The organism is Microbacterium sp. Beta, from assembly GCF_005502545.1.
In the GTDB taxonomy this organism is placed as follows: domain Bacteria; phylum Actinomycetota; class Actinomycetes; order Actinomycetales; family Microbacteriaceae; genus Microbacterium; species Microbacterium oxydans.
In genome coordinates, this window is sequence record NZ_SCOG01000001.1 from 1 (window position 1) to 109923 (window position 109923).

120 protein-coding genes, 2 tRNA genes and 1 pseudogene (1 of these 123 only partly in view) are annotated in these 109923 nt (G+C 66.8%); 37 read left to right on the top strand and 86 right to left on the bottom strand.

What is annotated here, in order from left to right; translation table 11 throughout:
* Nucleotides 1-520: 520 nt before the first annotated feature.
* The 27 genes from FFS56_RS00005 to FFS56_RS00130 all read right to left on the bottom strand — a co-directional run bounded on the left by FFS56_RS00005 (nucleotide 521) and on the right by FFS56_RS00130 (nucleotide 16863).
* Nucleotides 521-596: transfer RNA gene (locus FFS56_RS00005), tRNA-Asn, on the bottom strand.
* 390 nt (nucleotides 597-986) lie between these two features.
* The gene (locus FFS56_RS00010; protein ID WP_137771874.1) at nucleotides 987-1538 is read right to left on the bottom strand and encodes a hypothetical protein; all 552 of its coding nucleotides are present in this window, start codon (nucleotides 1536-1538) and stop codon (nucleotides 987-989) included.
* Between the two features lie 368 nt (nucleotides 1539-1906).
* Nucleotides 1907-2086: a hypothetical protein gene (locus FFS56_RS00015; RefSeq protein WP_137772317.1), complete on the bottom strand. Its 180-nt coding sequence runs from the start codon at nucleotides 2084-2086 to the stop codon at nucleotides 1907-1909.
* A 44-nt stretch (nucleotides 2087-2130) separates the two neighbouring features.
* Complete coding sequence (locus FFS56_RS00020) at nucleotides 2131-2805, bottom strand: hypothetical protein (protein WP_137771872.1); 675 nt, start codon at nucleotides 2803-2805, stop codon at nucleotides 2131-2133.
* Nucleotides 2798-3157, bottom strand: a complete 360-nt coding sequence (locus FFS56_RS00025; RefSeq protein WP_137771871.1) for a hypothetical protein — start codon at nucleotides 3155-3157, stop codon at nucleotides 2798-2800. The genes FFS56_RS00020 and FFS56_RS00025 overlap by 8 nt, the downstream gene beginning before the upstream one ends.
* A gap of 85 nt (nucleotides 3158-3242) precedes the next feature.
* Nucleotides 3243-3671, bottom strand: a complete 429-nt coding sequence (locus FFS56_RS00030) for a hypothetical protein (protein ID WP_137771870.1) — start codon at nucleotides 3669-3671, stop codon at nucleotides 3243-3245.
* The gene (locus tag FFS56_RS00035) at nucleotides 3668-4492 is read right to left on the bottom strand and encodes a DNA cytosine methyltransferase (RefSeq protein WP_212742652.1); all 825 of its coding nucleotides are present in this window, start codon (nucleotides 4490-4492) and stop codon (nucleotides 3668-3670) included. Before FFS56_RS00035 ends, FFS56_RS00030 begins: the two co-directional genes overlap by 4 nt.
* A 362-nt stretch (nucleotides 4493-4854) precedes the next feature.
* On the bottom strand, nucleotides 4855-5367 hold the full coding sequence (locus FFS56_RS00040; RefSeq protein WP_137771868.1) for a hypothetical protein: 513 nt from the start codon (nucleotides 5365-5367) through the stop codon (nucleotides 4855-4857).
* Complete coding sequence (locus FFS56_RS00045) at nucleotides 5364-6107, bottom strand: site-specific DNA-methyltransferase (RefSeq protein ID WP_137771867.1); 744 nt, start codon at nucleotides 6105-6107, stop codon at nucleotides 5364-5366. The genes FFS56_RS00040 and FFS56_RS00045 overlap by 4 nt, the downstream gene beginning before the upstream one ends.
* The gene (locus FFS56_RS00050) at nucleotides 6104-6325 is read right to left on the bottom strand and encodes a hypothetical protein (protein WP_137771866.1); all 222 of its coding nucleotides are present in this window, start codon (nucleotides 6323-6325) and stop codon (nucleotides 6104-6106) included. The genes FFS56_RS00045 and FFS56_RS00050 overlap by 4 nt, the downstream gene beginning before the upstream one ends.
* Nucleotides 6326-6493: 168 nt before the next feature.
* The gene (locus tag FFS56_RS00055; RefSeq protein WP_137771865.1) at nucleotides 6494-7048 is read right to left on the bottom strand and encodes a hypothetical protein; all 555 of its coding nucleotides are present in this window, start codon (nucleotides 7046-7048) and stop codon (nucleotides 6494-6496) included.
* On the bottom strand, nucleotides 7035-7490 hold the full coding sequence (locus tag FFS56_RS00060) for a GIY-YIG nuclease family protein (RefSeq protein ID WP_137771864.1): 456 nt from the start codon (nucleotides 7488-7490) through the stop codon (nucleotides 7035-7037). Before FFS56_RS00060 ends, FFS56_RS00055 begins: the two co-directional genes overlap by 14 nt.
* A gap of 224 nt (nucleotides 7491-7714) precedes the next feature.
* Nucleotides 7715-8056 carry a DUF4326 domain-containing protein gene (locus tag FFS56_RS00065; protein WP_137771863.1) on the bottom strand — a complete coding sequence of 114 codons (342 nt, stop codon included), beginning with the start codon at nucleotides 8054-8056 and terminating at the stop codon, nucleotides 7715-7717.
* 2 nt (nucleotides 8057-8058) lie between these two features.
* The gene (locus FFS56_RS00070; RefSeq protein WP_137771862.1) at nucleotides 8059-8355 is read right to left on the bottom strand and encodes an HNH endonuclease; all 297 of its coding nucleotides are present in this window, start codon (nucleotides 8353-8355) and stop codon (nucleotides 8059-8061) included.
* A complete protein-coding gene (locus FFS56_RS00075) occupies nucleotides 8352-8885 on the bottom strand; it encodes a helix-turn-helix transcriptional regulator (protein ID WP_212742653.1) in 534 nt (177 codons plus the stop codon). Before FFS56_RS00075 ends, FFS56_RS00070 begins: the two co-directional genes overlap by 4 nt.
* Nucleotides 8886-9470: 585 nt before the next feature.
* Entirely contained in the window at nucleotides 9471-10364 is an 894-nt protein-coding gene (locus tag FFS56_RS00085) for a PD-(D/E)XK nuclease-like domain-containing protein (RefSeq protein WP_171010959.1), read from the bottom strand.
* Nucleotides 10361-10969 (bottom strand): hypothetical protein, encoded by a 609-nt coding sequence (locus FFS56_RS20380; protein ID WP_171010958.1) that lies wholly within the window; start codon nucleotides 10967-10969, stop codon nucleotides 10361-10363. Before FFS56_RS20380 ends, FFS56_RS00085 begins: the two co-directional genes overlap by 4 nt.
* 264 nt (nucleotides 10970-11233) lie before the next feature.
* The gene (locus tag FFS56_RS20385; protein ID WP_171010957.1) at nucleotides 11234-11383 is read right to left on the bottom strand and encodes a hypothetical protein; all 150 of its coding nucleotides are present in this window, start codon (nucleotides 11381-11383) and stop codon (nucleotides 11234-11236) included.
* Between the two features lie 133 nt (nucleotides 11384-11516).
* Nucleotides 11517-11933: a hypothetical protein gene (locus FFS56_RS00090; protein WP_137771859.1), complete on the bottom strand. Its 417-nt coding sequence runs from the start codon at nucleotides 11931-11933 to the stop codon at nucleotides 11517-11519.
* A 221-nt stretch (nucleotides 11934-12154) separates the two neighbouring features.
* Nucleotides 12155-12391 carry a hypothetical protein gene (locus FFS56_RS00095; RefSeq protein ID WP_137771858.1) on the bottom strand — a complete coding sequence of 79 codons (237 nt, stop codon included), beginning with the start codon at nucleotides 12389-12391 and terminating at the stop codon, nucleotides 12155-12157.
* Between the two features lie 169 nt (nucleotides 12392-12560).
* Nucleotides 12561-12911: a hypothetical protein gene (locus tag FFS56_RS00100; RefSeq protein ID WP_137771857.1), complete on the bottom strand. Its 351-nt coding sequence runs from the start codon at nucleotides 12909-12911 to the stop codon at nucleotides 12561-12563.
* Between the two features lie 122 nt (nucleotides 12912-13033).
* Nucleotides 13034-13543 carry an HNH endonuclease gene (locus FFS56_RS00105; protein WP_171010956.1) on the bottom strand — a complete coding sequence of 170 codons (510 nt, stop codon included), beginning with the start codon at nucleotides 13541-13543 and terminating at the stop codon, nucleotides 13034-13036.
* A 563-nt stretch (nucleotides 13544-14106) separates the two neighbouring features.
* Entirely contained in the window at nucleotides 14107-14343 is a 237-nt protein-coding gene (locus FFS56_RS00110; RefSeq protein WP_137771855.1) for a hypothetical protein, read from the bottom strand.
* 276 nt (nucleotides 14344-14619) lie between these two features.
* Entirely contained in the window at nucleotides 14620-14817 is a 198-nt protein-coding gene (locus FFS56_RS00115) for a hypothetical protein (protein ID WP_137771854.1), read from the bottom strand.
* Nucleotides 14814-15551 (bottom strand): phage regulatory protein/antirepressor Ant, encoded by a 738-nt coding sequence (locus tag FFS56_RS00120; RefSeq protein ID WP_212742655.1) that lies wholly within the window; start codon nucleotides 15549-15551, stop codon nucleotides 14814-14816. The genes FFS56_RS00115 and FFS56_RS00120 overlap by 4 nt, the downstream gene beginning before the upstream one ends.
* Nucleotides 15548-16528: a hypothetical protein gene (locus tag FFS56_RS00125; RefSeq protein WP_137771852.1), complete on the bottom strand. Its 981-nt coding sequence runs from the start codon at nucleotides 16526-16528 to the stop codon at nucleotides 15548-15550. The genes FFS56_RS00120 and FFS56_RS00125 overlap by 4 nt, the downstream gene beginning before the upstream one ends.
* Nucleotides 16525-16863, bottom strand: coding sequence for a helix-turn-helix transcriptional regulator (locus tag FFS56_RS00130; protein WP_137771851.1), 339 nt, complete (start codon nucleotides 16861-16863; stop codon nucleotides 16525-16527). Before FFS56_RS00130 ends, FFS56_RS00125 begins: the two co-directional genes overlap by 4 nt.
* Before the next feature lie 77 nt (nucleotides 16864-16940).
* Here FFS56_RS00130 and FFS56_RS00135 point away from each other — a divergent pair, with 77 nt between their 5' ends.
* From FFS56_RS00135 to FFS56_RS00160, 6 genes are all read left to right on the top strand, one after another.
* A complete protein-coding gene (locus FFS56_RS00135; protein ID WP_137771850.1) occupies nucleotides 16941-17396 on the top strand; it encodes a helix-turn-helix transcriptional regulator in 456 nt (151 codons plus the stop codon).
* Nucleotides 17356-17790, top strand: coding sequence for an ImmA/IrrE family metallo-endopeptidase (locus FFS56_RS00140; protein WP_137771849.1), 435 nt, complete (start codon nucleotides 17356-17358; stop codon nucleotides 17788-17790). Before FFS56_RS00135 ends, FFS56_RS00140 begins: the two co-directional genes overlap by 41 nt.
* A 255-nt stretch (nucleotides 17791-18045) precedes the next feature.
* Nucleotides 18046-18675, top strand: a complete 630-nt coding sequence (locus FFS56_RS00145) for a LysE family transporter (RefSeq protein ID WP_046747042.1) — start codon at nucleotides 18046-18048, stop codon at nucleotides 18673-18675.
* 26 nt (nucleotides 18676-18701) lie between these two features.
* Nucleotides 18702-19049, top strand: a complete 348-nt coding sequence (locus FFS56_RS00150) for a metallopeptidase family protein (RefSeq protein WP_046747043.1) — start codon at nucleotides 18702-18704, stop codon at nucleotides 19047-19049.
* Between the two features lie 2 nt (nucleotides 19050-19051).
* Complete coding sequence (gene clpS, locus FFS56_RS00155; protein ID WP_227751149.1) at nucleotides 19052-19342, top strand: ATP-dependent Clp protease adapter ClpS; 291 nt, start codon at nucleotides 19052-19054, stop codon at nucleotides 19340-19342.
* Nucleotides 19339-19836 carry a DUF2017 family protein gene (locus FFS56_RS00160; RefSeq protein WP_046747045.1) on the top strand — a complete coding sequence of 166 codons (498 nt, stop codon included), beginning with the start codon at nucleotides 19339-19341 and terminating at the stop codon, nucleotides 19834-19836. Before clpS ends, FFS56_RS00160 begins: the two co-directional genes overlap by 4 nt.
* Here the strand turns inward: FFS56_RS00160 and FFS56_RS00165 are convergent, their stop codons facing one another.
* The 6 genes from FFS56_RS00165 to gatC are packed head-to-tail and all read right to left on the bottom strand — an operon-like array spanning nucleotide 19837 to nucleotide 25388.
* Entirely contained in the window at nucleotides 19837-20418 is a 582-nt protein-coding gene (locus FFS56_RS00165) for a hypothetical protein (protein WP_082108562.1), read from the bottom strand. It abuts the gene before it with no gap.
* Nucleotides 20402-20719 carry a hypothetical protein gene (locus FFS56_RS00170; RefSeq protein WP_046747046.1) on the bottom strand — a complete coding sequence of 106 codons (318 nt, stop codon included), beginning with the start codon at nucleotides 20717-20719 and terminating at the stop codon, nucleotides 20402-20404. Before FFS56_RS00170 ends, FFS56_RS00165 begins: the two co-directional genes overlap by 17 nt.
* 37 nt (nucleotides 20720-20756) lie before the next feature.
* The gene (gene dinB / locus FFS56_RS00175; protein ID WP_137771848.1) at nucleotides 20757-22013 is read right to left on the bottom strand and encodes a DNA polymerase IV; all 1257 of its coding nucleotides are present in this window, start codon (nucleotides 22011-22013) and stop codon (nucleotides 20757-20759) included.
* Nucleotides 22014-22060: 47 nt separating this feature from the next.
* The gene (gene gatB / locus FFS56_RS00180) at nucleotides 22061-23575 is read right to left on the bottom strand and encodes an Asp-tRNA(Asn)/Glu-tRNA(Gln) amidotransferase subunit GatB (protein ID WP_046747048.1); all 1515 of its coding nucleotides are present in this window, start codon (nucleotides 23573-23575) and stop codon (nucleotides 22061-22063) included.
* Complete coding sequence (gene gatA, locus FFS56_RS00185; protein WP_127012213.1) at nucleotides 23575-25092, bottom strand: Asp-tRNA(Asn)/Glu-tRNA(Gln) amidotransferase subunit GatA; 1518 nt, start codon at nucleotides 25090-25092, stop codon at nucleotides 23575-23577. The genes gatB and gatA overlap by 1 nt, the downstream gene beginning before the upstream one ends.
* Nucleotides 25089-25388, bottom strand: a complete 300-nt coding sequence (gene gatC / locus FFS56_RS00190; RefSeq protein WP_026049703.1) for an Asp-tRNA(Asn)/Glu-tRNA(Gln) amidotransferase subunit GatC — start codon at nucleotides 25386-25388, stop codon at nucleotides 25089-25091. Before gatC ends, gatA begins: the two co-directional genes overlap by 4 nt.
* A 67-nt stretch (nucleotides 25389-25455) precedes the next feature.
* Here gatC and FFS56_RS00195 point away from each other — a divergent pair, with 67 nt between their 5' ends.
* A complete protein-coding gene (locus tag FFS56_RS00195) occupies nucleotides 25456-27156 on the top strand; it encodes a long-chain-fatty-acid--CoA ligase (protein ID WP_046747050.1) in 1701 nt (566 codons plus the stop codon).
* Between the two features lie 65 nt (nucleotides 27157-27221).
* Nucleotides 27222-29045: a DEAD/DEAH box helicase gene (locus tag FFS56_RS00200; protein WP_127012975.1), complete on the top strand. Its 1824-nt coding sequence runs from the start codon at nucleotides 27222-27224 to the stop codon at nucleotides 29043-29045.
* Nucleotides 29046-29068: 23 nt separating this feature from the next.
* Here the strand turns inward: FFS56_RS00200 and FFS56_RS00205 are convergent, their stop codons facing one another.
* From FFS56_RS00205 to FFS56_RS00220, 4 genes are read right to left on the bottom strand one after another with little or no spacing between them, the layout of a single operon-like run.
* Nucleotides 29069-29536: a hypothetical protein gene (locus FFS56_RS00205; protein ID WP_046747052.1), complete on the bottom strand. Its 468-nt coding sequence runs from the start codon at nucleotides 29534-29536 to the stop codon at nucleotides 29069-29071.
* Nucleotides 29533-31866 carry an NAD-dependent DNA ligase LigA gene (gene ligA / locus FFS56_RS00210; RefSeq protein WP_127012214.1) on the bottom strand — a complete coding sequence of 778 codons (2334 nt, stop codon included), beginning with the start codon at nucleotides 31864-31866 and terminating at the stop codon, nucleotides 29533-29535. The genes FFS56_RS00205 and ligA overlap by 4 nt, the downstream gene beginning before the upstream one ends.
* 38 nt (nucleotides 31867-31904) lie before the next feature.
* A complete protein-coding gene (gene mnmA, locus FFS56_RS00215; RefSeq protein ID WP_127012215.1) occupies nucleotides 31905-33002 on the bottom strand; it encodes a tRNA 2-thiouridine(34) synthase MnmA in 1098 nt (365 codons plus the stop codon).
* Between the two features lie 9 nt (nucleotides 33003-33011).
* Nucleotides 33012-34187, bottom strand: coding sequence for a cysteine desulfurase family protein (locus FFS56_RS00220; RefSeq protein ID WP_127012216.1), 1176 nt, complete (start codon nucleotides 34185-34187; stop codon nucleotides 33012-33014).
* A 100-nt stretch (nucleotides 34188-34287) separates the two neighbouring features.
* Between FFS56_RS00220 and glgX the strand changes: the two genes are divergently transcribed.
* The 3 genes from glgX to glgB all read left to right on the top strand — a co-directional run bounded on the left by glgX (nucleotide 34288) and on the right by glgB (nucleotide 40699).
* Nucleotides 34288-36360, top strand: a complete 2073-nt coding sequence (glgX, locus tag FFS56_RS00225) for a glycogen debranching protein GlgX (RefSeq protein WP_127012217.1) — start codon at nucleotides 34288-34290, stop codon at nucleotides 36358-36360.
* Between the two features lie 65 nt (nucleotides 36361-36425).
* Nucleotides 36426-38498: an alpha-1,4-glucan--maltose-1-phosphate maltosyltransferase gene (locus tag FFS56_RS00230; RefSeq protein WP_233437286.1), complete on the top strand. Its 2073-nt coding sequence runs from the start codon at nucleotides 36426-36428 to the stop codon at nucleotides 38496-38498.
* Nucleotides 38495-40699: a 1,4-alpha-glucan branching protein GlgB gene (gene glgB, locus FFS56_RS00235; RefSeq protein ID WP_137772318.1), complete on the top strand. Its 2205-nt coding sequence runs from the start codon at nucleotides 38495-38497 to the stop codon at nucleotides 40697-40699. Before FFS56_RS00230 ends, glgB begins: the two co-directional genes overlap by 4 nt.
* A 55-nt stretch (nucleotides 40700-40754) precedes the next feature.
* On the opposite strand, the gene FFS56_RS00240 is transcribed toward glgB, so the two are convergent.
* Entirely contained in the window at nucleotides 40755-41678 is a 924-nt protein-coding gene (locus tag FFS56_RS00240; RefSeq protein WP_046747058.1) for a tetratricopeptide repeat protein, read from the bottom strand.
* Nucleotides 41675-41881 (bottom strand): hypothetical protein, encoded by a 207-nt coding sequence (locus tag FFS56_RS20390; protein ID WP_171010953.1) that lies wholly within the window; start codon nucleotides 41879-41881, stop codon nucleotides 41675-41677. The genes FFS56_RS00240 and FFS56_RS20390 overlap by 4 nt, the downstream gene beginning before the upstream one ends.
* 18 nt (nucleotides 41882-41899) lie before the next feature.
* Here FFS56_RS20390 and FFS56_RS00245 point away from each other — a divergent pair.
* Nucleotides 41900-42751: pseudogene (locus FFS56_RS00245) on the top strand (alpha amylase C-terminal domain-containing protein); the annotation flags it as partial.
* A 55-nt stretch (nucleotides 42752-42806) separates the two neighbouring features.
* On the opposite strand, the gene FFS56_RS00250 reads toward FFS56_RS00245, so the two are convergent.
* Together FFS56_RS00250 and FFS56_RS00255 are read right to left on the bottom strand one after the other, a co-directional pair.
* Nucleotides 42807-43730 (bottom strand): tetratricopeptide repeat protein, encoded by a 924-nt coding sequence (locus FFS56_RS00250; RefSeq protein ID WP_137772319.1) that lies wholly within the window; start codon nucleotides 43728-43730, stop codon nucleotides 42807-42809.
* Nucleotides 43727-45676: a glycosyl transferase gene (locus FFS56_RS00255; RefSeq protein WP_127012219.1), complete on the bottom strand. Its 1950-nt coding sequence runs from the start codon at nucleotides 45674-45676 to the stop codon at nucleotides 43727-43729. Before FFS56_RS00255 ends, FFS56_RS00250 begins: the two co-directional genes overlap by 4 nt.
* Nucleotides 45677-45855: 179 nt before the next feature.
* Here FFS56_RS00255 and FFS56_RS00260 point away from each other — a divergent pair, with 179 nt between their 5' ends.
* Nucleotides 45856-46917, top strand: a complete 1062-nt coding sequence (locus FFS56_RS00260; protein WP_046747060.1) for an AI-2E family transporter — start codon at nucleotides 45856-45858, stop codon at nucleotides 46915-46917.
* Between the two features lie 19 nt (nucleotides 46918-46936).
* Here FFS56_RS00260 and FFS56_RS00265 read toward each other — a convergent pair whose 3' ends face one another.
* The 9 genes from FFS56_RS00265 to rpsB all read right to left on the bottom strand — a co-directional run bounded on the left by FFS56_RS00265 (nucleotide 46937) and on the right by rpsB (nucleotide 53673).
* Entirely contained in the window at nucleotides 46937-47659 is a 723-nt protein-coding gene (locus FFS56_RS00265) for an alpha/beta fold hydrolase (RefSeq protein ID WP_058630617.1), read from the bottom strand.
* Nucleotides 47656-47943, bottom strand: coding sequence for a hypothetical protein (locus tag FFS56_RS20730; protein ID WP_082108564.1), 288 nt, complete (start codon nucleotides 47941-47943; stop codon nucleotides 47656-47658). The genes FFS56_RS00265 and FFS56_RS20730 overlap by 4 nt, the downstream gene beginning before the upstream one ends.
* 9 nt (nucleotides 47944-47952) lie before the next feature.
* Nucleotides 47953-48627 (bottom strand): transglycosylase SLT domain-containing protein, encoded by a 675-nt coding sequence (locus tag FFS56_RS00275; protein WP_218867353.1) that lies wholly within the window; start codon nucleotides 48625-48627, stop codon nucleotides 47953-47955.
* Between the two features lie 66 nt (nucleotides 48628-48693).
* Nucleotides 48694-49272, bottom strand: a complete 579-nt coding sequence (locus FFS56_RS00280; protein WP_127012220.1) for a DivIVA domain-containing protein — start codon at nucleotides 49270-49272, stop codon at nucleotides 48694-48696.
* Entirely contained in the window at nucleotides 49272-50417 is a 1146-nt protein-coding gene (locus FFS56_RS00285) for a phosphatidate cytidylyltransferase (protein WP_052748638.1), read from the bottom strand. Before FFS56_RS00285 ends, FFS56_RS00280 begins: the two co-directional genes overlap by 1 nt.
* Before the next feature lie 5 nt (nucleotides 50418-50422).
* Nucleotides 50423-50977 carry a ribosome recycling factor gene (gene frr, locus FFS56_RS00290; protein ID WP_017830710.1) on the bottom strand — a complete coding sequence of 185 codons (555 nt, stop codon included), beginning with the start codon at nucleotides 50975-50977 and terminating at the stop codon, nucleotides 50423-50425.
* 67 nt (nucleotides 50978-51044) lie between these two features.
* The gene (pyrH, locus tag FFS56_RS00295; RefSeq protein WP_046747064.1) at nucleotides 51045-51761 is read right to left on the bottom strand and encodes a UMP kinase; all 717 of its coding nucleotides are present in this window, start codon (nucleotides 51759-51761) and stop codon (nucleotides 51045-51047) included.
* Between the two features lie 92 nt (nucleotides 51762-51853).
* On the bottom strand, nucleotides 51854-52681 hold the full coding sequence (gene tsf, locus FFS56_RS00300; RefSeq protein WP_045265219.1) for a translation elongation factor Ts: 828 nt from the start codon (nucleotides 52679-52681) through the stop codon (nucleotides 51854-51856).
* Nucleotides 52682-52722: 41 nt separating this feature from the next.
* Complete coding sequence (gene rpsB / locus FFS56_RS00305) at nucleotides 52723-53673, bottom strand: 30S ribosomal protein S2 (protein WP_046747065.1); 951 nt, start codon at nucleotides 53671-53673, stop codon at nucleotides 52723-52725.
* A gap of 320 nt (nucleotides 53674-53993) precedes the next feature.
* Here rpsB and FFS56_RS00310 point away from each other — a divergent pair, with 320 nt between their 5' ends.
* Complete coding sequence (locus FFS56_RS00310; protein WP_127012221.1) at nucleotides 53994-54530, top strand: M23 family metallopeptidase; 537 nt, start codon at nucleotides 53994-53996, stop codon at nucleotides 54528-54530.
* Nucleotides 54531-54552: 22 nt separating this feature from the next.
* Here the strand turns inward: FFS56_RS00310 and FFS56_RS00315 are convergent, their stop codons facing one another.
* From FFS56_RS00315 to FFS56_RS00355, 9 genes are all read right to left on the bottom strand, one after another.
* Nucleotides 54553-55455 carry a tyrosine recombinase XerC gene (locus tag FFS56_RS00315; RefSeq protein ID WP_127012222.1) on the bottom strand — a complete coding sequence of 301 codons (903 nt, stop codon included), beginning with the start codon at nucleotides 55453-55455 and terminating at the stop codon, nucleotides 54553-54555.
* A 55-nt stretch (nucleotides 55456-55510) separates the two neighbouring features.
* The gene (dprA, locus tag FFS56_RS00320) at nucleotides 55511-56704 is read right to left on the bottom strand and encodes a DNA-processing protein DprA (protein WP_127012223.1); all 1194 of its coding nucleotides are present in this window, start codon (nucleotides 56702-56704) and stop codon (nucleotides 55511-55513) included.
* Nucleotides 56701-58230, bottom strand: coding sequence for a YifB family Mg chelatase-like AAA ATPase (locus tag FFS56_RS00325; RefSeq protein WP_127012224.1), 1530 nt, complete (start codon nucleotides 58228-58230; stop codon nucleotides 56701-56703). The genes dprA and FFS56_RS00325 overlap by 4 nt, the downstream gene beginning before the upstream one ends.
* Nucleotides 58227-58589: a YraN family protein gene (locus FFS56_RS00330; protein ID WP_046747068.1), complete on the bottom strand. Its 363-nt coding sequence runs from the start codon at nucleotides 58587-58589 to the stop codon at nucleotides 58227-58229. The genes FFS56_RS00325 and FFS56_RS00330 overlap by 4 nt, the downstream gene beginning before the upstream one ends.
* Before the next feature lie 128 nt (nucleotides 58590-58717).
* Complete coding sequence (locus FFS56_RS00335) at nucleotides 58718-59044, bottom strand: DUF2469 family protein (RefSeq protein WP_045265213.1); 327 nt, start codon at nucleotides 59042-59044, stop codon at nucleotides 58718-58720.
* Between the two features lie 72 nt (nucleotides 59045-59116).
* Nucleotides 59117-59776 carry a ribonuclease HII gene (locus FFS56_RS00340; protein ID WP_046747069.1) on the bottom strand — a complete coding sequence of 220 codons (660 nt, stop codon included), beginning with the start codon at nucleotides 59774-59776 and terminating at the stop codon, nucleotides 59117-59119.
* Nucleotides 59773-60498 (bottom strand): signal peptidase I, encoded by a 726-nt coding sequence (gene lepB, locus FFS56_RS00345; RefSeq protein ID WP_046747070.1) that lies wholly within the window; start codon nucleotides 60496-60498, stop codon nucleotides 59773-59775. Before lepB ends, FFS56_RS00340 begins: the two co-directional genes overlap by 4 nt.
* 117 nt (nucleotides 60499-60615) lie before the next feature.
* The gene (rplS, locus tag FFS56_RS00350; RefSeq protein ID WP_045265383.1) at nucleotides 60616-60963 is read right to left on the bottom strand and encodes a 50S ribosomal protein L19; all 348 of its coding nucleotides are present in this window, start codon (nucleotides 60961-60963) and stop codon (nucleotides 60616-60618) included.
* Nucleotides 60964-61131: 168 nt separating this feature from the next.
* On the bottom strand, nucleotides 61132-61620 hold the full coding sequence (locus FFS56_RS00355; RefSeq protein WP_046747101.1) for a hypothetical protein: 489 nt from the start codon (nucleotides 61618-61620) through the stop codon (nucleotides 61132-61134).
* Between the two features lie 109 nt (nucleotides 61621-61729).
* Between FFS56_RS00355 and map the strand changes: the two genes are divergently transcribed.
* Both map and FFS56_RS00365 read left to right on the top strand, forming a co-directional pair.
* Nucleotides 61730-62512: a type I methionyl aminopeptidase gene (gene map, locus FFS56_RS00360; RefSeq protein ID WP_046747071.1), complete on the top strand. Its 783-nt coding sequence runs from the start codon at nucleotides 61730-61732 to the stop codon at nucleotides 62510-62512.
* 85 nt (nucleotides 62513-62597) lie between these two features.
* The gene (locus FFS56_RS00365; RefSeq protein ID WP_046747072.1) at nucleotides 62598-63191 is read left to right on the top strand and encodes a histidine phosphatase family protein; all 594 of its coding nucleotides are present in this window, start codon (nucleotides 62598-62600) and stop codon (nucleotides 63189-63191) included.
* 28 nt (nucleotides 63192-63219) lie between these two features.
* Here the strand turns inward: FFS56_RS00365 and trmD are convergent, their stop codons facing one another.
* From trmD to rpsP, 4 genes are read right to left on the bottom strand one after another with little or no spacing between them, the layout of a single operon-like run.
* Nucleotides 63220-63936, bottom strand: a complete 717-nt coding sequence (gene trmD, locus FFS56_RS00370) for a tRNA (guanosine(37)-N1)-methyltransferase TrmD (protein WP_058630607.1) — start codon at nucleotides 63934-63936, stop codon at nucleotides 63220-63222.
* An 18-nt stretch (nucleotides 63937-63954) separates the two neighbouring features.
* Nucleotides 63955-64563, bottom strand: coding sequence for a ribosome maturation factor RimM (gene rimM, locus FFS56_RS00375; protein WP_061017658.1), 609 nt, complete (start codon nucleotides 64561-64563; stop codon nucleotides 63955-63957).
* Nucleotides 64556-64786, bottom strand: coding sequence for an RNA-binding protein (locus tag FFS56_RS00380; RefSeq protein ID WP_017830729.1), 231 nt, complete (start codon nucleotides 64784-64786; stop codon nucleotides 64556-64558). The genes rimM and FFS56_RS00380 overlap by 8 nt, the downstream gene beginning before the upstream one ends.
* A gap of 6 nt (nucleotides 64787-64792) precedes the next feature.
* Nucleotides 64793-65227 carry a 30S ribosomal protein S16 gene (gene rpsP / locus FFS56_RS00385; protein ID WP_046747075.1) on the bottom strand — a complete coding sequence of 145 codons (435 nt, stop codon included), beginning with the start codon at nucleotides 65225-65227 and terminating at the stop codon, nucleotides 64793-64795.
* A gap of 210 nt (nucleotides 65228-65437) precedes the next feature.
* On the opposite strand from rpsP, the gene FFS56_RS00390 reads away from it, so the two are divergent.
* The gene (locus FFS56_RS00390) at nucleotides 65438-66589 is read left to right on the top strand and encodes a glutamate--cysteine ligase (protein WP_127012226.1); all 1152 of its coding nucleotides are present in this window, start codon (nucleotides 65438-65440) and stop codon (nucleotides 66587-66589) included.
* 32 nt (nucleotides 66590-66621) lie between these two features.
* Here the strand turns inward: FFS56_RS00390 and FFS56_RS00395 are convergent, their stop codons facing one another.
* Nucleotides 66622-67593 carry a sugar-binding domain-containing protein gene (locus FFS56_RS00395; RefSeq protein WP_021200458.1) on the bottom strand — a complete coding sequence of 324 codons (972 nt, stop codon included), beginning with the start codon at nucleotides 67591-67593 and terminating at the stop codon, nucleotides 66622-66624.
* A 102-nt stretch (nucleotides 67594-67695) separates the two neighbouring features.
* Here FFS56_RS00395 and FFS56_RS00400 point away from each other — a divergent pair, with 102 nt between their 5' ends.
* The 3 genes from FFS56_RS00400 to glpK all read left to right on the top strand — a co-directional run bounded on the left by FFS56_RS00400 (nucleotide 67696) and on the right by glpK (nucleotide 71791).
* Entirely contained in the window at nucleotides 67696-69405 is a 1710-nt protein-coding gene (locus tag FFS56_RS00400; protein ID WP_061017655.1) for a glycerol-3-phosphate dehydrogenase/oxidase, read from the top strand.
* A 92-nt stretch (nucleotides 69406-69497) separates the two neighbouring features.
* The gene (locus tag FFS56_RS00405; protein WP_028501983.1) at nucleotides 69498-70250 is read left to right on the top strand and encodes an MIP/aquaporin family protein; all 753 of its coding nucleotides are present in this window, start codon (nucleotides 69498-69500) and stop codon (nucleotides 70248-70250) included.
* 26 nt (nucleotides 70251-70276) lie between these two features.
* Nucleotides 70277-71791, top strand: coding sequence for a glycerol kinase GlpK (gene glpK, locus FFS56_RS00410; protein ID WP_058630604.1), 1515 nt, complete (start codon nucleotides 70277-70279; stop codon nucleotides 71789-71791).
* 30 nt (nucleotides 71792-71821) lie between these two features.
* Here glpK and FFS56_RS00415 read toward each other — a convergent pair whose 3' ends face one another.
* The gene (locus FFS56_RS00415; RefSeq protein WP_127012227.1) at nucleotides 71822-72745 is read right to left on the bottom strand and encodes a LysR family transcriptional regulator; all 924 of its coding nucleotides are present in this window, start codon (nucleotides 72743-72745) and stop codon (nucleotides 71822-71824) included.
* Between the two features lie 77 nt (nucleotides 72746-72822).
* Between FFS56_RS00415 and FFS56_RS00420 the strand changes: the two genes are divergently transcribed.
* A complete protein-coding gene (locus tag FFS56_RS00420) occupies nucleotides 72823-73737 on the top strand; it encodes an EamA family transporter (RefSeq protein ID WP_127012228.1) in 915 nt (304 codons plus the stop codon).
* Nucleotides 73738-73743: 6 nt separating this feature from the next.
* On the opposite strand, the gene ffh is transcribed toward FFS56_RS00420, so the two are convergent.
* A complete protein-coding gene (gene ffh, locus FFS56_RS00425; RefSeq protein ID WP_127012229.1) occupies nucleotides 73744-75309 on the bottom strand; it encodes a signal recognition particle protein in 1566 nt (521 codons plus the stop codon).
* Nucleotides 75310-75361: 52 nt separating this feature from the next.
* A complete protein-coding gene (locus tag FFS56_RS00430) occupies nucleotides 75362-75946 on the bottom strand; it encodes a TetR/AcrR family transcriptional regulator (RefSeq protein ID WP_127012230.1) in 585 nt (194 codons plus the stop codon).
* Between the two features lie 97 nt (nucleotides 75947-76043).
* On the opposite strand from FFS56_RS00430, the gene lipB reads away from it, so the two are divergent.
* Nucleotides 76044-76697 (top strand): lipoyl(octanoyl) transferase LipB, encoded by a 654-nt coding sequence (gene lipB, locus FFS56_RS00435; RefSeq protein ID WP_058630672.1) that lies wholly within the window; start codon nucleotides 76044-76046, stop codon nucleotides 76695-76697.
* Nucleotides 76694-77683: a lipoyl synthase gene (gene lipA, locus FFS56_RS00440; RefSeq protein WP_046747083.1), complete on the top strand. Its 990-nt coding sequence runs from the start codon at nucleotides 76694-76696 to the stop codon at nucleotides 77681-77683. The genes lipB and lipA overlap by 4 nt, the downstream gene beginning before the upstream one ends.
* Nucleotides 77684-77716: 33 nt before the next feature.
* Here the strand turns inward: lipA and FFS56_RS00445 are convergent, their stop codons facing one another.
* Genes FFS56_RS00445 through smc form a run of 3 tightly spaced genes read right to left on the bottom strand, consistent with a single transcriptional unit; the run spans nucleotide 77717 to nucleotide 82742 of the window.
* Nucleotides 77717-78217, bottom strand: coding sequence for a DUF2004 domain-containing protein (locus FFS56_RS00445; protein ID WP_046748457.1), 501 nt, complete (start codon nucleotides 78215-78217; stop codon nucleotides 77717-77719).
* 44 nt (nucleotides 78218-78261) lie between these two features.
* Complete coding sequence (gene ftsY / locus FFS56_RS00450; protein ID WP_045265192.1) at nucleotides 78262-79134, bottom strand: signal recognition particle-docking protein FtsY; 873 nt, start codon at nucleotides 79132-79134, stop codon at nucleotides 78262-78264.
* A gap of 56 nt (nucleotides 79135-79190) precedes the next feature.
* A complete protein-coding gene (gene smc / locus FFS56_RS00455; RefSeq protein WP_127012231.1) occupies nucleotides 79191-82742 on the bottom strand; it encodes a chromosome segregation protein SMC in 3552 nt (1183 codons plus the stop codon).
* A 527-nt stretch (nucleotides 82743-83269) separates the two neighbouring features.
* Between smc and FFS56_RS00460 the strand changes: the two genes are divergently transcribed.
* The 4 genes from FFS56_RS00460 (at nucleotide 83270) to FFS56_RS00475 (ending at nucleotide 86861) form a co-directional block, all read left to right on the top strand.
* Entirely contained in the window at nucleotides 83270-83554 is a 285-nt protein-coding gene (locus FFS56_RS00460) for a hypothetical protein (RefSeq protein ID WP_046748455.1), read from the top strand.
* Nucleotides 83555-83665: 111 nt separating this feature from the next.
* Entirely contained in the window at nucleotides 83666-84745 is a 1080-nt protein-coding gene (locus FFS56_RS00465) for a GNAT family N-acetyltransferase (protein ID WP_052748752.1), read from the top strand.
* A 101-nt stretch (nucleotides 84746-84846) separates the two neighbouring features.
* Nucleotides 84847-85542 carry an ABC transporter ATP-binding protein gene (locus FFS56_RS00470; RefSeq protein ID WP_046748454.1) on the top strand — a complete coding sequence of 232 codons (696 nt, stop codon included), beginning with the start codon at nucleotides 84847-84849 and terminating at the stop codon, nucleotides 85540-85542.
* Nucleotides 85539-86861, top strand: coding sequence for a permease (locus FFS56_RS00475; RefSeq protein WP_127012232.1), 1323 nt, complete (start codon nucleotides 85539-85541; stop codon nucleotides 86859-86861). The genes FFS56_RS00470 and FFS56_RS00475 overlap by 4 nt, the downstream gene beginning before the upstream one ends.
* Nucleotides 86862-86881: 20 nt before the next feature.
* Here FFS56_RS00475 and mutM read toward each other — a convergent pair whose 3' ends face one another.
* From mutM to FFS56_RS00505, 6 genes are all read right to left on the bottom strand, one after another.
* On the bottom strand, nucleotides 86882-87748 hold the full coding sequence (gene mutM / locus FFS56_RS00480) for a bifunctional DNA-formamidopyrimidine glycosylase/DNA-(apurinic or apyrimidinic site) lyase (protein WP_046748453.1): 867 nt from the start codon (nucleotides 87746-87748) through the stop codon (nucleotides 86882-86884).
* Nucleotides 87741-88433 carry a ribonuclease III gene (gene rnc / locus FFS56_RS00485; protein ID WP_046748452.1) on the bottom strand — a complete coding sequence of 231 codons (693 nt, stop codon included), beginning with the start codon at nucleotides 88431-88433 and terminating at the stop codon, nucleotides 87741-87743. The genes mutM and rnc overlap by 8 nt, the downstream gene beginning before the upstream one ends.
* Before the next feature lie 10 nt (nucleotides 88434-88443).
* Nucleotides 88444-88653 (bottom strand): 50S ribosomal protein L32, encoded by a 210-nt coding sequence (rpmF, locus tag FFS56_RS00490; protein ID WP_017830754.1) that lies wholly within the window; start codon nucleotides 88651-88653, stop codon nucleotides 88444-88446.
* A gap of 2 nt (nucleotides 88654-88655) precedes the next feature.
* Nucleotides 88656-89204: a DUF177 domain-containing protein gene (locus tag FFS56_RS00495; protein ID WP_127012977.1), complete on the bottom strand. Its 549-nt coding sequence runs from the start codon at nucleotides 89202-89204 to the stop codon at nucleotides 88656-88658.
* Nucleotides 89205-89275: 71 nt separating this feature from the next.
* Nucleotides 89276-89773, bottom strand: a complete 498-nt coding sequence (gene coaD, locus FFS56_RS00500; RefSeq protein ID WP_046748450.1) for a pantetheine-phosphate adenylyltransferase — start codon at nucleotides 89771-89773, stop codon at nucleotides 89276-89278.
* Between the two features lie 30 nt (nucleotides 89774-89803).
* Nucleotides 89804-91978 carry an ATP-dependent DNA helicase RecG gene (locus FFS56_RS00505; RefSeq protein ID WP_046748449.1) on the bottom strand — a complete coding sequence of 725 codons (2175 nt, stop codon included), beginning with the start codon at nucleotides 91976-91978 and terminating at the stop codon, nucleotides 89804-89806.
* A gap of 61 nt (nucleotides 91979-92039) precedes the next feature.
* Here FFS56_RS00505 and rsmD point away from each other — a divergent pair, with 61 nt between their 5' ends.
* The gene (rsmD, locus tag FFS56_RS00510; RefSeq protein WP_046748448.1) at nucleotides 92040-92657 is read left to right on the top strand and encodes a 16S rRNA (guanine(966)-N(2))-methyltransferase RsmD; all 618 of its coding nucleotides are present in this window, start codon (nucleotides 92040-92042) and stop codon (nucleotides 92655-92657) included.
* On the opposite strand, the gene thiL is transcribed toward rsmD, so the two are convergent.
* Nucleotides 92627-93622: a thiamine-phosphate kinase gene (gene thiL, locus FFS56_RS00515; protein ID WP_127012233.1), complete on the bottom strand. Its 996-nt coding sequence runs from the start codon at nucleotides 93620-93622 to the stop codon at nucleotides 92627-92629. The genes rsmD and thiL overlap by 31 nt on opposite strands.
* 23 nt (nucleotides 93623-93645) lie before the next feature.
* On the opposite strand from thiL, the gene FFS56_RS00520 reads away from it, so the two are divergent.
* Nucleotides 93646-94128 carry a DUF3515 domain-containing protein gene (locus FFS56_RS00520; RefSeq protein ID WP_046748446.1) on the top strand — a complete coding sequence of 161 codons (483 nt, stop codon included), beginning with the start codon at nucleotides 93646-93648 and terminating at the stop codon, nucleotides 94126-94128.
* A gap of 20 nt (nucleotides 94129-94148) precedes the next feature.
* Here the strand turns inward: FFS56_RS00520 and FFS56_RS00525 are convergent, their stop codons facing one another.
* From FFS56_RS00525 to leuC, 6 genes are all read right to left on the bottom strand, one after another.
* Nucleotides 94149-95231 carry a D-alanine--D-alanine ligase family protein gene (locus FFS56_RS00525; protein ID WP_046748445.1) on the bottom strand — a complete coding sequence of 361 codons (1083 nt, stop codon included), beginning with the start codon at nucleotides 95229-95231 and terminating at the stop codon, nucleotides 94149-94151.
* A complete protein-coding gene (locus FFS56_RS00530) occupies nucleotides 95137-96270 on the bottom strand; it encodes an NAD(P)H-dependent glycerol-3-phosphate dehydrogenase (RefSeq protein ID WP_046748444.1) in 1134 nt (377 codons plus the stop codon). Before FFS56_RS00530 ends, FFS56_RS00525 begins: the two co-directional genes overlap by 95 nt.
* Nucleotides 96260-97024, bottom strand: a complete 765-nt coding sequence (locus FFS56_RS00535; protein WP_046748443.1) for a lysophospholipid acyltransferase family protein — start codon at nucleotides 97022-97024, stop codon at nucleotides 96260-96262. Before FFS56_RS00535 ends, FFS56_RS00530 begins: the two co-directional genes overlap by 11 nt.
* The gene (gene murA / locus FFS56_RS00540) at nucleotides 97021-98388 is read right to left on the bottom strand and encodes a UDP-N-acetylglucosamine 1-carboxyvinyltransferase (RefSeq protein ID WP_046748442.1); all 1368 of its coding nucleotides are present in this window, start codon (nucleotides 98386-98388) and stop codon (nucleotides 97021-97023) included. The genes FFS56_RS00535 and murA overlap by 4 nt, the downstream gene beginning before the upstream one ends.
* A gap of 65 nt (nucleotides 98389-98453) precedes the next feature.
* Nucleotides 98454-99050 (bottom strand): 3-isopropylmalate dehydratase small subunit, encoded by a 597-nt coding sequence (gene leuD / locus FFS56_RS00545; protein ID WP_058630588.1) that lies wholly within the window; start codon nucleotides 99048-99050, stop codon nucleotides 98454-98456.
* A gap of 3 nt (nucleotides 99051-99053) precedes the next feature.
* Entirely contained in the window at nucleotides 99054-100496 is a 1443-nt protein-coding gene (gene leuC / locus FFS56_RS00550) for a 3-isopropylmalate dehydratase large subunit (protein ID WP_127012234.1), read from the bottom strand.
* A gap of 205 nt (nucleotides 100497-100701) precedes the next feature.
* Between leuC and FFS56_RS00555 the strand changes: the two genes are divergently transcribed.
* Together FFS56_RS00555 and FFS56_RS00560 are read left to right on the top strand one after the other, a co-directional pair.
* Nucleotides 100702-101997 (top strand): PLP-dependent transferase, encoded by a 1296-nt coding sequence (locus FFS56_RS00555; RefSeq protein WP_058630586.1) that lies wholly within the window; start codon nucleotides 100702-100704, stop codon nucleotides 101995-101997.
* The gene (locus tag FFS56_RS00560) at nucleotides 101994-103307 is read left to right on the top strand and encodes an LLM class flavin-dependent oxidoreductase (RefSeq protein WP_046748438.1); all 1314 of its coding nucleotides are present in this window, start codon (nucleotides 101994-101996) and stop codon (nucleotides 103305-103307) included. Before FFS56_RS00555 ends, FFS56_RS00560 begins: the two co-directional genes overlap by 4 nt.
* Before the next feature lie 17 nt (nucleotides 103308-103324).
* On the opposite strand, the gene FFS56_RS00565 is transcribed toward FFS56_RS00560, so the two are convergent.
* Nucleotides 103325-103822 (bottom strand): DUF427 domain-containing protein, encoded by a 498-nt coding sequence (locus tag FFS56_RS00565; protein ID WP_046748437.1) that lies wholly within the window; start codon nucleotides 103820-103822, stop codon nucleotides 103325-103327.
* A gap of 49 nt (nucleotides 103823-103871) precedes the next feature.
* Nucleotides 103872-104876: a TerC/Alx family metal homeostasis membrane protein gene (locus tag FFS56_RS00570; protein WP_127012236.1), complete on the bottom strand. Its 1005-nt coding sequence runs from the start codon at nucleotides 104874-104876 to the stop codon at nucleotides 103872-103874.
* Nucleotides 104877-105157: 281 nt separating this feature from the next.
* Here FFS56_RS00570 and FFS56_RS00575 point away from each other — a divergent pair, with 281 nt between their 5' ends.
* From FFS56_RS00575 to FFS56_RS00590, 4 genes are all read left to right on the top strand, one after another.
* Nucleotides 105158-105718 carry a sigma-70 family RNA polymerase sigma factor gene (locus FFS56_RS00575; RefSeq protein WP_058630584.1) on the top strand — a complete coding sequence of 187 codons (561 nt, stop codon included), beginning with the start codon at nucleotides 105158-105160 and terminating at the stop codon, nucleotides 105716-105718.
* On the top strand, nucleotides 105715-106857 hold the full coding sequence (locus FFS56_RS00580; protein WP_046748434.1) for a DUF4349 domain-containing protein: 1143 nt from the start codon (nucleotides 105715-105717) through the stop codon (nucleotides 106855-106857). The genes FFS56_RS00575 and FFS56_RS00580 overlap by 4 nt, the downstream gene beginning before the upstream one ends.
* A 117-nt stretch (nucleotides 106858-106974) precedes the next feature.
* Nucleotides 106975-107523 carry a helix-turn-helix domain-containing protein gene (locus FFS56_RS00585; RefSeq protein ID WP_127012237.1) on the top strand — a complete coding sequence of 183 codons (549 nt, stop codon included), beginning with the start codon at nucleotides 106975-106977 and terminating at the stop codon, nucleotides 107521-107523.
* The gene (locus FFS56_RS00590; RefSeq protein ID WP_046748432.1) at nucleotides 107523-108764 is read left to right on the top strand and encodes an MFS transporter; all 1242 of its coding nucleotides are present in this window, start codon (nucleotides 107523-107525) and stop codon (nucleotides 108762-108764) included. Before FFS56_RS00585 ends, FFS56_RS00590 begins: the two co-directional genes overlap by 1 nt.
* 60 nt (nucleotides 108765-108824) lie before the next feature.
* On the opposite strand, the gene FFS56_RS00595 is transcribed toward FFS56_RS00590, so the two are convergent.
* Nucleotides 108825-108897, bottom strand: a tRNA-Glu gene (locus FFS56_RS00595).
* A 150-nt stretch (nucleotides 108898-109047) separates the two neighbouring features.
* Here FFS56_RS00595 and FFS56_RS00600 point away from each other — a divergent pair.
* Both FFS56_RS00600 and FFS56_RS00605 read left to right on the top strand, forming a co-directional pair.
* Entirely contained in the window at nucleotides 109048-109686 is a 639-nt protein-coding gene (locus tag FFS56_RS00600; RefSeq protein ID WP_127012239.1) for an MBL fold metallo-hydrolase, read from the top strand.
* 3 nt (nucleotides 109687-109689) lie between these two features.
* Nucleotides 109690-109923, top strand: the 5' portion of a protein-coding gene (locus FFS56_RS00605) for an aminoglycoside phosphotransferase family protein (protein ID WP_127012240.1). The gene runs 648 nt beyond the window's last position; only the first 234 of its 882 coding nucleotides appear in the window; its start codon is at nucleotides 109690-109692; its stop codon lies off the right edge, out of view.

The following is a 109923-nucleotide window of genomic DNA, read 5'->3' on the forward strand; positions in this document are numbered from 1 at the left end:
GGCTATCGGAGTGCTGGGTGTTGTTCGCGTGGGTGTTCGAGGTTGGGTTTTGGTGTGTTGGCTCGTGCCGCTGCGGCCTGGGCTTGGGTCTCTCTGTTGTGGTGCCAGTGGCAGAGTGTGCGGACCATGTGCACTGTGGTCTGCTCGCCCTCGTGCCATTGGCCGATGTGTGCGGCTTCGAGGCGTGTGGTTTCGGGGCATCGTTGCCCGTTGCGCTGGGTCTGTGTGCATTGGTTGCCGTCGCGGGTGAGGCATGCTTCCCGTACGGCGGTGGGTACGTGGGTGGGGCGGTTGTTCTCCCAGGCCATCGCTCCCCCTTAGTCGTCGTCCCACTGTGCGACAGGGCGCATGACTCGGGGCGTGACGTGGTTCTTACGGGCCGCGATGTTCTCGGCATGGCATTCCTGCTCACACGCCATCATGGCGGTGTAGCTACCCCGGTCGGTTCCGCAGAGCTCGCACACATACCCGGTCATGGTTCGTCCCCGTACGCGTCGATGCGGGCTGTGAGGTTGAGCTGTGGCTGGCGTGGCTGGGATCGAACCAGCGCATTCTCGATTAACAGTCGAGGGCTCTGCCTGCTGAGCTACACGCCAATGTCCCGTATGCGGCTCCGGGAGAACGAGCACTGATTCAGTTGGTGAGCTCCCGTCGTGGGGTGCTCTATGTGCCGCGTGTCATTGCGGCGTCCTGCGACCGAGCTAACCGCGACGCTGGGTCAACGATCTGCCGGGAGGAATGAAGAAAGCCGCCCTCGTGGTGAGTGGCGGCTTGGGGGGCTGGGAACATAGTTCTTGAGCCTCGCGGCTACTGTAGCAGGTTTTGCAGATTACTTCCGTGGGCGTCCCGGTGTTTTCTTGGATGCGTTCCGGAGGTCTCGGATGTTGTACCAGATCACGTCACCGGGCCTCACGGTGCGGACGGTTCCTTCTCTGGCCCACCGGTAGATGGTGTGGGTGGATCTGCCAGTGATTGTGGTGGCTTCGTCAAGCTGCACCCAGTCGTCTAGTGCGCCCAATGGCTTCCTCCGTTCGCTTGATCTCGGCGTTGACGAGTTCGACGAGGGTCTTGAACTCGTCCTCGGTGTAGGCGCGTGAGCATTCGGTGCACGCGATCTTGACGGGCTGCCAGATGCCTACGGGTGGTGTGTAGCGGATGGTCTCGCCGGCGCAGCCTTGGCAGCGAACGTGGCGGACCTTGCGGGGCTTGTCCTCGATCGGCCAGCGTGCCATCGCGGTTTCGACCTCGCGGGTGAAGTCTCGTGCGGTCATGGCGCCGATGTCGTCGTTGGCGATGTCTTCGAGGTTGGCCCAGTATCGGAGCTCGCGGGAGAGCCTGGTGATTTCTTCGGCCGCGAGCCACGTCGGCGGAATGCCGACCGGGTGGTTCGACGACGGGGCGCGCACTTCCTCGACTCCGCCCTTGATGTACCCGGCGACGCGGAACCACGGGACGACCTTCTGTGAGTTGTGCACGGCTTTCTGGAACCGGTCGAACTCTTCCCATGTGAGGTAGCCGACATTCGCGTGATCGCTCACGTGTCCTCCTTCGTGTCGTGGCATGCGCATTCACAGGCGCATGGTTGGTCGGTGATGTTGTTCCATGCGTCGCCCGTACAGGCGGCGCACTTCCCGTCCCTGCAGTCGGGGCTGAGGATGTCAGGCATCGTCGGCCCCTTCCTGCTGAACGGGCACCATCCGGACGATGCCGGCGCTGCACGACTTTGGGAACCGGCAGCACCGCGGGTCGAACTCCATTGACGCGCAGCCCGGCCACGCCTTCACGCACTCCGGGTCACGCTCGTCGACGAGGGGCACGGCTTCCGGTTCCTTGAGGGTCTGCGCCTGTCTCGCCAAAACGGGACTGCATGAACCGCAGGGAGTCGGTGTGCTCGGTGATCGCCTCATCACACACCCCCAGCAGGATCGATCCGGGTGATGAGCGAGGAGACCTTCTCAGCGCCGACCGCTCCGCTCGGGTAGCTCTCGACCAGGCGCGGGTCTTCTTGCTCGATGCGGCCCCGCGTGAGTTCCTGGATGATGCGCCGCGCCTCCCGCTTGCTCGGAGCCTTCACGACGTGGATCATCTCGAAGTCCTGTGTTACGCCTACCTTGTACAGCCGTTCCGATGTCATCGCACACCCCCAGCAGCACGCAGAGCGGCCCAGCGCAGAGCCTTCGCGGTCAGCGCGTGAAACGCCGGGACCGTCTGACTCATCTGGTTCGGGTGTTCTACGAGACGTTCGTGTTCGCGAGCGAGGTCTTCAAGCGTGAAGGGTTCGCCCGGGATGCGGTTGCTGTCTCGTTGCTCACGGTCGGTCAGGCATCCCTCGCAGTAACCCGCATCACCACTCGCATGCCCCGGCCCGGTGTGTGCCACCGTGCGCGACCGCGCGTCGGACGGTTCACCCTGCGCCGATTCCCGCCCCTCAGCGAACGCGCACCGGTCGCAAACCACGATGTCGCTGTTGATCTCGTCGCCGCCGACGACCGGGAATAGTCCGCACCGCGCGCACATGACGATGACCCGATTGGACGGTTCGGACTGCGGCTCCGGAACCACGGAATGACGGAGAGCGTTCGCGATCTCAGCATCGGTGTACGTGCGCCCCCACGGAGACTCCTCGAAGTTGTGATCTCGAAGCAGGAACGCGATCAGATCTCGCCGCTCGTCGTCGGTAGGGGTGTGCGCCTTCTCGAACACGGCCAGAGCAGCGGCGGCGAAGTCTCCATACGTAGACTCCTCCACATGCGCCTTGCAGATCGCCTTCGCGGCTCCCTCGATGAGTGTGTCTCGATCAATCATGGGTCTCTCCTTCGCGGTCTTTGACAGACCAGCGGCTCGGGTCAAGCACCTGGTCAAGGTCCGAAAGGGTGTGGGTGCCCCGCTCGATACCGAACCAGACCCTGTGGGCCTCGGTCAGAATCGCTCGAACCTGCGCGGAACGACGGAAGCCGAACCCCGCAGCGAGAACGGCATCGGTAATCGAGTCGGTTATGGGGGAGATGTCGGCTCCGAGGATGTGCGGCTGGGCCTTTCGCGGATAGTTCGATGCATTCCATGTCACAGACTGGACAGCTCGACGCAGTGCCTCCCGCTCCTCGATGGCCCGGTTCCCCTGCTCGGCGTCATCGATCAGCTTCTTGTTGTCGGTCACTGTTCGTCCTCCTGGTCTTCTTCGTGGATGCCGAACCGGGTAACCTCAGCCAGTTCAGACGGGGTGAGGTCAGTGGTGGGTGTGCTCATGTGAGTCTTTCCTTCGTGAGTTCGTCGACCCTTTCGGGCCGGTGGGTGATATCAGTGACGATCAGCTCGAAGTGGGCTGTGTCGGTGTCGCGTTTCTCGATGCGGGGTGCGATCTTCACGCACCATTCGGGGCTGTCATCCGGGACCAGGTGTGCAGACACTCCCCTGTCGGATGCGAGACCATCAGCGGCGGCTTTTAGGAGCGGGAACACGTTGTCGGCGTCCCGTTTCCGGCTATCTGTGACGGCCCACACCAGTTCCACCTGCATGCGCCCCATGGTCGGGATGCGGGCGTTGCGGGCAAGGGTGACGACGAGCGCGCGTACCTCTGCGGTGGACTTCGCTTTCGGTGCCCAGTGGCCTCGATAGTTGGCTGACAGCCCCTTGGGTGGGCGGGGGTAGGGGAGCTCAAGAATCCAGGTCATCCGGATACCTCCGCGAATACTTGATCCCATGCGTCTCGTTCTCCCGCGGGCGCGAGGAGGGCAGACAGCACAGCTTGGGCGAGCAGTGGCGGGACCGCGTTGCCGATGGCGAGGAATCTCTCCCCTTGGTTGCCAGGCCACGCCATGTCAGTCGGGAACGACTGCAGGGCGGCAGCCTCGAGGTATGTCAGTCGGAGTGACGTTCCCGACTGCTCGCCGTGGCGTTCTACTCTCCCGGCGCCCATTGCCTTGCGCGCAACCCACTTCATCCGGTCGGCCTTGCTCGTCAGAGTCGGCGCAGGTTCAACTCCGTCACGCTCGCCCAGCTCGCCTGTCGATCCATCCGAGTAGTTCGAACGCAGCACGCGCCCCTCGCCCTCGAACCCGAGCGCTTCCGCCATTGACACCCACTTCTTGACGCCAGGGTCGAGAAGTGTCGGGTCGATGGAGTAGTACCGGGAATGGGTAGGGGTCGGCGGTGAAACCTTCCCATCGAGTCGAGCCATGAGGATGGCCCGCTTGCGGGTCTGCGGCACGCCGTACTGTTCGGCGCGGAGGATGCCTGCCCACACCGAGTAGCCGAACCTTCGGAGGACTCGGGCTATGGCATGCCATACCGGCAGCACCTCGGGCACCTGCTCCAACGCGACGAGTTCGGGGCGGTGTCCCCAGATGTGCGCGAGCGGCGTCAGCACTAGCGCGGTGCGTGGGTCCATGTGTTCCGTGAGTCCGTGGAGGCTGGCTGCGTCCTTCCACCGCTCTTCGTCGATCGCGGTCAGCACGTCATCCAGGGCTGCCCGCCCCTCACCGTTCCCGGCCATGCTGAACGTCTGGCACGGCGGGGAGGCAATGTAGAGCCGGTGGGCGGGCACAAGCGACGGGTGAAACAGTCCTGACCAGACGTCCCGGTAGATGGTGCGCATGCCGTTTGCCGACCGGATACGGATCAGGCTTGACGCGTTGTCGACCCCGTACTCCCGGATGTCGAGACGATGCGCAGCGATACCCCACCCGACGCCAGCGAAATGATCGACAGCGATGGTCTTCGCGGCCCCTACATGCGCTTCGTGCCCGAACAGAGTGGCCAGACCACAGGCCTCGCAGTGCTTCCGCGTCGCTGGGTGGCGGTATCCGCACTGGTCGCAGTCGATGACCGGAATGCCGGTCTGCGTAGTCTCCCCTTTCATGAAGCAGCCCCCGTGGTTGCGGGGGCTGGGGTGGGCGTGGGGCGCCGGTTCCGGTCGGGGTTGCGTTCATACCCGGCGTTGTTTCTGGAGCCGGTGACTTGGCGGCGGTTGAGGCCGAGCTTGGTCGCGATTTCCCGGTCGGTGAGTCCCTGGTTGAGCAGTTCGCGGAGTGTGTGGCGTGGGATGAGTGCGAGCCCGTCGCCGCGTGCCTTGTTTGCGGCTGCACGGCGGTCTCCTTGGGATGCCCCGGCGCGTACCCCCGTGCGGGCTCGTTTGGCTCTCAGATCGGCTTGTGCGGCTTCCTGTGCCTGCTTCTGTTCGGCGGCGACGATCTCGGTCGGTGTCATGCCGGCTTTCATTTGCCGGTTGAATGCCCAGTCACCGTTGAAACGGGTGAAGACCGTTTTGCATGAGACATCGGCAGGGCAGTGGGCGGTATTGCAACCGTCCTGGAAGCCCTCGATCGTGCCGTGCGGGTAGGTGGTGTCGGTGATGATGTCGGCGTTCATGCTGTCTCCTCGAAAACGAAGGTCTGTTGTGCGAGACGTTCAGCGGCCTTGCGGGCGTAGTCCTCACGGATCTCGAACGCGACACATCGTCTGCCCATCTGGCGGGCGACGATCGCTGTGGTAGCTGACCCCGCGAAGAGATCCACGACAAGCCCGCCAGGCGGAACGCTGTACTCGATCAGCGGAGCGACGATTCCTTCAGGCTTCTGCGTGGGATGGATCGCGCGACCGTGCTCTGATCGGACGTACTGCACGGATCGCATGAGACGCGGCCCACCATCCTCAGACCGGTAGGCGGATTCCTCGATGTTGCCGGTGTGCGTTGGTCGTGTCTTGCGGCGAACGGTTCGCGGTGTCGCATCGGCCGTCGTGGGCGTCTCGTGCCTGAGGTCGGCCCAGTCCCCGCGATACCAGAGGACGGCGAGTTCGTGGACGCGTTTGAACCTGTCGGCGTGGAACCCGGAGCCGTTGTGCTTCTCCCAGATGATCTCCTGCGAGAGATTCCAGGTCGCGAATTCAGCGGCGTTGTCGTGGAACATTCGAAACGACCCGAAGCACCAGAGTGCATCCGTGATCTGTGCGGCCTGCTCGGGCCAGCCTTTCGGCCAGCGGTCCCACTCGAGCGACGTTTCCCCGTACGGCGGATCGGTCACGATGGCATCGACGTGCTCACCGAAGTCGGCGTCTCGCCAGTCGCCATGATGGAGTGTCACCCACTCGTCCTCGTACATGATCGTCATGCGATGTCCTTCTCTCGTTCGCCGGCGAGGTACCGCCGTAGCTGTTCGGTCTTCTCCTGGAAGGCGACAGCGAGTGATTCCTTCACCGGAAGAGCGATGATGCTCTCCCGGCGGAGTCGTCGCCGCCGCGTGGGTGAGTTCTGCAGGTCGTTGATGAAGTCGGTGAACCATTCGTCTGAGAGTCCCCAGTCGGTTGGTCGCCCTGGTGTGGGGGTCATGCTTGCTCCGTCAATGGGAAAGGGGCCACTACCCGTGTTGCTGGGAGGTAGTGGCCTGTGGATAACTGTTCGCTCCGCAGAGCGCATCTTCGATAGAAGATGTAGCTGTAGGTGTAGATGTAGATGTAGATGTAGTAGCGCCGGTCTAAGGCTCGACCGAGCTTTGGGTCAAACGTTGCTCGTAGCGTTGGTCGTAGACATGTCGGCGAATGGCAGGAACCCTGGGAAGTCCCACGTGAGTTCCGTCTTCGTCTCACGCACGGCCACAGCCGGTTGCTTGAGGACCGTCATCACCTGCGGCTTCTCCCACGCCGGGAGATCCTTGTTCGCCTTCTTGTAGCGCTGCAGCTCGTGGACGACGACGGCCCGGATTTTGTTCGACGCAATCGCCCCGTACGCCTTCGCCATGGACACAGCGAGGCGGGGTTGTCTCATCAGCCCGTCGTGCCTCACCCATGATCGGACCAACACTTCGTCGGTGGTCTGATCGAAGACGCAGAACCACTTGTCGGCGAGCTCCTGAGCAGCGACCATAACGTCACCCGATGTCATCTCTCGGGACATCGCGGCGAGGCGGCCAGGGTGGAACTCGACGCACCCGCAGTAGTCGAGCTTCGGGTGAGACACGAGCTTGAAGTACAGCGCCTGTGCCTGGGGTGTCAGGTCGCGGAAGTCAGCATCCGACCAAATGTCGATGCTGATGTTCGCTCTATCCCGTGCCATTACCCCTCCTAGTGATGAGCTCCGCGCTGAACAAGGGTTCGGATGGTGGAGCGTCCCGCGCCATCGCCAAGTGAGCGCGCTCAGGTTTGCGGTTGAAGATGGGGCGATGCTCACTGATGAGCATCGCCTCCACCTTCAATGCATCCATGCGCGTCGGGTATCCGCTGACGATCACACAGAATGGCTCCATTCGTTCGAACCACCATGAGCGGGCACGGTGCTCTCCCCACCTCGCTGGGAAGCTCCGAGAGATGCCGACATAGACGGGTTGAGATGCGGCGTAGTGACTCCGCTTGTCCTTCTCGAAGATCTCGTACACGAAACACTCCGTGTCGCTAACATCACCGATTAGCCATGCCGTTTCGAACGCCCGCCCAGGACGATAGCTGTCCGGATCGCCCTCCCATGAGGGTCTGAATTCAGCCGAGACCAAGAGAGTCATCGCGCTTTCCTTTCAGTCGAGGCATCGGCATGGCCTGATGCAGAAGCAGTCGGGGCAGACGACCTCACGGGGTCCGATATCGAACTTGGACCGCTTCGGGGTGCACTGGTCGTGCCTGAGTTCGTCGTCATCGTCGTACCTCACCGGGTCTCCGGGATGGATGCGGTGACCGCATTCCGCGGCACAGGTGCCGTCGTAGCGGGCCGGGAACACATGACCGGGAGTCATGACTGATCCCGGTTCGCGATCTCGAGCAGCACGTCGGCGTGGCATGGCTGATCGAGCGGACACCAGCACGCGAGGTTCTTCCCGGCCAACTGGGCGAGTGCCATGTCTCTGGAGGCGCGGGCGTTCTCACTGTCGCCATAGGTGAACCACTCTCGGAAGAAGCGCACTGCGGTCTCGCGATCTTGGACGATTCCCCCGAACCGGCCGTTGAGTGTTTCGAACCATGCGAGACCCCCGACCGCGAATGGGTTCCCCCACCTGGACGGGCGTGCAACGACGACCGTGTTCTCCGGCTTGCGCCACCCCTTCTTCCGGGACAGCTGGATTCGTTCAGGCATGGTCAGTCCTTCAGGTAGATGAGTCCCCAGTGGTGCAGGAACAGTTCTTCGGCGGGGTCGCAACGCCCAGATGGGAGCGACCACCCTTGAGGTGGGTTGGGTCCGTGTGCGAGGCCGTGACAGCCGGTGTGGTTCCCCCACCCGCACAGCGCGACGAGGTTCGAGGCTGTGTGCTTCCCTCCACGGGACCGGTACTTCCGGTGATGCAGTTCGAGGGGTGCGATCTTGCCGCACCCCTCGCATCTGCCCTGCGCCCGCTCGTGCACTGCTGCACGGATCTTCGCGGGGATCGCACTCACGTCCGGAACCTGATGAGCTCGGCCAGGTGGTCGGCTTCACTGAGCCGCAACGGGCGTTCGCCCTTCTCGATCTGGGAGACGGTGGCCTGAGCCCATTTGAACCCGCGATCCGTCACCGCAGCTGCGAGCTCCTTCTGCGACAGCCCTGCACGTTCGCGTGCGGTGGCGACGTCGGCCCCGATCTGTTCCTCGGTCTGAGGAGTGCGGATCTTGGCCGGCTTGGCGCCGTCGAGGATGCCGAGGTTGCGGAGCGCCCGCGACCTTGCGATGGTGTCGGCTGATTCGAGGGGCGACCCAGCGATGATCGCGTTGTCGTCCTTCGTGGACCCTTGCGCCCACGCGGTCGCATCCGGCCGTGACACCATCCCGAATCCGGGGCGTTGGAGGTAGGCGGCGGCGTTCATCACGTAGGTGACGTGACCATCTGGGTGCTCAATGACCCGGTCGATCGTCGCCTCCACGTACCCGTTCGGGTGTGCCTCGCGGAATGCGGCGAACCGTTCCGCTGCGGTCACGAACTCTTCATCCATGACCTGTGCGTGAGGTTTCGGGAGACGGGATCTCCTTGTGTCTTCGGGGATGTCGATGTCGTCAGTCATGTCGGCTCTCTCCTACTTCGACTCTCTGCCTACGCGGACGGGCTTTGCCCCCTCGATCGATGACCTGCTGACGCTGCCGGAGTGCTGAGCAGATGCGACAGCGCCGCGCCATCCCGTACTGGATCCTGATCATCTGAGTGTTCTCAGGCGTGAACTCGTGCCCCCTCTTGCAGTGCGTCTTGCCCGCGTTGAGCGCTGATGGACCCGAACTCCTGAGGATGTTGCTCTTGCCTGGAATGCAGGCGAGATGGGCGGGGTTCACGCACAGGCGATGCGGGCACTCGATCCCCCCCTGGCAAGTTGATGGGTCATGGCACGTGTGATCGACGTGATGCCCGTCCGGGATCTGCCCGTGAATGAGCTTCCAGACGACGCGGTGGGCTCCCGCGGTCCTCATGCGGGTCGGGTCGTAGGCCTGGCCGTACCCTGCAGGGCCGGCGTTCCCTCGCCACGGCCAACACTCGTCGTCGGGGAGATCGGGAACTCTGTCTCCGAGCCTCTCAAGCTGCGGGTACTTCATGCGGAACTCCCCTCGAACTCATCCAGATAGGCGTTGATGTTCCAGACGGGTGCCTGGAGGATGCCGATCGGCCCACCGGAGCGGGTCTTGTACCCGGGCCACTCCCCCGTCTCGAGGGCACGGGCATACCGTTCCCGGGCCTCACGGGCGCGTCTGCGGGCCATGAGGAGTTCGTCGGCTCCGAGGATGTGCACCGCTGTGAGGTAGGGCGCGTGCGCCTCGACCACGGCGAACAGGTACGGTCTCGTCTCACCCGTGATCAGGTTGTAGGCGTGCTCGTAGTGGGCCTGTTGGATGTCGTACCCGAACCGGAACGCGTGGATCGCGAACTCCGACTCAGACGCATCCCCGGCGGTGGTCTTCATGTCCACGATCCGCGGTCCCAGCCAGTCCAGCCGCCCCCGCAGCGCCACCCCTGTGTCGGGGTCGGTGGCGAACATCGACACCTCCGGGTCACCCGATGAGAGCAACGCCTTCACGGTCGGATTCGACAGCACCGATTCGGCCATGATGTCCACCACCCGGGCCGTGACCCGCTTCACGGGGATCAGCCCACGGTCGCGGGCGTCCGCTTCGAACGCCTTCGCAGCCTTGGTGGAGATAGCCCCGTTGGACGCGAGCACGTTATCCAGTTCGGTCCCGTCGTACTCGAACCGTTCCGGGCCGTTCCCGTCCGGGTAGACCGCGATCTGTGCCCCCACACCGAGCACCTTCGAGTGGACCGCTGAACCAAGGTCAAACTCGGCCTTCGATTCCTGCGGCTTCTCGAGGTAGTGCTTCAGGTGAGCCGGCGACTGGAGGATCTTCTTCGCCCCGGTCGAACTCAAGCCCGGCTGCCGGTGGTAAATCTGCTCGTCGAGTCCGTAGACCAAGCCGTTGTAGTCCGTCACGATGCGTCCTCCGGGGTGCGTCGGACGCCTGTGACAGTGCCGGAGAACTTCTCGAACCCGGCGTCGACGAGTGCCGCCATCGGGTTCTCGGCGGCCTTGATGCCGTCTCCCTTGGGGGTGATGATGTCCCAGGTTCCGTCTCCTGCGACCCATCCGAGTGCCTCTTCCGTGTCGTCGGTGGTAGTCCAGACCCAGACGTCCTTGTAGGTTGCGTCTTCCCAGGGCTTCCGCTCGGGGTGAGCCTCGATGTACTCGTAGGCCAGTGCCTGCAGATCCGAGGACCACGATTTGATCGAGGCTTCAAGCTTGGGCACGAAGTGGAATGACCGTTCGTGATCCTCGTTCTGGAAGTAGATGCAGGTGTTGCGGCGCACAGCTGTCCACGTCGGGTCAGCCGCCGAACGCCACAGTCCGCGGGTTTCGTCACGCTCATGCTGGAAGAACTCACGAAGAGCGACGATGCCTTCCGGTCCGCCTGTGGCGTGAGTGTCGAGATACTGTCCCTCGTCTCCGCGTGCTCGTCGGCCGACGAGATAGACCTTGCCTTCGCGGTCAGGATCCATCGTGACCTCGATCCCGTTGCTCGCGGTGAATGTGTCGGTCATGTCTGGTCCTTCCAGTACGTGTGGGGGCAGTCCATCCACACGGTCGGGTTATGGGTGATGACCACTTCTCCGTGGTCAAGGCAGAGGGGGCACGTCATGAGCAGATCTCGAGACTGACGATCGAGAGGTTCTGGTAGATCGCTTCCCTGAGCGCTTCTGCGTACGCGAACCGCCACATATGTGCCGGGTAGATATCGACGACGTACGTACCCCGCATGACCTTCCAGCACCCAGACTCGGTGTGCTCCACACGGATTCGGTCGTTCACAGCTCGCCCTGCCGCAGCCGCTCGAGGGTGAGCGCTTCCTGTGCGCAGCGTTCCCGGAACTCGTGGAGCTTCACAGATCGTTCCGCGTCGGCTCTGGCTTCCTGTGCGAGCTGCAGTCTGTGTTCGAGCTCAGCGATCGATGTCATGTCTGGTTCCTTTCACCCAAAGCAGGCCGTGCAGGCGCAATGGGGGACGATGATGGGCCGACGTGTGCACGCCGGCGTGGGGGTGTGTGGTGGCTGCCCTGGTGTCGGGTGAGCGCACTTCGGGCAGTCGGGGTCACCCATTGAGAATCACGAGCCCGTAGACGAACCACCCACCAGCGAGGGCACCCGCGACCCCGGAGGACACGGCGGTGAACGTTGCCCACGCCCGGGTGTCGCGGAGGGGTACGAGGCGGGCGCGCCCATGGTCGTCCCACACATCCCCGATGAACGTGGCTTCCTCGTCGACGGCAAACAGGTAGCGGCCGTTGACGAGGCCGACGATCGTGTACGGTGCGTGCCCTCCGGGATGGAACATCGAAACCGCGTAAGGCGGCTCGCCCACGTCGCCCATGAGCGCTTCGGCGTCGTCGATGAACGCCCACGCCCGCTTCACCGGATCGCCCCACGTCGCAGGCCCACCGGGAAGGCCAATGGACAGCGCCTCGGCCAGCGTCCAGGTCTTCTCATCGTGCCAGCACTCGTCGGCCATGTTGCTATCCCGGCACCCCGGGCAGACGTACTCAGACATCGCTCTGCCTCTCAATCTCGACTTCAGTGACGACGTGGCCGTTTTCATCCGCAGCGCACACGTTCACCCAGTGAGTGAGGCGATGATCACGGTAGTCGCACCACTCGCCGCACCAGTCGATAACATCTCGTCCGCATTTCGCACACACAGCGGTGCGTGACACCGCGCCGTCAGCCTGTGTCTCAGTCATTGCTCTGGCTCCGAATCTCGACATCTGCCGGGCGGTCGCTCACGTATCCGTCGAGATACACGAGACCTTCCTCGGTCGGGTGAATGATCGACGTGAAGTTGTCCCCGTCGAAGCGAACGCGCAACCTGTGGTCAGCGCTCGTGATGCGCCCCTCGCGGCCGAGGTACGATACCCGTCGCCCTCGAATCGCCGGGACGCCGTAATAGCGGCGGACGTAGGCCATGCTCATGACTGTCTCCGAATCTCGTGTTTGGTGGTCTTTCGCCCGCTGCCGTGGCAACTCAGGCATTCGTGCGTGTCTTCCCGGTCATCGGCGCCGGGATGGATGATGTGACCGCCCCAACCGGAACAGTCCGAACAACGGGTGTCGGCCGGGATGGCCGCGTTCGGTCTTCGGTTCACTTCAGATCCCGTGGGTTGAATCCGTTCGCCTCGCTGAGCGCCTGCACTCGTTCCTGTGGGCGGTTGAGGTATTGACCGTCGAAGTAGCGGCCAAGAGCGGCCATGAGTGCGGGCCGGTCGCCATCCTCGAAGTCACTGAGGTTGTAGAAGTCATCCGCGAACGAGTTGCACGAGCAACCGGACCCAGAGCCCCAGAAATAGCGGCGCACCGACGGCGAGTACCACGCATGAAACTCGTCCCAGTCGTAGCCCCCGCCGAGATAGACGGATGTGACAGGAACCCAATCGAGTCCGTCAAGCCAGTCGCGGTTGCCGTAGAAAACGTCGGCGATCTGTGTCCCGCTCATGTGCTGCTGCTCCTTCGATTCGTCGTCGTATGGGTGAGGGCCGGGCTGATCCCCAGATCGCCCGGCCCTGCACTGGTCCGGCACCCCCAGAGCGCCGGTAGCGGAATTCCCCAGTCCGCCGCCTAGGAAGCGCGTCGCCTCTTGCGAGCTCGGTAAGCCCGCTTGAGATCGGCCTTGCAGGCTCTGCATACGCGCTTAAAGCTGCCCCCGCTGATGGTGTTGAGGGTGTTGAGTTCCGTGAACTCATGGCCGTTCTTGCAGTGCGTCTTGAGCGTGCGCGTACCCTTCCTCTCCACGGGGCGCTGGAGGCTCCATGGAATGCCCGTATTCCGGACGTAGTCGGCCGCGTTGTCCGCAGCCGTCCCCCACCGCAAGTTGCTGATGTGGTTGTTGGTCGGCACGTCGTCGTAGTGCAACCCCAGCGCGCCCTCGAACGGCGGCCCCACGAAGGCCTCAAGGACTAGGCGATGGGAGAAAACCTTCCGTTGAGTTCCCCGTCGCTTGATGCTGTAGAGGATGTAGCCGCCTCTGTTGACAGAGAAAGGCAGCAGGGCTCCGTTCACCCTGCGCACCTGTCCGTACTCAGATACCTCGTAGACGGACTCTGCATCGAGAACCGGTCTCCATTCCATGACAACCACTCCTTCCATGTGGTGGGAAGAGAAAGGGGCTGGTGTGTGATGCACCAGCCCCTGGGGGTCTCTCGGGAGTCGCACGCGGATTCCAGCCCGCGTGACCACTCAGAACCGATCCCCCACGTGTCGCCGCTCGGTCATACTCCGAGTCCACCGATCTCAGGCTCGGCGACGGCCACTAACCCTGTGGCTCTGGTTCCGGGCGACCAAACCCCGGCCAAGTCGACGCATCACCCTGCGTCTTGGTTCCGCCCGTACAGCTGTGGCGGCGAACTGTCGATATTCCTTCGACTCCACCCGGTTGCGTTCCTGAGGGGCCTGGGCTGCCTGCCCTACGGTCCATTCGTCCTCGTGCACCACAGGTTCACCGGTCCCCCACACGTCTTGTCGTGGGTTCTCCCTGATCCCGTAGCCCCCATCTGGGGGTGTCCGACACCATTGGCGTGGTGCCGGCATATCTTCACCGGTTGTGTTTGTTGAGTTGTCAGAGACCTGCGCGAGCGCACGCCGAGTAGCGCTACCCCCAGCGACGGGAGTAGAGCCGGATCAGATGACGGGGATCAGCCGGAGAAAGCCGCCAGACGAGTCAGAACACGGATCGCATGGACGATCTGCTCTTGTGCGATACGCCCGTACTTCCGAGGTACCCCGCTCAAGAACAGGTCACCGTCGCGGCCGAAGATCTCAGAGAGATACAGGTCTGCGTCGATTGGAGTTCCGCCCATGTCTCGGAAGTCGAGCAGGATCGGGTTGGTGGGGTTGGTCTGCGGGTACAGGGTGGAAGCGAACTCAGTCATCACACACGCTCCTCAGCGCCCGGGAAGCACTTCGGGCAGTGCTCGTTGTTCGAGCGACGCCACCAACGAGTCCCGCACAATGAACAGCGGACGAGCGAGAGGTAGATCATGGCGCCTCCTCGATAACATGCGCAGAGCAGGGAGCTTCAAGCTCGGAAGGCCATGCATAGCGCGCTACCCACTGCGACCAGTGGCGATTGCACAGCGGGATGTTCTCGGATCGTTTGACCTTGCGATCGCCACTCTCGGCGACCTCACACAGCCGGCAAGTCTCGCTCATCGCACACCTCCGACGCTCTTACATGCGTACGGACGACTATCGCGACGGACACCAGACCCAGTAACCACGACCGGATCGGCCGCGTCACGCTCAGCCCAATACCGGGCCGACGCGCGGAACTCCAGGACGAGCCACCCGTACACGGCGGCGATCGCACCACCGGCGGCGAACCAGAGAGGCAGGGTGTCGTTCACGACGCCACCTCCAGCGCGACGATGCGGCCGAGACGCCCTCGGAGCCGCTCGAGACCACGAACGGTCACACGAACCTGGGGCGGGTCCAACACGAGTTCCCCGGTGCGCGGGTGGTGGTGGGACTGTGGCTTCTCCGCCAGATACCCGGCATCCACCGCAGACTGGCGAGCCTTCCACTTCCCAGACGGGGCACGATAGATCCAGCCCAAACCGCTCAGCTGCCCGAACAGTCGCTGACGCCCGGTCTCGACGCCGGCGCGGGCGAGCATCTTCGCCGCGTCCGCGACTTCGTAGTCACCAGTGGCGGATGCGAGCTCATCCCATGCCTCAGCGCGGGGCGTGAGCTCGGCGACCTGACGTGCAGACGCTTCCAGCATCTGCTGCGCCTCGATCACCGCGAGAGCGAGAAGGTTCGCGCCCGTGGGCGCAACCTGCTTCCCGATCTCGAAGAACGCCTTCACGAGCGCCTTCTTGAACGCCCGCACCTGATCCGTGTTCCGCTGGAACGTCATCAGCAGGGTTGCCTGCTGCTCATTCAGGAGAGCAACGCGCACCTGGGAGTTGTTGTAGCCAGCCCGCATTTCAAATGCGACCTGCCCGAACTCCTCGAAGTCGGCGATGTTGTTGCCGATGAGCTGCAGCACCGCGCGGCGCTCGACGCCGGCGCCGTTCGCGATCGTCTCAGACGTGACTACGAACTCGCCGTCGTGCTGGATGATGTCGAGGGCGGTCATGACGACACCTCCTGCACACCCTTGAGTGTGACAACCCGTGTACTCCCAGGCAGCTTGCGTCTAGCAATCTGCTCTCTGTAGTGAACGGCTACCGCGGCCGCCTTGTCTGCCTTGCGCTGCATCTCGTCAGCCTGCGACTGCGCATAGTCGGCGTAGGCAGCGACGTGATCTACGGTCGCGATCTGCCACGGGATGTGAAGGAACTCCCCGTCCGCCATGAAGGTCACCCTGGTGTAGGGATAGTCCTCGCCGAGTGTGGTCTTACGCATTGCCCCGCGCGCAACTTCAGAGATCATCTGGCTGAAGGCCGGGTCGCTCGAGAACTCGCATTCCTCTTCGAGGCCCCAGTGCTGCACCTTCGATGCAACCTCATTGGCGAGTTCGCGAGTAGTGAAGGGCCGGTCAGACATGTCCAGCTCCACGAGGAGCGACGACGTGAGTTCTGAAACGCGTTGACGAGTCCTGGACTCCTCCACCTCGCGTTCATCTGCCTGACGTTTGGCGTTGTAGGCCTCGTGGAACTCCTGGTCGTCGGTCATCTTCTTCCAGAAGTCGCGTCGGTACTGAGCCGCGCGCTCCTGCGCCTCGGCCTCTCGAGCGAGCGCTTCTGGCGTCTGCGCGCGGTAGGCGCGGAAAGCCACGATGGGCGAAGTGCGGCCGTCTACGAAGTCGGTGACGCGCTCGAATTCTTCGTCCGACATAGAGACGAGATCGCGGCACATGGCGCGCTTCTGGGTGGCGAAGAGGTGCCCGCCGCCGAGCTGCCCGATGCGACGGATCAGCGCTAGTTCGAGCCGAACGGCTGCGATTCGCTGGTCTTCGGCATCCTTGAGCTTCTTGAACGCTTCCCGCAGTGCTTCAATCTGCGTAAGAACGTTCGCGCCCTGCTCGGGCGTCTCGATGAGGCGGATGTTCGCCCGCATCGTATCCATGGAAGTGGGCGGTTGCTGAATGTCCAGCTTCGCAAGGGCGCTCATGACACTCTCCTTGCCCGAGCGCGGGAAGGCTGAGCCCATGCGTCCTGCTGAGGCGGAGAGATTCTCGACGCCTCGAAAGTCTGCGGCTGGCTAACTGCCCTGTCTCGCAGTCGCGCCGATTCGTGGAGATACTCGACTGAGACGCCGAGGAAGTCGGCGATCTTGGCGATCTCGTCGAGCGTGAAGGGCTTGTGTCCGTTGAGTCTGCCGGAGACTGTGGGCCAGCTTAGGCCCAGCGGGGCGACAAGCTCGTTGAGCTTTCTCTTCTGGCTCCCCATCTCCGCTCTGACCGCGTCAACGATCGAGGAGGAGTAGGTGTCGGTGTTGGTTGGCATGACTCCATCATTGTCCGTAGTTACGGACAGCGCAAGTAGGGACTACAGATTCGTCCGTAATTGAGTACGCTTCTCACATGGGACGTAAGCCAACAGTCGGCGGCAAGGCCGAGCACTCACAGTTCGCGAAGGACATCACGGCGTACGTTGACAGCGTTCGCGAGGCCACCGGGCTGTCGATCCGCCAGCTCGCAGATCTCACGGAAGGCCAGCGAGGAAAGAGCTGGTGGGCAGACATACTCAACGGCAAAAACATCCTCACAACGAACGATGTTCACTACATCGCCACACTCCTCGGCATCAGCCCGTACGAGATGATCAACGAAGCCCGCCGGCTCGCCAAAGGACCGCTCAGCGCTGTACGGACGTTCAATGTCGATGGCATCACGGAAGATGACTACCAGCAGGAACCTTCGGCAGATCAAGTCATTCCCACTCGCAAAGCAGCGAAGCGGGGGGCACCGAAGGTACGAAAGGCGTTCGAGGGGGACGATGAGGGAGCTTCTGGCGATGGCGGCGAGAGCGGGGCTTGAAGTACACGCCATCGAGATGCCCGAGGGAGACCTCGGCTACTACGCGCACGACGAGCGGCGGATCTACTTCAACCTGCTGTGCACGCCGAACGAGCGGAGATGCGTGATTGCCCACGAGTTGGGACATCACCACTTCGGGCACGAGTGCGAGGATGACCCCGCTTCTGAGCGTCAAGCCGACACTTACGCGGCCACACTCCTCATAGACCCAGATCGCTACGCCGAGCTCGAGAAGACCAGCCACCACTCAGAGTGGATCGCTGACGAGATGAGCGTCACTTCCGAGCTGATCGAAGACTATCGCCGGCTGTGCCTTCAGCGGCTCGGGAACGTGACCTACGTGCGCCCACGTATGGGCGTCGGGCAGTGGGCTTACCGCTGGGCAAGCCCGTAGGCGTGCCTACAATGGGCCATTGCGATCCCCGGATTTGCCGTTAGACTGTACTTACGGACGCTGGCCCGAGCCCCGCGTCAGAACAACAAAAATCCCGCGTGATTCCGCGGCGAAACAGGCATTCGGTGGGTGTGGGCGTAACAGTTTCGAGTCCCGTTACTCACCCTCCAGAAGAAGGCCCGAATCGCAAGGTTCGGGCCTTCTTCGCATCTGTGCCTCAAATGATGCGCCCCCGCGAAGCCCTAGACTGACGACGTGTCGCTCGCGGTCTGGTTCTCGTTGCTGACCGCTTCCGTCGTCATCAGCTTCACGCCGGGGGCCGGCGCGATCAACACGATGTCGAATGCGATGAATCAGGGATGGCGTCGTTCCATCTGGGGCATCGTCGGGCAGCAGATCGCCCTGATCGTCCATGTGGCGGTCGTCGCCGCGGGAGTCGGGCTCCTCGTGTCCCGTTCGGAGCTTCTCTTCAACGGGATCCGCTACGCCGGAGCGGCCTACCTCGTGTTTCTCGGCGTCCGGCTGATCCTGACGAAGCCGACCGTGGCGGTCGAGGACGCACCCGTTCCGGTCGACTCCCGTGAGAGTCCGTGGTCGATGATCCGCCGCGGCTTCTGGGTGAACCTGCTCAATCCCAAGGCGATCGTGTTCTTCCTGGCGTTCATCCCCCAATTCGTCAGACTGGATCAGCCCCCGCTCCCCCAGTACCTCACGCTCATCGCGACCGTGATCGTGGTGGACGTGATCGTGATGTGGGGGTTCTTCGCGGCAGCCGCGCGTCCGTTCCGTCGCCTCACGCGAACCGCGCGCGGACAGCGAGTGCTCAACACGGTCTTCGGCACGCTCTTCATAGCGGTCGCCGCGATTCTCGTTCTCCTCCACTGAGGGCTGTCGCCCCTAGGCTGGAGGGGATGGACATGGATGCGGCCGCCTTCGAAGAGCTCGTGATCGACGAGCTCGATCTGCTCCCCGACGACATGGTCGAAGGGCTCGACAACGTGGTGTTCGTGGTGGAGGACCGCCCGGAGGACGGCAGCCTCGATCTGCTCGGTCTCTATGACGGACTGGCGCTGACGGAGCGGACGCAGTACGGGATGGGCGAACTCCCCGATCGCATCGTCGTCTACCGCGAACCGCATCTTGCGCAGTGCGAGACGGAGCAAGAACTCCGCGACGAGATCCACACGACGTTGGTGCATGAGATCGCGCACTTCTACGGGATCGATGATGCGCAGCTGCACGAGTTGGGCTGGGCATGACGATGCCCACGGCAGTCCCCGATCTCGAGGAGACGATCGAACTCAGTGCCGCACCTCTGGAGCCGTGGCAGGTCGTCGTCTGGAATGATCCGGTGAACCTCATGAGCTACGTCGTCCGCGTCTTCCGGAAATACTTCGGCTACTCGCTCGACCACGCGACAGCGCTCATGCTCGCGGTGCACAACGACGGGCACGCGATCGTGGCCACGGGTCCCCGGGAGACCATGGAGGTCCACGCGCAGGCGATGCACGACTACGGCCTCTGGGCGACGGTCAGAAGGGCCTCCCCATGACTTCAGACCGCATCACCGTCACGATCAGCGCCATCGAGGAGCATCACCTGGCGATGCTGCTCGACGACTTCATCGAGCTCATCGGTGAATCGCGGAACGGCGAGGACCCGGCCGTCGACCGCCTGACGCCCAACCCGTATCCCGATGACCCCGACGCCGCTGCCGATTTCGCCGGGAGCACGCGGAAGGATCTGCTCGATCGGCGCCTCGCGGACGCGCGTCGCATGCGTGCTGCGCTTGAAGACGTCTCTGCCCCCAATGCGGGCCTCACGGATGCAGACGCGGTTCGCACTCGTGACCTCTCCATCACCCTGGGCGATCTGGAATCGTGGCTCCGCACCGTGACGGCCCTCCGGCTCGTGATCGCTGATCGTCTGGGGATCACGACGGACGAGCACGCGATGTCGGACAGCCGTCACGACGTGTACGACTGGCTGGGCTATCGTCTGGAGCTTCTCATCCAGGCAGCAGACGAAGCCGAGTCGGGCGCGTAGTCAGGGAACCTCGACGATACGCGTCGCCAGGGAGCGAGGATCATCCCGCTCGATGTGACGGCGTTCCTGCGCGGCCCAGCGGTCCCAGTGCGGGCGATAGGTGTCCCCGTCGCGAGCGAGGGCGCGCGCCTTCCGCGAGGCTTCGGCCGACTCCACCCAGATTCTGACGTCGGCGAGACCCGCCGTGGAGGGGCGAAGGATGCCGCTCCCCTCGACGATCACTCCGAGGGAGGGGTCGACGGCATGACTCTCCGCCTCGGACTGCTCTTCCCAATCCCAGCGGCGCCAGATGCCGATGTAGCCGCGCCCGTGCGGACCGAGGATCCACTCGCGGGCGCGCTCCGCGCCGCCGTCGAGTCCGTCCCAGCCCGGATAGAGGGAATCCAGGGCGATGAGCTGCACATGCCCGACCACGGGCCAACGTCTCACCAGCAATGCCGCGAGAGAGGACTTGCCGGCCCCGCTGCCGCCGTCGATGAGGACGACCGGATTCGCCGCGGCCACGGCACGGACGTCCTGCTCGATCAGCGCCGCGGCGTGCTCCAGTGCAGCCGCGACCGGATCGTCACTTCTTGAGGGCACGGATGATGCGAGTGAGCGCCCGTCCGGCGACCCAGACGAAGGGGACAGCGACCACGAGCAGCGTGATGATGTTGGGCTCGAAGCGCAGACCCTCCTCGCGACGCACGTACACGCCGACCGGGACCGAGACGCCACCGCCGCCGCCACCCTCGCCGCCGTCTCCGCTGCCGCCGCCGAATCCGGAGTACGTGAACGCCACCGGGGTGATGCTCACCCCACCGACGTCCTGTGGTTCTCCGTATGCGCTCTTCACGCCGAAGGACGCAGCCTGCTTTCCGAGTTCCAGTGCAATGTTCGGCATACCCCCACGCTAGCCCAGGAACCGCGCCTGCGCGTGATCAATCCACGCCGTGGGCCTTCGGATGCTGAGCGGCTCCCCGACCGTCGCCGCGACCTATGTGCCGCGCACGACTGATCGTCGCCGTGCCGAACCGAGCGACGGCCTCGTCGACGGCCCCCTCGACTTTGCGCCAGTCCTCATCTTCGTCCCAGAGAGCCAGACCCCCGCCGCCGGCAGGACGCAGGTTCTCGGCGCGAACACCGACGAGCCGGACGGGGTCTCGCCGATCGATCAGCTCGAACAGCGACTGCGCGGCCTCGCCGATGCGTTGCCCCACCGCGGTGGGTTCGCTCAAGGTCTGGGAGCGGTTCACCGTGCGGAAGTCGTCGAAGCGGATCTTGACGGCGACGGTCGAGGTCTCCCACTCCGCGCGCCGGAGCCGAGCCGCGACCCGGTCGGCCAGCCGCAGCAGTTCGGCTCGCAAGAACGGACGGTCGAGGATGTCGTGGTCGAACGTCTCCTCGTGGCCGATGCTCTTCTCCACCCGCTCCGTGTGCACCGCCCGCGGGTCTTCCCCCCTCGCGAGTTCTCCGAGACGCATGCTGAGGGCCGTGCCCACGGCGCGTTCGACCATTCCGGGGCGCGCATCGCGGACGTCCTGCACCGTGCGGATACCACGCGCCTCCAGAGCCTCCGCGGCTTTCGGACCGACGCCCCACATGGCCCGGACCGATCTCGGCGCCAGGAAGTCGAGGGTGTCCCTCGCAGCGACCACGAGCATCCCGTCGGGCTTGGCGATCGTCGAGGCCATCTTCGCGACGTGCTTGGTCGCCGCCACTCCCACGCTGCAGGTGATTCCCACCTCGTCGAGGACTCGTTGTCGGATGAGGTCGGCGATGCGTGCAGGGCTCCCCCAGAGTCGACGCACACCCTGCACATCGAGGAACGCCTCATCGACGGACAGCGGCTCGACCAGCGGGGTGAACGACTCGAAGATCGCCATGACCTGCCGGGAGACCTCCTGGTAGCGGTGGAAGTGCGGCGGGACGATGCGCGCGGTCGGGCACAGTCGAAGGGCCTGCGACACCGGCATCGCCGCCCGGACGCCGTAGCGTCTCGCCTCGTACGATGCGCTCGACACCACGGAACGCCCATCGGGAGCTCCGATGATCAGAGGCAATCCGCGGAGGGAAGGATCGTCGAGCACCTCCACGGCGGCGTAGAACGCGTCCATGTCGACATGGAGAATCCGCGTGCCGGAGTCGTCGGCGTCGGGGGCGGATACGATCCGCCCCCGTCCGTCACCGTGTCCCATACGACCATTCTCCCCCGGGCCTCCGACACGAGGCCCGGGACGGCGCGCTACTGCGCAGCGCGCTCGAGAATGAGCTCACGGACACGGGCGGCGTCCGCCTGGCCCTTCATCGCCTTCATGACGGCCCCGATCACGGCGCCGGCGGCCTGCACCTTGCCGTCCTTGATCTTGGCCATCACATCGGGCTGCGCTGCGAGGGCCTCATCGATGGCGGCGATCAGCGCTCCGTCGTCGGAGACCACCGCGAGCCCACGCGAGTCGACCACTTCCTGCGGCGAACCCTCCCCGGCGATGACGCCCTCGAGCACCTGACGCGCGAGCTTGTCGGTCAGGGTTCCCGCATCGACGAGCTGCTGCAGAGCAGCCACGCTCTCCGGGCTGATCAGCTCGGTCGCGTCCTTCTCCTGGGAGTTCGCGATACGGGTGATCTCACCGGTCCACCACTTGCGCGCGGTCGCGGGGGTCGCCCCGGCGGCGATGGTCGCCTCTACGACCTCGAGCAGACCGCCGTTGCGGACATCCTGGAACTCCAGGTCGGTGAATCCCCATTCGGTCATGAGGCGGCGGCGGCGAGCCACCGGCTGCTCCGGAAGCGCCTCGCGCAGTTCCTCGACCAGCTCGGCTGACGGCTCCACGGGCAGCAGATCCGGTTCCGGGAAGTAGCGGTAATCGTCGGCATCCGACTTGGGCCGTCCCGGCGAGGTCGTGCCGGTGTCCTCGTGCCAGTGCCGGGTCTCCTGCGTGATGGTGCCGCCGTCCGCGAGGATCTGCGCCTGACGCTGGATCTCGTATCGCACGGCCCGCTCGACGGAGCGCATCGAGTTGACGTTCTTCGTCTCGGTGCGGGTGCCGAGCTTCTCCTGTCCGCGCGGACGCAGGGAGACGTTGGCGTCGCAGCGCAGGTTGCCGCGCTCCAGACGCGCTTCGGAGATACCGAGTCCCCGCACGATGTCGCGGATGGCCTGCACATAGGCCTTCGCGACCTCCGGCGCACGGTGGTCGGTGCCGAAGATCGTCTTCGTCACGATCTCGACCAGGGGCACGCCGGCGCGGTTGTAGTCGACGAGCGAGTACTCGGCGCCCTGGATGCGCCCGGTCGCACCGCCCATGTGGGTCAGCTTCCCGGCGTCCTCTTCCATGTGCGCGCGCTCGATGGGGATCGTGATGAGCGTCCCGTCCTCGAGCTCGACCTCCACCGAACCCTCGTACGCGATCGGCTCGTCGTACTGCGAGATCTGGTAGTTCTTGCCCAGGTCGGGGTAGAAGTAGTTCTTCCGCGCGAACCGGCTCGATTCGGCGATCGAGCAGCCGAGAGCCAGACCGAGACTGATCGAGGAGCGGATTGCCGTCTCGTTCACGACCGGAAGCGAGCCCGGGAGCCCGAGGTCGACCGGCGCGATGAGCGTGTTCGGCTCGGCGGCATGGAAGGCCTCGTTCGCCGGGTTCGGTGCATCAGAGAACATCTTGGTGTTGGTGTTCAGCTCGACGTGCACCTCGAATCCGAGGACCGGCTCGAACAGCTCGAGCGCCTTGTCGAAGTCCATGAGCTTGGCGGCGGCCATCAGCGCTTCCCTCCTGCGAGCTGCGGTGCACGGGTGAGCAACGGCGCACCCCACGAATCGACGAGGAGCGTCTCGAGCGCTGCGCCGACCTTGTAGAGACGAGCATCCTCGCGCGCCGGAGCGATGAACTGGATGCCCACGGGGAGGCCGTCTTCGTCCGACAGACCACTGGGGATGGAGATCCCCGGGACACCGGCCAGGTTCACCGGGATGGTGGTGATGTCGTTGAGGTACATCTGCAGCGGGTCGTCGATCTTCTCGCCGAGCTTGAACGCCGTGGTCGGCGCGGAGGGCGTCGCGATCACGTCGACCTCGGCGAACGCGTTCGCGAAGTCCTGCTGGATGAGCGTACGAACCTTCTGGGCGCTGCCGTAGTAGGCATCGTAGTAACCCGCCGAGAGCGCGTACGTGCCGAGGATGATCCGGCGCTTGACCTCGTCGCCGAATCCGGCATCGCGCGTCGCGGACATGACGTCCTCGACCGTCGGGTTGCCGTCGGGGGTTACCCGCAGGCCGAAACGGACCGAGTCGAACTTCGCGAGGTTGCTCGACGCCTCCGCCGGGAGGATCAGGTAGTAGGCGGCGACGCCGTACTCGAAGTGCGGCGCGCCGATCTCGACGATCTCCGCGCCCTGGGCCTCCATCAGCGCGAGAGCGCTGCGGAAGGACCCGGCGACGCCGGGCTGGAAGCCGCTGTCGGGAAGCTCGCGGATCACGCCGACCTTGAGCCCCTTGAGCACGTCACCGCGCGCGCCCTCACGGGCAGCCTCGGCGAACGAGGGCCACGCATCGCGCAGGGAGGTCGAGTCCTTGGGATCGTGGCCGCCGATCGCGTCGTGCAGCAGTCCGGAGTCGAGCACGGTGCGGGAGACCGGGCCGACCTGGTCGAGGCTCGAGGCGAGGGCGATCGCGCCGTAGCGGCTCACACCGCCGTAGGTGGGCTTGACGCCGACCGTGCCGGTCACGTGCGCGGGCTGACGGATCGAGCCGCCCGTGTCGGAACCGAGCGCGAGCGGCGCTTCGAACGCGGCGACGGCCGCAGCCGAGCCACCACCGGAACCGCCCGGAATGCGATCGAGGTCCCAGGGGTTGTGCGTGGGGCCGTATGCCGAGTGCTCGGTGGACGACCCCATCGCGAACTCGTCCATGTTGGTCTTGCCGAGCGGGATCAGTCCCGCGGCGCGAGAGCGTGCGACCACCGTCGCGTCATACGGCGAACGGTAGCCCTCCAGGATGCGCGAGCCACTCGTGGTGGGCTGGTCCGTCGTGACGAGGACGTCCTTGATCGCGAGAGGGACTCCCGCGAGCGGGCCCAGCTCTTCACCCGCCGCACGACGGGCATCGATGGCTGCAGCCGCCTCGATCGCCCCTTCGTTGACGTGCAGGAACGCGTGGACGTCGCCGTCCACCGCGGCGATGCGGTCGAGATGAGCGCGGGTGGCCTCGACACTGGAGATCTCGCCGGAAGCGAGCTTCGCGGCCAGATCCGCCGCGTCCAGACGGATGATGTCGGTCACTGCTCTTCTCCCAGGATCGCGGTCACACGGAATCGGCCGTCGGCGGCATCCGGGGCGTTCTGAAGCACCTGCTCGTGCGTGAGCGTCTGCCCGACCACGTCGGGGCGGAAGACGTTGCTCAACGGGATGGGGTGGCTCGTCGCTGCCACGTCGGCGGTCGCGACCTCCGACACCTTGGCGATGTTGTCGACGATCGCGTCGAGCTGGCCCGTGAGCCGCGACACCTCGTCGTCGTTCAGCTGGATGCGTGCGAGCACACCGAGGTGGCGCACGAGTTCAGGGGTGATTTCAGACACTCCCCCAGTCTAGTTGGAGCACCCGTCACTCCTCTTCCCTGCACGGCCGTCGACATATGCTGGGCGGGTGAGCACGTTCCAGCCCCCGCGCCCGTGGACCGCCAGCTACGCCGCGGGCGTCCCGGAAGACCTGCCTCCCGTCGACGGATCGCTCGTCGACATCGTCGCCGCCTCGGCACGCGACTATCCGGATGCCCCCGCCCTGCAGTTCTTCGGCCGCGAGACGACGTACGCCGAGCTGCAGGCCGCCATCGACCGGGCGGCGACGGGCCTGCGAGACCTGGGCGTCCGCGCCGGCGACCCGGTGGCCATCGTGCTCCCCAACTGTCCGCAGCACATCGTGGCGTTCTACGCGGTGCTCCGACTCGGCGCGGTCGTGGTCGAGCACAACCCGCTGTACACGCCGCGCGAGCTCCGCAAGCAGTTCGAGGACCACGGCGCGAAGCATGCGATCGTGTGGAACAAGGTCGTCTCCACGGTGCAGGAGTTCCCCGCCGACCTGGCGGTGACGAACCTCGTCTCCGTCGACGTGACCCGCGCGATGCCCTTCCTCACCCGCTTTGCCCTGCGTCTGCCCGTCGCCAAGGCCAGGGAGTCCCGCGCAGCGCTCACCGAGAAGGTCCGCGGCACGGTGCTCTGGGACTCGCTGATCGCCACAGACCCGATTCCGTCCTCGCACCCGACGCCCGCAGCCGACGACCTGGCGATCATCCAGTACACCTCAGGCACCACCGGGACGCCGAAGGGTGCCGCGCTCACGCACCGCAACCTCCTCGCCAATGCTGCGCAGTCGCAGGCCTGGGTGCCGTCGATCCAGCGCGGCAAGGGATGCGTCGTGTACGCGGTGCTGCCGATGTTCCACGCATACGGCCTCACGCTCTGTCTGACGTTCGCGATGTCGATGGGCGCGCGACTCGTGCTCTTCCCGAAGTTCGATCCCGATCTGGTTCTCGACGTCGTGAAGAAGCATCCCGCGACGTTCCTCCCGCTCGTGCCACCGATCGCCGACCGCCTTCTGAGCGCTGCCAAGGCCAAAGGTGTGTCGCTCGACGGCATCGAGGTCGCGATCTCCGGGGCCATGGCACTGCCCCACGAGCTGGTGGTGCCCTTCGAGGAGGCGACCAACGGCTACCTCGTCGAGGGCTACGGCCTGAGCGAGTGCTCGCCCGTACTCATGGCGAACCCCGTCGCCGACAACCGCGTGTCCGGCACCGTCGGACTTCCGCTGCCCGGAACCGAATGCCGGGTGGTCGACCCGGAGAACCCCACGGAGGACGTGCCTGCAGGAGCGGCGGGAGAACTCGTGGTTCGCGGACCGCAGGTCTTCTCCGGGTACTACGGCAAGCCGGAGGAGACGGAGGCCGTGTTCGTCGACGGGTGGTACCGCACGGGCGACATCGTCACGATCGACGAAGCCGGCTTCGTGCGCATCGTCGACCGCATCAAGGAGCTCATCATCACCGGCGGCTTCAACGTTGCCCCCACCGAGGTCGAGAATGCGCTGCGCCAGCACCCGCAGGTGGTCGACGCTGCGGTCATCGGACTTCCGAGCGAGCACTCGGGCGAGGAGGTCGTGGCCGCGATCGTCGTCGATCCGGAGACCGAGGTCGACGTGGAGGCCATCCGCGAGTTCGCGCGCAGCATCCTGACGCCCTACAAGGTCCCCAGGAGGATCTTCGTGGTCGACGAACTCCCGAAGTCGCTCATCGGCAAGGTGCTCCGTCGGCAGGTCAAGGAGAAGCTGGTCGCCCTGAACACCGGCTCCTGAGGACGCCCTCACAGGCGGCGAGACGTTCGGCGCGCTACCCTTGGGAAGTGACCCCTGAAGATGCAGTGCTGACCGACGCCCCCGAGGACTCCCCCGCGACCCCCGGATTCGAGGAACTCGGAATCACCGGGCCCGTCCTCAAAGCCATCAAGGACCTCGGCTACGAGACCCCGTCGCCCATCCAGGCGGCCACTATCCCTACCCTCCTCGCCGGGCGCGACGTCGTCGGCATGGCGCAGACCGGAACCGGCAAGACCGCGGCATTCGCGCTGCCCGTGCTCGAGCGTCTCGATGTCGCGCAGAAGACGCCGCAGGCGCTCGTGCTGGCTCCGACCCGTGAGCTCGCCCTCCAGGTGTGCGAGGCGTTCGAGTCGTACGCGTCCAAGATGAAGGGTGTTCACGTCCTCCCCGTCTACGGCGGACAGGGCTACGGCGTGCAGCTCTCGGCTCTGCGCCGCGGGGTGCATGTCATCGTCGGGACACCGGGCCGCATCATGGATCACCTCGCCAAGGGCACACTCGACCTGTCGCAGCTGCAGTACCTCGTGCTCGACGAGGCCGACGAGATGCTGAAGATGGGCTTCGCGGAGGATGTGGAGCAGATCCTCGCGCAGACACCCGAGGAGAAGCAGGTCGCGCTGTTCTCCGCCACGATGCCGCCGCAGATCCGCCGCCTCGCGCAGAAGTACCTGCGCGAGCCGGAAGAGATCAGCATCAAGTCGAAGACCGCGACGGGCACGAACATCACTCAGCGGTACCTCGTGGTCTCGTACGCGCAGAAGGTCGACGCGCTGACCCGCATCCTCGAAGTCGAGAACTTCGACGGCATGATCGTCTTCGTCCGCACCAAGAACGAGACCGAGACGCTCGCCGAGAAGCTCCGCGCCCGCGGCTACTCAGCCGCAGCCATCAACGGCGACGTGCCTCAGGTGCAGCGCGAGCGCAGCGTCAACCAGCTCAAGGACGGAAAGCTCGACATCCTCGTCGCGACCGACGTGGCCGCGCGCGGGCTCGACGTCGAGCGCATCAGCCACGTCGTGAACTTCGACATCCCCACGGACACCGAGTCCTACGTGCACCGCATCGGTCGCACCGGGCGCGCGGGACGAACGGGCGACGCGATCAGCTTCATCACCCCGCGCGAGCGCTACCTGCTCAAGCACATCGAGAAGGCGACCCGACAGCAGCCCACTCAGATGCAGCTGCCGAGCACGGAGGACGTTAACACCACCCGGTTGACCCGGTTCGACGATGCCATCACCACCGCTCTCTCGGAGACCGGGCGCATCGACGCGTTCCGCGACATCATCGCGCACTACGTCCGTCATCATGATGTGCCGGAGAGCGACGTCGCCGCGGCGCTGGCCGTGGTCGCGCAGGGAGACAAGCCTCTGCTCCTCGATCCCGCCAACGATGCGCTCACCAGGGCCGTCGAGGCGGACAATCGGCCGCAGCGGGAGCGCCCCACTCGTGACGCGCGCGAGCCTCGGGGCGAACGCCGCAGCCGTGGCGACTACACCGCCTATCGCATCGAGGTCGGCAGGCGTCACCGTGTCGAGCCGCGCCAGATCGTCGGCGCCCTCGCCAACGAGGGCGGCCTGGGCCGTGACGACTTCGGGGCGATCAACATCCGCCCCGACTTCTCGACCGTCGAGCTCCCGTCGAACATGGATCCCGCCGTGCTCGACAAGCTCCGCGACACCCGCATCTCGGGCCGCCTCATTGAGATCAAGCCCGACCGCGGTCCTGGCGCTCGACGTAGCGGCCCTCGCGAGGATCGTCCCTCCGGCGGTCGCGGTGACCGTTTCGATCGTCGTGACCGTGACGAGCGCCCTGCGCGCGAAAGCCGGGACGAGAAGCCCTTCCGCAAGCCGCGCCACAAGAGCTGACGGCGGGTCGCGCGCGGCGGTGTCTAGTCGCTTCCGCGCGCGAGCCGTGCGGCGACGGCGATCAGCGGCTCTGGATGTGCCAGAAGGGCCCGTTGCTCCGGGTGCGAGATCAGGTGAGCGATCAGTCGGTGCGCTCCCGTGACGGTCGGGGTCCAGTAACCTCCGACGTGATGACGGCTCAGCGGGACGGTGCGCGTCTCTCCTTCGACGACGAGCTTCGCGGAACCGTCATCGGGATCGATCCCGGGATCGCTCAGCATCAGGGCGGTCAACGCTCCGAGCAGCACAGTGCCCGTGAGACCGGGGAGGCGGAAGTTCGTCGTCGGAACGTCGAGTTCGATCTGCTCGAGTCCCGTCCACGGCACTATTCCGCGATTCTCGACTCCGTCGCGGATGATCACGGCCTCGGGCATCAGCCGCAGGTGGTTCCGACCGGGATCACCGACAGCCAACGCCTCGGGGACGACGATCAGCGGACCGAAGCGTCTCACGCCCCTTCGCCCGCGGGAGGGAGCGCGTCCGGCCCCTCCGTCACCAGGATGTGGAACTGCGCCGCATCGAGGATCCGGAGACCGAGCTCCTCCGCCTTGCCGAGCTTGGACCCCGCGCCGGGGCCGGCGGCCACGAAGTCCGTCTTCTTCGACACGCTCGACGCCGCCTTTCCTCCCGCGTTGATGATGGCTTCCTGCGCACCCTCACGCGTGTAGCCGTCGAGCGAGCCGGTGGCGACCACCGTCAGTCCTTCGAGCACTCCCCCTGCGGCGACGGCAGCGCCGGGACCGGGGTGACCTGGTGTCTTCCACTGCACCCCCGCATCCGCCCACTGCTCCACGATCTCTTTGTGCCAGTCGACCTCGAACCAGGCGAGGAGCGAGTCGGCGATGATGCCGCCCACGCCCTCCACGGCAGCCAGCTCGTCGCGCGTAGCCGTGCGGATCGCGTCGAGTGAGCCGAACCACTGTGCGAGCGCCCTCGCAGCGACAGGTCCGACGTGGCGGATGTTCAAGGACACGAGCAGACGCCACAGGTCCTTCTTCTTCGCCTTCTCGAGCTCGGCGAGAAGAGTGAGCGCCTGGGACGAGGGCTGCGGACCCTCGAGGCCGGACTTCTTCTCGGCCGCAGTCGGGTTCCGTCGGAACGGGGCGCGCGTCTTGACGATCCCGTCCTCGTCCTCCTTGGGAAGCCCCGTCTCCGCATCGCGGACCACCAGCTCGATGGGGACGAGCTGGTCGAGCGTGAGGGCGAAGAGGCCTGCCTCGGTCTCGAGCGGCGGCACCGCGGGAGACGTCGGCTGTGTCAGAGCGGCGGCGGTGACCTCGCCGAGGGCCTCGACATCGAGGGCACCGCGGGAGCCGATGTGCTCGACACGTCCGCGCACCTGCGCCGGACACGAACGCGCGTTCGGACACCGCAGATCGATGTCGCCCTCCTTCATCGCCCGAAGCGGAGTGCCGCACTCCGGGCACTCCAGGGGCATCACGAACTCGCGTTCCGTGCCGTCGCGCTTCTCGACGACCGGACCGAGGACCTCGGGGATGACGTCGCCGGCTTTGCGCAGCACGACGGTGTCTCCGATCAGCACGCCCTTCGCCTTCACGACGTCCTTGTTGTGCAGAGTCGCCTGCCGGACGACGGACCCCGCGACCTGCGCAGGAGCCATCACCGCGAAGGGCGTCGCGCGGCCGGTGCGGCCGACCGACACCACGATGTCGAGGAGCTTCGTCTGCACCTCTTCCGGCGGATACTTGTACGCGATCGCCCAGCGCGGAGCCCGGCTGGTCGCGCCGAGCTCGTCATGAAGCTCGAGCTCGTCGACCTTCACCACGATGCCGTCAAGCTCGTGCTCGATGTCGTGGCGGTGTTCGCCGAAGTACTCCACGAACGTGACAACCTCATCGATCGTGTGGCACACCCTGGTGTGCGGGCTCGTCGGCAGCCCCCACTCGGCCAGCAGATCGTAGACCTCGCTCTGCGCCGCGACGGGAGGGTTCGACCATGCGCCGACGCCGTGCACGTAGAGCGCGAGCGACTCGATGCGCAGCAGGCCGGCTTCGAGTTCGAGGCCGTTCTTCTTGTCGATCTGCTGACGCAGGCCGCCGCTCGCCGCGTTGCGGGGATTGGCGAACGCGGGGAATCGGCGCGCGGCGGCGGTGCGAGCCTTCTCCTCGTCGAAGGGCTTCTTCGCTCCGCCCCGCGCCTCCCAGCGCTCGAGCGCATCGGCGTAGGCGCGATCGCGGAACGCCGCCTGGGCCGCGTTGAGCCGTTCGAACGCGGCGACCGGGATGAAGACCTCCCCGCGCACCTCCACGATGGCCGGGTGGCCCTCACCGCTCAGTCGATACGGGATCTCGGGCAGCCGAAGCGCGTTCTCCGTGACGATCTCCCCCACGCGTCCGTCGCCCCTGGTCGCAGCAGAAGTGAGCACGCCTTTCTCATAGCGGAGATTGATGGCGAGGCCGTCGATCTTCAGCTCGGTGAGCCAGGCGACATCGCGCCCGGCGGCGGCCTTCGTCTTCGCGGCCCATTCCCGCAGCTCGTCGATGGAGAAGACGTTGTCGAGGCTGAGCATGCGCTCCGCGTGCTCGATGGTCGCGAGACCCGTCGCCTCAGCCGCCCCCACCATCTGTGTGGGCGAGTCCTGCCCCTGCAACTCGGGATGCAGACGCTCGAGCTCTTCGAGTCGGCGCATCCAGCCGTCGTAGGTGGAATCGTCGACGATCGAGGTGTCGCGGCCGTAGTAGGCCTCCTTCGCATCGAGGATGCGCGTGGTCAGCTCCTCGGCTTCGGTTCGGGCGTCTTCCAACGAGATGTTCTCCGGCACCCCGTCAGTCTACGAGCGGGTGCGGACACCGGAGGAGGCTACGCGCCGACAGGGACCGCGGACACCGTGGTGTCGATCGTGAACTGTCCGAGCACCCGCGTCCCGATGTAGAGCACGGCGGTCTGTCCCGGTGCGACGCCGTCCAACGCGACCTGGGGCGTCACGCGCACGCCGCCTTCGGAGATCTCGGCCCTCGCAGGGACCGGCTCGGCGTGCGCTCGGATCTGCACGTGGCACTCGAACGAGGACTCCGTGGGTGCGGCACCGGCCCAGCTGAACCGCTCTCCGGCGATCTCGGCGATCGCGAGGGCCTCCTTGGGGCCGACGACCACCGTGTTCGAGACCGGTCGCACCTCGAGGACGAAGCGCGGCTTGCCGTCTGCCGCGGGAACGCCGAGCTTGAGCCCGCGTCGCTGTCCGACGGTGAAGGCATGCGCGCCCTCGTGCGATCCGACGACCTCGCCCGTACGATCGACGATCTCGCCGGTGGCCGTGCCGACCTTGTCGGCGAGCCAGCCGCGCGTGTCCCCATCGGGAATGAAGCAGATGTCGTGGCTGTCCGGCTTCTGCGCGACGCTCAGGCCGCGTGCTTCGGCCTCTGCGCGGACGATGGCCTTCGTGGGCGTCGTGCCGAGCGGGAAGTAGGTGTGCGCCAGCTGTTCGGCCGTGAGGACGCCGAGCACATAGGACTGGTCCTTGGCGTTGTCCGACGCCCGGTGCAGCTCGAGGCCGTCCTCGCCGTCGACCAGAGTGGCGTAATGCCCCGTGCACACCGCGTCGAAGCCCAACTCGATTGCACGCTCCAGAAGGGCGGCGAACTTGATCTTCTCGTTGCAGCGCATGCAGGGATTCGGGGTGCGGCCTGCCTGGTACTCCGAGATGAAGTCCTCGATCACATCGTCTCGGAACCGCTCGGAGAAATCCCAGACGTAGAACGGGATGCCGAGCACGTCGGCTGCACGACGCGCGTCGAGGGCATCCTCGATCGTGCAGCATCCTCGACTGCCGGTGCGCAGTGTTCCGCCCGCCCGGGAGAGCGCGAGATGCACGCCGACCACGTCGTGCCCCGCCTCCACGGCCCTGGCTGCCGCGACGGCGGAGTCGACTCCACCGCTCATCGCCGCAAGGATCCGCATACGACCAGTCTACGAGCGTGCGGCTGTGCCGGCGCCGGATGCGCGCGTGTACGCCTCGGCGATCGCACCGAGCACGGCATCGACATCGCTCTCGGTCGATGTCCGCCCGAGCGAGAAGCGCAGCACGCTGCGGGCGTCCCGCTCCGGGCGTCCCATCGCCATCACGACATGCGAAGGTTCGGCCACGCCCGCCTGGCAGGCTGATCCCGTCGACGCCGCCACGCCTGCGACGTCGAGCAGGAACAGCAGGCTCTCCCCCACCGCACCCGGGAACAGCATGTGCGCGTTGCCGGGAAGACGGTCGGTCGGGTCGCCCAGGAGCTCGGCCGTCGGCACCGCGGCAACGATCCCGGCCACGAGGCGGTCGCGCAGCGCACTGAGACGCGCAGCCTCGCCCTGTCGTTCATGCTCCGCGAGTTCGAGAGCCACGGCGAGGGCGGCGGCTCCGGCGACATCCTGTGTGCCGGCGCGCAGGCCTCGTTGCTGGGCTCCCCCGCGTAGCAACGCCGTGAGCCGGGCGGAGCGGGCGGTGACGAGCACCCCGACCCCCACCGGTGCGCCGATCTTGTGACCGGCGAGGCTCATCGCGACGAGCCCGACCCCGCTGTCCGCCTCTCCTCGAAGGCCTCGGAACGACAAGGGCACGTGGCCGAGCGCAGCGACCGCGTCGAGGTGGAGGGGAACTCCGGCGCCGGCGGACCCTGCCGCAAGCGACCGTGCGTCGTTGATCGTCCCGGCCTCGTTGTTCGCCACCAGCGCCGTGGCGAGGGCAGCTCCGGGAAGAGCCTCGGCGAAGCGCTCCGGGACGATGCGCGCCGAGGGCGAGACCGGCACCTGTCGCACCTCCGCCCCCTCATCGAGGAGCGCTGCGACGGTGTCCGTGGTCGCGTGGTGCTCGGCGTCGGGCATCACGATCGCCGACGTCCCCGTGGGCCGGGCGCGCCACAAACCCTGCAACGCCAGGTTTATCGATTCGGTGCCGCCTGAGGTGAACACGATCTCGATCGGGTCGGCCTCCAGCACCGCCGCCACGCGCTCACGGGACTCCTCGAGAAGCCGCCGTGCGTCCTGGCCGGCGCCATGAGTCGAGGAGGCGTTGCCCACCGTCTCCGACGCTGCCAGCCACGCCTCACGCGCTTCGGGGCGCAGGGGCGTGGTCGCCGCGTGGTCGAGATAGTGCCGCATCCTTCGATTCTCTCGCGAAACCGTCGGGAGAGGGCCTTCGCGCCTGGGACCGGGTCCTCCTTGTCATGAGACGGCAACACATCACGCCTAATGTGTACTCATGCCCGCGTCCCGAGACCTCACCGCGCCCGGCGGCCCCGTCCTCGACAACCTCGGCGTCCGTCTGCACGACGGTGTCGGCACACTGCGTGTCTGGTCGCAGAACGCCTCATCCGTCGAACTGGTCGTCTTCGACGCGACCGATCTCGACTGGGCGACCGATCAAGTGGCGCTCGAGCGGCTGCCAGGGGGGATCTGGGAAGTCACGACGGAGATGCTCCAGCCGGGGGTTCGCTACGCGATCCGCGTCAGCGGCCCACACGGCCCGGGCAACACCTTCAACCCGGAGACCCTGCTGCTGGACCCCTACGCTCGCGGCCTCGCGCAAGGAGACGGGTACGAGGAATGGCGCTCGGTCGTCATCGTCGACGGTTTCGACTGGGGCGACTCGCAGAAGCCGCGCGTGCCCCTGGACCGCACCGTGATCTACGAAGGTCACGTCAAGGGGCTCACGAAGCGTCACCCGGACGTCCCACCCGCGCTGCACGGCACCTACGCCGGTCTCGCGCACCCCGCGATGATCGAGTACTTCCACGAGCTGGGCATCACTTCGATCGAGCTGCTGCCTGTGCACGCCTTCGTGCCGGAACCACGACTCCTCGAACGCGGACTCACGAACTACTGGGGCTACAACACCCTGAACTTCTTCACTCCGCACACCGCCTACGCGACGGAGGAGGCTCGGAAGGCGGGCCCCGAAGCCGTACTGGCCGAGTTCAAGGGCATGGTGCGGCTGCTGCACGAGGCGGGGCTCGAAGTGATCCTCGACGTCGTGTACAACCACACCTCGGAGGAGGGTATCGGCGGCCCCAGATCGAGCCTGCGGGGCATCGACAACGCGAGCTACTACCGTCAGGACGAGTCCGGGATCTACATCGACACCACGGGCTGCGGCAACACCCTCAACACATCGACCGCTGCGGGCGCGAGACTCGTGCTGGACTCGCTGCGCTACTGGGCGCAGGAGATGCAGATCGACGGGTTCCGCTTCGACCTCGCCACCGCCATCGCGCGAGACGAGACGCACGCCTACTCGCCGGAGCACCCGCTCCTCGCCGCCATCGCGGATGATCCCGTCCTCGCAGACGCCAAGCTCATCGCCGAACCGTGGGATGTGGGCCTCGGTGGCTGGCAGACGGGGAACTTCCCCGCCGGCTGGCATGAATGGAACGACCGCTATCGCGACAGGGTGCGCAACTTCTGGTTGAGTGACATCGACTACGCGCGCCGCGCGTCCGCCCCGGTCGGCATCGGCGGGTTCGCGACCCGCCTCGCCGGATCCTCCAACACGTTCAGCGAAGACCGCGGCCCGCTCGCCAGCGTGAACTTCGTGACCGCCCACGATGGATTCACCCTGCATGATCTCGTCTCCTACGACGTGAAGCACAACGAGGCGAACGGCGAGCACAACCGCGACGGCGCCGATATGAACCGCGCCTTCAACCACGGCGTCGAGGGCCCCACCGACGACCCGGCGATCCTCGCCGCCCGCCGCAAGGCGATGCGGAACCTCTTGGGGACCCTTCTGCTCTCTGCAGGTATCCCGATGCTCACTGCCGGCGATGAAGTGGGCCGCACCCAGCGAGGCAACAACAACGCCTACGCTCAGGACTCCGTGCTCACCTGGCTCGGCTGGGAGTTCGAGCCGTGGCAAGAGGACCTGCGCGCCCACGTCTCGCGCCTGATCCGCCTTCGTCAGGAGAACCCCGCACTGCGCCCCAGCCGCTACGCGCGACTCGGCGAGCACATTCCCAATGCCTCGGTGATGGACTGGTATGACCAGAACGGCGAGACGATGGAACAGGAGCAGTGGGCCGACCCCGGCAACAGAACGCTGCAGTACGTCGCCGCCTCCACGCCTGATACCGAGGCGCACAACCGCATCCTGCTCATCGTGCACGGAACCGAGTCCCCCGTAGATGTCCGTCTCCCCGAGGAGATCGATGGAGCGACGCGCTTCGTCTCGCTGTGGTCGAGCGCGCAGGAACGTCCCTCTGACGACGCCGAGGTCTTCGCACCCGGCGATGTCCTTCCGGTGTCCGGCACGTCGATGAGGCTTTTCCGCGTGGAATGAGTCCGGCGGCCGACGCACCATCCTGCGCGCTACCCGCCGCCACGTCCGCGCGGTACATTCGGGAGGTGGCTGCTCGTGCTGGTACTCGGTCCTCGGCTCTTCGGAGCCGCGCTCAGATCCCGGCGCGCGCCGCGGACGGAGCAGATGCTCCCGGCTCGTTGCGGACGACGCGTATCCCGCTCCTGGAGCCTGCGCCCACCGTCCCTGGCGGGTTCACTCCGAAGGCCTTCGTCGGCGAGGTCGTCCCGTTCCGGGTGGTCGCGTTCCGAGAGGGGCACGACATCATCGGCGTGCATGTCCGCCTCACATCGCCCTCCGGCGAAGAGAGCCTGCATCGCCTCACGCCGCGCGATGACGGCACCGACACGTGGGTGGCGGAGATCGCGCTCGACGAGCAGGGCTCCTGGAGCTACCGGTTCGAAGCCTTCTCCGACGACTTCGCGACCTGGGCCCACGCCGCCGCGCTGAAGGTGGCGGCCGGCGTCGACGTCCCGGTCATGGCGGCGCTCGGCGCCGATCTCCTCACCACCGCCGCCGCCGAGAAGGATCGTCCTGCAGCGCAGCGGAGACGACTGGCCGCTGATGCCCTCTCGCTCCGCAACGGAGATGCCGCGACGACCATCGCCCTTTCGACGGATGCAGAGCTCGCACAGATCTTCCGAGAGCGTCCTGTCACGTCGCTGCGCTCCGTCACACTCCCCCAGATGCTGGACGTCGACCGGCGCGCCGCGGGTGTCGGCGCCTGGTACGAGTTCTTCCCGCGCTCCGAGGGCGCCAGACGCCTCAAGGACGGCACCGTCAGGAGCGGTACGTTCCGTACGGCGACACGACGGCTGCCCGAGGTCGCAGCCATGGGGTTCGACGTCGTCTACCTGGTCCCCATCCATCCGATCGGCACGACCAACCGCAAGGGCCGCAACAACACCCTCACGGCCGAACCGGGAGACCCGGGCTCCCCGTACGCGATCGGCGCAGCGGAGGGCGGACACGACGCCATCCATCCGGACCTCGGCTCGGCCCAGGATTTCCGCGCCTTCGTGCGTGCAGCCCGGAAGGAGGGCCTGGAAGTCGCTCTCGACCTCGCGCTGCAAGCCTCTCCCGACCACCCGTGGGTGCAGGAGCATCCTGAGTGGTTCACGACCCTCCCCGACGGGACGATCGCCTACGCCGAGAACCCGCCGAAGAAGTACCAGGACATCTACCCGCTCAACTTCGACAATGATCCCGCGGGCATCTACGCCGAGATGCTGCGCGTCGTGCAGCACTGGGTTGCGCAGGGCGTGAAGATCTTCCGCGTCGACAACCCGCACACCAAGCCGCTCCAGTTCTGGGAGTGGCTCATCGCCGAGGTGAATGCGGCCGACCCCGACGTCATCTTCCTGGCTGAGGCGTTCACACGCCCGGCGGTCATGCGCGCGCTCGCCGCCGTGGGCTTCCAGCAGAGCTACAGCTACTTCACGTGGCGCAACACGAAGGCGGAGCTCGAGGAGTTCCTGACGTCGGTGTCGCAGGAGACCTCCGACTACATGCGCCCGAACCTGTTCGTGAACACGCATGACATCCTCACCGAGTACCTGCAGTTCGGCGGCAGGGCGGCCTACCGTATCCGGGCCTGCATCGCGGCGACGGCCGGCCCCGTCTACGGCGTGTACGCCGGATACGAGCTGTTCGAGAACGTCGCCAGGCCCGGCTCGGAAGAGAACATCGACAACGAGAAGTACGAGTTCAAGTTCCGCGACTGGGCGGGAGCCGAAGCCAGAGGCGAATCGCTCGCTCCCCTCCTGCGCAGACTCAACGCTATCCGGGAGGCACACCCGGCGCTGCAGCAGCTTCGCAACTTCCGGGTGCACTGGAGCGACGACGATGCCGTCCTCGTCTACAGCAAGCACCTTGCTGCCGAGTTCACCGGTACCGGACGCTCGGACACCATCATCGTGGTCGCCAACGTCGATCCGCACTCGGTACGCGAGACGACCGTGCACCTCGACACGACGCAATGGGGAATCCCGCTGGGGGAAGCCTTCGAGGTGGAGGATCTCCTCACCGGAGCGATCTGGACCTGGAGCGACCACAACTACGTACGACTCGACGCGTTCGCCGAGCCGGTGCACATCCTGAAGGTGAGGGAGCGATCATGAGCTACACCGAAGACGTCGCGGCATCCACCGAGTGGGAGGCGATCTCAGCGGCCACGCATCACGATCCGCACGCGGTTCTCGGAGCGCACGCGCACAAGGATGCCGCTGATCGCACCGTCACCGTCATCCGGGCGAGACGCCCCCTCGCGGGTGCGGTCGCTGCCGTGTTCGCCGACGGGAGCAGGCTCGAACTCGCCCATGTGGCGCACGGCATCTGGGAAGCTCAGCACGACGGCCCTCCACTCCCGTATCGGATCGCGACGCGGTACGGCGATCACGAGGAGACGGTCGTCGGCGACCCCTACCGCCATCCCCCGACTCTGGGCGACCTCGACCTCCACCTCATCGCCGAGGGGCGTCACGAACGTCTCTGGGAGGTGCTGGGAGCACACGTGCGCACCTTCGACGGAGAGATCGGCGTCTCATTCGCCGTCTGGGCCCCGAATGCCTCAGCCGTGCGCGTGGTCGGTGACCACAACGGCTGGAACGGCGAGTCGCACGCCATGCGCTCGATGGGAGTCAGCGGCGTCTGGGAGCTCTTCGTCCCCGGGATCCCGATCGGCACCAGGTACAAGTATCAGATCCGTACCCGCGACGGCGCGTGGATCCTCAAGGCCGATCCGATGGCGCTCGCGGCGGAGGTGCCGCCGGACACAGCGTCCGTCGTGACCACCTCCTCCCACTCCTGGTCCGATGGCGCCTGGATGACCAGGAGGGCGGCCACCCATGCCGTCGCGCAACCGCTGTCGGTCTACGAGGTCCACGTCGGATCGTGGCGAGGTGGACTTGGCTATCGCGAGATCGCGGATCCGCTCATCCAGCACGTGACGGACGCGGGATTCACCCATGTCGAGTTCATGCCGCTCGCGGAGCACCCCTTCGGCGGATCCTGGGGATACCAGGTGAGCGGGTACTACGCCCCGACCAGTCGTTTCGGCAGCCCCGACGACCTCCGCTACCTCATCGACCGGCTGCACCAGGCAGGCATCGGCGTCATCATGGACTGGGTGCCTGGTCACTTCCCCAAGGACGCCTTCGCCCTCGCCCGCTTCGACGGACAGCCGCTCTACGAGCACCCCGATCCGCGACGGGGAGAGCACCAGGACTGGGGGACGCTGATCTTCGACTACGGCAGGCCGGAGGTACGGGGATTCCTCGTCGCCAACGCGCTCTACTGGCTCGAGGAGTTCCACGTCGACGGCCTTCGCGTTGACGCGGTCGCCTCCATGCTCTATCTCGACTACTCGCGCGAACCCGGCCAATGGGAGCCGAACATCCACGGCGGACGCGAGAACCTCGAGGCGATCCGCTTCCTGCAGGAGGTCAACGCCACCTCGTACCGGCTACACCCGGGAATCGTGATGATCGCGGAGGAGTCGACCAGCTTCCCCGGGGTCACTGCTCCGACCGATCACGCGGGTCTGGGGTTCGGCTTCAAATGGAACATGGGGTGGATGAACGACTCGCTCCAGTACATCGCCCGCGACCCGATGTACCGCGGTCACCATGAAGGCGAGATGACCTTCTCCTTCGTGTACGCCTTCGGAGAGAACTACCTGCTTCCCATCAGTCACGACGAAGTCGTGCACGGCAAGGGCAGTCTGCTCGCCAAGATGCCGGGCGATCACTGGCACAAGCTCGCGAACGTCCGCGCGTATCTCGCCTACATGTGGGGTCATCCCGGCAAGAAGCTGCTCTTCATGGGGCAGGAATTCGGTCAGCTCGCCGAGTGGTCGGAGGGTCGGGAGCTGGACTGGTGGCTTCTCGACCAGCCCTCACACGCGCAGCTGCAGGACTTCGTCGGGGCGATGAACCGCTCCTACCGGGCGCAGGCGCCGCTGTGGGAGCGTGACAACGACGGCTCGTCGTTCAGCCGTCGCGGAGCGCCGAGCTGGGATCCCACGGTGATCGCCTTCGAACGACGTGACGCCCACGGGGGGCGCCTGGTCGTCGTCAGCAACTTCGCCGGCGTGGAACGCACGGGCTACCAGCTCAACCTGCCCCGCGAGGGCGTGTGGCAGGAGGTGCTCAACACGGATGCCGCCGACTACGGGGGCCGCGGATCGGGGAACCTCGGCCTGGTGTACGCGAAGCCGGCAGAAGGCGGCGCTCCTGGCGCGAGCCTGACGCTGCCTGCGCTGTCCACTCTGTGGCTGCGGTACCAGTCCGACCCACACGTGCCGACCGTCAACCACGGCTGAGACGCCCTGGCGCGTACGCGCTCCAGGGCCGAGAACGGTACCGGAGAACGTCCCCCTAGAAGAGCAGCGACGACAGTCGGTTGCGCGCCGACACCACTCGCGGATCCTCCGCGCCGATGAGACCGAAGAGCTCGACAAGACGCTCCCTCACCGGAGTGCGCTGATCCGCCGGGAGCTGCGCGAACAGGTCGAGCAGCCTGCCGAAGGCGTCTTCCACGTGTCCCCCGGCGAGATCGAGGTCGGCCACGTCGAACTGCGCCTGGACATCGAGCGGGCCATCCGCTGCCGCAGCGCGCGCCGCCTGCAGATCGAGGCCCTGCACGCGGCCGAGGAGGCGCACCTGGCCGAGCCCCGCGATCGCGTCCGCGTCACGGGGGTTCTCCGCGAGCGCCTTCTCATAGGCCGTGATGGCCGCCGCGTAGTCCCCGAGCTCGATCGCTGCGAACGCCTCAGCGTGCAGCGGTGGAAGCTCCGGCTCTGCGGGGGGCGCCGGCTCTGCACCCTCCTCGGACACCGAGAGCGACCCGGTGACACCGTTCTGGGCCGCCACCTGGAGCAGCTGGGCGAACACATCGCGCACCTGCTGCTCGGGCACGGCACCCGTGAACATGGGCACGGGCTGCCCGGCGATCAGCGCCACCACCATCGGGATCGACTGCGCGCGGAAGCTCTGGGCGAGCTGGGGATTCGCATCGACGTCGACCTTGGCGAGCAGCACTCGTCCCCCGAGTTCGCGCGTCACCTTCTCGATGATCGGGCTCAGCTGCTTGCACGGACCACACCACTCCGCCCAGAGGTCGACGACCACGGGGACGGTCCGCGAGAGCTCGAGGATCTGTCCGAACGTCTCGTCGGTCGCATCGACGACGACATCGGCGACAGGCGGTGCGGAGGTCGCCTCGGTCGGAGTTGCCGGGCGGTTGCGGAGGCTCGACAGGTCCACGGCGCCACGCAGGGCGGCGGGAGAGATCTCACTCATTTGATCACCTTCACGGACAGGAGGTCCTGGTGGGCTGCCAGGAGCCGGATCTGCTCCGTCGATCCCTTGGCAGGGACCGAGAAGAACAGCTGGAACTCGTAGGTCGTCTCGACGCCCTTCGCCGACTCGGTCGCGTCGGTGAGCGCCTTCGCCTGCGCGTTGTCACCGAAGCGGATGGAGACGTCCTCGCCGGTCGGCGTCACTGTTTCCGTATCGGTGACCCGGGAATCGTGATGATCGCGGAGGAGTCGACCAGCTTCCCCGGGGTCACTGCTCCGACCGATCACGCGGGTCTGGGGTTCGGCTTCAAATGGAACATGGGGTGGATGAACGACTCGCTCCAGTACATCGCCCGCGACCCGATGTACCGCGGTCACCATGAAGGCGAGATGACCTTCTCCTTCGTGTACGCCTTCGGAGAGAACTACCTGCTTCCCATCAGTCACGACGAAGTCGTGCACGGCAAGGGCAGTCTGCTCGCCAAGATGCCGGGCGATCACTGGCACAAGCTCGCGAACGTCCGCGCGTATCTCGCCTACATGTGGGGTCATCCCGGCAAGAAGCTGCTCTTCATGGGGCAGGAATTCGGTCAGCTCGCCGAGTGGTCGGAGGGTCGGGAGCTGGACTGGTGGCTTCTCGACCAGCCCTCACACGCGCAGCTGCAGGACTTCGTCGGGGCGATGAACCGCTCCTACCGGGCGCAGGCGCCGCTGTGGGAGCGTGACAACGACGGCTCGTCGTTCAGCCGTCTCGGAGCGCCGAGCTGGGATCCCACGGTGATCGCCTTCGAACGACGTGACGCCCACGGGGGGCGCCTGGTCGTCGTCAGCAACTTCGCCGGCGTGGAACGCACGGGCTACCAGCTCAACCTGCCCCGCGAGGGCGTGTGGCAGGAGGTGCGCAACACGGATGCGGCCGACTACGGGGGCCGCGGATCGGGGAACCTCGGCCTGGTGTACGCGAAGCCGGCAGAAGGCGGCGCTCCTGGCGCGAGCCTGACGCTGCCTGCGCTGTCCACTCTGTGGCTGCGGTACCAGTCCGACCCACACGTGCCGACCGTCAACCACGGCTGAGACGCCCTGGCGCGTACGCGCGCTAGGGCCGAGAACGGTACCGGAGAACGTCCCCCTAGAAGAGCAGCGACGACAGTCGGTTGCGCGCCGACACCACTCGCGGATCCTCCGCGTCGATGAGACCGAAGAGCTCGACAAGACGCTCCCTCACCGGAGTGCGCTGATCCGCCGGGAGCTGCGCGAACAGGTCGAGCAGCCTGCCGAAGGCGTCTTCCACGTGTCCCCCGGCGAGATCGAGGTCGGCCACGTCGAACTGCGCCTGGACATCGAGCGGGCCATCCGCTGCCGCAGCGCGCGCCGCCTGCAGATCGAGGCCCTGCACGCGGCCGAGGAGGCGCACCTGGCCGAGCCCCGCGATCGCGTCCGCGTCACGGGGGTTCTCCGCGAGCGCCTTCTCATAGGCCGTGATGGCCGCCGCGTAGTCCCCGAGCTCGATCGCTGCGAACGCCTCAGCGTGCAGCGGTGGAAGCTCCGGCTCTGCGGGGGGCGCCGGCTCTGCACCCTCCTCGGACACCGAGAGCGACCCGGTGACACCGTTCTGGGCCGCCACCTGGAGCAGCTGGGCGAACACATCGCGCACCTGCTGCTCGGGCACGGCACCCGTGAACATGGGCACGGGCTGCCCGGCGATCAGCGCCACCACCATCGGGATCGACTGCGCGCGGAAGCTCTGGGCGAGCTGGGGATTCGCATCGACGTCGACCTTGGCGAGCAGCACTCGTCCCCCGAGTTCGCGCGTCACCTTCTCGATGATCGGGCTCAGCTGCTTGCACGGACCACACCACTCCGCCCAGAGGTCGACGACCACGGGGACGGTCCGCGAGAGCTCGAGGATCTGTCCGAACGTCTCGTCGGTCGCATCGACGACGACATCGGCGACAGGCGGTGCGGAGGTCGCCTCGGTCGGAGTTGCCGGGCGGTTGCGGAGGCTCGACAGGTCCACGGCGCCACGCAGGGCGGCGGGAGAGATCTCACTCATTTGATCACCTTCACGGACAGGAGGTCCTGGTGGGCTGCCAGGAGCCGGATCTGCTCCGTCGATCCCTTGGCAGGGACCGAGAAGAACAGCTGGAACTCGTAGGTCGTCTCGACGCCCTTCGCCGACTCGGTCGCGTCGGTGAGCGCCTTCGCCTGCGCGTTGTCACCGAAGCGGATGGAGACGTCCTCGCCGGTCGGCGTCACTGTTTCCGTATCGGTGAGGGTGACGGCGACGATGGCACCGCTGTCGAGAGTCGTCATCGAGATGGGGGCATCCTGCGTCGCGGCCATATCGAAGGCCGCCTTCGAGGTTTCGGCGGCGCCCTTGTCCGCGAGCGCCTGGACCACGGCCTGACGGCTGTCAGTGATCGACTTCGCGTAGGTGAGGGCGAGATCGTCGAACTTCCCGTACGACGCGCTCTGTTCCCCCTGATCGACGACGTCGGCGAACGTCGTGGCCAGATCGGCAGGAGGGATAGTGAGGAAGGCCGAGTCGGACGGCACGAGAGACGTGCCGAGCCAGGATGCAGCGACTTCCGGGAAGGCGGCGTCCGCAGACATCTCCGCCATGTGCGAGACCTTGTAGTTCGACCACGGGTCGGCCTGCGTCATCGTGAGCACGACGGGCGGCACGGTGTCGTCTCCGGTCTTCGACAGCATCAGGACGGTGCGAGGCCACTGGTCGGTCGCCTCGGGAAGCACGACCTCCACGTCGTCGGTCGGGATGGCGGCGGGCGGCACCGTCTCCGGGATCTTCGTCCGCAACGCGTACTCCGTCGTCCTGGTCGCGAGTGCGGGTCCTTCGAAGCGCGTCGCCAGCAGATCGAGATCGAGGGCTGCGTCGGCCTCACTCACGGTGCCGGCGAGAGACTTGAGGATGCGCTTGGCCTGAGCTTCGGTGACCGCCGGCGGCTTCTGGTTCTCCGGTGCGACCACCGTGGGGCTCGGCGACGGAGTCGGCGAGGCGTCGCCCAGCTGCGGCCAGGAGTCGGACGAGCAACCGGCTGCGAGTATGGCTGTGAGTCCGAGCGCGGGGATCACGAGAAGACGGCGCCGACGACGAACGGTCGCGGCTCGCATCGATGTCTTGGAGCCGGGGTCTTTACCCTCGTCCACGATCTCGGCCTCCTCCGCATCGTCGTCCTGCCGTGGACTCGAATCCGCGGGGGCCGTCGCCGTGGCGGACTCGCTGTCTTCGATCGCCGCGCGCTCCGCGGGCGGAAGCGTGGCGAGGTCGATGGGCTCGGTGATCGGTAGCGGACCGGGTCCCTTGCGACGCGGACCTCGGCCCCGACGCTGATGCCGGATGGCCAGGACGTAGAGGATGAGGCCGAGCAGCAGCATGACCCCACCCGCGACCATGAGCGGTCCGGCCCACGGGGTCGAGTTGTCGAGCGGCCAGGACACCACGATGTCATCGGGAGCGTCGGCGGTCCCGTCATAGGCGACGAGCAGACTCGTGCCTTCGGGAAGCTGCATGTTCTCCGCGGAGAGGCGATCCTCTTTGACGAAGGAGTCGAGCCAGAGGTCGGAGCCGCGCGGGTCACGGCCCGTCGGAGCGCCTTCTGACGGATCGGCCTGTCCGTCGCTCGGAGCATCGGTGGACGTGTCGGTCTCGGAGTCGGAGGCGGCGATGTGCTTGACGGCCAGATCGCCGTCCTTCTTCATCGTGACCTGGTTGTAGTCGGAGTCCGCGAGCCAGGCCTCCATGTCGGCCGTGCGACCGTAGCTGCCGAAGATCTCGCCCTGCCCACGGACGATCAGTGTCTGGGCACCGGGATTCGCTCGAAGGACATCGCCGTCGATGAGAACGAACGGTGCCGGTTCACTGATCTCGACCTGGGTCTTCTGAGTGGAGGGGCCCATGAAGATGGTGCGCTGAGCAATCCCTGCACCGATCAGTACGGCAGCCAGCACGAAGGCCACCACGGCCCATACGAAACGCACGAATAGTCTCCTCACGCATCACGGACCTCTGTCCGCGACGCAACACTCGACATTTCAGACTAGCGAAATCAGCTGTGTGTTGCCCACGAGCAGACGCAGTGACCGCTGGACCGGCACGTCGTCCGCGCCGACGAAGCGCGTCTGGATAATCTTGCGGGAGCCGTCCCGAGGAGTCTCCGATGAAGATCCACAATCCCTTCCGCACCGCCCTGGTGGCGACGCTCGGCGTGGGGTTGGGGATCCTGCTGATCAACAGCGTGCAGAATCTCTCCACCGTGCTGCTCTATCTCGGCACCGCCCTGTTCCTGAGTCTCGGACTCGACCCGCTCGTCTCGTTCCTCGAACGCCGACGGCTCCCCCGCTGGGCGGCCGTGTTGGTGACGATCCTCGCGGTGCTCGGCGTCTTCGTGAGCATCGTGCTCATCGTCCTCCCGGTCCTGGTGGACCAGATCTCCCAGCTGGTCGCCCAGATCTCGGCGATCGTCCAGCGCGGGAATCTGATCCCCGACCTCAAAGAGTGGATACAGGACGCCTTCCCGAACCTTCTCGTCGACGATGTGTTCACGTACGTCACCAACTGGTTGACGAGCAACCTCGCCGAGATCGGCGGATCCATCGGTCAGGGCGTGCTCGTTGCCAGCGGCGCTGTGCTGGGCGGTCTGTTCGGAGCGTTCATCGTCCTGATCCTGACGATCTACCTGACGGCATCGACGCCGTCGCTCAAGCGCGCTGTCTACCAGCTCGCGCCCGCGTCGAAGCGCGATCGATTCATCGACCTGTCGGAGCAGATCACCGACTCGGTCGGCTATTACGTCATGGGCCAGGTATCGCAGGGTGTGCTCAACGGTGTGCTCAGCGCGATCTACCTCTCGATCATCGATGCGCCCTTCCCCGCCGTCCTGGCCGTGATCGCCTTCTTCTTCTCGCTGATCCCGCTCGTCGGCACGCTCACCGGCTCGACGATCATCGTGCTGGTATGTCTCATCCCCGGACTCGGCTCCCCGGCGACCGCCATCGCCGCCGCGATCTACTACCTGATCTACATGCAGATCGAGGCGTACATCATCTCGCCTCGCATCATGAGCCGCGCCGTCTCGGTGCCCGGTGCCGTGGTCGTGGTGGCGGCCCTCGCCGGAGGAAGCCTGCTCGGCCTCCTCGGCGCTCTGATCGCGATCCCCGTGGCCGCGAGCATCCTGATCATCTACCGTCAGGTGCTCATCCCTCGGATGAACGAGCTCTGACGTCGAGGCCGTCGGCCTCTCAGTCGTCGGCGGGCCAGTGGGTGGCGAGAGGCAATGCGGAGGGGTTGACCGCCGCGACGATCTCGGTGAGCACGCGCCGCGTCTGCGTCTCGCCCACCCAGAGATGCTTGCCGCCCTCCACCGCGATGAGCGTGGCGTGCGGAATCGAGGCGAAGCGGTCCTTTGCCTCGGCCGGACGCAAATAGTCGTCGAGCTCCGGCACCAGGACCACGACGGTGCGGTCGGTCGACGCCCAGGCGGCGACCTCTTCCGGCGTGGCGCGGTGCAGCGGCGGCGAGAGAAGGATGATGCCTTCGATGTCGTGCTCCCGGCCGTACTTCAGAGCGAGCTCCGTGCCGAAGGACCATCCGAGCAGCCAGGGGCGCGGTAGAGCGCGCTCGCGGACGAAGTCCATCGCGGCGGCCACGTCGAACTGTTCAGCGGCTCCCCCGTCGAAACTCCCGTCGCTGGTGCCTCGTGGGGATGTGGTGCCTCGCGTGTTGAACCTCAGGACGGCCAGGTCTGCGAGGGCGGGCAGCCGTGCGGCCGCCTTCCGGATGATGTGCGAGTCCATGAAGCCGCCGGCGGTCGGCAGGGGATGCAACGTCACGAGCGTCGCGACCGGTGGTGCGTCCTCGGGCTGAGAGAGCTCCCCGACGAGGGTGAGGCCGTCCGCCGTGATCAGTTCGATGTCCTCGCGTCGTGCGGGCAACTCCAGCGGTCCACGGATCTCGATGGTCATGCAAGCCTCCAACAGTGCGTGTGCCAGTGCCGACGGGCCGCCAGGTCAGCGGCGTCCCCGAGTACCCCGTCCGCACGCCAGGCGACGAGATGAGCTGTCCCGGCGACGATGCCACGGCCACAGCCGGGGCACACGTACTCCTTCTGCGCCTGCGCGGCCGACACCGGTTGAACGGTCCACTCGCTGCCACGTCGAGTCTCGGTGCGCTTCCAGCCGGCGAGGAGACGATCGAATGAGTCCTCGGATTCAGGGCGCGCCGAAGGGCGTCTGCGGGAGCGGGGCATCGTGCCTGCTCACCACCAGTGGTTGTTGACCCAGAAGTTGTAGGCGCCGGCCCAGCTGCCGTAGCGGCCGGTCGCGTAGCCCGTCGCCCAGCGGAGGTTGTCGACCGGGTTGTAGCCGTTGCCGGGAACCTTGCTGCAGGGCAGAGCCTGCACCAGTCCACATGCCCCTGACGACTTGTTCGTGGCGTTGGGGTTCCAGCCGCTCTCACGCGATACGACGTAGTCGACGTACTGCCAGTCGCTCTGCGCGATACCGGCGGCGGCCATCCACTCCGCAGGAGCCCCACCACCCGTGTACGGAGGAAGCGCGCCGCGGGATGAACCGCCGGATGACCCGGTCTTGGGCGCTGCAGCAACCGTGGGGACGGGGGCCGGTTTCGGCTTCACGTACACTTCGAAGCCTCCGCGCACGACGGGCGCGATCTCGGCACCTTCGACGGTGACGGTGAGGTTCTGCGTGTCAGCGAGCGCGAGCGAATACGCCGAGTCCGGCGACTCCTCCGGTGCCGGCGCGGCCAGTGCCACCCCGGTCGGAGCGACGAGCGCTCCGGCGAAGCCGACGACCGCGAGGGCGCTGAAGACGCCGACGACGCCGCGGCTCCGAGACCAGCGACGGGTGCCCGTGCGCGCCGAACCGGCCTTCGCTGCGGGCACAGGCGAACGGTCGTTTCTGTCGAGAGTCATGTCGTTTCGGGAGTTCACGATGAGGGACAGTCTACGCAAGGTCGCCTGAATCGACCATCAGGAACCTCAACGAACCGCGAGGATGACGTCGATCGTGGCGTCGAGAAGGGCATCCACCTGCTCCTCGCGGTATCCGCCGCGCTGCATCCGGAAGGCTGCGGACCGCAGCTGCTCGGCGGTCAGGGCGTCCCCGTCACGCAGGTAACGAACGATGCGGGTCGACACGTGGTCGACCTCGTCGAGACGATAGCCGAAAGTGAGCACCCCGGTGCGGGCGAAACGATGCCGACGGGGGCGAGCCAGGTGATCCAAGATGACCTGTGCGTCCTCCCGTGCCCGCTCGACCCAGGCTCCGGCACCCTGTGCGCGCACCACTCGCTCGCGTTCCCGCGCGGCGAAGGCATCTTCGACGCGTCCGAGTGCAGCATCGACATCGGCGACCACGTAGCCGTTCTTGACCAGAGGGAACGAGGCCGTCCGCACATCCGTCGCGCTGAGGTCAGCGCCGCCCTCTTCGAAGGCGCGGCGGGCCGAGGCGAGGAACGTGTCGACGGCTGCACGGTGGTATCCGCGCACACGTCCGGAGGTGAGGGCGAACGCCGCGGGCGCCTGCGTGGGCTGTTCGTCCAACTGATCTTCGGTCATCACAGAGCCACCCAAGGAGAGAAGAGGAAGTAGAGACACAGAGCGGGGATGGTGGAGGGAAGGATGCTGTCGAGTCGATCGAGCAGCCCGCCGTGACCCGGCAACCAGGAACTCATGTCCTTGATGCCGAGGTCGCGCTTCAGCATGGATTCACCCAGGTCGCCGAGCGTCGCTGAGAGCAGGATCGAGACACCGAACACGAGGCCGCACCACCACGGCAGCTCCAGGAGGAAGATCGCCAGCAGCACGCCAGCGGCGATGGACGCGGCGACCGCACCTCCGAACCCTTCCCAGGTCTTCTTCGGACTGATCTTCGGCGCCATGGGGTGTCGGCCGAAGGCCAGACCGGCGGCGTAGGCACCCGTGTCGGCTGCGACGGCGATCGCGATGAAGCTGAGCACCCACCACTCACCGCCCTCCTGCTTGAGCAGGATTAGCGCGATACCCGCGAGGAAGGGGACGTACACCTGGACGAAGCCGCTGATCACGGCGTCTGCGAGCACGTCGCCGTAAGTCCGTCCGTCCTTCTCCACCATCTGCGCGATGAGTCGCCAGACGATCACGAAGGCAACGGACACGAAGAGCATCACCCAGCAGAGCCACGGCTCCGCGAAGTATGCCGAAAGCACCAGGAAAGTGGCTGCGATCAGTTGGGGCACCACGTCGACTCGCCGCCCGGAACCCCGCAGGGCTCTCGAGAGCTCGTACACGCCCAGCAACGCGGCCGCGAGGGCGAACGGGACGAAAAGCACCTTGAGGAAGAGCAGGGAGCCGAGCAGCGCAGCTCCGAACGCGAGGCCGATCACCGTGGCGAGGATGAGATCCCGGCCGGTGCGCTCCTTGATGCGTTCGTTCGCCTGGTCGAGCTGGTCACGTGCGTGGGAGACGTGGCTGCCGAGCTCATCCCTCGCCGCCCGCCACTGCTCGCGGATGGCGTTGTGATCTGCCGTGTCCAGGGAGCTGATGTCCCCGACTGCGACGCGGTCCGCGGGGGTTGGAAGTGGCGGCCGAGGGGGTACCTCGGCACTGTCGAACGTGGGGAACGCCGCATCGACGAGCGGGACGCCTTCGGACGGGGTACCGTGATGCGCGTCTCGACGCGCGAACGGCTTGTCGTCGTCGGCATCTCGCGTTTCGTCAGACATCCCGACTACACCTCGAGGAGTTCTGCCTCTTTGCGCTTCAGCGCGTCATCGATGAGATCGACATGCTGGCGCGTCAGAACATCGAGCTCCTTCTCACCGCGAGCGATCTCATCCTCACCGAGCTCGCTCTTGAGCGCGTCCAGCTCATCCTTGGCCTTGCGGCGGATGCCACGGACGTGGACCTTCGCGTCCTCTGCCTTGGTCTTGACGAGCTTGACGTACTCCTTGCGCCGCTCGGCGGTGAGCTCCGGCATTGTCACACGCACCAGGTTGCCGTCGTTCGTGGGATTCGCACCGAGGTTCGGCATGTCGCGGATGGCCTGCTCGATCGCCTTCAGGGCGGACTTGTCGTACGGCGTGATGATGAGCGTCCGCGCCTCCTGGTTCGCCAGGGACGCGAGCTGCGCGATCGGCGTGGGAGTGCCGTAGTAGTCCACGAGGACCTTCTGGAACATCTGCGGGTTCGCACGACCGGTGCGCACCGTGGAGAAGTCCTCCTTGGCAGCTTCGACCGCCCGGTTCATGCGAGTGGTGGTTTCAGCGAGGACGTCCGCGATCACGGTGACTCCTATCGTCGGGGTGTTCTGCAAATTCTATCGGGCGAAGTCGTCTCCGCCCGTCGCACACTCAGGTGGTGACCAGCGTGCCGATCGGGTCTCCGAGCAGAGCGCGGGTGACGTTGCCCGCCGGCTCCATGCCGAAGACCCGCATGTTCATGTTGTTGTCCATGCAGAGACTGAACGCTGTCGAATCGACCACCTTCAGGCCCCGCTGCAGTGCGTCGCTGTAGGTGACCCGCTCGATGCGCTCGGCATCGGCGTGCTTGTTCGGATCCGCGGTGTAGATGGCATCGACGCCGTTCTTGGCGACGAGGACCTCCTCCGCACCGATCTCCAGCGCACGCTGAGCCGCGACCGTATCGGTCGAGAAGTACGGAAGACCCGCGCCGGCTCCGAAGATCACGACGCGCCCCTTCTCGAGGTGACGCTCAGCCCGACGCGGGATGTAGGGCTCCGCGACCTGAGTCATCGAGATCGCCGACTGCACGCGCGTGGCGGCACCGGCCTGCTCGAGGAAGTCCTGCAACGCAAGTGCGTTCATGACCGTGCCGAGCATTCCCATGTAATCGGCGCGTCCACGGTCCATGCCGCGCTGGCTCAGCTCGGCTCCGCGGAAGAAGTTCCCTCCCCCGACGACGATCGCCACCTCGACGCGGTCGACGGCAGCGGCGATGTCGCGCGCGATCTGGCTGACGACATCCGGGTTGACGCCCAGCTGTCCAGCGCCGAAGGCCTCTCCGGAGAGCTTGAGAAGGACGCGGCGGCGTCCGGTGCGTTCAGTCATGGGTGGGTGTCCTCTCGTCCCGATTCAAGATAGTGCCTCGTGGGCATGAAGAAGGGGTTCGGATCATGACGATCCGAACCCCTTCGACGTTGCTACGCGCCGACCTTGAAGCGCGCGAAGTCCGTGACGGTGATACCGGCGTCCTTCGCCACCTGGGCGACAGAGAGCTTGTTGTCCTTGGCGTAGTCCTGCTCGAGCAGGGCGACCTGCTTGATGAACGCGGAGACGCGGCCTTCGACGATCTTCGGGAGAGCCGCTTCCGGCTTGCCCTCGTTGCGGGAGATCTCGGTGACGATCTCGCGCTCCTTCTCGACAGCGTCCGCCGGGACGTCCTCGCGGGACAGGTACGACGGGTTGGCGAACGAGATGTGCTGAGCGATGCTGCGCGCAGTCTCGGCGTCGTCACCCGTGTAGGCGACGACGACGCCGATCTGCGGCGGCAGGTCCTTGCTCGTGCGGTGCAGGTAGACCTCGACCTTGTCGCCGGAGATCGTGCGCACTCGACGCAGCTCGACCTTCTCGCCGATGATCGCAGCCTCTTCGGAGATGACCTGCTCGACGCTCTTGTCGCCGGCGGATGCAGCCAGGGCGGCGTCGACCGAGTCGGCCTTCACCGCGGCAGCGGCGTCGGCGACCTTGTCGGCCAGCGCGATGAAGCGCTCGTTCTTCGCGACGAAGTCCGTCTCGCACGCGAGCTCGATGAGCGTCACGGCGCCATCCTGCTCGCGAGCGACGATGAGTCCCTCGCTGGTCGAACGGTCAGCGCGCTTCGCGTTGCCCTTCGCACCCTTGAGACGCAGGATCTCGGTGGCCTTCGCGACGTCTCCGTCGGCCTCCTCGAGCGCCTTCTTGGTGTCGACCATTCCGGTGCCGAGCTGCTCGCGCAGCGCCTTCAGGTCAGCGATGGTGAAGTTGGCCATGTGTGGTGGCTCCTTGCTTCGTTAGGTGTGTGTACGAGGGATTACTTGGCGTCAGCGGCTTCGGCGGCGGCGACCTCAGCGGTCTCCTCACCGGAAGCGGCGGCGATCGCCTCGTCGTGTGCCTCTGCACCGGCCTCGTCGGCGGCGGTCTCGTCGGCAGCGGGGGTCTCGACGACCGCGGCAGCGTCATCCGCGGTGGTGACCTCGGCGGCGTCAGCGGACTCCTGGACCTCCTGTGCGGGGGCCTCGAGGAGCTCCTTCTCCCAGTCGGCGAGAGGCTCGGCGTCACCGGTCTCCGGGTTGTGCTTCTGCTGCAGACCCTCGGCCGCAGCGTCCGCGATGATGCGGGTGAGCAGCGACACCGAACGGATGGCGTCGTCGTTGCCGGGGATCGGGTACTGGAAGTCGTCCGGGTCGGCGTTCGTGTCGAGGATGCCGATCACGGGGATGCCGAGCTTCTTGGCCTCGTCGATAGCGAGGTGCTCGCGCTTGGCGTCGACGACCCAGATGGCAGACGGCGTCTTCGTGAGGTTGCGGATACCACCGAGCGACTTGTGCAGCTTGTCGAGCTCGCGCTTCTTGAGGAGCAGCTCCTTCTTCGTGAAGCCGCTGTTCGCCGGGGTCTCGTAGTCGAGCTCCTCGAGCTCCTTCATACGAGCCAGACGCTTCGAGATCGTCTGGAAGTTGGTGAGGAGACCGCCGAGCCAGCGCTGGTTCACGAACGGCTGGCCGACACGCGTCGCCTGCTCCGCCAGGATCTCCTGCGCCTGCTTCTTGGTGCCGACGAAGAGGATGGTGCCGCCGTGGGCGACCGTCTCCTTGACGAAGTCGTACGCCTTGTCGATGTAGCCGAGCGACTGCTGAAGGTCGATGATGTGGATGCCGCTGCGCTCGGTGAGGATGAAGCGCTTGACCTTCGGGTTCCACCGACGGGTCTGGTGTCCGAAGTGCACGCCGCTGTCGAGCAGCTGGCGGATGGTGACCACAGCCATGGTCGTCTCCTGGTTCTGGCGCGATTCTGCGCCGTTGAGGTTGCAAGCCGACCGGATGATCGGACTCCCTGGTGCCCGGCTCACACCCGCCTGTCGGAGGACAGGACCTGTGGGAGTGGATGCCGCGAAACGAGTCGCTCTGGGCACGCGTAGTCACCTCGATCTCGAGGTGCTCCTCCAGCATACAGGATCAGACGGCCGGCTCCCCTGCACCGTGGCTTCCCCTGCACAGTGGCGTCGTGTCACGTCTTACTCCCCGGATGTGTACGCCGTACTGCGCACAGTGCACCGCGGCAGTGTCGAGCCATCAGGATGCCTTCATGCGCTTGAGATCCAGAACACGAGCCCTGCTCACCGCGACTCTTCTCGTCGTCTCGACGGTCGTCTTCGCAGTGATGCTCTCCCCCGGCGCGGCAGCGTGGTCCGACGAGCCTGACGTACCCGCCTGGAGCTGGCCGGTCACCGGACCACGCTCGGTCGTCGCGCCCTACCGCGCTCCGGCTCATCGATACGGCGCCGGGCATCGTGGCGTCGATCTCAGCGCCGCGATGGGGACGACGGTCTCGGCTCCTGCTGACGGAGTCGTCGCTTTCCGCGGGACGGTCGTGGATCGGCAGCTCATCACCATCGAGCACGCCGGCGGGCTGGTGTCGACATTCGAACCGTTGCGATCCGATCTCGTGGTCGGCGACCTCGTTGCGGAGGGTCAGGAGATCGGAGTGGTCGATGGTGGCGGGCACACACCGCCCGGCGCGATCCATCTCGGCGTGCGTCTCGACGGGGACTACATCAACCCGATGCTGCTCTTCGGCGATGTTCCGCGCGCAGTGCTCCTCCCCTGCTGCGAAGCCCCGTGATCGAGCTTCTGAGTCGTCGGAGTCAGGCGCGGGGATGGGCGAGCCGGTAGGTGGCCGTCAGGCGCTCGGTCGAGACGTGCGTGTAGATCTGCGTGGTGCCGAGGCTGGCATGCCCGAGTATCTCCTGCACCGCCCGCAGGTCCGCTCCGCCGTCGAGGAGGTGGGTGGCGGCGGTATGACGGAGCGCGTGCGGACCGATCGTCTCCGCGCCGACGATCGGCGCCAGGACACGCGCGACGAGTTCGTACACCGTTCGCGGGCCCACTCGCCCTCCTCTGCTTCCGAGCATCACGGCGGGGGTGAAGGTCCGTGATCTGGCGATGAGGACCGGCCTTCCTCTTCGCAGGTACGCGGAGAGCGCATCTCGTGCCGGCGCCCCGTAGGGGACGACGCGTTCCTTGTCTCCCTTGCCGACCACTCGGGCTGTGCCGCGCTCGAGGTCGAGATCGTCGACGTCCAGACCGCAGAGCTCGGAGACGCGGATACCGGACCCGTAGAGCAGCTCGAGGACGGCATGGTCTCGCAGCGCCAGCGGGTCACCCTCCGACGCTGTGGCGCGATGCGCGTCGAGGAGCTCGGACATCGCATCGCGCGAGGCGACCGTCGGCAACGTCCTCCCCTTCTTCGGCGCGACCAATCTCAGGCTCGGGTCATGCGCGGCGATCCCCTGTTCAGTTGCCCAGCCGAAGAAGGACCGTGCGGTCGCGGCGCGGCGCGCGAGAGTGGACCGCGCGTCTCCACGCTGCGTGGCGTTCCAGAGCCAGTCCCGGAGGACTTCCAGGTCGACGTCCTCGACGGCGACTCCCCCTGCAGAAGCGGCGAGGTCGCGAAGGTCGGAGCGATAGGCCTTCACCGTCGCCGACGACAGCCGACGCACCCGCAGCAGGTGGTCGGCGAATGCGTCTGCGGCCGCCGCGATCTCCATGACCCCAGCTTGCCGCGATCGAGCTTCCTGACCGGCAGCCTCGCCGTCGGATCGGTTACCGTCTGGGCGGCGCAGCCCGGTGCCACCCCGCGCTGTCGAGTGCGACATCTCCTTCCAGGTGCAGTAGTCCGAGCACTGATCGAACGCGATCAGGGGAGAGCCCCGACCGGCGGGCGACCTCGTCGACGGAGAGGCGTGCCCGAACGGTCATGACCTCCAGGATGCGAGCGTGGTGAGGATCCCGCTCCCCCGGGCTCGTGTCGGGTCGATGACCTATCGCGCCGAACAGCTCGCGCACCTCCTGCGCCGATGTGACACACTGCGCGTCGTACTCGCGCAGCAACCGGTGGCATCCCGCTGAGGACGCGGAGGTCACCGCTCCGGGGACGGCACCGAGTGGACGCCCGAGCGTCGCAGCGTGACCGGCGGTGTTCAGCGATCCACTCCTCCAGCCCGCTTCCACGACGACGGTCGCGTGTCCCAGTGCGGCGATCAGACGATTCCTCGCCAGGAACCTCCACTTCGTGGGCGCCGTGCCGCAGGGTGGCTCGCTCACCAGTGCCCCCTCTTCGGCGATCCGCCTCAGGAGCGCCTGGTGCCCCGCCGGATAAGCACGGTCGACCCCGCCGGCGAGGAAGGCCACCGTCGCGCCCTCCACTCCGAGGGCAGCTCTGTGGGCGGCTCCGTCGATCCCGTACGCACCGCCCGAAACGATCACCACGCCTGTGGCTGCCAGATCTCCCGCGATCTCGGAGGCCACGTGCTCGCCGTACCCCGAGGAGGCGCGCGCACCGACGATGGACACGCGAGGCTGATGGTCGAGCAGCTCCACACGACCCCGCACCCACAGTGCGGCGGGGACATGCGGTCCGAGATCGTCGAGGGCGGCGGGCCACGCCGCGTCGCCGGGAATCAGCAGCCGGACACCAGCGGCAGCGGCTCCGTGGAGCGCTGCCAGCACGGCTCGTGGTGCTGCCCGCGGGGTCCAACGTGCACGCCCGTCGGCGAGCATCCGGGATGCCGCCGCGTTCGCGCTCCCGGGAGACAGCAGCGATGACGAGTGCCCCACGGCCACGGCGAGTGCTTCCGCAGCACCGAGCTCCGCGATCAGAGCGCCGGCGACGGCATCGCCCGGCTCCGCGATCACGGTCCATGCGGCGCGTGCCATGCACTCGTCCATACTCCCACCCGGGTGGATCTGTTCCGTGAGGGCCACAGCTTCGGCGTCGGCCAGGAGCTCGTCGATCATCGCGGCAACCCCCGTCGAAGGTGCAGCGCGCGGCCGATCTCATCGGTTCCCGGCCTGTCCAGCGCAGCCAGGTCCGCCATCGTCCATGCGACCCGGAGAACGCGGTCGTAGCCGCGAAGTGTCAGCGCTCCACGCTCCAGGGCGCGATCGAGCGGCGATCGCGTCGAAGCGGGCAGCCGGAGCGCTCCCTGCCGCAGCCAGGTGCCCGGCACATCCGCATTACGACGCCATCGGGTGCTCCGCCAACGCGACGCTGCTCTCGCCCGCGCGTCCGCGACACGGTCCCGCGCCCGCTCGGTTGTCAGCTCCGCACTCGCGTCACCCGTCGCCCGCGATGCGGCGACCCTCGTCACCTGGAGATCGATGTCGATGCGATCGCGGAGCGGTCCGGACAGACGGGTGGCGTAGCGTCTGATCGCCATCGGCGGGCACACGCATTCCGCACCGCGCACCCCATGATTTCCGCAGGGACAGGGATTCATCGCGAGCACGAGCTGGAATTTCGCGGGGAAGGTCGCGGTGAATCCGGCCCGATGCACAGCGATCACCCCCGACTCCAACGGCTGGCGCAGGGCATCCAGCGCGACGCGTGAGAACTCGGCCGCTTCATCGAGGAACAACACGCCGCGGTGCGCACGCGCTATCGCTCCCGATCTCGCGGCACGGGACCCGCCACCGACCAGTGCCGCGACCGACGCGCTGTGGTGCGGGGCCTCCAGCGGAGGGAGAGAATCCAGCGCGGACACCGCTTCTCCGCTGAGCGAGCGAACGGATGCGACCTCGAGTGCCTCCTCTTCATCGAGTGCGGGCATGATGCCGGGGAGACGCCGAGCGAGCATCGTCTTTCCGGCGCCGGGAGGACCGCTCAAGAGCAAGTGGTGCCCACCGGCAGCGGCGACGACGAGAGCTTCGACGGCCTCCTCCTGCCCGATCACGTCGGCGAGATCGAGGGCCTCGCGCGAGCTCCGCGTGTCGGATGCGACCTCCACGAATTCGACATCGGGCACCTCCACGTCGGCGCCGTGCCAGACGGCGACCTCCGCCAGAGACCCGGCTGCGCGTACGTCGATACCGGGCACCAGCCTCGCCTCTGCCTCGTTCCCGTATGGCACGATCGCCGTCTCGAATCCCGCTCGTGCCGCCGCGAAGACCGCAGGGAGGACACCGGGCACCGGTCGGATCCTGCCGTCGAGACCGAGTTCACCGATATGGACCGTCCGGGCGATGGAACGCGACTCGACGGCTCCGCCCGCCGCCAGACACGCCACGGCCACGCCCAGGTCGAACCCGGCGCCATGCTTCGGAAGGCTTGCGGGCGAGAGATTGACGGTGAGCCGTCGACGTGGCAGATCCAAACCGGCGTTCTTGCAGGCGTTGTGCACGCGCTGGACGGCTTCGCCCAATGACTTGTCAGGAAGACCGATGATCCGGAACTCGGGCGTCTGGCTCGACATGTCGGCCTCGACCTCGACAAGGTGTCCGTCCACGCCGGTCAGTGCGACGGCCCAGGTGCGCGCGGTGCTCACGCGATGTCCACGAGATGCTCGAGCACACCGGTGGTCGGATCGGCTCCGATGATGCCGATCGCCTCGAGGCGCACGTCTCGCCCTCGCGCGACTCCCGGATGCTCTGCGATCCACGCCTGCGCCAGTTGCCAGAGCCGCCGGCGCTTGCGCGCGTCGATCGCCTCGAACGGGTGCCCGAATGCGTCCGTCCTCCGTGTCTTGACCTCCACCACGGCGAGATGATCGCCGCATACGGCGACGATGTCGATCTCACCCTGTGCGCACCGCCAGTTCCTCGCGAGCACGGTGTACCCGCTGCTCCTCAGATGTTGCGCGGCGCGGTCTTCTCCGGCTCTTCCGAGTTCATCCTTCGCTGCCATCTGCCCAGCATCACGTGGACACGCTTCCCGGGGTCGGGGCACGGCTGCAGATTCACGGCGTCTGGGGAGAAGTCAGCTCTTCAGCGCAGTGTGGAGTGGGTCCGGGCGCATCGGCGCGAGAGCCTTCGTCACTCGCCGTCGAGCGAGAGCTCCTGCGGGAGTTCGAACTCCCTGCGCTGCAGCTCCTCGACGTTGACGTCCTTGAACGTGAGCACGCGCACAGCCTTCACGAAGCGATCGGCACGGTAGATGTCCCACACCCAGACGTCCGTCATCGAGATCTCGAAATAGAAGTCGTGCTCGGTGTCCCGGCGGACGACGTTCACGTCATTGGCCAGGTAGAACCGGCGCTCGGTCTCCACGACGTACTGGAACTGCGACACCACATCCCGATACTCCCGGAACAGTGCCAGCTCGAGTTCGCGGTCGTAGTCGTCGAAGGCTTCCTCATCCATGATGTGTCCATCCTAGAGTCGCGGGCACCGGCGAGCGTCATCGGCTACCGGGGCGCGTCCTCGGTGCCTCTGTCAGAACAGCGTGGGAGCGTCAGCTATGGCCCACGACGCCCTGTGGTGCGGCGACAGCCCGATCGTCCGGATCGCATCGCGGTGCTCAATGCTGGCATAGCCCTTGTTGCGGTTCCACTGATACGCGGGATGCGTCTCATGAAGCTCCGCCATGTAGCCGTCCCGCGCGACCTTCGCGATGACGGAGGCCGCCGATACCGAAGCACAATCACGGTCCGCCTTGACCACTGGACGCACATTCAGCGGAGTCGGGTGCACCTTCGACACGTAGTCGTGGTTCCCGTCGAGCAGGATAAGGGCTCCGTCGAGCACGGCCCCCTGCGCAGCGACGGCCGAGACCGCGCGGGACGCGGCGAGTCCGAGCGCCCTCATGATGCCGACCTCGTCGACCTCCGCCGCACTCGCCCAACCGACCGCTGACGCCTGCACCCACGCGGCGGCACGGGCGGCCACCTCCGGCCTGCGCTTCTCCGTCACGAGCTTCGAATCACGCAATCCTTCGGGCACACGACGGCGGGCACCGGTCGCATCCATCACGGCAGCACCCACCGCGACCGGCCCCGCGAGCGCACCACGACCGACCTCGTCCAGGGAGATGATCAGTTCGCATTCACCGAGGAGCCGACGTTCCAGGGTGAGCTTCGGCGCGATGACGGTCATTCCGGATCCGGAACGCCGTTGAAGATCTCGTGGTGGCCGTCGATCGGTCCCAGCCGGTTCAACGGCCAGGTCGTGAGGAACGCCTTGCCCACGATGTTCTCCATCGGGACGAAGCCTCCGCTGGGCAGGTCCTGGTGCGCGCGGGCGTCGCGCGAGCGGTCCCTGTTGTCGCCCAGCAGCCACACGGAATCCTCCGGGACCACGACATCGAACGGCTCGTTCGACGCGGCAGTGTCGCCCTGAGGGAGATTCAGGTAGCTGAGCTCGTCGATGGGCGCACCGTTGATCGTGATCTGTCCGAGCGCATTGCAGCAGACCACGTGGTCGCCAGGAAGACCGATCACCCGTTTGACGAGATGATCCTGGGAGTCGGTGGCGGAGATGCCCACGAAGTTCAGTACCCAGTCGACGGCCTCGACCAGAGGCGGCTGTGCGGGCGTCTGCGGCTGTCCGTCCAGCCAGCCTCCCGGGTCCTTGAAGACGACGACGTCTCCGCGCGCGTAGTCGGTCCAGCGCGGAGTGAGCTCGTCGACGAGGATGCGGTCATTGACCAGGAGGGTGCGCTCCATCGACGCGGAGGGGATGTAGAACGAACGGACCACGAAGGTCTTCACGACGAAGGAGACCAACGCGGCGATCACCACGATCACCAGCACGTCTCGAAGGAAGACCAGGAACCCGCGGCGTCGTCTGGACGGGGGCGCGGATGGGGATTCAGTCATCTGGTTCCTTCACGATCATGCGCCGGCGCGCGGCGACGATATCTAGGGTCGCACACCGGACGGAGAACAAAGCACCCCGGGACATCGTGTCCCGGGGTGCTTCGGAGATGCGTCGACTCAGCGGTCGCGCTTCTCCTTGATCTTCGCCTTCTTGCCACGCAGCTGGCGGAGGTAGTAGAGCTTCGCGCGACGCACGTCACCACGGGTGACGACCTCGATGTGGTCGATCACCGGGGAGTGCACCGGGAAGGTACGCTCGACGCCGACCTGGAAGCTGATCTTGCGCACGGTGAACGTCTCGCGCACGCTGTCACCCTGGCGACCGATGACGACGCCCTGGAAGACCTGGATACGAGAGCGGTTGCCCTCGGTGATGTTGACGTGCACCTTGACGGTGTCACCGGGGAAGAAGTCCGGGATGTCCGAACGGAGGGAAGCCGCGTCGACGGCGTCGAGGATCTGCATGATCGTCTCTCTCTGCACCCGCCACAGGTCGCATGCATGTATTCAAAGGAACAAGAAAAGGGTTGAGCTGTACGGAGCTGACGCGTCCGCGGGCTCCCCTGTGGCAGAGCCGGTCACAGCACAAACATTCATTCTGCCACGAATGCGGTGACGGGCCAAAACGCGGTGTCAGTCCCGGATGTCCGTCTCCCGCACCACGATGACCTCGTGCGCACGCGTCGGCACGGTCGGCTCATCGACGGTGGGCATCGTGGACCAGGAGATGGTCTCGCGCAACCGCGCCCCACTTCCCCTCGCTTCGTTCCACAACTGCCACAACTGCAGCCAGATCAGCGCGATCCCCGCGACGATAGCCCCCGTGAGCAACCACGGGAATGCGCCGTCGATGAAGAACCCGACCGCGATCGTGAGGCCGTTCCAGATCGTGAACCCGGCGACGTCCCACCACGAGACCGCTCGCTCGATGCGGACGGACGGACGGGACCGCGTCAGAAGGGTGAGGAGAAGCTGCCCGAGGAACACGGAGGGCATGGCGACGAGCAGCACCCACAGGATCGACCAGCCGCCCTGGAAGACACCCCACCCGATCAGCAGCCACAGGGGCAGCAGGAAGGCCGCCGGGAGAAGCCATCGGAAGTAGGCCTGTCGCAACCACATGCTGAGATCGTACGACGACGATCCGACGCGCGCTCCTGTGTTCGCTGAGAGCGCTCGGCCTTCCTCGGCCTCACGATCAGGGAGAATGGGAGGGACGAGAGGACAACCGATGATCGAACTGCGCACCCCCGCCGAGATCGAAGAGATGCGCGCCGCAGGGCGGTTCGTCGCCGAAACCCTGGCGACGTTGCGTGACGAGACCAAGGTCGGAACCAACCTGCTCTCGATCGATCGTCGCGCACACGACATGATCCGTCGCGCCGGCGCCGAGTCGTGCTACATCGACTATCACCCCTCGTTCGGAGCGAGTCCGTTCGGGAAGGTCATCTGCACCTCCGTCAACGACGCCGTGCTGCACGGCCTCCCCCATGACTACGTGCTCCGCGATGGCGACCTCGTCACCCTCGACTTCGCTGTCGCAGTCGACGGCTGGGTCGCCGATTCCGCCGTCTCGTTCGTCGTCGGAACAGCCAGCGACGAAGATCTCCGACTCATCGACACGACCGAGCGCGCCCTGACCGCGGCGATCGACGCCGCCTCCGTCGGGAACCGCATCGGCGACATCTCCGCAGCGGTCGCCACGATCGCACACGGTGAGGGTTACTCGATCAACACCGACTTCGGCGGCCACGGCGTCGGCCGGACGATGCACGGCGATCCCCACGTCCCCAACGACGGCCGCCCCGGTCGTGGCTTCCCCCTGCGCGCCGGCCTCGTCCTCGCCCTGGAGCCCTGGCTTCTCGCCACGACCGACGAGCTCGTCACAGACCCCGACGGGTGGACGCTGCGCAGCGCAGACGGGTCCCGCGGCGCGCACTCCGAGCACACGATCGCGATCACCGAGCAGGGCCCGATCATCCTGACCGACCGGTCGTTCCTCGGCGTCGACTGACCTGCCACGGTACTGATCGTCGTATCGGGTCGTGCAGACGTAGCACTCAGGCGCGGTCGGCGCTCCGGTGTGCCATCCTGAGTCCATGATTCCGCAGGATCGTCATGTGCCGAAGCGAGTGCTCCTCGCGCGTCACGGGCAGACCCAGTGGAACAGAGAGCATCGCCTGCAGGGGCGGCTCGATTCGCCCCTCACTCCCGAGGGAGTCGAACAAGCGCATGCGATCGCGGATCGGTTGACGGACGTCGACGTGCGCACGGTGTGCTCCAGTCCGCTCGGCAGGGCGGTACACACGTCGACGATCGTCGCAGAGCGCCTCGGTGCCGACGTGGTCGAGGTGCCCGAGCTCGCTGAGCTCGACCATGGCGAGCTCAGCGGCCTGACATGGGAGGAGATCGACGCGGAGTATCCGACCGCAAGGGAAGAGCGGGCGGCCAACCGCTACGGGTGGGCGTTTCCCGGCGGGGAGAGCTACGCGCAGGCCAGAGCGCGCGCACGCAAGGCGCTCAGCAGCTGCGGATGGGTGTCACAAGGCATCCCCCTTCTCATCAGTCACGAGATGATCGGGCGCATGTTGCGTGCGGAACTGCGGGGGTTGGATGCCTCGACCGCACTCGGGCTGAGGCACCCACACGGGGTCGTGTTCGAGATCGACGGCGCCTCCGAGCGCATGCTCTGAGAGACACGTTCCCGGTTCGAGGCCTCGGTCAGGAAGACGGCGACGTGTCGTCGAGGAGATCGGGACGGCGCGACCGTGTTCGCTCGATCTGCTGCTCGTGGCGCCACGCGGCGATCGCCGCATGGTTTCCGCTCAGCAACACGTCGGGCACCGATCGTCCCCGCCACGATGCGGGCTTGGTGTACGACGGATACTCGAGCAGACCGTCCTCGTGGGATTCCTCGACGAGGCTCTCGGGATTGCCGACGACACCAGGGATCAGCCGGCCGATGGCCTCGATCATCGCCATCGTGGCGACCTCTCCCCCGTTGAGGACGTAGTCGCCGAGACTGATCAGCCGGACATCGCCCCGCTCGGCGGCGTACTCGAACACGCGCTCGTCGATGCCCTCGTAGCGGCCGCAGCCGAAGATGAGATGCTCGCGAGTCGCCAGATCACGCGCGGTCTTCTGGGTGAACACCTCTCCGGCGGGCGACGGGAAGATGATGGTGGGACGTTCAGCGACCGTGGCGGCAGCTGCTTCGCTGATGTCATCGAGGGCGAGTCCCCAGGGCTCCGGCTTCATCACCATGCCCGCTCCGCCGCCGTAGGGGGTGTCGTCAACGGTGCGATGACGGTCCGATGTCCAGTCGCGAAGGTCTCGGATGCGGAGATCGATGATCCCGGTCGCCTGAGCCTTTCCGAGCAGCGAGAGGGTCAGACCGTCGAAGTAGGACGGAAAGATCGAGAGGACGTCGATGCGCACGGGGACCCGTATCAGCGATCACTCGGACGCGTCGGCGTCCGCGCCTGCCTGCGGCTCGGCGTCAGTGGACTCCGGGAGCTCCTCGAAGAGGCCGGGCGGCGGGGTGACGATCACGCGACCGGCCTGCACATCGACGGTGGGGACGATGGCGGAGACGAAGGGCACCATCACCTCGTCCTCGCCTGCCTTGACGATGAGGAGGTCCTGTGCGGGGAAATGCTCCACCCGAACGACCCGACCGATCACGGTGTCATCGCGGACCACCTCGAGGCCGACGAGCTGGTGATCGAACCACGCATCGTCTTCGGCCTCGTCGACATCCTGATCGATCCAGAGGATGGCACGGACGAGGCTGTCAGCCGCGTCGCGGTCCTCGACATCCTGGAAGAACACGACGGGGTTGCCGTTCATCACCCGGTACTCGCGCACCGTGATCTCCTTGCCGTGCCACGGAGATGCCTCGGGCACCTGCAACGTGAAGCCGGCTCCGGGGACGAAGCGCCCCTCGGGGTTGTCAGTGTACAGCTCGAGCTTGAGTCCGCCCTTGAGCCCATGCGCCTTGACGAGACGCCCGACTCGCAGCTGGTTCTTGCCCTGGTTGCGGTCCTTCGCCACCACGTCAGTCATCCGCGACATCGACGCGGACCCGCCGCCCGTCAGCGAGTGCGCTGACGAGGGTGCGAAGGGCCTTCGCGGTGCGGCCGCCGCGCCCGATCACGCGTCCACGGTCATCGGGGTGCACACGCACCTCGAGGAGGTCGCCTCGCGGCGATGTGGATTCGTTGATGCGGACATCTTCCGGGTGATCGACGATCCCCTTGACGATGTGTTCGAGCGCGGCGGCGAGCACGGCGGATTACTCTGCGTCTGCTGCGGGAGCCTCAGCGGCCTCCGCGTCGGCCGCGGCGGGAGCCTCCTCAGCAGGAGCCTCCGCCTTCTTCTCGGCCTTGGGCTTGACGACGGACTTCTTGGACGCGTCGATCTCGAAGGGGGCCTTCGGCTCGGCGACCTTGAGCGTGGACTTCGCGTCCTTGTCGCCCTTGAACTTGCCCCAGTCACCCGTGATCTTGAGGATGGCAGCGACCTGCTCGGTCGGCTGTGCGCCGACGGAGAGCCAGTACTGCGCACGCTCGGAGTCGACCTCGATGAACGAGGGCTCCTCGGTGGGGTGGTACTTGCCGATCTCCTCAATCACGCGACCATCGCGCTTGGTCTTCGAGTCGGCGACGACGATGCGGTAGTACGGCGCGCGGATCTTGCCCAGGCGCTTGAGACGAATCTTGACAGCCACGATTCTCCTGAATTGTGTGGAAGGAAACGAACCGGTCGCCTGGAGAGTGGGGTGCACACCCGGCGGAAGCTCTAATGAGTGTGGACTCCTGCTGGATAGAGGGTCGAGCAGGTCGTCCGACCCTCTATTCTGCCAGATCCGAGGGCCGGGCGCGAAACGTGGCGAAACCCCCGTTGCCGTGTCGCGCCTGCTGCGTGCCAGACTGTGCGGGTGAAACTCGAGTTCGCCTCTTCGGCCCGGTCCACCGTCGGTCTCGAATGGGAGATCATGCTCGCCGATCCGGTGAGCGGTGACCTCGTCGGGCGCGCACCCGAACTGCTCGCCGCGCTCGAAGCCGAGAGTGCGGACGAGCGACACACCGTCACGGGCGAGCTGCTCACCAACACGATCGAGGTGACGAGCGGCATCGGCGACTCCGTCGCGCACGCGGTCGACGACATCGGGAACGCCATCGCGGCGGTCCGCGCGGCGACGGATCCCGCTGGCATCGAGTTGCTGTCGGCGGGAAGTCACCCGTTCGCACAGTGGTACGACCAGCAGGTGACCGACAAGTCGCGCTACCACACGCTGGTCGAGCGCACCCAGTGGTGGGGGCGCAACATGATGATCTGGGGCATCCACGTGCACATCGGCGTCGAGGATCAGCGCAAGGTCTTCCCCATCATCAACGCCCTCGCGGGCTACCTCCCTCATCTGCAGTCGCTCGCCGCGTCGAGTCCCTACTGGGCGGGAGAGCGGACCGGCTACGCATCGAACCGCGCGCTCGTGTTCCAGCAGCTTCCCACCGCCGGGCTCCCCTGGCCCCTGCACGACTGGGCGCAATACGAATCGTATCTCGACGACATGGTGCGCACCGGGGTGATGGCCGATGCCACGGAGGTGCGTTGGGACATCCGTCCCGCTCCGCGCTGGGGGACCATCGAGGTGCGCGCCTGCGACGGGCTGTCGACGTTGCCCGAGCTCGCCTCGGTCGCCGCGCTCGTGCAGGTCCTGGTCGAGGACTTCTCACGTCAGCTCGACGAAGGGAGGACCCTCCCCGAGCTTCCCGCCTGGTTCCACCGCGAGAACAAGTGGAGGGCGGCACGCTACGGGCTCGACGCCCGTGTGATCGTGGATGCGACAGGCACACAGCGCCCCGTTCGCGAGCATCTGTCCGAAGCTCTCGAATCACTGGCACCGACCGCTGTCGAACTCGGATGCGGCCGGGAGTTCGGCGGCATCGCCACGATCCTCGACGGCGGTGCCAGCTACGCGCGTCAGCTCGCCGTCGCCGACGCCGCGGACGGCGACCTCGCAGCGGTCGTGCATCATCTGATCAGGGAGTTCCGTTCCGGACCCGAGTCGTCGACCGAAGAACCGTAGCTCCCGGCACGCCTGACGGCGGACGCCGCTGTTCAGTCCTCGACGAGGCGCCTCGCGAGTCCCTCGTCCAGGACCACATCGGTGATGAGTCCGGCCGCCAGGGCGGCGCGGAGGCTCACCAGCTTCGGGATGCCGGATACGACGCACACGCGGCGTGGAACCCGACGGAGTCGATCCAGGCCGGGGCCCGTGGCGCGCGCGTTCACCCGGATGTCCCGCCACGACCCGTCGGAGCGGAAGAAGACGGTGGCGACATCGCCGATCGCATGGTCCTCGCGGAGGCTGCGATAGTCATCACGTCCGAGGTACCCGCCCACATAGACACGGCTCGGCACCTCGGCAGCGGGCGAACCGAGGCTGAACACGGCGACATCCATCTTCGCCTGCAGATCGAGCACACGTCGCGTGCTGCGTTCACGCCACATCGCCTCGCGCGTCGCAGGATCGTCGAAGAACGCGGGCACCGGGAACTGCTGGACCTGCGCGCCGAACGCACTGCCGAATCGCTGCAGGATGTCGCTGGAGTACTCGACGCCCGTGGTCTGGGTGTTGCCTGCGCCGTTGAGCTGCACGAAGGTCGTGTTGTGGGTCTCCTTCTGGGTGAGTCCACGACTCACAGCGCTGATCGTCGACCCCCACGCGACGCCGATGACCATGTTCGAATCGACGAATTGCGACAGCAGACGCCCTGCCGTCAGAGCCACACGCTCAAGGCGCTCGACCTCGCTGAGGATCTCCGGCATCGGCACGACGTGCGCGGCCACTCGATGCCGATCCCGGATCCGGTGTTCGAGCATCCCGAGACGCTCGAGCGGCGAGTTGATCCTGATGTCGACCAGTCCGCTCTCCCGCGCGAAGCTCAGCAGACGTGAGACCGATGATCTCGACGTGCCGAGTTCCTTCGCGATGACCTCCATGGTCTTGTCCTGCATGTAGTAGAGCTGCGCCGCTGTGAGCGCCGCGATCAGCTTGCTGTCGCGAGATTCCGCGCTTGCACCGGCCATGACGTCCTCCTCAGCTTCGATCCTTGCACATATGTGCAGTGGGCTTGCGCGGGATGTCACACAGGTCGATGCTGGTGGCAAGCAAGGAAGAGAGGGTCGACGATGATCGATTCGACACACTCGTCGGCGGAGCGCGCGGAGATTCGCGCTGTCCGCGAATCCGGGCGCACGAGCGTCCTCGTCATCGGCGGCGGGATCAACGGAATCTCCACGTTCCGCGACCTGGCGCTGCAGGGAGTCGACGTCGTGCTCGTCGAACGAGGGGACTTCGCCTCCGGCGCCTCCTCCGCGTCGAGCCACATGATCCACGGCGGCATCCGCTACCTCGAGAACGGCGAGTTCCGACTCGTCCGCGAATCCGTGGAGGAGCGCAACGGTCTTCTGAAGATCGCCCCTCACTACGTGAAGCCACTCGAGACGACCATCCCGATCTACTCGACCTTCTCGGGCATCCTCTCCGCGCCGTTGCGCTTCCTCACGCACAAGAGCGGCAAGCCGCAGGAGCGCGGAGCCTTCCTCATCAAGATCGGGCTGACGATCTACGACACCTTCTCGCGCGATGGTGGCACCGTTCCGCGACACCGTTTCCTCGGCCGCAAGAAGTCGCTCGCCGAGCTGCCTTCTCTCGACCCCAAGATCAAGTACACCGCGACCTACTACGACGCCTCGATGCACGACCCCGAGCGCCTGGCTCTGGACGTGCTCCAGGACGGACGATCCGCCCACCCGAGCGCGCACGCGCTGAACTACGTCGAAGCCGTCTCTCGTGACGGCGACAAGGTCGTGCTCCGCGACCGTGAGAGCGGCACGGAGTTCTCCGTGCAGGCCGATGTCGTCGTGAACGCATCGGGTCCCTGGACCGACCTCACGAATGATGCCCTCGGCACCGAGACGAGGTTCATGGGAGGAACCAAGGGCTCGCACATCGTGCTCGACCACCCCGAACTGCTCGAGGCGACCCGCGGACGCGAGATCTTCTTCGAGCACTCCGACGGTCGCATCGTCCTCATCTACCCCCTCAAGGGACGCGTTCTCGTCGGCACCACTGACATCGATGCCGATCCACGCGAAGTGGCCGTGTGCACCGAGGAGGAGGTCGACTACTTCTTCGATCTCATCCACCACGTGTTCCCCACCATTCCGGTGTCGCGCGAGCAGATCGTCTACAAGTTCTCGGGAATCCGTCCCCTGCCTCGTCACGAGGACACGGCCCCCGGGTTCGTCTCCCGCGACTACCGCGTCGAGGTCGACCAGAAGGGCGCCGTGCCGCTTGTGAGCCTCGTCGGCGGCAAGTGGACCACGTTCCGCGCACTCGGCGAGTCCCTCTCCGACACGGTGCTCGGCCTGATCGATCGCACCAGGACGGTCTCGACGGCAGGGCGCGCGATCGGCGGTGGACGCGAGTTCCCCCGCACCGAGAAGGCCAAGCGCATCTGGTTCCAGGAGAACCTTCCCGGCGCCGGCGCACGTGCCGATCAGCTGCTGGCCCGATACGGTACCCGCGCGGCACAGGTCTGGGAGTTCGTCGAGCAGGGTGCGGACGCGCCACTCGCCGGCGGTGACCTCTCCACGCGTGAACTCGAGTGGATGGTGCAGAACGAGCTGGTGACCCGCCTGGAGGATGTCATCCTGCGTCGCACCAGCATCGCGTTCACCGGCGGGGCGACCGCCGAGGTTCTTGACGAGATCGCCGATGCCCTCGCGCCGATGCTCGGCTGGGACCGAGCGCGCCACGATGCCGAGGTCGAGCAGACCCGCGAACTGTTGAACGAACGTCACGGACTCGATATCCCGTCCCGCGCCCGCGGCTGACGGGGTCTCGGACTGCCGCCCTCCTCGCGGTGCAACTCCCATAAAGTGTCGGGGCAGAGGGGCCCCGACACACAAGAAAGGTCAAAGAAGACATGGCTGATGTGAATCTCGGTCTCTACTTCCTCTCCGAACTGGTAGGAACAGCGATGCTGGTCCTGCTCGGATGTGGTGTCGTCGCCAACGTCGCGCTCGCGAAGAACAAGGGCTTCGGCGGCGGCTTCCTGATGGTCAACTGGGGATGGGGTCTGGCGGTCTTCGCCGGTGTGCTCGTCTCCGCGTACTCCGGTGCCATCCTCAACCCGGCCGTCGGCATCGGACTGCTGATCTCCGGCACGATCGACTTCCCGATGTTCCTCGTCGCCACCGCGGCGGAGCTCGTCGGTGCGATCATCGGTGCGATCGTCGTGTGGCTCGCCTACAAGCAGCACTTCGACGAGGAGCCGGAGGCCGCCAACAAGCTGGGCGTCTTCTCCACCGGCCCCGCGATCCGCTCCTACGGATGGAACCTGGTCACCGAGATCATCGGCACCTTCGTTCTGGTCTTCGTGATCCTCGCGTTCGCGGACTACGGCGACATCGAGGTGGGAACCCCCGGAGGCCTCGGACCGCTCACGGCCCTCCCCGTCGCTCTGCTCGTCGTCGCTATCGGTGCCTCGCTCGGTGGCCCGACCGGTTACGCGATCAACCCTGCCCGCGACCTCGGTCCGCGTATCGCGCACGCGATCCTCCCGATCAAGGGCAAGGGTTCCAGCGACTGGTCCTACTCCTGGGTCCCGGTGGTCGGTCCGCTGATCGGTGGCGCGATCGCCGCCGCCGCAGCGCCCGTCCTGCTGCACCTCGCCTGAACGACCTGAATTCAAAGGAGAACAACATGGCTGACTACATCCTCGCCATCGACCAGGGAACGACTTCGAGCCGCGCGATCATCTTCGACAAGAAGGGCAGCATCATCGCGACGGGCCAGAAGGAGCACGAGCAGATCCTGCCGAAGGCCGGCTGGGTCGAGCACGACGCCTCGGAGATCTGGCGCAACGTCCAGGAGGTCATCGGACTCGCCCTGAGCCGCGCCGACCTGACGCGCCACGACATCGCGGCCGTCGGCATCACCAACCAGCGCGAGACCGCGGTGGTCTGGGACAAGACCACCGGCAAGCCCGCCTACAACGCGATCGTGTGGCAGGACACCCGCACGCAGGCGATCGTCGATCGTCTCGCGGCAGACGGCGGCGTGGAGCGGTTCAAGCCCGTCGTCGGACTCCCCCTGGCGACCTACTTCTCGGGAACCAAGATCGCCTGGATCCTCGAGAATGTCGACGGCGCTCGCGAGAAGGCGGAGGCCGGCGACCTGATCTTCGGAACGACCGACAGCTGGGTCCTCTGGAACCTGACCGGCGGCGTCGACGGCGGTGTGCACGTCACGGACGTGACGAACGCGTCGCGCACGATGTTCATGGATCTCGAGACGCTCGAGTGGCGCGACGACATCCTCGAGGCGTTCGGCGTGCCGCGCTCGATGATGCCCGAGATCCGCTCCTCTTCCGAGGTCTACGGTGCGGCGGAGGACTCTTCGCTGCTTCGCGAGACCCCGATCGCCGGCATCCTGGGCGACCAGCAGGCCGCGACGTTCGGGCAGGCCGCCTTCCAGAAGGGCGAGAGCAAGAACACCTACGGCACGGGCTGCTTCCTCATCTTCAACACGGGCGAGGAGATCGTCCACTCGAAGAACGGGCTGCTCACGACCGTCGGCTACAAGCTCGGCGACCAGCCGACGCACTATGCGCTGGAGGGCTCCATCGCCGTCACCGGATCCCTGATCCAGTGGCTGCGCGACCAGCTCGGCATCATCTCCTCTGCCCCTGAGGTGGAAGAGCTGGCCGACAAGGTCGAGGACAACGGCGGCGTGTACATCGTGCCCGCCTTCTCCGGTCTGTTCGCACCGTACTGGCGTCCTGACGCCCGAGGCGCGATCGTCGGGCTCACCCGTTACGCGAACAAGAACCACATCGCTCGCGCAGCGCTCGAGGCCGTCGCCTTCCAGACGCGCGACGTGCTCGACGCCGTGAATGCGGACGCCGGTGTGGACCTCACCGAGCTCAAGGTCGACGGCGGCATGGTCGCGAATGACGCGCTCATGCAGTTCCAGGCGGATGTCCTCGGCGTGCCGGTGGTGCGTCCGGTCGTCGCGGAGACCACGGCCCTCGGTGCCGCTTATGCGGCAGGCCTCGCAGTCGGGTTCTGGAACGGGCTCGACGACCTCTCCGCCAACTGGCAGGAAGACAAGCGCTGGGAGCCGTCGATGGACGAAGCAGAGCGCGACCGTCAGCTGCGGCTGTGGCGCAAGGCCGTCACGAAGTCGATGGACTGGGTCGACGACGACGTGAAGTGATCTGACACCAAGGCGAAGCGGGTTCGGAGCTCATGCTCCGGACCCGCTTCTCCATGCGCTGTCCGAACTCTCCCAGCTCGACGTGACGGCTTCCACGACACCGAGGAACGCGCGAGCGACGTTCCTCGGTGCCGCCGTATCCCAGGCGAGATACTCGACCCGCACCGGGCCACCGCGCACTGTCGAGATGGACACGTCGAACGCGGAGCGCTGGACGGTTCCCGGCGCCAGCAAGGTCACCGCCAATCCCGCCTCCACCAAGCCGAGGATGAGGGTCGCGGAGTCGGCTTCGAAAGCCACATCGCGCGTGAGATCGGCCGCGTGGAATGCCGCGTCACTCTGGGCTCGTCCCGAAGTCGCGACGGGGAAGTCCGCGAACGTCATCCCCGCGAGGTCCTCCAGTGCGATGTCGCTCCTGTGCGCGAGCTCGTGCCCTCGAGGGAAGACGGCGACGAGCCGCTCACGAGAGAGAACACGGGACGCCACTCCCAGAGGTTCAACGCCTTCGCGCAGGCCCAGCAGGGCGACATCGAGCTCATCGTGCCGGAGCCTGCGCATCAGGACATCACTGTTCCCGACCTGCAGTTCCACCCGCACGTCCGGGTACGCCGCACGGTAGGCGACGAGCACGGCCGGCACGTCGACGGCGGTCACCGTAGGGATGACACCGACCCGAAGCGTCCCCTCGACGACACCGTCTACCGCGGCCGCATCCTCTCTGGCTCTTTCAGCAGCTCGGAGGGCAGCGCGCGCATGACCGAGGAATGCCTCGCCCGCCTCGCTCAGGCGCACCTGGCGACTGGAGCGAACGAACAAGCGCCGGCCGAGTTCGCGTTCGAGTGAGGCGACCTGATGGCTCAGCGCGGACTGCGTCACGAAGCATCGCTCGGCGGCGCGGGTGAAGCTCAGGGTGTCGGCGACTTCCACGACGTACCGCAGTTGTTGGAGTTCCACGATTCATGATCTCTCTTCATGCGTGATGGTGCAATTATGCGTTGGACTCATCGGTTCCATGGTCGCAGGCTGAAGGCATGAACCGCATGACGCTCGTGCTGACCACTGCTCTTGCTCCCGTCGCCTGGGGCACCACCTACCTCGTGACCACCGAACTGCTTCCGGCCGGGCACCCACTGTTCGCGGGTCTGCTCCGCTCACTCCCTGCGGGTCTTCTCGCAGTCGCCATCAGTCGGCGGTTTCCGTCAGGGTCGTGGTGGTGGAAGTCCTTCGCCCTCGGCGCGCTCAACATCGGCGCCTTCTTCCCTCTGCTGTTCCTGGCCGCGGAGCGGCTTCCCGGCGGCGTCGCCGCCGCCGTCGCCGGAGCGCAGCCACTCATCGTCCTGGCCCTCGGAGCGCTCGTCCTGCACGAGCGCATCCGGCCGATCACGGCCGCAGCGGCTCTCGTGGGCGCGGGAGGCGTCGCTCTGGTCGTGCTCGGCCCGGCCGCCGAACTCGATCTCTGGGGCGTTCTCGCTGCGCTCGGCGGTGTCACAGCGACGGGTGTGGGCATGATCCTCACCAAACGCTGGGGTCGCCCCGTCGGGGTGGGGCCCGTGTCCTACGCGGGCTGGCAGCTCAGCGCGGGCGGCATGCTGCTGCTACCGGTCACTCTGATGGTCGAGGGCGTGCCTCGGGAGATCGACGGCAATGCCGCTCTCGGCTACCTGTGGCTCGCCACCGCCGGGGGAATCATCGCGTACACGCTCTGGTTCCGAGGCGTCCAGGAGCTGCCGGTCGTCGCGCCGGGGCTCCTTGCACTCCTGTCCCCCATCGTCGCGACACTTCTGGGGTTGGTGGTCGCCGGCGAGCGTTTCACCGCGCCTCAGGCGATCGGATTCGTGCTCACGCTCGGCGCGCTCGCCCTGGGGCAGGTCGTCACACGTCCGAAGCCGAGCTCAGACCGACGTGCCGAGGAGGCACTCGGCGAAGCGCTCTCGGCGCCGCGCTGAGTGCACTCAGTTCTTGCCGAAGAGCTTCTGGATCTCGGCGAGGTCGGCCTCGCTCGGAGCCTGGGCAGCACCGCCGCCGATCCCGAATCCCGATCCGGTGGGCGTGGTCGTGGAGGACGCGATGCCCGCGTTCTCCGCTGCACGCTTCGCAGGGTTTCCCGAGCGGGACTTGCCGGACGAGGACTTGCTCTTCTTCCCTCGCTTGGACGACGCGCCGGGTCGTCCCATACCAGGCACGGGTCCCATGCCGGGGATGTTGGGGGTACCCCCACGAGCGACGGTCTTCATCATCTTCGCGGCCTGCTCGAAGCGCTGCACGAGCTGGTTCACATCCGTGACGGTCATGCCGGAACCGCGGGCGATACGCAGCCGACGCGAGCCGTTGAGAACCTTCGGGTTGCGTCGCTCGCCCGGAGTCATCGAGCGGATGATCGCCTCGGTGCGGTCGATCTCGCGCTCGTCGAAGTCGTCGAGCTGCTGCTTCATCTGCCCCATGCCCGGGAGCATCCCGAGCATCTTCTTCATGGAGCCCATCTTCTTCATCTGCTGAAGCTGCTCGAGGAAGTCCTCGAGGGTGAAGGCCTCGGTTGCGAGCTTCTCGGCCATCTTCATGGCCTCTTCCTCATCGAAGGCCTGCTGGGCCTGCTCGATGAGGGTCAGGATGTCGCCGAGGTCGAGGATGCGGCTCGCCATGCGGTCGGGGTGGAACGGTTCGAGGTCCTCGAGACGCTCACCGGTCGAGGCGAAGATGATCGGGCGTCCGGTCACGGAGGCCACCGAGAGCGCAGCGCCACCACGGGCGTCACCATCGAGCTTCGACAGGACGACGCCGGTGAAATCGACACCCTCCTGGAAGGCCTTGGCGGTGTTCACCGCATCCTGACCGATCATCGCGTCGATGACGAACAGCACTTCGTCGGGGCTCACGGCCTTGCGGATGTCCGCAGCCTGCTTCATGAGCTCGGCATCGACGCCGAGGCGTCCGGCGGTGTCGATGATGACGACGTCGTGCTGCTGACGACGGGCATACTCGACACCGTCGCGCGACACCTTCACCGGGTCGCCGACGCCGTTGCCGGGCCCCGGAGCGAACACGGTCGCGCCCGCCTGCTCCGCTACCACCTGCAGCTGGTTGACGGCATTCGGACGCTGGAGGTCTGCGGCCACGAGCAGAGGCGTGTGCCCCTCGCCCTCGAGCTGCTTGGCCAGCTTGCCGGCGAAGGTCGTCTTACCCGAGCCCTGGAGTCCCGCGAGCATGATCACGGTCGGTGCCGTCTTCGCGAACTGCAGGCGGCGCTGTTCGCCGCCGAGGATCTGCACGAGCTCCTCGTTGACGATCTGCACCACCTGCTGCGCCGGGTTCAGCGCCTTGTTGACCTCGTCGCCGAGGGCACGCTCGCGCACCTTCGCCGTGAAGTCCTTGACCACCACGAGCGCGACGTCGGCGTCGAGCAGAGCGCGACGGATCTCGCGCACGGTGCCGTCGACATCGGCGGCGGTGAGCTTTCCCTTCGTGCGCAGATTGCGGAAGGTGTCGGTGAGCCGATCGGAGAGCGTGCCAAAGGTAGCCATGGTGCCTACGATTCTACGCGAGTGAAGCGGCGCCGCTCAGCGCCGTGCGGGCTCAGGACCAGGGCAGGTCGTGAATCATCGCCAGCGCTTCCCGCAACACGGTCTCCGGCGTTCCGCGCCCCGCGCCCTGCTCTGCCCACACGCGCAGCGACGAGAGCACCGCAGCCGCGTGCGCCGCCCCGAGGATGTCGGCCCGGATCACGTCCACGCCCGCCGAGGACGCCGCGAGCGACACGGCAGCGGACAAGCGTGCCATTCGCAGGCCGGTGTCGCGCACGAGCTCGTCCTCCAACCCCATCGCCCCCGCGTTGCGAAGGGCGAGAGCAAGCGGATCCGGTGCGAAGTCGTGGACGACCCGCAGCAGGATCTCCCGCACCGACTCCCCCGTCGCGACCCGGCCCAGGCCCCGGAGAGACTCGACAGCCTCACCGACCCGTTCGTCGATTCCTGACCACAGCACGTCGCTCTTCGAAGCGAAGTAGTTGAAGAAACTCGAACGGCTCACCCCGGCGCGCTGCGTGATCTCCGCCACCGAAGTGGCAGCGTAACCGCGTTCCAAGAAGAGCTCGCACGCAGCCTCGGCGAGCGTCTCCCGTGACGATGCCTTCGGGCGCCCGGCTTTCCCCGTCGAACTCATGCACTCACGCTACCGCGCGGCGCGGATCGAGAACGCCGTCCTCGACCCGAAGGAGTATTGTTGCTCTCAGTCCATTTACACCGAAGGCGGTTCTGTGATGCTCGAAATCCTCACGCCCGGGTTCGTTCCTACGCCGGTGCCGTACCTCGACGGGTGGGAGCTTCAGCGCCGAGTCCATGCCGACGTGGTCGCAGGCACTCGGCAGGACACCCTCATCCTGCTCGAGCACGAAGCCGTGTACACGGCGGGCAAGCGCACGGAACCGCATGAGCGTCCGCAGGACGGCACGCCGGTGATCGACGTCGATCGCGGCGGCAAGATCACCTGGCACGGCCCAGGACAGCTGGTCGGCTATCCGATCGTCCGCCTCGGCGAGCCCATCGACGTGGTCGCCCACGTACGTCGACTGGAGCGTCTGCTCATCGAGGTGCTGCGCCCGCTCGGAGTCGACGGCTATCAGGTGGAGGGCCGCAGCGGCGTCTGGGTGCGCCGCCCGCTCTCCGAGGACAAGGTAGCCGCGATCGGGGTACGGGTGCAGCAAGGAGTCACGATGCACGGCTTCGCCATCAACTGCGACAACTCCCTGGCCGGTTTCCGCGGCATCATCCCGTGCGGCATCACCGACGCGGGTGTCACGACCGTGAGCGAGGTCACGGGATCCTCCGTCTCGCCCCGTGACCTCGTCGATGCCGTGACCCGTGCGTTTCTCGCCGAATACTCGACCCCCGAACTGTCAGGAGCCCACGCATGACCGCCGCACCCGAGGGCCGGAAGCTCCTCCGCCTGGAGATCCGCAACGCCGAGACACCGATCGAGCGCAAGCCCGAGTGGATCAAGACCAAGGCGAAGATGGGTCCGGAGTACACGGCGTTGCACTCGCTCGTGAAGAGCGAAGACCTGCACACCGTGTGCCAGGAGGCCGGCTGTCCGAACATCTACGAGTGCTGGGAGGATCGCGAAGCGACGTTCCTCATCGGCGGGTCGCAATGCACGCGTCGCTGCGACTTCTGCCAGATCGACACCGGCAAGCCGGCTGACTACGACACCGACGAGCCCCGCCGCGTCGCCGAGAGTGTGCAGCGGATGAACCTCCGATACGCGACCGTGACCAGCGTGGCCCGTGACGACCTGCCCGACACGGGTGCCTGGCTCAACGCGGAGACCGTCAGGAAGATCCACGAGCTCAACCCGAACACCGGGGTGGAGCTGCTCGCGAACGAGCACAACGCCGATCCGGCTTTCCTCAACCAGATCTTCGACGCCCGACCAGAGGTGTTCGCGCACAACGTGGAGACCGTTCCCCGCATCTTCAAGCGCATCCGACCCGCTTTCCGCTACGAGCGCTCGCTGAACGTGCTCACTCAAGCCCGCGACGCCGGGCTCATCACGAAGTCCAACCTCATCCTGGGCATGGGCGAGGAGCCGGAGGAGGTCGTGCAGGCGCTCAACGATCTGCACGATGCCGGCTGCGACATCATCACGATCACGCAGTATCTCCGCCCGACACCGCGGCACCACCCGGTCTCTCGTTGGGTGAAGCCCGCGGAGTTCGTGGAGTTCAAGGAGGAAGCCGAGCGCATCGGTTTCCTCGGCGTCCTCGCCGGTCCGCTCGTGCGCTCCTCCTACCGGGCGGGGCGCCTGTGGGCGCAGTCGATGACGTCCAAGGGCCGCGAGATCCCCGCGCACCTCTCCCACATCGCAGCGAGCGCCGATCTCGGATTCGCCCAGGCCGTCTGACCTCGTCGCTGCCCGGGGTAGCCGCTCGTGCGGCTAGTCCGCGCTCATCACCGACTGCACGCTGCCGTCCGAGCCGAGGTTGACGAGCAGGACGTCATCTGACGAGCTGTCGTCGAGCGCGTACTCGAGCACCGCGAACGGTTCCGAGCCCCCATGCTCGTCGGCGAGGATCGTCATGCTCATGAGCCGGAGCGAGCGGATGATGTCGACGGCGGCGTCTCCCGACACGTCGACGAGCACGTCGGGCAGGTCATCGCCGTACGCCTCCTGCTGCTGAAGGATGTACTCGGTGACCTCGCTGGTGCGGTCGTCCACCTCTGCGAGCATGCCTCGACGCGCCGTGTCGTCGACGCTCTCCAGGCCCGCGATGAGCGAGGCGGCGATATCGAGCGCATCGGACGAGACGTCGTCCTGGTCCGGAGCGGTCAGGTCCACGGTCACACTCTGATCACCGAGCTCCACGGTCTCCGACCAGAAGATCGATCCGTCCGGGCCCGAGGACAGGAGTCCGAAGTAGTCGTGTTCGATCGCCATAACGCTATGAAACCAGCCTCGTGCTCACTGCGGTAGTCCCGTCGTCAACCGACCAGCGACTGGACGAAGACATGAGGGGTGAAACCGGTGAGGTCATCGATCCCCTCGCCCTGTCCGAGCAGCTTGACCGGGATGCCCGTGCGCTCCTGCACGGCCAGCACGAAGCCCCCCTTGGCCGACCCGTCCAGCTTGGTGAGGACGAGTCCGGTGACGCCGGCGTGTTCGAGGAATGCCTCCGCCTGCATCACGCCGTTCTGTCCGGTGGTGGCGTCGAGCACGAGCAGCACCTCGCTGATGGGCGCCTGCTTCTCGATCACGCGCCGGACCTTCGAGAGCTCGTCCATGAGGCCGCCCTTCGTGTGCAGGCGGCCCGCCGTGTCGATGATCGCGATCTCGATGCCTTCGCGCTTCGCATACTCGACCGTCTGAAATGCCACTGAGGCAGGGTCCTGACCCTCCTGCTGCGGACGGACGATCGCCGCCCCACCGCGCTGCGCCCAGGTCGCGAGCTGATCGACCGCTGCTGCGCGGAACGTGTCGGCGGCACCGACCACCACACTGCGCTGGTATCCCCGGAGGAACTTGGTGAACTTCCCGATGGTTGTGGTCTTGCCGACGCCGTTGACGCCGACGACGAGGACCACAGCGGGACGCTCGGTGAGCTTCAGCGTCGTGTCGAACTTCGCGAAGTGCTCTTCGAGCGTCTCCCGCAACATGCGCTGGAGGTCTTTGGGGTCGGTCGTCCGGTAACGGTCTACCTTCTGGCGCAGCTCGTCGACGACGCGCTCGCTGATGTCAGGGCCGAAATCAGCCGTGATGAGCGCTGTCTCGAGATCCTCCCAGGTCGTCTCATCGATGGTGGGCTTGACGAACATGCCGCGCAGTGCACGACCAAGAGACCAGGACTTCTCCGCCATCCCACCAGCCTACGGGGTGCTCAGCGGATGGAAGGCGTGCGCGCCGATGGTCTCGGTCAGACCGCGGCCGCAGCTCGGTCGCCGACCCGCTGTCCTACGACCGCCGAGACGCCGTCCTGCCTCATCGAGACGCCGTACAGCGCATCGGCGATCTCCATCGTGCGCTTCTGATGCGTGATGACGAGGAGTTGCGAACTCTCCCGCAGCTGCTCGAACACGGTCAGCAGACGACCGAGGTTCGCGTCGTCCAGAGCTGCCTCCACCTCGTCGAGGATGTAGAACGGGCTCGGCCGAGCCTTGAAGATCGCGACCAGCAGAGCCACAGCCGCGAGCGACCTCTCGCCACCCGACAGCAGCGACAGGCGCTCGATCTTCTTTCCCACAGGACGGACCGACACCTCGATGCCGGTGGTCAGCATGTTGTCGGGATCTGTGAGCGAGATGCTGCCCGTTCCCCCCGGGAACAGCAGCGGGAACACCTGGCCGAAGGCCTCCTTCGTGTCCTCGAAGGCGCTCGCGAAGATGGTCTGCATCCGCTCGTCGAGGTCGGCGATGATCGTCAGCAGGTCCTGTCGCGTCTGAGTGAGGTCGGCCAGCTGCTCGGTGAGGAAGGCGTGGCGCTGCTCCAGCGCGGCGAACTCCTCGAGGGCCAGCGGGTTGACGCGTCCGAGCTGCGCCAGCTTGCGCTCCGCCTCTGCGAGACGGCGCTGCTGGATGCGGCGATCGAAAGGAATCGCCGCGGCGCCGTCTCCGGCGTCTCGGTCCGCCGCTGTCGTCGTGGTGGGATCGCGCGGGACGAGCTGGTCAGGACCATATTCCGCGATGAGAATATCTTCCTCCAGGGCCAGTTCAGAGGAGACCCGCTCCAGCAGGCTGTTCAGGTGCAGCTTCTTCTCGTGTATCTGCAGCTCGAGCCCGTGCACGCTCTCCGTGAGCCCGGTCAGACGTTCGCGCAGCGATGCCTCCTGAGCCCTGAGACCGACGAGTTCCTGGTTCTGGGCCGACCGAGCGGCCTCGGCCTCTTTGAGCGCGAGGCGTGCCTCGGTTACGGAACGATCGAGCGAATCGAGGATGCGCGGCAACTCGTCCGCAACGCCTGAGGCCGACTCCCGCTGCGCGCGGCGGATGACCGCGCGTCGGGCCGCCTCAGCCGCAGCGTCACGTTCCTGCTCGCGCTGCCGTTCCAGGCTCGCGACCCGGGACTGCGCGGCGCGGACGCGCTCGCGCAGGGTCTCGATCTCGAGTCGAGCCCGCACCTCGCCCTCACGTGCCAGCTCGAGAGCTTCGAGGAGCCCGTCCCGTGCGGATGCATCCAGAACCGGCCGCGGCGCTGCGATCGCTTCGTCCAATGCCGCTTTCGCCGCCTCCGCCTTCTCCTCCGCCTCGGAGACGGTGGACTGCGCCTGCGCGAGCCCGGTCTCCAGCCTCTCGCACTCCGCGACGGCGGATTCGTGTCGCACGGTGATCCGGTTGACCTGCTCCGCGTGCGTGGCGAGGGCAGCGTCGTGTTCGCGGAGCGCTCGAAGAGCCTCCTTGGCCTGCCGTCTCGTGGTCTCGACCGCCTCGTCGGCATCCCGACGCGCTTCACGGAGCGAGTCCGCCACGATCCGGATCTCCGCCAAGCGTTCGGCTGCGGCATCGCGTTCAGCCGCGAGCTCGAGACGCGAGCGCTCACCGCCCGAGCCGGTGCGAAGGGTCTGAGCCGTGATCACGTCTCCGCCGAGGGTGACGATGGTGGTCCCGGTGTCCCCCTTCGCATCGAGTGCAGACCGCGCCGCTCTGGCCGAGTCGAGGTCATCCGCTATCAGCACATGCGACAGGATGCCCAGCACTCCCTCGGGGGCGGTAACGACGTCGACGGCGGGCACGACGCCTGCCAGGGACGGCAACGCCGCGTGCGGTCGCGGCGAGTCGGCGATGACGAAGTCCACCACTCCCCTGCGCTGTTGCGCCGATTCGACGGCCATCGCGAAGGCGTCAGACGCCGTGTCGATGAGCACGCCCTCCGCAAGCGGCCCGAGGACCGCGGACACCGCCGCCTCATAGCCGGCACGTACCTGCACGGCATCGCCGACCAGGCCGCGGACGCCACGTCCTCCGGCGCTGACGATCTCCGCCGCACCGCCGGAGAGCGCCAGAGCGCTGCTCAGCGCGGATGTCTTGGCGGTCAAGGAGTCGACTTCACGCTCAGCCGAGTGCAGACGCTCCCGGAGCGACTCGCGCTCGGTCTCCGCCGCCGTGGCGGCCCGCTGCGCGCTCTCGTATGCCGCCGCATGCTCGACGGCCGTACCCTCCGGTGCCTCGGCGTCGTCGATGGACTCCAGTGCCTCAGCCGCTTCCCGCCGACGAGCGTTCGCGGCCTCGAGGGCGTTCTCCTGGCGGAGAACCGCCCCTCGGACCGCGGCGAGAGCTGACGCCGCAGCCTCGGCGGATCCCCGCAAGGCAGACAGTCGCATGTCGTACTGGGAGACGAGCGCGCTCTGCTCGGCGATGTCGACATCGAGGGTGTCGAGTTCCGCGCGCGCGTGCACGACCTCTCGGCTCGCGGCGGCTGCCGCGTCCTGCGCGTCACCCAGTCCCGCAGAGATCGTGTCGATCTCTTCTCTCGCCTCGTCGATCGTGGCCTGTGTCACGGTGATCGCGGTGACCGCGGCATCGTCGTCGTCCGTGCCGAGCAGCGCGAGGCGCTGATTCGCGAGCGTGTAGAGCCCGCGCATCCGCTCCTGCACCTGCTCGAGACCGAACGCCACGCTGCGCGCCTCGTCCACGGCGACGGAATTCTGATCCTGTTCGAGCCGCGCGATGCTCGCGCGAACCGTCTCCGCCTGGTCGGACAGAACGAGACGCTCGGTGTGGCGCTCGTGCTCGGTCCGAGTGTGGTCAGCGAGAGCGGCACGCAGAGAAACCACGTCGTCCGCGAAGAGGCGCGCCTTGGCATCACGCACCACGGCGGCGATGGTCTGCGCCTCGCGCGCGATCTCGGCCTGTCTTCCCAGAGGCTTGAGCTGCCGCCGGATCTCGCCCGCGAGATCGCTCAATCGGGTGAGATTCGTCTCCATCGCATCGAGCTTGCGGAGCGTCTTCTCCTTGCGACGTCGATGCTTGAGGATTCCCGCCGCTTCCTCGATGAATCCTCGGCGGTCCTCGGGCGACGCCTGCAGCACGGTGTCGAGACGTCCCTGGCCGACGATGACGTGCATCTCGCGTCCGAGTCCCGAGTCGCTCAGAAGCTCTTGAACGTCGAGGAGACGACAGCCCTCGCCATTGATGGCGTACTCGCTCGAACCGTTGCGGAACAGGGTGCGACTGATCGTCACCTCTGCGAACTCGATCGGCAGCGCCCCATCGGAGTTGTCGATCGTCAGCTGCACCTCGGCCCGACCGAGAGGACCGCGTGTCGACGTGCCGGCGAAGATGACGTCTTCCATCTTCCCGCCGCGGAGAGTCTTCGCACCCTGTTCGCCCATCACCCAGGCGAGCGCGTCGACGACGTTCGACTTTCCGGAACCGTTCGGCCCGACGATGCAGGTGACCCCGGGCTCGAAGACGAAGCTCGTCGGTTGCGCGAACGACTTGAACCCTTTGAGCGTCAGGCTCTTCAGATGCATACGGGCACCGCTCGTCCGGGGAGAATCACGCGGCTACGCTACCGGAATTCCGGGCCTGGAGCCTCATCCCGCGCGGGTCGACGGCGAACTCGAGAGGCCGGCGACACGCCGAGCGGAACAGTATGTGCTTGACGTGGCTCTCGCGGGTTCGCTACGGTGGCCTCCGGATCGCCACACGAAAGGAGGTTACCGATGATTACGACTCAGCTCAACGCACAGGCCACTGGCCTCGCCGCGCCCGCGCACTTTGCGCCGCGCCCTGCGTTCTCGGTAACCGCCGGCGTCCGCATGAGCGCTCTCTCGTAGAACCGCAACCCGACTCTCCAGACCTCCCGTAGGTCCAGTCCGGCCGTTTCTCTCGCGCCCCCTCCGAGATCTGCCCCGCAGATCTCGGCACTTCCCGCATCCGCTGACCGCCTCTTCGGCCTCCGTCGACGCCTGCTCTCCCGCACCGTTCGCAGCTGCATCCGCAGCCGACGTGCGGTGCTTCCGCACCCATCATCACCATCACTTCCGAAGGAACCACCGTGAACACCACGTTGCACCGCAGCGATATCCACCCGCCCGATATCGAGGACCACGAGGTCCTCCAGATTCCCCGCCCCGATGAACTGCGTCGCCTTTCGATGGCAGATCGTCTCTCCCTCAGGATCGGCCTCTGGCTCTTCCAGAGGGCACAGCGTCCGCGGCACGCCCGTCGCGGCCTGCGCATCGATCCGGCCGACCTGTTCCTCCTCGGCGAGCAGCGTCATCGCTCCGCCGCCGAGTCGTACGCCCTGCTCACGTACGACATGCAGCGCGGCATGCGCTGAGGCCGTCGAGTCCATGACGGGCATCTCTGCGACGGCGCCCGCTCGCCTCACCCGCGAGCGGGCGCCGTCCCATCACAATCCCCTCCACACACCCCGCACGGAAGAACAGACATGAAGACCATGGAAACCACGATCACGCCGCTGATCGTCCCGGTCAACCTGCAGAGCGAGGATGCCGCCGAGTTCCTCGCCTTCGGCGAGCTCAACAGGCTCGTCTGCGATGAGCAGGTGGGCCTCCCGGACCTCGCGCCTGACGCCGCTCAGATGCTGCCGAACTGGCAGGATGACACGGACGCACTCGACGTGGGCTTCGTCGCCCGTATCGACGGCGGCATCGTCGGCATGGTGACGATCTCCTTCGCCCAGGAAGCCGATGCTCACGCCGCGGAGATCGACCTGCTGGTTCCGTCGGCCCACTGGGGCCGTGGCGTCGAAGAGGCGCTCCTCGACACAGCGGAGGCGGAAGCGCGCGCGCACGGTCGGAGTGTCCTGCAGATCTGGAGCCTGCACCGTCCCGAGGAGAGCGAACGGATGCTGATTCCCCGCACGGGCTGGGGACGCGTACCGGCGACGCCGCTCTCCGACCTCCTGGAGGCACGCGGTTTCGTCCTCGAACAGGTGGAGCGCAACAGTGAGTACGACCTCCGAGGCGACTCGGACCTGCTTCGCACGGCTCTGAGCGACGCTATCGCTCTGGCGGGCGAAGACTACGCGCTGCTCGAATGGGACATGCCCACGCCTCCGGAGCTGAGGGCAGGGTTCGCCGCTGTGCTCGCCCGGCTGTCCACGGACGCACCCAGCGGCGACATGGACTTCGTCGAAGAGGTCTGGGACGCCGAGCGGGTGGTGCGGCGTGAGGCGCGACTGCTCGGCGCGGGGCAGGCTGTCTCCGTGGCGGCAGTGCGTCATGTCCCGTCCGGGACCATCGTCGCGTACAACGAACTCCTCATCGCCGCCGATCGCACGGGTGTGACGCACCAGTTCGGAACGCTGGTGAGCAAGGACCACCGTGGCCATCGTCTGGGAACCATCGTGAAATGCGCCAACCTGCTCCGCTGGCGCGAGCTGATGCCTGAGTCGACCGTCGTCTCCACTTTCAACGCCGAGGAGAACCGGCCGATGCTGAACATCAACGAGGCCATCGGCTTCGTGCCGGTCTCTTACGCCGGGGCATGGCAGAAGAAGCTCTGACGAGGGTGCGGGCCCGATCTCATTCTCCGGGATGACGTCGAGCCCGCACCGTCATCCGCCCGGGCGACGACCGAGCCGGGCGGGACGGCGAGGCTGGAATCATGAACATCCCCGTGATCGAAGCCCACGCCCTCAGCAAGAACTTCGGGTCGACACGCGCCCTCGCCGGCGTCGACCTCGCCATCCATCGCGGTGAGTCCGTCGCCATCATGGGAGCCTCCGGTTCCGGGAAGACCACTCTCCTCCACGTCTTGGCGGGGATCACCGCACCTGACGCTGGCGGAGTCGTCTTCCGCCCTGCCGAGGGATCCGCCATCGAGGTCACCGCGCTCGGAGAGTCAGCGCGGTCACGACTGCGACGCGAGAAGTTCGGGTTCGTCTTTCAGCAGGGCCTTCTCATCCCCGAGCTGACCGCGGTGGAGAACGTGGCCCTCGCCTCGATGATCAACGGCATCCGACGTCAGGACGCCGTGCAGCACGCGGCATCCTGGCTGGCGGCTCTCGGACTCGCCGGGATGGAGGACCGCCGGATCGGCGAGCTGTCGGGTGGGCAGGCACAGCGCGTCGCCATCGCACGCGCCCAAGCCACCGGCGCGGAGGTCGTCTTCGCTGACGAGCCCACCGGAGCGCTGGACTCCACCACGTCCTCGGAGGTCATGGACGCGCTCCTGTGGTCCACGACCGGACAGGGCCGCACCCTCGTCGTCGTCACGCATGACGCCGAGGTCGCCGCTCGGTGCACGCGAACGATCGCAGTGCGCGACGGACGGATCATCTCGTCGGCGGTGACCGCATGAACCGCAATGTGCTCGCCCTCCTGCTTCGCCCCGCTCCCGGTCAGGGCAGCGTTATCGCTCTGCCGGTCGTCGCATTCGCCGTGGTCACGACGCTGGTTCTCACCGTCATCGGCGGGGCGCAGTCGTTCTGGGGATGGACCGACGAGTTCGCTCCTCTGTATCAAGCCCTTGCGGCCATCGCCCTCGTGCTGCTGGTCGTCCCGCTGATGTCCGTCGGCGGAGCGGCAGCTCGACTCTCCGCGCGTCGACGCGACGAGCGTCTCTCCACGCTCCGTCTGCTCGGTGTGTCGCCGGCGGGCGTGACCGTCGCCACCGTGGCGGAATCCGTGCTCGTCGCCGCGGCCGGTGCCCTGGTCGGTGTCGTCGCGCACGTCGCCCTCAGCCCCCTCATCGGACTCATCCCGTTCCGCGGCGAAGCCCTCGGATTCGGTGCCGTCGTCCTCCCGCCGGCGCAGACGGCCCTCGTGGTGGCGGCCGTGCTCGCCCTCGCGTCGACGAGTGCGATCATCGGTCTGCGTCGTGTCGTCATCTCACCGCTCGGCGTGCGCACACGCACCGATGTTCCCAAGGTGCACTGGATCCGGGCGGTGTTCGCCGTCTGTGCGATCGCCGTCGCGTTCGTGCTGATCAAGGTCTTCCCTTCCGTGGGCGGACTCGTCCTCACGATCGTCGTACTCGCCGGCCTCTTCGGCGCCGTGCTGGCAGTGCTGAACCTCGTCGGGCCGTGGGTGCTCAAGGTGGTCGCCTCAGGGCAACTCCGTCGAGCCGAGCGACCGGAGCGACTGCTCGCAGCCCGCATCGTGCTGGACTCGCCGAAAGCGGCTTGGCGGCAGGTCGGTGGTATCGCCATGGCGAGCTTCATGGCCGTCTTCGCCGGTACCGGAGTCGCGCTCTTGAGCATGATGAGCACCTCCGATGCCGCTGCCGCCGACATCGCGCTCGCCGATGACATCCGGACCGGTCTCATCATCACGCTCATCGGCTCCTTCCTGATGGTCGCGGCGTCGGTCGGGGTCAACCAGGCCTCAGACGTCCTCGACCAGCGCGAGCTGCACCGCAGTCTGCATCACCTCGGCATGCCTCTCGAGACCGTGGACAGGGCGCGACGGCGGGCGATCATGTCACCGCTGCTCGTGACCGCGATCGGCTCCGCGCTCGTGGCCGCGATCCTCGTGTTCCCGTTGGTCGGCATCGCGCTGATCACGGCACCAGAGTCGCTGCTGACCATCGCGCTCGTGGTGTCCGTCGGGATCGGTGTCGTCTGGGCGACGACGTGGGCGACCCGTCCGCTCCTGCAGCGTTCCTTCGTGTCTGCGTGAGCGCAAACCGTCCGGAGCAGCTATCTCGGCAGCCGCTGGCAGCGCGGGCAGAAGTGAGAGCCCCGGTTCATGAAGCTCTCGCGCACGATGGGCGTTCCGCACCGCGGGCAGGGCTTGCCCTGCTGCCCGTAGGCGTTGAGCGAGTGCGCGAAATAGCCGGCTTGGCCGTTGACGTTGACGTACTGCGCATCGAAGCTGGTTCCGCCCTCGGCGAGGGCTTTCGCGAGCACGAGCCGGACCTCGGCGAGCAGCCTGCGGACGGCCTGCGTCGACAGACGATCGGCCGGCGTCTCGGGGTGTATCCGCGCTGCCCACAGCGACTCGTCTGCGTAGATGTTGCCGATCCCGCTCACGACACCCTGATCGAGGAGAACACGCTTGATCGCACTCCCCCGTCGCCCCAGAGTTGCTCGAAAGCCACGGTCGTCGAATGCCGGATCCAGGGGGTCACGAGCGATGTGCGCCACCTGAGTCGGGATCCGCGATCCGCCGTCGTCGATCAGCGCATCGACGGCGAGGGATCCGAAGGTCCGCTGATCGGCGAAGACGATCGCGAGCTCGCCGTGCCGGGGATGCTCGATTCCGATCCGCACCCGCTCATGTCGTTCGGCCCCCGCGTCGGGCGCGCGCAACAGCATCTGACCGCTCATTCCGAGATGCCCGATCAGCGCAGAATCCTCGTCATCGAGCGGCAGCCACAGGAACTTCCCGCGGCGCGATGCGTCGGTGAAAATGCGTCCCTCGAGGCGAGCGACGAAGTCAGCGGCACCGGCCACGTGACGAGTGAGGGCGCGCTCGTCGAACACGCTCACCGCGGTGATGGTCGATCCGATCACGGCCGGTGCGAGGCCTGCGCGGACGACCTCGACCTCGGGAAGCTCAGGCACGCTCGCTGAGGGTACGCCACACGCTGAGGGCTGCTGCCATCTCGGCGGTCTTCTTGCTGCTGCCGGCACCCGTCATGCTCACGTCGCCCACGCTGACCGTGGCCAGGAAACGACGGTCGTGGTCTGGTCCGCTCGCCTCGACCGAGTAGCGAGGCGGGGTGGCGCCGAGCCGGGCGGCGAGCTCCTGCAGGCTGGTCTTCGGATCCATGGCCGCACCGTAGCGCTCCGGGTCAGCCAGCAGGGGCTCCGTCAGTCGGAGCACCAGTTCCGTGGCAGCGTCAGGACCTGCCGAGAGGTAGGTCGCGCCGATGACGGCTTCCATGGTGTCGGCCAGGATGGAGTCCTTGTCCCGCCCGCCGGTCTGCTCCTCGCCGCGGCCGAGCAGCAGATGGCTGCCGAGGTCGATGCCCCGAGCCACCTCGGCGAGGGCGACGGTCGACACGACGCTGGCTCGTCGCTTCGCCAGCTCGCCCTCATCGAGATCAGGATGCGTGGTGAAGAGCATGACGGTCACCGCCTGCCCGAGCACCGAGTCACCGAGGAACTCGAGCCGCTCGTTGTGCGGGATGCCGCCGTGCTCGTACGCGTAGGAGCGGTGGGTGAGGGCCAACTCCAGAAGCTCCGCGTCGATATCGACGCGGAGCTTTTCTGGGAGAGGTCTCGTCCCCCCGGGGACCTCCGTCACGGTACGCGACTCAGACGTCGGCGACCTTGCGGCCCTTGTACTCCAGGAAGAGCTCGGTGCCCTGCGAGTCGGTGACGACCTTGGCCTGGTGAGGACGGCTGTAGACGACCTGGCCGTTCTCGATGGTCTTGACGAGCGCGACGGGCGCCGCCTTCCACTGCGCGCGACGCGAGCGGGTGTTCGAACGGGATACCTTGCGCTTCGGGGGGTTACCAGCCATGACTAGCTCTCTTCTTTCTCGGCGGCACGAGATTCTTCCGTGCCGTCTTGGTCTGTGATGTTCTGGAGCGCACTCCACCGAGGATCGATGGGAGCGGCCTGCTCCGTTCCGGCGCTCACGGTCAGTCGTTCACCCGTTTTCGGGTCGAGACCCGGGCAATCCGGCTGACACACCGGCTGAAAAGGAAGTGCCAGTACGGCCGCATCCCTGACGAGAGTTTCAAGATCCACGTGGTCGTCTTGAACCTCGAAGTCAGTTTCTTCCTCACCAGGATACGCGAAAAGCTCCTGGAACTCGACTTCGACGGGCCGAGTGATGTCCATCAGGCATCTTCCGCACACGCCGGCGTACTCGGCCTCGGCGATTCCCGACACGAGGATGCCCTCGTGCACCGACTCGAGGCGGACATCGAGATCGAGCTCGGAGCCGGCCTCGTACGACACGATCCCCTCACCCCATGACTCGGCGAGGGCGACGGTGAACTCGTGTTCCCGCATCTCCCCCGGACGCCGGACGATGTCACGGACGGGGAGCACGAAAGGGCCGTTCATTCGAGAGCGCACACTCCCATGCTACCGGCCGCTGCACGCTGTCGTCCTGAATCCGCGTCCAGGCGAGAGGTTCAGATCCCTCGGGATCCCGTGTCCAGGAATGCAGCGACCGCGGGCGGAACGAAGGGACTCACATCGCCACCGAGAGACGCGACCTGGCGGACGAGGGAACTCGAGACCATGGCGTGCGAGGGGTCGGGAAGGAGGAAAACCGTCTCGATGCCGGCGAGGTGTCTGTTGACGATCGCCATCGGCGACTCGTACGCGACATCGATCTGCGAGCGGATGCCCTTCACGAGCACTCCCGCGTTGACGTCACGGGCGTAGTCGACCAAGAGCCCCATGCTCCACGAACCGATCACGATCTCGCCCTGCATGCCGTCGTCGGCGATCGACCTCTCCAGCAACGAGAGCCGCTGCGCGATGGGGAGCATCGCCTCTTTGCCCGGATTGTGCACGACCAGCACGTGCAGCTCGTCGTAGAGGGCCGCGGCGCGCCGGATCACATCGAGGTGACCCAGGGTAGGCGGATCGAAGGAACCCGGGACGACGGCGATCCGGCTGCTCATGGTTCCAGCCTAGGGCACGCCGGTTCCCCGTCAGTTCTTCGCCAGCGCCGCCCGATCCTCGTCGCTCACCCGGCGCCCGATGGCCTCGCGGAGACCCGGGTGATCAGCCAGCTGCGGGTCGGCGGCGAGGATACCTTCCGCGACCTCGCGTGCGCGGGTGATCAGCCCTGCGTCCTTCACCACCCTGAGCAGCTTCAGAGAGGAGCGAACGCCCGCCTGGGCGGCGCCCAGCACGTCGCCTTCGCCGCGCAGCTCGAGATCGACCTCCGCCAGGGCGAACCCGTCGAGAGTCGCCGCCACCGCGTCGACGCGCTCACGGGCCAGCGTGCCCGCCTCAGCCTCGGTCACGAGCAGGCAGAGCCCTGGCACGCCGCCTCGACCGACCCGGCCGCGGAGCTGATGCAGTTGAGAGACCCCGAACCGGTCCGCGTCGAGGACGATCATCGTCGACGCGTTCGGCACGTCGACGCCCACCTCGATCACGGTCGTGGCCAGGAGCAGATCGATGTCACCGCGTGCGAACGACTGCATCACGGCATCCTTCTCATCCGCTGGCATACGACCGTGGAGCACGGCACGCCGCAGTCCACCCAGCGTCGGATGGGTCGCCAACGCCTCATCGAGCTGCACCACGCCCCAGCGCGGCCCTGACGCTCCCTCCGGAGCGAGTGCCTGCTGCTCCCCCGCCTCCGTCGTCTTCTTGGCCGTGTCGATCGCGGCGCACACCGCGAAGACCTGCCGTCCCTGGGCTATCTCCTCGGCGGCGCGCTCCCACACACGGTTGAACCACCCCGGGTGCTCTGCGAGCGGGGCGACGAAGGACTCGATGCCGGCACGCCCGGCCGGCATCGTGCGGATCACGGAGGTGTCGAGGTCGCCGAAGACGGTCATCGCGACCGTCCTCGGGATCGGAGTCGCGGTCAGCACCAGCGCGTGCGGACTCGATCCCTTCGCGCGCAGCGCCTCGCGCTGCTCGACGCCGAACCGATGCTGTTCGTCGACGACGACCAGACCGAGATCGGCGAAGGTGGTCTTCTCGCCCAGCAGCGCATGAGTACCCACGACGATCAGTGCCTGACCCGAAGCGACCCGCAGGGCTGCCTTGCGGCGATCGGCCGCCGGCATCTGACCGGTCAGGAGTGTCGGCATCAACAGCGGCGCGAGATCGGGACCGAGCATCTTGGTGATCGAGCGAAGGTGCTGCCCCGCGAGCACCTCCGTCGGCGCGATCAAGGCGGCCTGGCCGCCGCTCTCCGCCACCTGCAGCATCGCCCGCAGAGCGACCAGGGTCTTGCCGGAGCCGACTTCTCCCTGGACCAGACGGTTCATGGGCCAGGCGCCCACGAGGTCCGCGGCGATCTGTCGTCCCACCGTCTCCTGGTCGGCGGTGAGCGTGTACGGGAGGCTTGCATCGAAACGTTCGAGCAACCCGCCGGGCATCGAGGGGCGAGACGTGGCGGCCAGCGCCCGGATCGCGTCGCGCTGCTGCAGGAGCGCCGTCTGCAGGGTGAGGGCCTCATGCATTCGCAGCGTCCGCACGGCCGGATCGATGTCGTTCCGTGTCCGCGGTCGATGCACGAGCTCCAGCGCCTCGCGCGCGGTGAGCAGTTCTTCGCGCTCCCTGATCTCCGCGGTCAGGGGATCGGGCGCGTCCACCAGGTCGTCGAGAACCCGACCGACCAGTCGGGCGATCTGCCATGTCTGGATCGCGGACGTGGCGGGGTAGATGGGGATCGGCACGGTGGCGCGCGCGTCGGCGCTGCGACGGGCGGCGTCCTCATCATCGAACAGCTCGTACTCGGGGTGGGCGAACTGCGTCACGCCGTTGAACTCCCCGACCTTGCCGGAGAACACACCGCGACGACCGACTGCGAGATCCTTCGAGCGCCACTCCGCCGCGCCGACGTTCTTCGCGAAGAACGTGAGAGACATGCGTCCGATGCCGTCGCCGATCACGACGTCGACCATCGCACCGGGACGGTTCCGCATCCGTCGGAAGCTCGAGGAGAGCACCTCGGCCACGATGGTGACTGTCTCGCCGAGCGGGAGGTCACGGATGGGCGTCAGCTCTCCCGGATCGGCGTAGCGGCGAGGGTAGTGGGACAGGAGGTCGCCGACGCTCTTCATGCCGAAGGCCCGACCGAGCGTCTTGGACGACGCCGCACCGATGGCGTCCTCCAACGAGGAATCGAGCGTGAGCGACATGCTCCGAGTCTAGGGAACACGACGGACACGGCAGGCACTCGAGCTGTCGTATCGTGAACGGGTGACGAGGATCATCGCAGGCAGCGCCAGAGGGGCCCGGCTCGAGGTTCCGGGCTCGGGAACCCGACCCACGAGCGACCGTGTACGCGAATCGCTGTTCGGCGCGCTGGAGTCCCTGAGCGCCATCGCCGGCGCACGGGTCCTCGACCTGTACGCCGGTTCGGGCGCCCTCGGACTCGAGTCGCTCAGCCGTGGAGCAGCGAGCGTCGAGTTCGTGGAACGCGGCCGCCAGGCCGCAGCCATCGTCCGACGCAACGCGGAAGTCGTCGCGAAGGCGGGGAGCCTCCCGCTCGGGCGCGTTCACGAGAGCACGGCGCATGCCTTCCTGCATCGCGCCGTCGGACCCTACGACCTCGTGTTCAGCGATCCGCCCTACGACCTCGACGACGCGGCCATGACGGCAGACCTCGTCGCGCTCGCACCGCTGCTGTCCTCGGACGCCGTGGTGGTGGTGGAACGAGCTCGTCGGTCCACGCCTCCGGACTTCGGCGCCGCGAACCTGGAGCAGTTCCGCGAGAAGTCGTACGGCGACACGAACCTGTGGTGGGCCGAGCCGGCGACGGAGGACGAGGACCCTGGCCCCATGGGTCAGCCCGCGGCCGAGTCCCAGTCCCGATAGGGATCCCAACCGCTGAGGTCGACCGGCTGCTCATCGCACAGCAGGTCCTCATCGCCGGCGGCGCGCACCCTGCCGATGGCTCGGAACGCCGGCGGCAGGAGCCCCTCGGGAAAGGTGGCGAGCAGCGCGTGATCCTCTCCCCCGGCGAGAGCTCGCGCCGGATCGGTGCCGAGAAGCGCACTGTCGAGGGCGATCGTCACGCCGGACGCGGCAGCCATCCGTCGCGCATCGAGAGCCAGCCCGTCGGAGATGTCCATCATGGCGGTCGCGCCGGCCGTCGCCGCCACCGCGCCGAGACCGATCGGGGGCGACGGGCGCAACTGCGCCTTCACGGCTTCGCTCTCGCCTGCTGCGAGAGCGCCAGGGTCGACGGGCACCGGCACATCCCCATCCCGGAACCTCCCGAACAGAACGGCGAGACCGCGTGCCGCGTGACCTAGCTCCCCGGCGACGGCGACCACGTCACCAGGACGTGCGCCGCTCCGCGTCACCGCTGCGCGTCCCTCCAGGTCGCCCAGGGCCGTGACCGCGACGGTCAACGTGTCGGAGACGGTGAGATCACCACCGACGACCGCACAGCCCGGCGCGAGCGCGGCACAGGCATCCCGGAAGCCGTCGGCGAGTCGCTCGACGAAGGAGACTCGTAGTTCGCGCGGCACCGCGAGTGCGACCAGGAGCGCCGTCGGGCGCGCGCCCATGGCAGCGACGTCCGCGAGATTCACCGCCGCAGACTTCCAGCCGAGGTCGTATCCGCTGGACCAGGCGAGGCGGAAGTCGGGGCCGTGCACCAGCGTGTCGGTCGTCGCCACCACGGAGCCCGACGGGGTCGCTATCACTGCGGCGTCATCGCCCGGCCCGATGATCGCGTGCGAGGCGGCCGGCGTGCGTGACAGTATCGCGCGGAGGATGCGCCCTTCGGGCACATCTCCCAGGCGTGGATCGTCGGCGTCGGGTCGGGAGGGCATGCTGTCAAAGGTAGCCTGGAAGCATGCCCCGTTCCCGTCGCCTCGCTGCCCTCGCCGGAGCAGCGGCACTCAGCGCTGTGCTCGCCGGCTGTGCGACCACCGTGCATCTCGAGCCCGCAGCGGATGCGAACAACCCCGCATGCGCGAACGTGTCTGTACTGCTCCCGGAGAGCGTCGGCGGTCTCGATCGCGTCTTCACCGATGCGCAGGCGACAGGTGCGTGGGGAGACCCCACGGTCGTTCTGCGCTGCGGCGTAGAACCCCCTGCTCCGTCCGCGCTGGTGTGCACGACCATCGGAGGAGTCGACTGGCTGGTCCTCGACCAGGAGGAGGAGCGTCAGCGCCTCGTCACGTTCGGTCGCGACCCTGCGGTGGAGGTCACGATCAAGCGCGGCGAGCAGATCGACTTCCAGACCATCGTCGACAAGATCTCGGCCAGCATCCAGTCGGGGCTTCAGCCTGCCACCGGGCAGTGCACTGATCGCGTCGAGTTCCCCGCGGGCTGATCCCCCGGGGAACCGGACGCTCAGCGGCGAAGGCCGGCTTCGACGAGCTCGGTGATGAGATCGCCGTAGCTCAGACCCGACGCGACCCAGCACTTGGGGAACATCGAGATGGGCGTGAACCCCGGCATCGTGTTGAGCTCGTTCACCACGAGTTCGCCGGAGGGTGTCAGGAACATGTCGACACGCGCGAGCCCGCGCCCGTCCACCGCCTCGAAGGCCTGGACGCCGATCTCCTGGATGGCGGTGCGCTCCGCCTCAGTGAGGTCCGCAGGACACACGACGTCCACACCGTCCCCACCGAGGTACTTGCCCTCGAAGTCGTAGAAACCCCGCGACGTCAGCACGATCTCCCCGGGGAGCGATGCACGGACGCCGTCGACGCCCTCGAGCACGGCGACCTCGATCTCGCGGCCGCTCACGCCGGTCTCGATCAGCACCTTGTCGTCCTCGGCGAACGCCACGGCCAGCGCCGCATCGAGCTCGTCGGCATTCTCGACCTTGGAGACGCCGACACTCGAGCCCGCCCGCGCGGGCTTCACGAACACAGGAAGACCGAGGCCTGCGGCCCGCGTGCGCACGTCGGAGGCGTCACGGTCCCAGTCCTTTCGCCGCACCGTCACCCAGGGCGCGACCGGGATCCCGGCCGCCTCCAGGGCGATCTTCATGAAGTGCTTGTCCATGCACAGTGCGGAATCGAGCACGCCACCACCGGCGTAGGGAACCTCGAGCGTGTCGAAGTATCCCTGGATCGTCCCGTCCTCGCCGTGCGGTCCGTGCAGGATCGGGAGCACGACATCGATCTCACCGAGGCCCGCGACGGAGCCGTCGGTCTGCACCACACGGAGTGTGCGATCGCCTCCCGGCTCGGGCCACAGGACGCGCGTGCCGTTGTCGACGACCTCCGGGAGGTGCTCCGCGTCCAGGGGGAACTTCGCCGGGTCGTCGTCCTCGAGCACGAAAGCGCCCTCGCGAGTGATCCCGACGGGGATCACGTCGTATCGGTCGCGATCAATCGCCCCCAGAACGCCCCCCGCCGTTGCGGAACTGATCGAATGCTCGCTGGAGCGCCCGCCGAAGAGCACCACCACCGTCTGCTTGTCCATGGTTGGTCCTCTCACCCTGCGGGGTGTCGTCGTCCGTCGTCAGGTGGGGTGCGATGTCCCGCGGATCCATCTTGCCGTCGAGCACCATCTTCACCTGCTCGACGATGGGCATGTCGATCTCCGCCTCGCGCGCCAGCTGGAGGATCGGCGCGACGGACGCGAGCCCCTCTGCGGTCTGCTGCATCTGCTTCACCACGTCCTGGAAGCTGTACCCCTGTCCGAGCAGACGCCCGGCGGTGTTGTTGCGACTCAACGGGGACTGGCATGTGGCGATGAGATCGCCGAGACCCGCGAGACCCTGGAGAGTCTCCGGATGCGCGCCGTTCGCCACGGCGAAGTCGGTCATCTCCACCAGTCCGCGGGTGATGATCGACGCCTTGGTGTTCTCGCCATAGCCCACGCCGTCGACGATCCCGATCGCGACCGCGATCAGGTTCTTCAGGACGCCGCCGAACTCGGTTCCGATCACGTCGGTGTTCACGAAGGTGCGGAAGTAGCTGTTCCGTGCTGCGCGTGCGACGATCTCCGCCGTCTCCTGGCTCCGCGAGGAGATGACGGCTGCGGTCGGCTGCTCACGGGCGATCTCGAGCGCGAGGTTCGGCCCGGACGCCACGGCCACGCGATCGGGGTCGCAGCGCAGCTCCTGCTGGATGACCTGACTCATCCGCAGCCCGGTGCCGCGCTCGACACCCTTCATGAGGCTGATGATCTTCGTGTCGCTGTCGGCGATCAGCGGCCGCAGCGCCTTCAGGTTCTCCCGCAACGACTGGCTCGGCACGGAAAGATAGACCTGGTCGACGCCGTCGAGCGCGGTCGCGAGCTCATGCGTCGCAGCCATGGTGCGCGGAAGGTTGATCCCTGGCAGGTAGCGGGAGTTCCGCTTGCCCTCGTTGATCTCCTGCGCGAGCTCGGCTCGGCGCGCCCACATCGTCACCTGCGCGCCGCCGTCGGCGAGGATCTTCCCGAAGGTCGTGCCCCAGCTGCCCGCGCCGATCACGGCGACTCGTGGACCGACCGGCGCGGTTCTCTTAGGAGTCAAGGCGTCCCGTCTCCTTCTGGCCGTGGGTTGCGGGATTCCAACGTTCGGCCGGTGCCTTCTCGTCGCGGATTTCCTCGAGGAGCGCCGTGATCGCGTTCATAAGCCGAGTGGTCGCTTCGTTGAGGGCTGCCGGCTCCCCGGCGCGCCCTCGCAGATCGGACACGTCGACCGGGTCGCCGATGAGCACCGTCACGGGCTTGCGCAGCGGCCAGAGGCTCAGACCCTTCTGGTAGCGCCCCATGATCTCCTGCGTGCCCCACTGTGCCATCGGGATCAGCGGGATGCCGTCGGCGAGTGCCAGTCGCACCGCGCCCGACTTGCCGCGCATCGGCCACAGGTCGGGATCCCGCGTCAGCGTGCCTTCCGGATAGACGATCACGCCGCGGCCGTGCTCCACGAGCTCTTCCGACTGCTTCATCGTCTGACGCGCGGACGCCGCAGAAGACGTCCGGGCGACGGGGATCATGCCCGTGCGGTGCAGGAACCAGCCGAGAACGGGAACCTTGAACAGGCTCTCCTTGGCCATGAACCGCGGCGCACGACCGGCACGCCACACGGCGACCGCGACGATCAGCGGATCGAACTCCGAGTAGTGGTTGGGCGCCAGGATGTAGGAACCCTGCTGCGGCAGCTTCTCGGCCCCGCGGATCCGGATCTTCGCGATCAGCGACACCGGGGGGATGACGAGCGCCGCGAGCGGCCAGAAGATGCTCGGACGCTTCGTCTCCGATGAACGGGACGTCACGGCGGTCACCGGATGACGTCGAAGTCGGCGCCGAGCGCGTCGAGCTTGGCGAGGAACTTCTCATACCCCCGGCTCAAGATGTCGACACCCGACACCTTCGATTCGCCCGTGGCCGTCAGGGCTGCGATCACATGGCTGTATCCCCCGCGAAGGTCGGGGACCACGATGTCGGCACCGTGCAGCGGTGTGGGGCCGGTGATGACGGCGGCCTGTTCGAGGTCGCGACGAGGAACGCGCCGCGGTCCGTCCTGCAGACCCCGGGGGTGCACGACGATGTCGGCACCCATCTTCACGAGCGCGTCGGTGAAGCCCATGCGGTTCTCATACACCGTTTCGTGCACGACCGAGCGACCGTGCGCCTGGGTCAGTGCGACCACGAGCGGCTGCTGCCAGTCGGTCATGAAGCCGGGGTGCACATCCGTCTCGATCACGACCGGCTTGATGTCGCCGTCGCGACGGAACAGGATGCCGTCCTCCTGGATGTCGAACCAGCCGCCAGCCTTGCGGAAGACGTTGAGGAAGGTCAGCATCTCCTGCTGCTTGGCGCCGCCGACGAAGATCTCACCGTCGGTGGCCAGCGCTGCGGATGCCCACGATGCGGCTTCGTTGCGGTCGAAGATCGAGCGGTGGTCGTAGCCGCGGAGCTTCTCCACGCCTTCGATCACGATGACCCGGTTCGGCTCGTAGGAGATGATCGCGCCCATCTTCTGCAGCACGGCGATCAGGTCCATGATCTCGGGCTCGATGGCCGCGTTGCGCAGCTCGGTGACGCCTTCGGCGCGGACTGCGGTCAGCAGCACCTGCTCGGTCGCGCCGACGCTCGGGTACGGGAGGTGGATGTTCGCGCCGTGCAGGCGGGTTCCCCCGGTCGAGAGGCGGATGCCGCTGGGGAGCTTCTCGACGATGGCGCCGAACTTGCGCAGTGCGTCCAGGTGGAAGTCGATCGGACGGTCGCCGATGCGGCAGCCGCCGAGGTCGGGGATGAACGCCTGGCCGAGCCGGTGCAGCAGCGGGCCGCAGAACAGGATCGGGATGCGCGATGCCCCCGCGTGCGCGTCGATCTCCTCGAAGTGCGCGGACTCGACATCGCTCGGGTCGAACACGAGCGAACCGGGCTCATCGCCCTCTGAGACGCGGACGCCGTGGACTTCGAGCAACGAGCGGACGACGGCCACATCGCTGATCGCCGGCACATCGCGCAGGGTGCTCACGGTCTCGCCGAGGAGCGAGGCGACCATGGCTTTGGTGGCCAGGTTCTTCGCGCCCTTGACGTCGACGCGTCCCCGGAGCGGGCGTCCGCCGCGAATGGCGAGGACGTCTCCGGTGAGTGCAGGGACTCCGTCCGGAAGAGCGTCGCGCACAGGTGTCGTCATTCGGAGCCTCACTTCATCTACGGATTTCGGGGGCGGGTTGCCCCTGGCTCCCCCGCCCCCACCGTCTACTGAACGGGAAGGGTTCGGGGCCGCCACGACTCGCGACGGGCCTCGAACTGCGCGATCTTGTCTTCGTTGCGCAGCGTGAGCCCGATGTCATCGAGCCCTTCGAGGAGCCGCCATCTAGTGTAATCGTCGATCCCGACCTCGGCCTGGACGTCACCGATCGACGCGGTGCGCGCCTCGAGGTCGACGGTCATCTGCGCACCGGGATTCCGGTCGATCTCGGCCCAGAAACGCTCGAGATCCTCTTCCGAGATCGTCGCGGCGAGCAGGCCCTGCTTGCCCGCATTGCCGCGGAAGATGTCGGCGAAACGCGGGCTGAGCACGACCTTGAAGCCGAAGTCGCGCAACGCCCACACGGCGTGCTCACGGCTGGAACCGGTGCCGAAATCAGGACCGGCGACAAGCACGGAGGCACCCTGGAAAGAGGGCTGGTTGAGCACGAACTCGGGGTCCTGCCGCCAGCCGTGGAACAGTGCGTCTTCGAAGCCGGTCTTCGTGACGCGCTTCAGGAACACCGCAGGGATGATCTGGTCGGTGTCGACGTTCGAACGCTTCAGCGGAGCGGCGATGCCGGTGTGGGTGGTGAACTTCTCCATGGGTCAGAACCCTTCCGTCAGGTCGCTCGGGCTGGACAGGGTGCCGCGGATCGCCGTCGCAGCGGCGACGAGGGGCGACACGAGGTGAGTGCGCCCTCCCTTGCCCTGACGACCCTCGAAGTTGCGGTTCGATGTCGATGCGCAGCGCTCCCCCGGGGCCAGCTGATCGGGGTTCATGCCCAGGCACATCGAACAGCCGGCGAAGCGCCACTCCGCACCGAAGTCCTTGATCACCTTGTCCAGGCCCTCGGCCTCGGCCTCCAGGCGCACTCTGGCGGATCCGGGCACCACCATGACGCGGACGCCATCGGCCTTCTTCTTGCCCTGGATGATCGATGCGAACGCGCGCAGATCCTCGATGCGACTGTTGGTGCACGAGCCCATGAAGACCGCGTCGACCGGCACCTCCTTGAGAGGAGTGCCCGGAATCAGATCCATGTACTCCAGGGCGCGCTCGGCGGCCGCGCGCTCGTTCGGGTCGTCGATCTCGGCGGGATTCGGAACCGCGGCGGAGAGCGAGCTCCCCTGTCCGGGGTTGGTACCCCACGTCACGAAGGGCTCCAGCTCGTCGGCGTCGATGAAGACCTCCGCGTCGAACGTCGCCCCGTCGTCGGTCGGGAGCGTGCGCCAGTAAGCGACGGCATCGTCCCAGTCCTGGCCCTTCGGGGCGTGCGGGCGGCCCTCGAGGTAGACGAAGGTCGTCTCGTCCGGCGCCACCATCCCGGCGCGGGCACCGGCCTCGATCGACATGTTGCAGATCGTCATGCGACCCTCCATGGAGAGCGCTCGGATCGCACTGCCGCGGTACTCGAGGACGTAGCCCTGACCGCCTCCGGTCCCGATCTTCGCGATCACGGCCAGGATGATGTCCTTCGCCGTGACGCCGGCACGCAGAGTGCCCTCGACGTTGATGGCCATCGTCTTGAAGGGCTTGAGCGGAAGCGTCTGGGTCGCCATGACGTGCTCGACCTCGCTGGTGCCGATGCCGAACGCCATCGCACCGAACGCGCCGTGGGTGGACGTGTGCGAGTCACCGCAGACCACGGTGATCCCGGGCATCGTCAATCCGAGCTGAGGACCGACGACGTGCACGATCCCCTGCTCCGCATCGCCGAGCGAATGCAGACGCACACCGAACTCGGCCGCGTTGCGCCGGAGCGTCTCGATCTGCGTCCGGCTGGTCAGGTCTGCGATCGGCTTGTCGATCTCCCACGTCGGGGTGTTGTGGTCCTCGGTCGCGATCGTCAGGTCAAGGCGCCGCAGTGGACGCCCCTCGCTGCGCAGGCCGTCGAACGCCTGCGGGCTGGTGACCTCGTGCACGAGGTGGAGGTCGATGTAGATGAGGTCGGGCTCCCCGTCCTCGCCCTTCACGACGAGGTGGTCGTCCCAGACCTTCTCGGCGAGTGTCCTGGGGCGTGCGGAATCCGCACCGGCGGTGGTGGTCATGGCGTGTCTCCTGTGGCTGGCGGTTCGGCCCACGATGGACTCCGCGACGAGGAGGGGCTCAGAACGAGGTCTCGTCGCGGCGCCTAAGAAGAAGGAGCACGGTCCGCATGACGTCAGATTACCACCGCTCCGACATGCCCCGACCCGTCATGACACTCTGAGGACACCCGCACCAGCTGCGCATCGACCGACCGAGAGGCACCGCATGACCGTCGACACCGCCCGCTTCGCCACCCGCGCGGTCCATGCGGCGAGAAGCAGAGAGACGGCCGCCTCGCGGGCCACGCCGATCTACCTCACTGCGGGCTTCGAGTTCGATGACTTCGACCACGCGGCGGATCATTTCAGCACCGGTACCGGATTCGGGTACACCCGAACGGGGAACCCCACGGTGCGCGCGGTGGAGCGCCAGCTCGCCGCTCTCGAGTCGGGGGCGGACGCGGTTCTGGTCGCGAGCGGGCAGGCCGCCGTGGCGACGGCTCTGCTCACCGTCGCGGGTGCCGGCGATCACATCGTCTCCTCCACGCACATCTACGAAGGCACGAGGGGTCTCTTCCTCGACAACCTGGCCCGACTCGACATCGAGACCACGTTCATCGACGACATCTCCGACCCGGAGGCCTGGCGTGCCGCGATCCGCCCGAACACGCGGGCACTGTTCGCGGAGTCGCTCGCGAACGCCCGCAACGACGTTCTCGATGTGCGCGGCGTCAGCGACATCGGCGACGAGCACGCGATCCCGCTGATCGTCGACAACACGCTGGCGACGCCGGCGCTGCTGCGTCCGATCGAGCATGGTGCGGCCATCGTGGTGCACTCCGCTTCGAAGTTCCTCGCCGGGCACGGATCCGTCCTCGGCGGTGTGATCGTCGACGACGGCCGTTTCGACGCAGACCTCGCCGGCCACAATGCACCCCACCTGGTCCTTCCCGGTCGTGGTGACACGCCCAGCGTCTTCGCCCGCCACGGCGGACGCGCACGGATCGGGTACGCGCGAGAGTCCGTGGCCCCGCGATTCGGCGCTTCCCCCTCGCCTCTCAACGCCTTCCTGATCGGGCAGGGCGTGGAGACCCTGGGGCTGCGTGTGGAGAGGCAGTCACGGAATGCACTGCAGATCGCGCAGTGGCTGGAGCAGCACGCCGAAGTCGAGAGCGTGGACTACGTCGGGCTCCCCTCCCACCCGGATCACGAACTCGGGCGACGGTATCTCGATGGTGGCTCCGGCTCGATCTTCACGTTCACGTTGCGAGGGGGGCTTCCGGCGGCTCGAAGATTCGTCGAGCACGTGCAGGTTTTCACGCACATGACCCACATCGGCGACGTGCGCTCTCTGGTGCTGCACCCAGGAACGACGAGTCATGCCCAGCGGACCGAAGAGGAGCGCGAGGTCCTCGGCGTCCGTCCGGGAACTCTGCGACTCTCGATCGGCATCGAGGACGTGGACGATCTCATCTCCGACCTGTCCCACGTGCTGCAGCACGTGCGGGAGACGGTGGCATGAGCCGCCCACAGCACTTCGGCTGGTTCCTCGCGCGCGGCTTCGGGCCGCAGGGGTGGGGCTACCCCGCGCTCGATTGGGACTACGACTGGACGCGCCCCGACGTCTATCAGCACGCCGCACGCACGCTCGAACAGGCGGGGTTCGATCTCGTCATCATCGAGGATGCGCCGTCGCTGGGATCGCCCTCGACGATCGACCTGCGCGTGCGGCATGCGTTCGGCGGCCCCAAACACGACCCTCTTCTCCTCGCGCCCTACCTCTTCCAGGCCACCAGGCACCTCGGCGTGGTGCCCACCGTCAACCCGGCGGCCTACCTCCCGTACACCGCGGCGCGGCAGTTCGCGACGCTGCAGCACCTGAGCGGACACCGGCTGGGCCTCAACGTCGTCACCGACACGGGCAGCGCACGGCACTTCTCCGACGCGGCGCAGCTCGGCCACGACGAGGCATACGACCGGGCAGAGGAATGGCTCTCCGGTATCCGCGCCCTGTGGCGCAGCTGGGATGACGGCGCATTGCTCGCCGACCGTGAGACCGGTGTCTTCGCGGACGGCAGCCGGCTGCGGGCCACCGAGCATCGCGGCGAGTACTTCGCCTTCGACGGGCCGCTGAACGCCGTGCCCTTCACCGACGGGGATCCCGCGATCGTCTCACCCGGCGGTTCCGGCCGCGGGCTCGGCTTCGCAGGCGCCAACTCCGATGTGCAGCTCGCGCTCGCTCCGTTGCACGAGAAATCCGTGCGAGAGTATCGCGCCAAGGTGCACGATGCCGCGCTCGCGAAGGGAAGGCGACCCGAGGACATCAAGATCCTCTTCGCCATCCAGCCCGTGATCACGTCGTCGAGCGAGGAGGCCGATCGGATCGTCGCGGCGTCGGCGCAGCCCGACGATTCCGCCCTCGTCCAGATCGCGCGCAAGCAGTCGAGCGACCTCGAGACCGATCTGACCTCCCTCGACCTCGACGAGCCACTCGACATCTCCATCTTCGGAGCGCACGTCTCCCGTGGGAGCATCCAGCGTCTGGTCGGCGATCGCGACCAGGATGCCCCGTTGCGCGCTCACCTCACAGCCCTCGCCCGCACCGGCAGGATCACGGACCGTACGGGGTTCGTCGGGACCGCGCACGAGTTCGCCGATCTGATCGAGGAGCTCGGCGAATGGGGCAACGACGGCGTGCTGCTCTGGGGCGACTTCCATCCGGTGACCCTCCACCGAACGCTCGACGAGCTCGTCCCCGTCCTGCGTCGACGCGGCATCCTCCGGCGCGAGTACGCGGAGGGCGGCCTGCAGGCGAACCTCCACCAGTTCTGACCGATTCCGACCGAGCCTCACCAACCCCGCGAGCCGGGAACGCCCTTGAAGGGGCCGACGACCCACGAGGTGACCCAGCCGCCGTAGAACCCGCCCGGCTGCGGAGAAGCGACCTCGTCGCCGACGGTGCACTCATCCATCTGCCCCGCGTACACGGCGACCCGATCGGACAGGATCTCGAACCCGCGAGCCGGCTGCGGGTAGGTCCAGGCGGCTCCTGGGCGCACCGTGTCGCCGGCGCGCACATCGAAGTATCGTGCGGAGCCCTTGAACTCGCAGAACGACGAGCCGGCGGCGTCGACGAGAGCACCGGGGACGAAGTCCGCGATCGGAAGATAGTAGACCGGAGGATGACTCGTCTCCAGCACGCGGACGGCGTCCACCGTGTCGGCGATCAGCTGGCCGCCGAGCCGGATCGTGATGCGCTCCACGACTGCCTCGACACGCGGTGGCCTCGGGTAGTCCCAGACGGATTCCTGCCCAGCGGCGGGGGCGATGGGGCGCGGCGTGTGCATCTGCTCACCCTACGTCTGCTCGCGATATGTCGCGCGATACCGTGCCACGTCATTCGACGGGGGTCGTGGTCCTCGCCGCCCGCTTCTCACGCGCGGAGGCGATGAGGCTCGCGACCGTGGCGATGGTCATCGACGCCAGGATCACGCCGAGCGAGACCATGTTGCTGATGTCGGGGACCCATTCCACGTGCTCCCCGCCGTTGATGAACGGCAGTTCGTTGACATGCAGGGCGTGCAGGATCAGCTTCACGCCGATGAAGCCGAGGATGACGGCGATGCCGTAATGGAGGTAGCGCAGGCGATCGAGCAGATCGCCGAGCAGGAAGTACAGCTGACGCAGACCCATGAGCGCGAAGATGTTCGCCGAGAAGACGAGGAAGCCGTTCGTCGTGATCTCGAAGATCGCGGGGATCGAGTCGATCGCGAAGATCAGGTCGGTCACACCGATCGTGATGAAGACGATCACCATGGGCGTCCACATCCGCTTGCCGTCGACCGTCGTGCGGATCTTCGAGCCGTCATAGGTCTCGCTGATGTCGACTCGACGACGCAGCAGACGGACGATGAAGTTCTCGCGCTGCACCTCTCCCTCGTGGTCACCCTCCGGCATCGCCTGACGGATCGCGGTCCAGATGAGGAACGCGCCGAAGATGTAGAAGATCGGCGAGAAGTTCTCGACGATCGCGACACCGGCCAGGATGAAGAGCCCGCGCAGCACCAGCGCGATGATGATGCCGATCATGAGCACCTGCTGCTGCAGGCGCCGCGGTACGGCGAACTGCGCCATGATCAGCACGAACACGAACAGGTTGTCGATCGAGAGGCTGTACTCCAGTGCCCACCCGGTGATGAAATCGCCCGCGTTCTGCCAGCCGCCGACGTTGCCGAGGATCACCGCGAACAGCAGCGCGAGGCCGACGTAGAACACGACCCAGAGGGTGGACTCCTTCGTCGACGGGATGTGCGGCCGAAGCCGGATGAGCAGCAGGTCACCGATCAGGATGATCGTGAGGACGACCATCGAGGTGATCTCGAACCAGACGGGGATTTCCAAGGGCGCACTGGACCTTTCGCGGAGGGGTCGGGAAGGAGTCGAAAGTCTCTCCCCCGCACGGATGTGCGTCGCGCGCCCGGAGCAACGATGACGGTGCTCGTGATGACGGACGCGCGTTTGCGGGATACTCCCTCTCGCCCGGGCAATGCTACCCGAGGCACGGGGCGAGCGGGAACGGATTGCATTCGAATCTCATCCGCCCGCTCGGCATGGACCACCGATCTGAGACGATGGGGCGGCGATCGACACTCTCCTCGTGAGAGACACCGAACGGAACCAGGATGCCCCTGCACACAGATGATCAGAGATGGGCGGCGCAGGCCGCGGGCGGCGACGAGAGCGCCTTCCGCGAGCTGTACCGCGCTCACGTGCGACCCGTGTACTGGATCGCTCAGGGAATCCTCGCCTCGTCGGCGGATGCCGAGGACGTGACACAGGAGACGTTCGTCGTCGCCTGGCGGAAGCTGCCCGACCTCGAACTCCGGGGCGAGTCGATCCTTCCGTGGCTCGCCACGATCTGCCGGTTCCAGGCGGCGAATCGGCTCCGGCAGCGTCGGCGAGACCAGGCGCACACCGCCGAGGCCGTCGACGAGACACTGCTGGCGGACACGGTGAGCGTCGAGGAACAGGTCATCACCGCGGAGCTCGCGGCGCGGATCACCCGCGAGGTGGGCACGCTCAGCGAGTTGGATCGTGAGGTCTTCCGTCTGTGCGCCACGGAGGGATACGCCTACCAGGTCGCTGCGGATGAGCTCGGGGTGACGCACGCCGTCGTCCGGAACCGTCTCTCACGAGTGCGCACGCAGCTGCGAGGCGCCGTGACCGAAGCGAGGGACGCATGAACGACCAGACCACCAGCGGCGACCTGCCAGAGCTCTCGGACGAGACCATCGCCCGCATCGAAGATGCCGTGTTCACAGAGATCGCCGCAGAGCGGGCGCGGGCACCGCGCACCGCGAAAGAGACGCGGTCGCGGCGACGCGGCTGGCTCACGGCAGGCGGTATCGCTGCAGCCTTCGCTGTCGGAGTTCTCGTGACCCCGCCCATCCTCAGCGCGGTCGGCGGGGCGAGCTCCGTCACCGCCGACGGCGTCAGCATGTCCGAAGACTCCGCCACGGATGCCGCACCGTCGGGTCCCGAGCGGATCACGGGTCTGACCGCCGAGTCGGCACCGGACGGCGCTCTGAGCCCGGACGCGAGCGCGGGTGCGCTTCCCGGCGTTGCGGCGAACGACAGCGGTCGCGAGATCATCGCCACGGCGCAGGCGACCGTTCAGGTGAAGGACATCTCCGAAGCAGCAGCTGAGATCGCCGCTCTCGCCGAGGAGCACGGCGGCTACGTCGAGAGCACCGAGATCGGGAAGTCGGTCGCCGTCGACGGCTCGTCCGAGCCCGTTCCAGATCCCGCAGACTCGGCATACGGCTGGATCAGCATCCGAGTGCCATCCGCCGACCTCCCGAAGGCGATCGCCGCACTCGACGACACCGGCGAAGTACTCTCCTCTTCCACCTCGAAGCAGGATGTGACCTCCGTCGCGATCGACCTGCAGGCCAGGGTCGACTCCACCAAGGCGTCCGTCGAGCGGCTCACGCAGCTGATGGCGCAGTCGGGCAGCGTCTCCGAGCTGATCGAGGCCGAGGTGGCGCTCACCGACCGTCAGGCGCAGCTCGAATCGTACGAACAGCAACTCGCCGCGCTCGACGACCAGGTCGCCATGTCGTCGCTGCAGGTGCAGCTGACGAAGGCGACCGCACCGACGACTGCCGACCCTGCGGGCTTCGGGGACGGTCTGATGGCGGGATGGAACGGACTCGTCGTGTCGCTGAATGCTCTGGTGATCGCGGTCGGCTTCCTCCTCCCCTGGCTCGCGATCGCGGGCGCCGTCGTGCTGCTCGTCTGGCTCATCCGCCGCGCCCGGCGGCGCCGGCGTCGTCGCGACCAGCAGGTCCCGTCCCAGCCCGAGGCCGCCGAAGGCAACTGATCGCCCGAAGTGAAATGGGCCGGTTCTCCTGACGTGAGGAACCGGCCTGTTCCTTGATTTTCCGCGGTATACAAGAACACTTGTGCGTTTGACGCCGTGAGCCTAGCGTCGTCTTCCGTGGAAGACATCTCCGTTATCACCGCTGTGCACCATCCGCTGCGCCGCCGCATCTACGACTATCTGCTCCTGTACGGAACGGCACAGGTCACGGCGATCGCCCGCGCGCTGGACAGTCAGGTCGGCAGCATCAGCCATCACCTTCGCATGTTGGAGCGCGCCGGCGTCGTCGAACGCGCCCCTGATCCCGACGGAGACAAGCGCACGAGCTGGTGGAGAGTGGCACGTCGGGGTCTCACCTGGTCGACAGACGATTACGCGGACTCGCCCGCCGATGCCCTCCTCGCCCGTGAGGCGCAGCGTCAGGGTATCCGTATGCAGATCGACCGGCTCCAGCGCTGGCATCGCCATCGCCATGACCCCGCATACGCCGAGTACGACGGATCCAACACGGAGACCACGGCGTGGGCCTCACCCGACGAGCTACGGGATCTCTCCGCGCGGCTGCTCGAGACGATCAGGGAGTGGCAGGACGGCATCGATCTCGACGACGGCCGAGGCCGTGCTCCCGTCTTCGTGTTCGCGCACGCGTTCCCGACGGAGCCCTGATGTCCGCCGTCACCGACCCGGAGGAGATCGTCGCCCCTCCCCCTTTCCGTCGCGATCGTCTCGTGCACGCCTGGATCGGAGTGAAGGCGCTGTCGGATGCCGGCGATGCGCTGTGGACCATCGCGCTCGCCTGGACGGCCGTCCAGGTGGCCTCCCCCGCTGTCGCCGGTCTGATCGTCGCTGCCGGTACCGTGCCGCGTGCCGTGATCCTGCTGTTCGGAGGGGTGATCGCCGACCGCGCGGACCCGCGCCGCATCATGCTCGTGTTCAACGTGCTGCGCGTGGGCGTGCTCGTCGCCGTGGCGCTGTGGGTACTCGCCACCCCGCCCACCGTCTCGGTTCTGCTGTTCGCGGCGATCGCGTTCGGGGTGTGCGACGCGTTCTACGAGCCGTCCGCCGGGACGATCGCCCGTCAGCTCGTGCGAGCCGTCGACCTTCCCTCCTACGGCGCAGCAGCTCAGACGGCCTCGCGGCTGGGGACCATGGGAGGGGCGGCGATAGGCGGATTCATCGTGGCCCATGCCGGCCTTGCGGGAAGCGCGTCCGTGAACGCCCTGACCTTCACACTGGTCGTCGCCTTCATCGCGATCTGGCTCCGCCCGCGCTTCCGCCTCACCAGAGCGGAGAAGGAGTCGGCACTGCGCGGGATCGCACGCGGGTTCGCGCACCTCGCCGAGAATCCCACGACCCGCACGCTCGTGATCGCCCTCTCCGGGCTCAATCTGGCGGTCGGCCCGGCGATCGGAATCGGACTCGCCCTCCGCGCCCATGCGGAGGGGTGGGGCGCGCAAGCCGTCGGACTCTTCGAAGCGCTGCTCGGGCTCGGTGCAGCGCTCGGCGCGATCTCCGTCGCGAAGTGGCGTCCGAGCCACGAGGCCCGCGGCGGGTTCCGGGCGCTGGTGCTTCAAGGCGCCGGGATCATCGCGCTCGGAATCGGGCCGGCGTGGAGCGTCGCCGTGGCGGCCTTCGTCATCGGCGCGACGGCTGGTTACGCATCGGTGCTGTTGAGCGCGACGTTCTCGGCCACCGTCGACACCGCCTACCTCGGCCGGATGAGTTCGCTCACGCGCCTCGGCGACGACTGTCTGATGCCGCTGGCGATGGCCGGATTCGGTGCTCTCGCGTCGTCGACGGCGCTCTGGGTGCCGTTCGCACTCTTCGGAGGAGCCATGATGGCGCTGATGATCCTGCCCCTGAGCAACCGTGCATTCCGGTCGTTGTCGTTGAGGCCCGCTGTATGAGCGACGACCACCCTGGGCAACGAGAAAGCCTCCGGCGAACCGGAGGCTTTCTCTGTTGTGTGACCCCAGCGGGATTCGAACCCGCGTTACCGCCGTGAGAGGGCAGCGTACTAGGCCGCTATACGATGGGGCCGTCTGGCGGAATGTTTCCGTTCCGCGACAACCGTTCAAGTATGCCACGGCGATTCTCACTGCGCCAAATCGACGCCTCCCCGTCTGGAATCCCGGGCGTGGCGCACCGGATCCGTTTGCCGTGCGCGTTCCGAAGGAGTTGACTCTTCCCATGCGCGTCACCAAGTTCGAACATGCCGCCCTCCGTATCGATGCGAACGATGAGACCCTCCTGGTCGATCCCGGGTCGTTCACCGCTCCGCTGAACGACCTCACCGATCTGGTGGCCATCGTGATCACCCACGAGCACCCGGACCACTGGACATCCGAGCACTTCGACCGCCTCCTGCGCGACGCACCGGGGACGCCGATCTTCGCGCCGCCCGGTGTCGCCCGCGCCGCCGAGGGCTACGACATCACGGTCGTCAACCCCGGGGACTCGGTGGAGGTCGGCAGCTTCTCACTGCGGTTCTTCGGCGGCACCCACGAGGTCATCCACTCCTCGCTTCCGACGGTCGAGAACGTCGGCGTGCTGATCAACGACGAGCTCTACTACCCCGGCGACTCGTACGCGGTCCCTGAGGGCGTCTCCGTCGGCACCCTCGCCGCTCCCCTCGGCGCACCCTGGCTGAAGATCGGCGAGGCCATGGACTATGTGCTGGCTGTCGCGCCGCGCCGGGCGTTCGGAACCCACGACATGACGCTTTCCGTGATCGGCAAGAACATGCATCGTCAGCGGCTGCAGTGGGCGACCGAACAGGGCGGCGGCGAGTTCTTCGTGCTGGAACCCGGCGACTCCCTCGACCTCTGAAACATGGTCGACTCCCCCGCCGCTGAGCTCACCCTGGACGAGCACGGCGTGAGACGGCTCGTTCGGACGGTGGCTCCCGAGCTCGGCGACCTCCCGCTGACGCGCTTCGCGGAGGGCTGGGACAACGTCACCTGGCGTCTCGGATCGGACCTCGCCGTGCGCATGCCCCGTCGGCTCAGGGCAGCGCCGCTCATCCGTCACGAGCAGCACGCACTCCCCCTCTTCGCGATGCATCTC

Bases quoted from the DNA above. Each gene is read 5' to 3' on its own strand.
- FFS56_RS00015 (WP_137772317.1), bottom strand. From the start codon at position 2,086: ATGATCCACGTCGTGAAGGCTCCGAGCAAGCGGGAGGCGCGGCGCATC.
- FFS56_RS00020 (WP_137771872.1), bottom strand. From the start codon at position 2,805: ATGATTGATCGAGACACACTCATCGAGGGAGCCGCGAAGGCGATCTGC.
- FFS56_RS00030 (WP_137771870.1), bottom strand. From the start codon at position 3,671: ATGACCTGGATTCTTGAGCTCCCCTACCCCCGCCCACCCAAGGGGCTG.
- FFS56_RS00035 (WP_212742652.1), bottom strand. From the start codon at position 4,492: ATGGCCGGGAACGGTGAGGGGCGGGCAGCCCTGGATGACGTGCTGACC.
- FFS56_RS00040 (WP_137771868.1), bottom strand. From the start codon at position 5,367: ATGAACGCCGACATCATCACCGACACCACCTACCCGCACGGCACGATC.
- FFS56_RS00045 (WP_137771867.1), bottom strand. From the start codon at position 6,107: ATGACGATCATGTACGAGGACGAGTGGGTGACACTCCATCATGGCGAC.
- FFS56_RS00050 (WP_137771866.1), bottom strand. From the start codon at position 6,325: ATGACCCCCACACCAGGGCGACCAACCGACTGGGGACTCTCAGACGAA.
- FFS56_RS00055 (WP_137771865.1), bottom strand. From the start codon at position 7,048: ATGGCACGGGATAGAGCGAACATCAGCATCGACATTTGGTCGGATGCT.
- FFS56_RS00060 (WP_137771864.1), bottom strand. From the start codon at position 7,490: ATGACTCTCTTGGTCTCGGCTGAATTCAGACCCTCATGGGAGGGCGAT.
- FFS56_RS00065 (WP_137771863.1), bottom strand. From the start codon at position 8,056: ATGCCTGAACGAATCCAGCTGTCCCGGAAGAAGGGGTGGCGCAAGCCG.
- FFS56_RS00075 (WP_212742653.1), bottom strand. From the start codon at position 8,885: ATGGATGAAGAGTTCGTGACCGCAGCGGAACGGTTCGCCGCATTCCGC.
- FFS56_RS20380 (WP_171010958.1), bottom strand. From the start codon at position 10,969: ATGACCGACACATTCACCGCGAGCAACGGGATCGAGGTCACGATGGAT.
- FFS56_RS20385 (WP_171010957.1), bottom strand. From the start codon at position 11,383: ATGACATCGATCGCTGAGCTCGAACACAGACTGCAGCTCGCACAGGAA.
- FFS56_RS00090 (WP_137771859.1), bottom strand. From the start codon at position 11,933: ATGGCCGACGAGTGCTGGCACGATGAGAAGACCTGGACGCTGGCCGAG.
- FFS56_RS00095 (WP_137771858.1), bottom strand. From the start codon at position 12,391: ATGAGCATGGCCTACGTCCGCCGCTATTACGGCGTCCCGGCGATTCGA.
- FFS56_RS00100 (WP_137771857.1), bottom strand. From the start codon at position 12,911: ATGAGCGGGACACAGATCGCCGACGTTTTCTACGGCAACCGCGACTGG.
- FFS56_RS00105 (WP_171010956.1), bottom strand. From the start codon at position 13,543: ATGGAATGGAGACCGGTTCTCGATGCAGAGTCCGTCTACGAGGTATCT.
- FFS56_RS00110 (WP_137771855.1), bottom strand. From the start codon at position 14,343: ATGACTGAGTTCGCTTCCACCCTGTACCCGCAGACCAACCCCACCAAC.
- FFS56_RS00120 (WP_212742655.1), bottom strand. From the start codon at position 15,551: ATGACCGCCCTCGACATCATCCAGCACGACGGCGAGTTCGTAGTCACG.
- FFS56_RS00125 (WP_137771852.1), bottom strand. From the start codon at position 16,528: ATGAGCGCCCTTGCGAAGCTGGACATTCAGCAACCGCCCACTTCCATG.
- FFS56_RS00130 (WP_137771851.1), bottom strand. From the start codon at position 16,863: ATGCCAACCAACACCGACACCTACTCCTCCTCGATCGTTGACGCGGTC.
- FFS56_RS00135 (WP_137771850.1), top strand. From the start codon at position 16,941: ATGGGACGTAAGCCAACAGTCGGCGGCAAGGCCGAGCACTCACAGTTC.
- FFS56_RS00140 (WP_137771849.1), top strand. From the start codon at position 17,356: ATGAGGGAGCTTCTGGCGATGGCGGCGAGAGCGGGGCTTGAAGTACAC.
- FFS56_RS00150 (WP_046747043.1), top strand. From the start codon at position 18,702: ATGGACATGGATGCGGCCGCCTTCGAAGAGCTCGTGATCGACGAGCTC.
- clpS (WP_227751149.1), top strand. From the start codon at position 19,052: ATGCCCACGGCAGTCCCCGATCTCGAGGAGACGATCGAACTCAGTGCC.
- FFS56_RS00160 (WP_046747045.1), top strand. From the start codon at position 19,339: ATGACTTCAGACCGCATCACCGTCACGATCAGCGCCATCGAGGAGCAT.
- FFS56_RS00170 (WP_046747046.1), bottom strand. From the start codon at position 20,719: ATGCCGAACATTGCACTGGAACTCGGAAAGCAGGCTGCGTCCTTCGGC.
- dinB (WP_137771848.1), bottom strand. From the start codon at position 22,013: ATGGGACACGGTGACGGACGGGGGCGGATCGTATCCGCCCCCGACGCC.
- gatB (WP_046747048.1), bottom strand. From the start codon at position 23,575: ATGGCCGCCGCCAAGCTCATGGACTTCGACAAGGCGCTCGAGCTGTTC.
- mnmA (WP_127012215.1), bottom strand. From the start codon at position 33,002: ATGCGGATCCTTGCGGCGATGAGCGGTGGAGTCGACTCCGCCGTCGCG.
- FFS56_RS00220 (WP_127012216.1), bottom strand. From the start codon at position 34,187: ATGCGGCACTATCTCGACCACGCGGCGACCACGCCCCTGCGCCCCGAA.
- glgX (WP_127012217.1), top strand. From the start codon at position 34,288: ATGCCCGCGTCCCGAGACCTCACCGCGCCCGGCGGCCCCGTCCTCGAC.
- glgB (WP_137772318.1), top strand. From the start codon at position 38,495: ATGAGCTACACCGAAGACGTCGCGGCATCCACCGAGTGGGAGGCGATC.
- FFS56_RS00240 (WP_046747058.1), bottom strand. From the start codon at position 41,678: ATGAGTGAGATCTCTCCCGCCGCCCTGCGTGGCGCCGTGGACCTGTCG.
- FFS56_RS00250 (WP_137772319.1), bottom strand. From the start codon at position 43,730: ATGAGTGAGATCTCTCCCGCCGCCCTGCGTGGCGCCGTGGACCTGTCG.
- FFS56_RS00260 (WP_046747060.1), top strand. From the start codon at position 45,856: ATGAAGATCCACAATCCCTTCCGCACCGCCCTGGTGGCGACGCTCGGC.
- FFS56_RS00265 (WP_058630617.1), bottom strand. From the start codon at position 47,659: ATGACCATCGAGATCCGTGGACCGCTGGAGTTGCCCGCACGACGCGAG.
- FFS56_RS20730 (WP_082108564.1), bottom strand. From the start codon at position 47,943: ATGCCCCGCTCCCGCAGACGCCCTTCGGCGCGCCCTGAATCCGAGGAC.
- FFS56_RS00275 (WP_218867353.1), bottom strand. From the start codon at position 48,627: ATGACTCTCGACAGAAACGACCGTTCGCCTGTGCCCGCAGCGAAGGCC.
- FFS56_RS00280 (WP_127012220.1), bottom strand. From the start codon at position 49,272: ATGACCGAAGATCAGTTGGACGAACAGCCCACGCAGGCGCCCGCGGCG.
- FFS56_RS00285 (WP_052748638.1), bottom strand. From the start codon at position 50,417: ATGTCTGACGAAACGCGAGATGCCGACGACGACAAGCCGTTCGCGCGT.
- pyrH (WP_046747064.1), bottom strand. From the start codon at position 51,761: ATGACTGAACGCACCGGACGCCGCCGCGTCCTTCTCAAGCTCTCCGGA.
- tsf (WP_045265219.1), bottom strand. From the start codon at position 52,681: ATGGCCAACTTCACCATCGCTGACCTGAAGGCGCTGCGCGAGCAGCTC.
- rpsB (WP_046747065.1), bottom strand. From the start codon at position 53,673: ATGGCTGTGGTCACCATCCGCCAGCTGCTCGACAGCGGCGTGCACTTC.
- FFS56_RS00310 (WP_127012221.1), top strand. From the start codon at position 53,994: ATGCGCTTGAGATCCAGAACACGAGCCCTGCTCACCGCGACTCTTCTC.
- FFS56_RS00315 (WP_127012222.1), bottom strand. From the start codon at position 55,455: ATGGAGATCGCGGCGGCCGCAGACGCATTCGCCGACCACCTGCTGCGG.
- dprA (WP_127012223.1), bottom strand. From the start codon at position 56,704: ATGATCGACGAGCTCCTGGCCGACGCCGAAGCTGTGGCCCTCACGGAA.
- FFS56_RS00330 (WP_046747068.1), bottom strand. From the start codon at position 58,589: ATGGCAGCGAAGGATGAACTCGGAAGAGCCGGAGAAGACCGCGCCGCG.
- FFS56_RS00335 (WP_045265213.1), bottom strand. From the start codon at position 59,044: ATGGATGAGGAAGCCTTCGACGACTACGACCGCGAACTCGAGCTGGCA.
- FFS56_RS00340 (WP_046747069.1), bottom strand. From the start codon at position 59,776: ATGACCGTCATCGCGCCGAAGCTCACCCTGGAACGTCGGCTCCTCGGT.
- lepB (WP_046747070.1), bottom strand. From the start codon at position 60,498: ATGACTGAATCCCCATCCGCGCCCCCGTCCAGACGACGCCGCGGGTTC.
- rplS (WP_045265383.1), bottom strand. From the start codon at position 60,963: ATGCAGATCCTCGACGCCGTCGACGCGGCTTCCCTCCGTTCGGACATC.
- FFS56_RS00355 (WP_046747101.1), bottom strand. From the start codon at position 61,620: ATGTGGTTGCGACAGGCCTACTTCCGATGGCTTCTCCCGGCGGCCTTC.
- map (WP_046747071.1), top strand. From the start codon at position 61,730: ATGATCGAACTGCGCACCCCCGCCGAGATCGAAGAGATGCGCGCCGCA.
- FFS56_RS00365 (WP_046747072.1), top strand. From the start codon at position 62,598: ATGATTCCGCAGGATCGTCATGTGCCGAAGCGAGTGCTCCTCGCGCGT.
- rimM (WP_061017658.1), bottom strand. From the start codon at position 64,563: ATGACTGACGTGGTGGCGAAGGACCGCAACCAGGGCAAGAACCAGCTG.
- FFS56_RS00395 (WP_021200458.1), bottom strand. From the start codon at position 67,593: ATGGCCGGTGCAAGCGCGGAATCTCGCGACAGCAAGCTGATCGCGGCG.
- FFS56_RS00400 (WP_061017655.1), top strand. From the start codon at position 67,696: ATGATCGATTCGACACACTCGTCGGCGGAGCGCGCGGAGATTCGCGCT.
- FFS56_RS00405 (WP_028501983.1), top strand. From the start codon at position 69,498: ATGGCTGATGTGAATCTCGGTCTCTACTTCCTCTCCGAACTGGTAGGA.
- glpK (WP_058630604.1), top strand. From the start codon at position 70,277: ATGGCTGACTACATCCTCGCCATCGACCAGGGAACGACTTCGAGCCGC.
- FFS56_RS00420 (WP_127012228.1), top strand. From the start codon at position 72,823: ATGAACCGCATGACGCTCGTGCTGACCACTGCTCTTGCTCCCGTCGCC.
- ffh (WP_127012229.1), bottom strand. From the start codon at position 75,309: ATGGCTACCTTTGGCACGCTCTCCGATCGGCTCACCGACACCTTCCGC.
- FFS56_RS00430 (WP_127012230.1), bottom strand. From the start codon at position 75,946: ATGAGTTCGACGGGGAAAGCCGGGCGCCCGAAGGCATCGTCACGGGAG.
- lipB (WP_058630672.1), top strand. From the start codon at position 76,044: ATGCTCGAAATCCTCACGCCCGGGTTCGTTCCTACGCCGGTGCCGTAC.
- lipA (WP_046747083.1), top strand. From the start codon at position 76,694: ATGACCGCCGCACCCGAGGGCCGGAAGCTCCTCCGCCTGGAGATCCGC.
- FFS56_RS00445 (WP_046748457.1), bottom strand. From the start codon at position 78,217: ATGGCGATCGAACACGACTACTTCGGACTCCTGTCCTCGGGCCCGGAC.
- ftsY (WP_045265192.1), bottom strand. From the start codon at position 79,134: ATGGCGGAGAAGTCCTGGTCTCTTGGTCGTGCACTGCGCGGCATGTTC.
- smc (WP_127012231.1), bottom strand. From the start codon at position 82,742: ATGCATCTGAAGAGCCTGACGCTCAAAGGGTTCAAGTCGTTCGCGCAA.
- FFS56_RS00465 (WP_052748752.1), top strand. From the start codon at position 83,666: ATGAAGACCATGGAAACCACGATCACGCCGCTGATCGTCCCGGTCAAC.
- FFS56_RS00470 (WP_046748454.1), top strand. From the start codon at position 84,847: ATGAACATCCCCGTGATCGAAGCCCACGCCCTCAGCAAGAACTTCGGG.
- FFS56_RS00475 (WP_127012232.1), top strand. From the start codon at position 85,539: ATGAACCGCAATGTGCTCGCCCTCCTGCTTCGCCCCGCTCCCGGTCAG.
- rpmF (WP_017830754.1), bottom strand. From the start codon at position 88,653: ATGGCTGGTAACCCCCCGAAGCGCAAGGTATCCCGTTCGAACACCCGC.
- FFS56_RS00495 (WP_127012977.1), bottom strand. From the start codon at position 89,204: ATGAACGGCCCTTTCGTGCTCCCCGTCCGTGACATCGTCCGGCGTCCG.
- coaD (WP_046748450.1), bottom strand. From the start codon at position 89,773: ATGAGCAGCCGGATCGCCGTCGTCCCGGGTTCCTTCGATCCGCCTACC.
- FFS56_RS00505 (WP_046748449.1), bottom strand. From the start codon at position 91,978: ATGTCGCTCACGCTCGATTCCTCGTTGGAGGACGCCATCGGTGCGGCG.
- thiL (WP_127012233.1), bottom strand. From the start codon at position 93,622: ATGCCCTCCCGACCCGACGCCGACGATCCACGCCTGGGAGATGTGCCC.
- FFS56_RS00520 (WP_046748446.1), top strand. From the start codon at position 93,646: ATGCCCCGTTCCCGTCGCCTCGCTGCCCTCGCCGGAGCAGCGGCACTC.
- FFS56_RS00525 (WP_046748445.1), bottom strand. From the start codon at position 95,231: ATGGACAAGCAGACGGTGGTGGTGCTCTTCGGCGGGCGCTCCAGCGAG.
- murA (WP_046748442.1), bottom strand. From the start codon at position 98,388: ATGACGACACCTGTGCGCGACGCTCTTCCGGACGGAGTCCCTGCACTC.
- leuD (WP_058630588.1), bottom strand. From the start codon at position 99,050: ATGGAGAAGTTCACCACCCACACCGGCATCGCCGCTCCGCTGAAGCGT.
- leuC (WP_127012234.1), bottom strand. From the start codon at position 100,496: ATGACCACCACCGCCGGTGCGGATTCCGCACGCCCCAGGACACTCGCC.
- FFS56_RS00555 (WP_058630586.1), top strand. From the start codon at position 100,702: ATGACCGTCGACACCGCCCGCTTCGCCACCCGCGCGGTCCATGCGGCG.
- FFS56_RS00560 (WP_046748438.1), top strand. From the start codon at position 101,994: ATGAGCCGCCCACAGCACTTCGGCTGGTTCCTCGCGCGCGGCTTCGGG.
- FFS56_RS00565 (WP_046748437.1), bottom strand. From the start codon at position 103,822: ATGCACACGCCGCGCCCCATCGCCCCCGCCGCTGGGCAGGAATCCGTC.
- FFS56_RS00575 (WP_058630584.1), top strand. From the start codon at position 105,158: ATGCCCCTGCACACAGATGATCAGAGATGGGCGGCGCAGGCCGCGGGC.
- FFS56_RS00580 (WP_046748434.1), top strand. From the start codon at position 105,715: ATGAACGACCAGACCACCAGCGGCGACCTGCCAGAGCTCTCGGACGAG.
- FFS56_RS00590 (WP_046748432.1), top strand. From the start codon at position 107,523: ATGTCCGCCGTCACCGACCCGGAGGAGATCGTCGCCCCTCCCCCTTTC.
- FFS56_RS00600 (WP_127012239.1), top strand. From the start codon at position 109,048: ATGCGCGTCACCAAGTTCGAACATGCCGCCCTCCGTATCGATGCGAAC.